This window comes from Halobellus litoreus (assembly GCF_024464595.1).
Classification (GTDB): Archaea; Halobacteriota; Halobacteria; order Halobacteriales; family Haloferacaceae; genus Haloquadratum; species Haloquadratum litoreum.
On record NZ_JANHAW010000002.1, the window covers coordinates 1,291,147 to 1,390,191 of the forward strand.

92 protein-coding genes, 3 tRNA genes, 1 other RNA gene and 2 pseudogenes are annotated in these 99,045 nt (G+C 67.6%); 47 read left to right on the forward strand and 51 right to left on the reverse strand.

From position 1 onward, the window contains the following. Positions 1–294: 294 nt before the first annotated feature. The 6 genes and pseudogenes from NO360_RS19105 to NO360_RS18985 all read left to right on the forward strand — a co-directional run. Positions 295–393: pseudogene (locus NO360_RS19105) on the forward strand (surface glycoprotein); the annotation flags it as partial. Positions 394–807: 414 nt separating this feature from the next. Continuing rightward, on the forward strand, positions 808–3,135 hold the full coding sequence (locus tag NO360_RS13980) for a BGTF surface domain-containing protein (RefSeq protein ID WP_256308411.1): 2,328 nt from the start codon (positions 808–810) through the stop codon (positions 3,133–3,135). Between the two features lie 499 nt (positions 3,136–3,634). Then, a complete protein-coding gene (locus tag NO360_RS13985; RefSeq protein WP_256308412.1) occupies positions 3,635–7,132 on the forward strand; it encodes a BGTF surface domain-containing protein in 3,498 nt (1,165 codons plus the stop codon). 183 nt (positions 7,133–7,315) lie between these two features. Beyond that, a complete protein-coding gene (locus tag NO360_RS13990; protein WP_256308413.1) occupies positions 7,316–7,498 on the forward strand; it encodes an HVO_0416 family zinc finger protein in 183 nt (60 codons plus the stop codon). 74 nt (positions 7,499–7,572) lie between these two features. Further along, positions 7,573–9,429: a UvrD-helicase domain-containing protein gene (locus tag NO360_RS13995; RefSeq protein WP_256308414.1), complete on the forward strand. Its 1,857-nt coding sequence runs from the start codon at positions 7,573–7,575 to the stop codon at positions 9,427–9,429. A gap of 4 nt (positions 9,430–9,433) precedes the next feature. Further along, positions 9,434–10,666: a M24 family metallopeptidase gene (locus NO360_RS18985; protein WP_256308415.1), complete on the forward strand. Its 1,233-nt coding sequence runs from the start codon at positions 9,434–9,436 to the stop codon at positions 10,664–10,666. 142 nt (positions 10,667–10,808) lie between these two features. On the opposite strand, the gene NO360_RS14005 is transcribed toward NO360_RS18985, so the two are convergent. After that, on the reverse strand, positions 10,809–11,054 hold the full coding sequence (locus tag NO360_RS14005; protein ID WP_256308416.1) for a DUF7533 family protein: 246 nt from the start codon (positions 11,052–11,054) through the stop codon (positions 10,809–10,811). 166 nt (positions 11,055–11,220) lie between these two features. After that, positions 11,221–12,054, reverse strand: a complete 834-nt coding sequence (locus NO360_RS14010; RefSeq protein ID WP_256308417.1) for an NAD+ synthase — start codon at positions 12,052–12,054, stop codon at positions 11,221–11,223. A gap of 242 nt (positions 12,055–12,296) precedes the next feature. Between NO360_RS14010 and NO360_RS14015 the strand changes: the two genes are divergently transcribed. The 4 genes from NO360_RS14015 (at position 12,297) to NO360_RS14030 (ending at position 14,785) form a co-directional block, all read left to right on the forward strand. Continuing rightward, positions 12,297–13,226 (forward strand): ketopantoate reductase family protein, encoded by a 930-nt coding sequence (locus NO360_RS14015; protein WP_256308418.1) that lies wholly within the window; start codon positions 12,297–12,299, stop codon positions 13,224–13,226. A gap of 54 nt (positions 13,227–13,280) precedes the next feature. Then, the gene (gene panB, locus NO360_RS14020) at positions 13,281–14,078 is read left to right on the forward strand and encodes a 3-methyl-2-oxobutanoate hydroxymethyltransferase (RefSeq protein ID WP_256308419.1); all 798 of its coding nucleotides are present in this window, start codon (positions 13,281–13,283) and stop codon (positions 14,076–14,078) included. A 106-nt stretch (positions 14,079–14,184) separates the two neighbouring features. After that, positions 14,185–14,255, forward strand: a tRNA-Gly gene (locus NO360_RS14025). Between the two features lie 323 nt (positions 14,256–14,578). Next, complete coding sequence (locus NO360_RS14030) at positions 14,579–14,785, forward strand: DUF8141 family membrane protein (protein WP_256308420.1); 207 nt, start codon at positions 14,579–14,581, stop codon at positions 14,783–14,785. An 18-nt stretch (positions 14,786–14,803) separates the two neighbouring features. Here NO360_RS14030 and NO360_RS14035 read toward each other — a convergent pair whose 3' ends face one another. The 11 genes from NO360_RS14035 to NO360_RS14085 form a co-directional block, all read right to left on the reverse strand. Continuing rightward, positions 14,804–15,181 (reverse strand): Rieske (2Fe-2S) protein, encoded by a 378-nt coding sequence (locus NO360_RS14035; protein ID WP_256308421.1) that lies wholly within the window; start codon positions 15,179–15,181, stop codon positions 14,804–14,806. Next, positions 15,178–16,266: an amidohydrolase family protein gene (locus NO360_RS14040; protein ID WP_256308422.1), complete on the reverse strand. Its 1,089-nt coding sequence runs from the start codon at positions 16,264–16,266 to the stop codon at positions 15,178–15,180. Before NO360_RS14040 ends, NO360_RS14035 begins: the two co-directional genes overlap by 4 nt. 1 nt (position 16,267) lies before the next feature. Then, positions 16,268–17,197, reverse strand: a complete 930-nt coding sequence (locus tag NO360_RS14045) for an MBL fold metallo-hydrolase (RefSeq protein WP_256308423.1) — start codon at positions 17,195–17,197, stop codon at positions 16,268–16,270. A 1-nt stretch (position 17,198) separates the two neighbouring features. After that, entirely contained in the window at positions 17,199–17,954 is a 756-nt protein-coding gene (locus tag NO360_RS14050; protein ID WP_256308424.1) for an ABC transporter ATP-binding protein, read from the reverse strand. Then, the gene (locus NO360_RS14055; RefSeq protein ID WP_256308425.1) at positions 17,951–18,787 is read right to left on the reverse strand and encodes an ABC transporter permease; all 837 of its coding nucleotides are present in this window, start codon (positions 18,785–18,787) and stop codon (positions 17,951–17,953) included. The genes NO360_RS14050 and NO360_RS14055 overlap by 4 nt, the downstream gene beginning before the upstream one ends. Position 18,788: 1 nt before the next feature. Further along, complete coding sequence (locus NO360_RS14060; RefSeq protein ID WP_256308426.1) at positions 18,789–19,889, reverse strand: ABC transporter substrate-binding protein; 1,101 nt, start codon at positions 19,887–19,889, stop codon at positions 18,789–18,791. A gap of 336 nt (positions 19,890–20,225) precedes the next feature. Further along, positions 20,226–21,032 carry an IclR family transcriptional regulator gene (locus NO360_RS14065; protein ID WP_256308427.1) on the reverse strand — a complete coding sequence of 269 codons (807 nt, stop codon included), beginning with the start codon at positions 21,030–21,032 and terminating at the stop codon, positions 20,226–20,228. A gap of 181 nt (positions 21,033–21,213) precedes the next feature. Then, positions 21,214–22,116, reverse strand: a complete 903-nt coding sequence (locus NO360_RS14070) for an acyltransferase (protein ID WP_256308428.1) — start codon at positions 22,114–22,116, stop codon at positions 21,214–21,216. A 124-nt stretch (positions 22,117–22,240) separates the two neighbouring features. Next, a complete protein-coding gene (locus NO360_RS14075; protein ID WP_256308429.1) occupies positions 22,241–25,135 on the reverse strand; it encodes a heavy metal translocating P-type ATPase in 2,895 nt (964 codons plus the stop codon). Between the two features lie 106 nt (positions 25,136–25,241). Beyond that, positions 25,242–25,835: a winged helix-turn-helix transcriptional regulator gene (locus tag NO360_RS14080; RefSeq protein WP_256308430.1), complete on the reverse strand. Its 594-nt coding sequence runs from the start codon at positions 25,833–25,835 to the stop codon at positions 25,242–25,244. Positions 25,836–25,936: 101 nt separating this feature from the next. Next, entirely contained in the window at positions 25,937–26,305 is a 369-nt protein-coding gene (locus NO360_RS14085; protein WP_256308431.1) for an SHOCT domain-containing protein, read from the reverse strand. Between the two features lie 167 nt (positions 26,306–26,472). On the opposite strand from NO360_RS14085, the gene NO360_RS14090 reads away from it, so the two are divergent. Further along, positions 26,473–28,395, forward strand: coding sequence for an SLC13 family permease (locus tag NO360_RS14090; protein WP_256308432.1), 1,923 nt, complete (start codon positions 26,473–26,475; stop codon positions 28,393–28,395). Between the two features lie 86 nt (positions 28,396–28,481). Here NO360_RS14090 and NO360_RS14095 read toward each other — a convergent pair whose 3' ends face one another. The 3 genes from NO360_RS14095 to NO360_RS14105 form a co-directional block, all read right to left on the reverse strand. Continuing rightward, complete coding sequence (locus NO360_RS14095; RefSeq protein WP_256308433.1) at positions 28,482–28,781, reverse strand: DUF6360 family protein; 300 nt, start codon at positions 28,779–28,781, stop codon at positions 28,482–28,484. A gap of 57 nt (positions 28,782–28,838) precedes the next feature. After that, on the reverse strand, positions 28,839–30,587 hold the full coding sequence (locus NO360_RS14100) for a nitrite/sulfite reductase (RefSeq protein ID WP_256308434.1): 1,749 nt from the start codon (positions 30,585–30,587) through the stop codon (positions 28,839–28,841). Positions 30,588–30,655: 68 nt separating this feature from the next. Then, on the reverse strand, positions 30,656–30,988 hold the full coding sequence (locus NO360_RS14105; RefSeq protein ID WP_256308435.1) for a DUF8134 family protein: 333 nt from the start codon (positions 30,986–30,988) through the stop codon (positions 30,656–30,658). A gap of 397 nt (positions 30,989–31,385) precedes the next feature. Between NO360_RS14105 and NO360_RS14110 the strand changes: the two genes are divergently transcribed. Continuing rightward, entirely contained in the window at positions 31,386–31,535 is a 150-nt protein-coding gene (locus tag NO360_RS14110; RefSeq protein WP_256308436.1) for a hypothetical protein, read from the forward strand. Positions 31,536–31,608: 73 nt separating this feature from the next. After that, the gene (locus NO360_RS14115; RefSeq protein WP_256308437.1) at positions 31,609–32,301 is read left to right on the forward strand and encodes a DUF7119 family protein; all 693 of its coding nucleotides are present in this window, start codon (positions 31,609–31,611) and stop codon (positions 32,299–32,301) included. 12 nt (positions 32,302–32,313) lie between these two features. On the opposite strand, the gene NO360_RS14120 is transcribed toward NO360_RS14115, so the two are convergent. Further along, positions 32,314–34,737, reverse strand: coding sequence for a PAS domain-containing sensor histidine kinase (locus NO360_RS14120; protein WP_256308438.1), 2,424 nt, complete (start codon positions 34,735–34,737; stop codon positions 32,314–32,316). A gap of 193 nt (positions 34,738–34,930) precedes the next feature. Here NO360_RS14120 and NO360_RS14125 point away from each other — a divergent pair. After that, positions 34,931–35,004 (forward strand) — tRNA-Lys (locus NO360_RS14125). A 584-nt stretch (positions 35,005–35,588) separates the two neighbouring features. On the opposite strand, the gene NO360_RS14130 is transcribed toward NO360_RS14125, so the two are convergent. Then, entirely contained in the window at positions 35,589–37,019 is a 1,431-nt protein-coding gene (locus tag NO360_RS14130; RefSeq protein ID WP_256308439.1) for an FAD-dependent oxidoreductase, read from the reverse strand. Positions 37,020–37,264: 245 nt separating this feature from the next. On the opposite strand from NO360_RS14130, the gene glpK reads away from it, so the two are divergent. Together glpK and NO360_RS14140 are read left to right on the forward strand one after the other, a co-directional pair. After that, complete coding sequence (gene glpK, locus NO360_RS14135) at positions 37,265–38,800, forward strand: glycerol kinase GlpK (protein ID WP_256308440.1); 1,536 nt, start codon at positions 37,265–37,267, stop codon at positions 38,798–38,800. Between the two features lie 5 nt (positions 38,801–38,805). After that, a complete protein-coding gene (locus NO360_RS14140) occupies positions 38,806–39,594 on the forward strand; it encodes a carbon-nitrogen family hydrolase (RefSeq protein ID WP_256308441.1) in 789 nt (262 codons plus the stop codon). A 284-nt stretch (positions 39,595–39,878) separates the two neighbouring features. Here NO360_RS14140 and NO360_RS14145 read toward each other — a convergent pair whose 3' ends face one another. Together NO360_RS14145 and NO360_RS14150 are read right to left on the reverse strand one after the other, a co-directional pair. Then, the gene (locus tag NO360_RS14145; protein ID WP_256308442.1) at positions 39,879–41,180 is read right to left on the reverse strand and encodes a dihydroorotase; all 1,302 of its coding nucleotides are present in this window, start codon (positions 41,178–41,180) and stop codon (positions 39,879–39,881) included. Positions 41,181–41,235: 55 nt separating this feature from the next. Next, entirely contained in the window at positions 41,236–41,886 is a 651-nt protein-coding gene (locus NO360_RS14150) for a lipoate--protein ligase family protein (protein WP_256308543.1), read from the reverse strand. A gap of 164 nt (positions 41,887–42,050) precedes the next feature. Between NO360_RS14150 and NO360_RS14155 the strand changes: the two genes are divergently transcribed. Both NO360_RS14155 and NO360_RS14160 read left to right on the forward strand, forming a co-directional pair. Beyond that, complete coding sequence (locus NO360_RS14155; RefSeq protein WP_256308443.1) at positions 42,051–43,022, forward strand: DUF8155 domain-containing protein; 972 nt, start codon at positions 42,051–42,053, stop codon at positions 43,020–43,022. Positions 43,023–43,088: 66 nt separating this feature from the next. Beyond that, positions 43,089–43,592 (forward strand): PaaI family thioesterase, encoded by a 504-nt coding sequence (locus NO360_RS14160; protein WP_256308444.1) that lies wholly within the window; start codon positions 43,089–43,091, stop codon positions 43,590–43,592. Positions 43,593–43,616: 24 nt separating this feature from the next. On the opposite strand, the gene NO360_RS14165 is transcribed toward NO360_RS14160, so the two are convergent. Next, the gene (locus NO360_RS14165; protein ID WP_256308445.1) at positions 43,617–44,198 is read right to left on the reverse strand and encodes a cysteine hydrolase family protein; all 582 of its coding nucleotides are present in this window, start codon (positions 44,196–44,198) and stop codon (positions 43,617–43,619) included. A gap of 132 nt (positions 44,199–44,330) precedes the next feature. On the opposite strand from NO360_RS14165, the gene NO360_RS14170 reads away from it, so the two are divergent. Both NO360_RS14170 and NO360_RS14175 read left to right on the forward strand, forming a co-directional pair. Then, entirely contained in the window at positions 44,331–45,782 is a 1,452-nt protein-coding gene (locus NO360_RS14170; RefSeq protein WP_256308446.1) for an Hvo_1808 family surface protein, read from the forward strand. Positions 45,783–45,893: 111 nt separating this feature from the next. Further along, positions 45,894–47,060: a nicotinate phosphoribosyltransferase gene (locus tag NO360_RS14175; RefSeq protein ID WP_256308447.1), complete on the forward strand. Its 1,167-nt coding sequence runs from the start codon at positions 45,894–45,896 to the stop codon at positions 47,058–47,060. A 41-nt stretch (positions 47,061–47,101) separates the two neighbouring features. Here the strand turns inward: NO360_RS14175 and NO360_RS14180 are convergent, their stop codons facing one another. After that, entirely contained in the window at positions 47,102–47,704 is a 603-nt protein-coding gene (locus NO360_RS14180) for a TIGR00296 family protein (protein WP_256308448.1), read from the reverse strand. Between the two features lie 200 nt (positions 47,705–47,904). Between NO360_RS14180 and rnpB the strand changes: the two genes are divergently transcribed. From rnpB to NO360_RS14195, 3 genes are all read left to right on the forward strand, one after another. Then, positions 47,905–48,396: RNase P RNA component (gene rnpB, locus NO360_RS14185), an RNA gene on the forward strand. Positions 48,397–48,490: 94 nt separating this feature from the next. Next, the gene (locus NO360_RS14190; protein WP_256308449.1) at positions 48,491–49,585 is read left to right on the forward strand and encodes a zinc metalloprotease; all 1,095 of its coding nucleotides are present in this window, start codon (positions 48,491–48,493) and stop codon (positions 49,583–49,585) included. Positions 49,586–49,754: 169 nt separating this feature from the next. Further along, a complete protein-coding gene (locus NO360_RS14195) occupies positions 49,755–50,084 on the forward strand; it encodes a WNWW family protein (RefSeq protein ID WP_256308450.1) in 330 nt (109 codons plus the stop codon). A 90-nt stretch (positions 50,085–50,174) separates the two neighbouring features. Here NO360_RS14195 and NO360_RS14200 read toward each other — a convergent pair whose 3' ends face one another. Beyond that, positions 50,175–51,407: an MBL fold metallo-hydrolase gene (locus NO360_RS14200; RefSeq protein WP_256308451.1), complete on the reverse strand. Its 1,233-nt coding sequence runs from the start codon at positions 51,405–51,407 to the stop codon at positions 50,175–50,177. Positions 51,408–51,552: 145 nt separating this feature from the next. On the opposite strand from NO360_RS14200, the gene NO360_RS14205 reads away from it, so the two are divergent. Beyond that, on the forward strand, positions 51,553–52,857 hold the full coding sequence (locus tag NO360_RS14205; RefSeq protein ID WP_256308452.1) for an acetamidase/formamidase family protein: 1,305 nt from the start codon (positions 51,553–51,555) through the stop codon (positions 52,855–52,857). Positions 52,858–52,912: 55 nt separating this feature from the next. Here NO360_RS14205 and NO360_RS14210 read toward each other — a convergent pair whose 3' ends face one another. The 3 genes from NO360_RS14210 to NO360_RS14220 form a co-directional block, all read right to left on the reverse strand. Further along, positions 52,913–53,173, reverse strand: coding sequence for a MoaD/ThiS family protein (locus tag NO360_RS14210; RefSeq protein WP_256308453.1), 261 nt, complete (start codon positions 53,171–53,173; stop codon positions 52,913–52,915). Between the two features lie 110 nt (positions 53,174–53,283). Further along, positions 53,284–53,589 carry a DUF5789 family protein gene (locus NO360_RS14215; RefSeq protein ID WP_256308454.1) on the reverse strand — a complete coding sequence of 102 codons (306 nt, stop codon included), beginning with the start codon at positions 53,587–53,589 and terminating at the stop codon, positions 53,284–53,286. Between the two features lie 91 nt (positions 53,590–53,680). Then, entirely contained in the window at positions 53,681–54,364 is a 684-nt protein-coding gene (locus NO360_RS14220) for a DUF5806 family protein (protein ID WP_305149172.1), read from the reverse strand. Positions 54,365–54,674: 310 nt separating this feature from the next. Between NO360_RS14220 and NO360_RS14225 the strand changes: the two genes are divergently transcribed. From NO360_RS14225 to NO360_RS14235, 3 genes are read left to right on the forward strand one after another with little or no spacing between them, the layout of a single operon-like run. Beyond that, positions 54,675–55,595, forward strand: coding sequence for a winged helix-turn-helix domain-containing protein (locus tag NO360_RS14225; protein ID WP_256308455.1), 921 nt, complete (start codon positions 54,675–54,677; stop codon positions 55,593–55,595). A 46-nt stretch (positions 55,596–55,641) separates the two neighbouring features. Continuing rightward, positions 55,642–56,010 carry a universal stress protein gene (locus NO360_RS14230; protein ID WP_256308456.1) on the forward strand — a complete coding sequence of 123 codons (369 nt, stop codon included), beginning with the start codon at positions 55,642–55,644 and terminating at the stop codon, positions 56,008–56,010. Further along, on the forward strand, positions 56,007–56,561 hold the full coding sequence (locus NO360_RS14235) for a GNAT family N-acetyltransferase (RefSeq protein ID WP_256308457.1): 555 nt from the start codon (positions 56,007–56,009) through the stop codon (positions 56,559–56,561). The genes NO360_RS14230 and NO360_RS14235 overlap by 4 nt, the downstream gene beginning before the upstream one ends. 40 nt (positions 56,562–56,601) lie before the next feature. Here NO360_RS14235 and NO360_RS14240 read toward each other — a convergent pair whose 3' ends face one another. After that, the gene (locus NO360_RS14240; RefSeq protein WP_256308458.1) at positions 56,602–57,060 is read right to left on the reverse strand and encodes a universal stress protein; all 459 of its coding nucleotides are present in this window, start codon (positions 57,058–57,060) and stop codon (positions 56,602–56,604) included. 340 nt (positions 57,061–57,400) lie between these two features. On the opposite strand from NO360_RS14240, the gene NO360_RS14245 reads away from it, so the two are divergent. Then, positions 57,401–58,645: a hypothetical protein gene (locus tag NO360_RS14245; RefSeq protein ID WP_256308459.1), complete on the forward strand. Its 1,245-nt coding sequence runs from the start codon at positions 57,401–57,403 to the stop codon at positions 58,643–58,645. A gap of 35 nt (positions 58,646–58,680) precedes the next feature. On the opposite strand, the gene NO360_RS14250 is transcribed toward NO360_RS14245, so the two are convergent. Continuing rightward, positions 58,681–60,399 carry a hypothetical protein gene (locus NO360_RS14250; protein WP_256308460.1) on the reverse strand — a complete coding sequence of 573 codons (1,719 nt, stop codon included), beginning with the start codon at positions 60,397–60,399 and terminating at the stop codon, positions 58,681–58,683. A 37-nt stretch (positions 60,400–60,436) separates the two neighbouring features. Here NO360_RS14250 and NO360_RS14255 point away from each other — a divergent pair, with 37 nt between their 5' ends. The 3 genes from NO360_RS14255 (at position 60,437) to NO360_RS14265 (ending at position 63,403) form a co-directional block, all read left to right on the forward strand. Next, the gene (locus NO360_RS14255) at positions 60,437–60,634 is read left to right on the forward strand and encodes a hypothetical protein (protein ID WP_256308461.1); all 198 of its coding nucleotides are present in this window, start codon (positions 60,437–60,439) and stop codon (positions 60,632–60,634) included. A gap of 64 nt (positions 60,635–60,698) precedes the next feature. Beyond that, the gene (locus NO360_RS14260; protein ID WP_256308462.1) at positions 60,699–62,540 is read left to right on the forward strand and encodes an ABC transporter substrate-binding protein; all 1,842 of its coding nucleotides are present in this window, start codon (positions 60,699–60,701) and stop codon (positions 62,538–62,540) included. Beyond that, on the forward strand, positions 62,540–63,403 hold the full coding sequence (locus NO360_RS14265; RefSeq protein WP_256308463.1) for a phosphatase PAP2 family protein: 864 nt from the start codon (positions 62,540–62,542) through the stop codon (positions 63,401–63,403). Before NO360_RS14260 ends, NO360_RS14265 begins: the two co-directional genes overlap by 1 nt. Before the next feature lie 237 nt (positions 63,404–63,640). Here the strand turns inward: NO360_RS14265 and NO360_RS14270 are convergent, their stop codons facing one another. Beyond that, positions 63,641–65,641, reverse strand: coding sequence for a DUF7282 domain-containing protein (locus NO360_RS14270; RefSeq protein ID WP_256308464.1), 2,001 nt, complete (start codon positions 65,639–65,641; stop codon positions 63,641–63,643). Positions 65,642–65,929: 288 nt separating this feature from the next. Here NO360_RS14270 and NO360_RS14275 point away from each other — a divergent pair, with 288 nt between their 5' ends. Both NO360_RS14275 and NO360_RS14280 read left to right on the forward strand, forming a co-directional pair. Continuing rightward, a complete protein-coding gene (locus NO360_RS14275) occupies positions 65,930–66,397 on the forward strand; it encodes a universal stress protein (RefSeq protein ID WP_256308465.1) in 468 nt (155 codons plus the stop codon). A 91-nt stretch (positions 66,398–66,488) separates the two neighbouring features. Further along, positions 66,489–67,733: a DHH family phosphoesterase gene (locus NO360_RS14280; RefSeq protein WP_256308466.1), complete on the forward strand. Its 1,245-nt coding sequence runs from the start codon at positions 66,489–66,491 to the stop codon at positions 67,731–67,733. A 127-nt stretch (positions 67,734–67,860) separates the two neighbouring features. Here NO360_RS14280 and NO360_RS14285 read toward each other — a convergent pair whose 3' ends face one another. From NO360_RS14285 to hisS, 6 genes are all read right to left on the reverse strand, one after another. Then, entirely contained in the window at positions 67,861–68,382 is a 522-nt protein-coding gene (locus NO360_RS14285; RefSeq protein ID WP_256308467.1) for a DUF5807 family protein, read from the reverse strand. A gap of 75 nt (positions 68,383–68,457) precedes the next feature. Then, the gene (locus NO360_RS14290) at positions 68,458–68,613 is read right to left on the reverse strand and encodes a DUF7563 family protein (RefSeq protein WP_256308468.1); all 156 of its coding nucleotides are present in this window, start codon (positions 68,611–68,613) and stop codon (positions 68,458–68,460) included. Between the two features lie 89 nt (positions 68,614–68,702). Next, the gene (locus tag NO360_RS14295) at positions 68,703–68,975 is read right to left on the reverse strand and encodes a hypothetical protein (protein ID WP_256308469.1); all 273 of its coding nucleotides are present in this window, start codon (positions 68,973–68,975) and stop codon (positions 68,703–68,705) included. A 52-nt stretch (positions 68,976–69,027) separates the two neighbouring features. After that, the gene (gene truA, locus NO360_RS14300) at positions 69,028–69,894 is read right to left on the reverse strand and encodes a tRNA pseudouridine(38-40) synthase TruA (RefSeq protein ID WP_256308545.1); all 867 of its coding nucleotides are present in this window, start codon (positions 69,892–69,894) and stop codon (positions 69,028–69,030) included. A gap of 52 nt (positions 69,895–69,946) precedes the next feature. Next, the gene (locus NO360_RS14305) at positions 69,947–70,420 is read right to left on the reverse strand and encodes a universal stress protein (RefSeq protein ID WP_256308471.1); all 474 of its coding nucleotides are present in this window, start codon (positions 70,418–70,420) and stop codon (positions 69,947–69,949) included. Between the two features lie 87 nt (positions 70,421–70,507). Then, complete coding sequence (hisS, locus tag NO360_RS14310; RefSeq protein ID WP_256308472.1) at positions 70,508–71,803, reverse strand: histidine--tRNA ligase; 1,296 nt, start codon at positions 71,801–71,803, stop codon at positions 70,508–70,510. Between the two features lie 127 nt (positions 71,804–71,930). On the opposite strand from hisS, the gene NO360_RS14315 reads away from it, so the two are divergent. Further along, entirely contained in the window at positions 71,931–73,043 is a 1,113-nt protein-coding gene (locus NO360_RS14315; RefSeq protein WP_256308473.1) for an NAD(P)-dependent alcohol dehydrogenase, read from the forward strand. A gap of 28 nt (positions 73,044–73,071) precedes the next feature. Here the strand turns inward: NO360_RS14315 and NO360_RS14320 are convergent, their stop codons facing one another. The 5 genes from NO360_RS14320 to NO360_RS14340 all read right to left on the reverse strand — a co-directional run bounded on the left by NO360_RS14320 (position 73,072) and on the right by NO360_RS14340 (position 76,775). Beyond that, positions 73,072–73,953, reverse strand: a complete 882-nt coding sequence (locus tag NO360_RS14320; RefSeq protein WP_256308474.1) for an EamA family transporter — start codon at positions 73,951–73,953, stop codon at positions 73,072–73,074. Positions 73,954–74,089: 136 nt separating this feature from the next. Further along, positions 74,090–74,689, reverse strand: a complete 600-nt coding sequence (locus NO360_RS14325; protein WP_256308475.1) for a DUF7411 family protein — start codon at positions 74,687–74,689, stop codon at positions 74,090–74,092. A 7-nt stretch (positions 74,690–74,696) separates the two neighbouring features. Further along, complete coding sequence (locus NO360_RS14330) at positions 74,697–75,059, reverse strand: DNA-binding protein (protein WP_256308476.1); 363 nt, start codon at positions 75,057–75,059, stop codon at positions 74,697–74,699. Between the two features lie 68 nt (positions 75,060–75,127). Beyond that, positions 75,128–75,583 carry a 30S ribosomal protein S19e gene (locus NO360_RS14335; protein WP_256308477.1) on the reverse strand — a complete coding sequence of 152 codons (456 nt, stop codon included), beginning with the start codon at positions 75,581–75,583 and terminating at the stop codon, positions 75,128–75,130. A gap of 142 nt (positions 75,584–75,725) precedes the next feature. After that, on the reverse strand, positions 75,726–76,775 hold the full coding sequence (locus NO360_RS14340) for a lysylphosphatidylglycerol synthase transmembrane domain-containing protein (RefSeq protein WP_256308478.1): 1,050 nt from the start codon (positions 76,773–76,775) through the stop codon (positions 75,726–75,728). A gap of 148 nt (positions 76,776–76,923) precedes the next feature. Between NO360_RS14340 and thiL the strand changes: the two genes are divergently transcribed. Together thiL and NO360_RS14350 are read left to right on the forward strand one after the other, a co-directional pair. Continuing rightward, positions 76,924–77,793 (forward strand): thiamine-phosphate kinase, encoded by an 870-nt coding sequence (thiL, locus tag NO360_RS14345; RefSeq protein ID WP_256308479.1) that lies wholly within the window; start codon positions 76,924–76,926, stop codon positions 77,791–77,793. A 78-nt stretch (positions 77,794–77,871) separates the two neighbouring features. Then, positions 77,872–78,267 carry a hypothetical protein gene (locus tag NO360_RS14350; RefSeq protein WP_256308480.1) on the forward strand — a complete coding sequence of 132 codons (396 nt, stop codon included), beginning with the start codon at positions 77,872–77,874 and terminating at the stop codon, positions 78,265–78,267. Here the strand turns inward: NO360_RS14350 and NO360_RS14355 are convergent. From NO360_RS14355 to NO360_RS14365, 3 genes are all read right to left on the reverse strand, one after another. After that, positions 78,169–79,308, reverse strand: coding sequence for a site-2 protease family protein (locus tag NO360_RS14355; protein ID WP_256308481.1), 1,140 nt, complete (start codon positions 79,306–79,308; stop codon positions 78,169–78,171). The two genes, NO360_RS14350 and NO360_RS14355, sit on opposite strands and share 99 nt — an antisense overlap. A gap of 199 nt (positions 79,309–79,507) precedes the next feature. Beyond that, positions 79,508–79,777: a DUF7123 family protein gene (locus NO360_RS14360; RefSeq protein ID WP_256308482.1), complete on the reverse strand. Its 270-nt coding sequence runs from the start codon at positions 79,775–79,777 to the stop codon at positions 79,508–79,510. Positions 79,778–80,066: 289 nt separating this feature from the next. Further along, on the reverse strand, positions 80,067–80,879 hold the full coding sequence (locus tag NO360_RS14365; RefSeq protein ID WP_256308483.1) for a molybdopterin synthase: 813 nt from the start codon (positions 80,877–80,879) through the stop codon (positions 80,067–80,069). A gap of 126 nt (positions 80,880–81,005) precedes the next feature. Between NO360_RS14365 and pyrH the strand changes: the two genes are divergently transcribed. The 6 genes from pyrH to NO360_RS14395 all read left to right on the forward strand — a co-directional run bounded on the left by pyrH (position 81,006) and on the right by NO360_RS14395 (position 87,925). Continuing rightward, positions 81,006–81,725 carry a UMP kinase gene (gene pyrH / locus NO360_RS14370; RefSeq protein ID WP_256308484.1) on the forward strand — a complete coding sequence of 240 codons (720 nt, stop codon included), beginning with the start codon at positions 81,006–81,008 and terminating at the stop codon, positions 81,723–81,725. Positions 81,726–81,728: 3 nt separating this feature from the next. Beyond that, positions 81,729–83,426 (forward strand): lysine--tRNA ligase, encoded by a 1,698-nt coding sequence (gene lysS / locus NO360_RS14375; RefSeq protein ID WP_256308486.1) that lies wholly within the window; start codon positions 81,729–81,731, stop codon positions 83,424–83,426. A gap of 149 nt (positions 83,427–83,575) precedes the next feature. Continuing rightward, positions 83,576–83,800, forward strand: a complete 225-nt coding sequence (locus tag NO360_RS14380; protein ID WP_256308487.1) for a hypothetical protein — start codon at positions 83,576–83,578, stop codon at positions 83,798–83,800. Positions 83,801–84,107: 307 nt separating this feature from the next. Further along, entirely contained in the window at positions 84,108–85,922 is a 1,815-nt protein-coding gene (locus NO360_RS14385; protein WP_256308488.1) for a site-2 protease family protein, read from the forward strand. Positions 85,923–85,989: 67 nt separating this feature from the next. Next, on the forward strand, positions 85,990–86,226 hold the full coding sequence (locus NO360_RS14390; protein ID WP_256308489.1) for a hypothetical protein: 237 nt from the start codon (positions 85,990–85,992) through the stop codon (positions 86,224–86,226). 133 nt (positions 86,227–86,359) lie between these two features. After that, positions 86,360–87,925 (forward strand): heme-binding protein, encoded by a 1,566-nt coding sequence (locus NO360_RS14395; RefSeq protein WP_256308490.1) that lies wholly within the window; start codon positions 86,360–86,362, stop codon positions 87,923–87,925. 87 nt (positions 87,926–88,012) lie between these two features. Here NO360_RS14395 and NO360_RS14400 read toward each other — a convergent pair whose 3' ends face one another. The 8 genes from NO360_RS14400 to NO360_RS14435 form a co-directional block, all read right to left on the reverse strand. Then, the gene (locus NO360_RS14400; RefSeq protein ID WP_256308491.1) at positions 88,013–88,507 is read right to left on the reverse strand and encodes an SHOCT domain-containing protein; all 495 of its coding nucleotides are present in this window, start codon (positions 88,505–88,507) and stop codon (positions 88,013–88,015) included. 38 nt (positions 88,508–88,545) lie between these two features. After that, complete coding sequence (locus NO360_RS14405) at positions 88,546–88,737, reverse strand: hypothetical protein (protein WP_256308492.1); 192 nt, start codon at positions 88,735–88,737, stop codon at positions 88,546–88,548. 1 nt (position 88,738) lies between these two features. Continuing rightward, positions 88,739–89,821 carry an aldo/keto reductase gene (locus NO360_RS14410; protein ID WP_256308493.1) on the reverse strand — a complete coding sequence of 361 codons (1,083 nt, stop codon included), beginning with the start codon at positions 89,819–89,821 and terminating at the stop codon, positions 88,739–88,741. A gap of 125 nt (positions 89,822–89,946) precedes the next feature. Next, the gene (locus NO360_RS14415) at positions 89,947–91,338 is read right to left on the reverse strand and encodes an FAD-binding oxidoreductase (RefSeq protein WP_256308494.1); all 1,392 of its coding nucleotides are present in this window, start codon (positions 91,336–91,338) and stop codon (positions 89,947–89,949) included. A 335-nt stretch (positions 91,339–91,673) separates the two neighbouring features. Next, positions 91,674–93,473: an oligoendopeptidase F gene (gene pepF, locus NO360_RS14420; protein WP_256308495.1), complete on the reverse strand. Its 1,800-nt coding sequence runs from the start codon at positions 93,471–93,473 to the stop codon at positions 91,674–91,676. 85 nt (positions 93,474–93,558) lie between these two features. After that, positions 93,559–93,987: a DUF7112 family protein gene (locus NO360_RS14425; RefSeq protein WP_256308496.1), complete on the reverse strand. Its 429-nt coding sequence runs from the start codon at positions 93,985–93,987 to the stop codon at positions 93,559–93,561. A gap of 6 nt (positions 93,988–93,993) precedes the next feature. Then, a complete protein-coding gene (locus tag NO360_RS14430; protein ID WP_256308497.1) occupies positions 93,994–94,425 on the reverse strand; it encodes a 30S ribosomal protein S6e in 432 nt (143 codons plus the stop codon). 120 nt (positions 94,426–94,545) lie between these two features. Further along, positions 94,546–95,649 carry an aminopeptidase gene (locus NO360_RS14435; protein WP_256308498.1) on the reverse strand — a complete coding sequence of 368 codons (1,104 nt, stop codon included), beginning with the start codon at positions 95,647–95,649 and terminating at the stop codon, positions 94,546–94,548. Between the two features lie 60 nt (positions 95,650–95,709). Here NO360_RS14435 and NO360_RS14440 point away from each other — a divergent pair, with 60 nt between their 5' ends. From NO360_RS14440 to NO360_RS14460, 5 genes and pseudogenes are all read left to right on the forward strand, one after another. Next, positions 95,710–96,618 carry an ATP-grasp domain-containing protein gene (locus NO360_RS14440; RefSeq protein ID WP_256308499.1) on the forward strand — a complete coding sequence of 303 codons (909 nt, stop codon included), beginning with the start codon at positions 95,710–95,712 and terminating at the stop codon, positions 96,616–96,618. Positions 96,619–96,697: 79 nt separating this feature from the next. Beyond that, positions 96,698–97,600 carry a phosphogluconate dehydrogenase (NAD(+)-dependent, decarboxylating) gene (gnd, locus tag NO360_RS14445; protein ID WP_256308500.1) on the forward strand — a complete coding sequence of 301 codons (903 nt, stop codon included), beginning with the start codon at positions 96,698–96,700 and terminating at the stop codon, positions 97,598–97,600. A 170-nt stretch (positions 97,601–97,770) separates the two neighbouring features. After that, positions 97,771–98,358 (forward strand): 2Fe-2S iron-sulfur cluster-binding protein, encoded by a 588-nt coding sequence (locus tag NO360_RS14450; protein WP_256308501.1) that lies wholly within the window; start codon positions 97,771–97,773, stop codon positions 98,356–98,358. 71 nt (positions 98,359–98,429) lie between these two features. Next, positions 98,430–98,502, forward strand: a tRNA-Arg gene (locus NO360_RS14455). A 314-nt stretch (positions 98,503–98,816) separates the two neighbouring features. Then, a pseudogene (locus tag NO360_RS14460) lies at positions 98,817–99,045 on the forward strand (CPBP family intramembrane glutamate endopeptidase); the annotation flags it as partial.

Sequence of the window (99,045 nt, forward strand, 5' to 3'; positions counted from 1 at the left end):
GGACGTAGACGCCCGAACGAGCCGTTATTTCGGTCTTAACGCCGCTGTAAGGAGTTTCTACTCGCCCACCGTTCGTCAGACGAAATACGGCTCAAACCCTCGAATACGCCCGTGTGAGTCGTTATCATCGTCATAATAATCCCACAAAACATATATAACGAGGAGCGTTTGATCCGGATGCCCCTACCCAAAGCGACAGCAGGCGAGTATCCACGTCCGGTCGTCCCGATGCGGTGCGATCGACGGGCCGACGCCGGAACGGAGAAAGATGCTGTGGCAATCACGAGATAAAATATGACAGACGAAAACTATACACACAAGGCACGCGCGCTGCTTCTCGCAGCGCTGATGGTCTTCAGCGTCTTCGCTGGGACCGTCGCGTTCGCGGGTACGGCCGCTGCTGATGTCAGTGGCATCTCGGTATCGAATGCCGAAGATGTCCCGGTTCAGCAAGATGAGGTAACGCAAGAAATAGAGCTCGAAGTGACGACTGATGGTACAGATACGATCAGTCTCAGTAGCTCTGACACAACTATTGAAGACCTCGACGTGAGGTCTGCCAATAGCAGTAATGTTTCCATTACTGATATTGGGAGTAGTTCCTTCGACGTAGATGGGAATGGTAATGCGGAAACCCTCTACGTCTCTATCCAGCACGACACGTCAGACGCTTCCCCTACTGAGGATGTAACTGTCACCTTCACGGATAAAAATAGTGATAGTACGCCCGCAACCTTCGATCTCATTGCTGGTGCTGATGCCCAGCTGAGCTCGGGCTCGACGTACTGGCAGGGCCAGGAGGGCGCTGTGTACAACAGCAGTACCACCGTTGACTACAACGACACCGGTAACCCACTGGGCCTCGCCGATATCAATTCGCTCCAGATTCGCGAATACGACACGTCAGGCGACACCCCTGAGATCGGCTCCCTCGAAGACGAATTCGGATTCGACGGAAACTACGCTGATATCAACACTGACGACCTCGACGGCGAATACGTCGTCACTCCGGCCGGGGATAGCTCCGTTGCCCTCGTCCTCGAGGGTGGAGACATCGTCGGTGCGGTCAACGAAGGCAACCTCACCGACTACACGACTGCGTGGGAAGTCACCTCGCAGGATCTGAGCGTCGACTTCGATGAAGATTCCGTCAACAACGGCGCGACCGATAGCGCCAACGAGGTTGACCTCAACACGAACCGTGGAAGCTCCGACGTCGAAGTGAGCGCCGACGGTCTCGAACAGGCTGACCTCCTCAGCATCTTCTCGGCGTCGGCTTTCAACGCACAGCCGCTTCCGAGCTACGACGACGACTCGGAATCCACGATCGTCCTCGACGGCGTCGGTGACGTGACGGAAGACGCCGACTTCGAAGGCATCGACGAGGGCGAGTACGAATTCGAATTCGAGGTCTCGGACACGACCGCCTCGGACTCGGGAACCGTTGAAGTCACTGAGTCGGACGTCGACGCCTCCTTCAGTCAGGGTACTTACTCCCAGGCTGCGGGTGACGTCGTCAACATGACCATCGAACTGGAAGACACCGACAACGCGTGGGTCCAGGTCGGTGACGAAGACTCCGGCTTCGTTGACGTCCTCTACGTTGAGGACGACGACGACGACGACGAGGTCTCCTTCGAGATCAACACCCGTACGCTGGGTACGTCTCTGGGACCGGAAGTCGTCTACAACAGCGAAGACGACATCGTGCAGAGCGAGATGCACGGTGAGATCGGCCCTGACAACGAGCCTAAATACGAGAACGCAGACGGTAACACCCTCTCGGAAGCAGATGGTGACCACGACTTCTCGGGCTATCTCGAAGCTCTCGACCTGATCGACACCGATCAGGATAAGACGAATCAGCTCATCCGTCCGCTCCAGCCGACCACGTACGAAGTCGCAGTGGGCGGCGACAACGTCTTCGTCGTCAACGATGACGACGAATCCGAGCTCAACGACGAGCTCGAACTCGCCACGCTCGACCTGACCGAACCCGGCGTCGACAACGTCCAGACGTGGACCGCCCCGTCTGACAGCGCCGACGCTGACGAGGAGCTTCAGGAAGTCCTCGATATCGTGTCCCAGCAGAGCGACATCGCTGAGGACGACCGCCTCGTCATCCAGGCTGAGGCCAGCGGTATCTACGGTCACATGGTCGCGATCGACGAGGCCGGCTTCGACGCACTCGAAGACGGCTTCGACGCGAACACGCTCTACGAACTCGACAACCGCACTGGTGAAGGTGTCGACCTCACCGTCGAAGCAGACGACTCCACGGGGAACCAGCAGGCTACCTCGCTGAACCTCGAGGACGTCGCCAACCAGGATGTCTTCATCCTCGCCGACAACGACGGTGGCCAGATGTTCATCATCGTCGACACGAGCTCGGACGCTGCCTTCTCCGGTAGCGTCGACACGCCGGCCGAATTCACGGCCGAGCTCACGTACGACACCGACTCGAGCGAACGCTTCGAGTTCGATGGTACTGGTGGTCCCCTCGGTAGCGCGGGCGGCGACAACGTCTACGATGGCGATGCCGCCTTCCCGTACTTCCAGGCAGACAGCGACCAGTCTCAGAGCGCTGAGTTCACGATCGCGGACGGCACCGCATCCTTCGACAACCAGAACGCAGATGAGGTCGTCCAGATCGCCAACACCGGCGAGGCGACCGTCAGCGGTACGACGAACATCGCGCCCGGTTCGGACGCCAGCATCCGCGTCCGCTCCGACAGCGATGTCTCGCCTTCCTTCGTGAAGACGGTCAACACCGAAATCACTGAGGACGGCACGTTCAGCGCGACGTTCGACCTCTCCGAACAGAGCGTCGACGACACCGCCACGGTGTCGCTCCGCGTCGGCGGCAGTGCCTACGGCCAGACTGACGCCGTCATCGTCGAGCAGGTCAGCGACGAGACGGCGACGCCTGAGCCGGACACGGCAACGCCCGAACCGGACACGGCAACGCCCGAACCGGACACGGCAACGCCCGAGCCTGACGACGACACGGCGACGCCCGAGCCGGACACCGACACCCCCACCGAGTCCAACACCGGAACGCCCGGCTTCGGTGTGGTTGTCGCCCTGACCGCGCTCATCGCCGCAGCCCTGCTCGCGGTTCGCCGCGACAACTAAGGCGCTAAACCACCGGATCTAATCCGGCCTTTCGACACTTCCCTTTCTTTCGGACGCTACACCGAATAGCGGTAGCACCGTGCACGCCGTCTGGGCGGAAACAGTCGTGAACGAGTTGCGTCTCCAACGTAACCCGGCGCTAATTCTCGACGTCTATTCATACATTTCTGGAGATCACAGTTGCGGACTCATCACGCACTCGATCGAGGCGACGGGGCCGCGGGGAACTCACGCCAATTCTCGGGACTTGCAGTCAGTTAAGGAACAGTAAACCGGGGGACAGCTTCCGAACGGGGACGAGGACGACCACCGTTCTCGCCTGGTGTCCCACCCCCGAACCACTGCCACCCCCGGAGACACAAGGTATTCGTAAGTATAGGATCAAAATCAGGTAGCCTCCCCCGGACCGATCGCCGTCGACGAGTCGATCCGGGAGGGAACCACCGGTACTGAAGCGGTCCCCGGACAAACACAGCGACCGTTACACCACGACACTACTATGCACGATAGCTCTCCACACAAGACACGAGCCGTATTCCTCGCGGCCCTGATGGTTTTCAGCGTCTTCGCCGGCACCGTCGCGTTCGCGGGATCGACGAGTGCCGCCGCCACGGGCCTGGATATCGGGAGTGGCAGCGGAGCTGACCACACCGTCGATCAGGGCGAGACGCTCGATAGTATCGCCGTCGATGACAGCGACAGCGGCAACTCCACGATGTACGTCTTCATCGACGAGGACGGCGACGGCGAATACGACGATAGCGATCCGAACGCGACCAACACCTCTGCGTACAATGGGGGCGCGTCAGGGATCGGTATCGGATCGCTCGAAACGAGCGGAATCGCACCCGGTACGTACACCGTCTACGCGTACGAGAACGAGTCGCTCAACCCCGGCGACAACACCTTCGACACGAACGTCGCGCTGACGGTCGACGCGGTCCCCGGCGCGGCGAATCTCGACCTCGGGAGCGGTGACGGCAACACGCACACGGTCGCTCCCGGGACGGATCTCCAGAACGTCCAAGTCGACGACGAGACCGACGGCAGTTCCGGGATGTACGTCTTCGTCGACGAGAACGGCAACGGAGACTACGACACCGGCGAGGCGAACGCGACCAATGCGTCCGCCTACAGCGGCAACGACGGCAACATCGATATCGGAACGCTCTCGACGGACGGGCTCGGCGAGGACACGTACACCGTCTACGCCACCGAGAACGAGTCGCTGAACGACGGCGACAGCGGCTTCGAGACCAGTACCCAGTTGACGATCGAGGAACCCTCCGGCGCGGCGAACCTGGATCTCGGGAGCGGTGACGACACCGACCACACTATCGACCGCGGGACGGACCTCGACAACGTCCAGCTCGACGACGCCACCGCCGGTACCTCCACGCTGCACGTCTTCGTCGACGAGAACGGCAACGGCGAGTACGACTCGGGCGAGATAGCTGCGACGAACGAGTCCGCGTACACGGCTAACCAGGACAACGTCGCAATAGGGACGCTCGCGACGGGCAATCTCGGCGTCGACACGTACGACGTCTACGCGGTCGAGGCCGCCTCGCTGAACGACGGTGACAGCACTTTCGACACCAGCGTCGAGTTGACCGTCCAGAGCACCGTTGATCCCAACACCTACGACGAGGAGATCGCGTCCGGTTCGACCTTCTGGGCCGGACAGGACCTCCTCGTCGCCGCCGGAAGCGAGCTGGATCCGAACACGGAGCTGCAACTCCGCAGTTGGGACTCCGGCGACAACCAGGTCGGCGGGCTCGAAGAGGAGTTCTCCCTCGAGGACGGCAGCGCCATCTTCGAGACCGACGGCCTCGAGGGCCAGTACGTGCTCGTGCTGGCGAGCAACAACAACGAGATCGTGCAGTTCGACGGCGCGAACGGCCAGGCGACCGGGACGACCACCGACGCCGAGAACGAGGGCGACGGCGCGGCGTTCGAGATCGCTGAACAGAACCTCGACGTCTCCTTCGACGACGACGAGGTCAGAGAACAGGGCACGACCACCGTCGAGTTCGACTCGAACCGCGGCTCCTACGCGGTCAACGTGAGCGCCGACGGCCTCGACGCCGAAGAAATCGCGACCATCTTCGGCGACGGCGAGGATCAGAACGGCGAACTTGCGATCGAGGCGGTCGACGACGACGAGGACCGTATTATGCTCGCCACACTGAACGACGGCGAGTACGACATCGGCTTCACCGGCATCGACACCGGCGAGTACGACTTCGAGTTCGAGGTGACGGACACGACCGCCTCCGATAGCGCCACCATCGAGGTTACCGAACTCGACGTCGACGGACAGTTCGGCGAGAGCTCCTACACCTACACTGCCGGCGACGTCGCCGAGATGACGGTCGAACTCGAAGACACCGACGACGCGTTCGTCCAGTTCGGCGACGAGGACGCCGGCTTCATCGACGTGCTCTACATCGAGGACGACGACGACGACGACGAGGTGACCTTCCAGGTCAACACCCGCGCGCTCGGCGCGAACGCAGAGTACGACGCGGTCTACCACAGCGAGGACGACATCGTCGAGAGCGAGCTCCACGGCGGCATCTCCACGCCCGACCGGGACCCCGTCTTCGTGGACGAGGACGGCAACGAGATCGCCGCGGGCGGCGCGAGCGACGGGTCCTTCGCGGCGTACCTCGACGAACTGGGGCTGATCAACGCCGACGGCGAGAGCCCCAACGAGCAGCTCGTCCGACCGCTGCAACCCACCCAATACGACATCTCCGTCGGCGGCAACAACAGGTTCGTCGTCAACGACGGCGAGTCCGAGCTCGACGACGAACTCGATCTCACCGTACTGGATCTGGCCGAGCCTAGCCTCGGCGAGGTCGAGACGTTCGCCGCGCGGGCCGACAACGCAGACGAGAACGAGGAACTCGACGAACTTCGGGACATCATCACCGAACGCGAGGATATCGCCCTCGAAGATCGGCTGGTCATCCGCGCGGAGGCCAGCGGGATCTACGGCCACATGGTCCTGATCGAGGAGTCCGAGGAGGGCGGCGGCTTCGACGCGCTTTCGGAGGGCTTCAGCGCGAGCACGCTCGCCACGCTCGACGAGCGCGACGGCGAGGGCGTGAACATCGAGGTCGAAGCCGACGACGCCGTCGCCAACCAGGAGGCCACGTCGCTGAACTTCGGAAGTGACGCGGTCAACGAGCAGGACATCTTCGTGCTCGCCGACAACGCGGAGGGTGAGCTGTACATCGTCGTCGACACGAGTTCGAGCGACGCGTTCACTAACGACGTCGACGAGGAGACCGACTTCACGGCCGAGTTCGAGTACGAGACCGACGAGGACGAACGCTACGAGTTCGAGGACGGGACGGGACCGCTCGGCGGTGCCGGCGGTGACCCGGACGCGGCGGCGTTCCCGTACTTCGGGGAGGGGGACACCCAGTCCGCTGATGCCGGGTTCACGCTCGCCGAGCGCGAGGTCACCTTCGCCAACCAGAACGACGACGGCGTCGTCGAGGTCGCCATCGGCGGCGTCACCGACGCGGGCCAGGGGACCATCTTCGGCGAGACCAACGTCGCGCCCGGGTCGGAGGCGAGCGTCCGAATCCGTTCGGACCGCGACGTGTCGCCGACGTTCGCCGGAACGGCCGACGTAGAGATCAACGAGGACGGGGAGTTCGAGGTGACGTTCGACTTCGACGAGGAGAACCTCGACGACCCCGGAACGGTGTCCCTGCGCGTCGGCGGCAGCACGGTCGGCTCGAACGAGATGGTCGTCGTCGACCAGCTCACGCCGACGCCGACAGAGACGACCACGACGGAGGAACCGACCGAGACGACTACCGAAACTCCGACCGAGACCACGACGACAGAAGCGTCGACGCCGACCACGGAGGTCAGCACACCGATCCCCACGGTGACGACCACGCCCGGGTTCGGCGTCGTGGCCGCGCTGATCGCGCTCGTCGCCGCGGCGCTGCTCGCGGTCCGTCGCGAACGCTGACGGCGAGGCCGCGCCTCCCGGTGGGACCGCCGCGAGGGATAGCGCTCTCACGAAACTCGACCATCCGAGAATCGTTCCGTGGGTAGTGCAAGTCGGAGCAGCCGCCGGATCGACGGATCCCAGCTGCGGAATCGAACGATTCGGCAGTAAGACTAAGTAGTGGTACGGTATACCATAGCGTGTATGGCCTCAGCACCGAGCTCCGACGACGCGCTGTTCGACCAGTTCCTCGACGACCGCGGTCACGACATCGAGACGGTAGACTGGGAGACGTCGTATAACAAGAAGCAGTGTCCGGAGTGTGGTGCACTCCACGACGACACCGCGACCGCCTGCGGGGTCTGCGGCTGGGACCCCCGAACTTGACCGGGGCGAGCGGGTCCTGACTCGGTTCTTTCGAAACACGTCCTTTATCAGGTACAAGCGCGTGGAACTGTCCAATGAGCGACTCGGACGCGGAAGTCACCCGATTGTTCGGTGGCCCCGGGAGCGGGAAGACGACGGCGCTGCTCGATCGGGTCGACGAACTGCTGGAGCGCGAGGACGTCTCGATCCGCGACATCCTCGTCGTCTCCTACACGCGGGCGGCCGCAGCGGAGGTCCGCGAGCGGCTCGCGGAACGACGCGACATCTCGCCGCGCGCCCTGAAGGGCAACGTCGCGACGATGCACGCGAAGGCGTACGAACTGCTGGATCTGTCCCGAAACGACGTCGTCGGCGAGAGCGACAAGAAGGAGTTCTGTGAGGAGTACGGCATCGAGTTCGAAGACGAGTACGGCGGCGCGGGGCGGCGGACCGCGCGCTCGACGACGATCGGGAACAAGATCATCGCGACGAGTCAGTGGCTCCAGCGGACCCGCCGCGACGTCTCCGACTGGTACGACGTGCCCTTCCAGTGGAACGTCGAGGAGGTGCGACTCCCCCCCGAGGTCGACCCGAACGCCCAGGAGGGCAACAAGTACACCCCGACGTGGCCCTCCGACGACGACCGGATCGACGTCCCCGAGGTCATCCGGGCCTGGCGGGCCTACAAGGGCGAACACGGCCTCGTCGGCTTCGCCGATATGCTGGAGCGCGTGAAGGAGCGCTCGCTCGTTCCCCACGTCGACTACCTCGTCATCGACGAGTTCCAGGACATCACGACCCTCCAGTACGACGTCTACCAGGAGTGGAAACCCCACATGGAGCGCGTTCTCATCGCCGGCGACGACGACCAGGTCGTCTACGCGTGGCAGGGCGCCGACCCCAACCTCCTCTTGGACGCCGACCGCGACGAGGACGTCGTCCTCCCGAACTCCTATCGGCTCCCCTCGAACGTGCTCAACGTGGTCAACCAGGAGATCCGCCACATCGACAAGCGCCAGGAGAAGGACCTCCACCCGCGGAAGGAGGGCGGCGTCGTCGAGGGAATCGAGTCGCCGTCGATGCTCGATCTCGCGCGCAACGTCCGTTACACGATCGAGCAGGGCGACGACGACGAGACCGTGATGATCCTGTTCCGCGCGCGGTATCAGCTGTTCCAGTTCATCGACGAGTTCCTGCCGCTCGGGATGCCGTTCTCCGCGCTCACCGACCAGCGGATGTGGACCGATCGGCTGACCCAGTACGTCCGCGCGGTGGAGGCACTCGAAAACGAGGAGCCCGTCGACGGACTCCAGGCGCGGCGGCTCGCGGATATGCTACAGGACTCCGCGTTCGGCGCGAACGACCGCGACGAACTGTTCGACCGCATCGACGAACTGGAGGAGGCGGCGGGCGTCGACGACCTGACCGACCTCAGCGTCGACCCCGACGTGATCTCGGAGTTCGCGCCGTTCGCGCCCGGGACCAAGGACGCGGGCGATATGCTCCGGAAGGTGACGTCGTTCCAGCGGAAGTCCGTCGAGGCGTACTTCTCCGGCGAGTACGCGGGGATGGACCCCAGCCGCGTCCGGATCGGCACGATCCACTCCGCGAAGGGTCGCGAGGCCGACCACGTCTTCGTCGCGACCGACCTGACCGAGAAGGTCGTCGAGCAGATGGCCGCCTCGGTGGAGGACGAGGAGGTCGACGGCGTCGAGGAGTTCACCTCGACGACCGACCCCGTTCCGATTCTCACCGACAACGAGCGCCGGGTGTTCTACGTCGGGATGTCCCGTGCCCGCGAGCGACTCGTCCTCCTCGAGAACCTCGTCAGCGGCGCGCCGACGCTCCCCGTGAGCGTCCTGCTGCACAACGAGATCCGCGACGAGTCGGTCGAGGCGCTCCTGGAGGACGCCCAGGAGGGCGAAGTCCCGGCCCCCGAACCGGACGCCTGAGGGCGTGAGCGACGACCGCGACTCGCCCGAGCGGCCGGCCGGCGAACCGCCCACCGTCCCCGCCGCGATCGATCGACCGATCCGCCAGGACCCGCCCGCGACCGACCGGTCCGTCCTCGACGACGCCATCGCCGAGCGGGACGCGGTCGGCTTCGTCGCCGTCGGGAATCGACACGACGCCGACCTCCGGTTTCTGACGCGCTTCGCGGCCGAAGACAACTACGCGTACGTTCGGACGTCGGAGGAGAGCGTGTTGTGTGCGCCGTCGGGACACGTCGCGCGGGCGACGCGTCAGTTCGACGGCCGCGTCGCGAGCGACCGCCTCGGATCCCATCCCGGCGAGCGCGCCGCCGCTGTCCTCGAGGAAGTCCCTGGAGAGAGTTCAGCGGGTCCACAGACCGTCCTGGTACCGCCGTCGATCCCCCACGACGCCGTGGTCTACCTCGAACGCGCCGGCTACGAGTTGCGGTCGACGACCGCCGTCGCTGACGCGCGGGCGACGAAGACTGATGGAGAAATCGACGCGGTCCGCGCGGTCCAGCGAGCGGCCGGTCGCGCCGTCGACCGGGCCGAGCGCGTGCTCTCGGCAGCCGACCAAGGCGGCGACAGCGAACTCCAGTGGAACGACGCGCCGCTCACGCCCGAACGGCTCCGCCGGATCGCGAACGCCGAACTCGGGTGTCACGGCGTCGACTCGGCGGCGAACACGGCCGTCGTCGCGGGTGCGGCGGGAGACGAAGCCACCGGGGCCGAACCGATCTACACCGACGAGCCGATCCGGATCGACGTCGCGCCGCGGGGACCGCACGGTTACCACGGATTCCGCTCGCGGACGGTCGTCGTCGACAGCGACGGCGGGTGGGACCGCCGCGCCTACGTCGCGGTCGAGGCGGCGCTGGAGGCCGCCCTCGACGAGGTCGAACCCGGTGCCGACGCCGCCGACCTCCGGCGAGAGGCGGACGCGGAACTGGCCGCCTTCGGCTTCGATACGACTGGCGGGCGTGAAGCGGGCGGGAGCGACCCGATCGAACCCGGCCACGGCGTCGGTCTCTCGCGTCGGGAGCGGCCGTTCCTCCGGGCGGGCGAGACGCTGGAAGTCGGAACCGTGCTCGCGGTGGCGCCGGGGCTGACGGATCCCGCGCACGGGTCCGTCCGCGTGGGCGACCTCGTCGTCGTGACCGAGACGGGATACGAGGTCGTGGGCGACGGAAGGCGTTCGTTTACGCCGCGAGGCTGATCGCGAACGGCCGGTCCCCGCCGATCGACGGCCCAAAGAGACCGTTCGCTCGCCCAGCGAAAGAAGTCATCCCAGTCCAGCGAACGCAGTCGGTCACTCGTTCGGGCGGACGCAGTCGGTCACCCGTCCAAGAGGAACCCGTTCACTCCTCGTCGTCCTCGGGCGTCTTCACGACCAGCCCCACGGCGCGCTCGCCGAGTTGCATCGGGATGTCTCCCGGCGTCGTGAGGTAGTGGGGCAGCGCGACCATCCCGACGGCGATGGCGACGGCCCCGCCGCCGATGAGGGCGTCGCCGTCGAGGAGCCGCGTGAGCCCGAAGATCCCTACCGGCGCGGCGAAGATGAGCGTCGCCGCCAGTTGGATCGTTCCGAGGATACCGAGTCGCATCGTGCCGTAGATGGCCGCGTCGGAACAAAAGGGTCGCGGTCGGGCAAGTCGGAACAAAAGGGTCGCGGTCGGGCAAGTCGGAACAAAAGGGTCGCGGTCGGGCAAGGGAGTCGAGAGCGAGCGCCGACGGAGTCGAGGGTGAGCGGCCGACGGAGCCGACGGCTGCCTACCGGTGCAGCGGCTCGGGAGCGGGCGGCATCCGCCGCTTGTGCGCGCTCCGCTCGTAGAGTTCGACGACGCGCTCGACCTGCGACTCGGTGACATCGAGGTGGCGGACGGTCGCGGCCGTCGACAGCGGTCCGTCGACGTGGAGCGCGAGTACGGCGTCGAGGGTGTCGTAGTCGAGCCCCATCTCCTCCTCGTCGGTCTGGCCCGCCCACATCTCCGCGGAGGGCGTCTTCGCGACCAGTCCGTCCGGGACGCCGAGCGAGCTCGCGAGCTGTCGGACCTGCTGTTTGTAGAGGTTGCCGATCGGGTTGCAGTCGACGGCCTGGTCGCCGTACTTCGTGAAGTAGCCCGTCAGCGCCTCAGAGCGGTTGCCCGTCCCGAGGACGACCTTGTTCTCGTGGTTGGCGACGAAGTAATTCAGCACGGCGCGAGTGCGGACGTAGACGTTGCCCGCGGCCGTCCGGTCGTCGGCCGCCTCCGGGAACGTGTCGAAGAACGTCTCGGCGATGGGCTGGATCTCGACGACGTCGTACTCGATTTCGAGTTCCTGAGCGACCCACTCGGCGTCGCTCATATTGTCCTCGGTGTTCACCACGCTCGGCATCACGAGGCCGTGGACGTTTTCGGCGCCGAGGGCCTCGACCGCGAGGTACGCGACTGTCGTGCTGTCGATACCGCCGGAGAGGCCGAGGACCGCGCCCTTCGCTCCCGCCTCGTCGACGACGTCGCGCAGGAACGAGACGAGGTGCTCCCTGGTCGATTCGAGTTCCGCCTCCGAGAGCCGAAGGTCGAGCGGTGCGTCCCCTTCGAGGACCGCCTGGTCCGTAGTCATCAGGTATAGATACCGACTCAGCGCACTAATACTCACCCGTTTCCGCGGATCGGTGGACGAGCGTTCAGTTCTTTCGGTCTCCGGTGGCCCGCGACATCGGCAGCCATCGACGCCGAATCGGAAGATCTCACGCCGAATCGGGACGGTCGACGGTGCAGCGGGCGCGACGAACCGCCCCGGCCGTCCCGACCGTCTCCGACGGCCAACACAACCACTTTCTCCGTCGCCGTCGTGGATTCCGTATGGACATCGTCGTCTTCGGCGCGGGCAGCATCGGGAGCCTCTTCGGCGCGTTGCTCGCGCGGGTACCCGACCACAGCGTGACGCTCGTGGGGCGCGAGCCGCACGTCGCCGCCGTCCGCGACGCGGGGCTCCGCGTCACCGGGGTCGACGAGTTCGTCGTTCGACCGGCGGTGACGACGGACGGCACCGACCTCTCCGCCGATCTCGCGCTCGTGACCGTGAAGGCGTTCGACACCGAAACGGCCGCCGAAGAACTCGCGACGGGCGCGTTCCGGGCGGTCTGTTCGCTTCAGAACGGGATGGGAAACGAGGAGACGCTCGCGCGGCACCTCGAGTGCCCGGTGCTGGCGGGGACCACGAGCTACGGCGCGGTCCGGGAATCGCCCGGAACGGTCGCCTGGAACGGACGCGGCGACGTCGTCGTCGGCCCGTGGGAGCCGACGGACGCAACGGGGGTCGCCGAGGAGGTCGGCGAGGCGTTCGCGGCCGCGGACCTCTCGACGGCGGTGGAGGACGCGGCGGGGATCCGCCGCCGGCTCTGGCGCAAACTCGCGGCGAACGCGGCGATCAATCCGACGACCGCGCTCGCCCGCGTGGAGAACGGCGCGCTCGGTGACCCGCCCGGGTCGGACCTCGTCGAGCCGATCGCTCGCGAGGTGGCCGCGACGGCCCGGGCGAGCGGCGTCGATCTCGACGCGGACGAGACCGCAGCGGCCGTCACCGAGGTCGTCGACGCGACCGCGGCGAACGAGTCGTCGATGTACCGCGACGTGGCGCGCGGGCGACGCACCGAGATCGACGTCATAAACGGATACGTCGTCGAGCAGGCGCGAGAACACGGAATCGACGTCCCGACGAACCGGACGCTCCGGACGCTGATCCGCACCTGGGAGGCGGCGCGGGGGCTCCGCGAGCCGGACCGATCGTAATCCGGACACCACAGACGGGGCCATTGAAGGTCCCGCGTGGCCGAGTGGGAAACGATGACCACCGTTGCGAGCATACAGGAGCAGGAGACGCCGGTGACGATGCTCACGGCGTACGACGCCCCGACGGCCGAGTTGGTCGACGAGGCGGGCATCGACGTCGTGCTCGTCGGCGACAGCATCGGGAACGCCGTCTTCGGCTTCGATTCGACGCTGCCGGTGACGATGGACGATATGATGCGGGCGACGACCTCTGTCGCGAGCGCCGTCGACGACGCGCTCGTCGTCACGGACCTCCCGTTCCTCAGTTACGGCGTCGAGCGGTCGCAGAGCATAGAAAACGCCGGGCGACTGCTGAAAGAGGCCGGCGGACACGCGGTCAAGATCGAATCCGGCCCGCACACGGTCGAGTTGACGGAGGCGATGACCCGCCTCGGCATTCCGGTGATGGCACACGTGGGCCTGACGCCGCAGCACGTCAACAGCGTCGGCGGGTACACGCGACAGGGGACCACGGCGGAACAGGCGGCGACGATGCTCGACGTCGCGAGGGCCCACGAGGACGCCGGCGCGTTCGCGCTGGTGATCGAGCACGTTCCCCGGGAGGTCGGCGCGGCGGCGAGCGAGGAACTCGACATCCCGGTCGTCGGCATCGGCGCGGGCCCGGACACCGACGGCCAGGTGCTCGTCGTCGACGACGCGGTCGGTCTCGCCGAACGAGTCCCGCCGTTCGCGGAAGCGTTCGGAGACGTCCGCGGAGAGATGCGACAGGCCATCGAGCGATACCGCGACGCGGTCGAATCGGGGTCCTTCCCCGCCGACGAACACAGCCACAGCGAAGGGCTCGACCTCTGAGGGCAGCCGAGGTCGGTGATTTCCGCAGCTTGACCGTTCCGATTCATCGTTCCGTCATCCTTAAGTCCGGGCTGTGGCTCTGTTTCGAGTGCAGGACGACATCTGCGCGCCGGTGGTCCAGTGGTAGGACAGTGGCTTCCCAAGCCACTAGCCCGGGTTCAATTCCCGGCCGGCGCATTTCTTCTGCGAACGAAGTGAGCAGAGAAATCGCTACGAAGATTCGGATCAGAGCGTGACGAGCGTTTATATGCGAGCGAGCGGCCAGCACCGCCGTGATATAAGCGGGATCCCGCGTCGGGCCGCGGTTGCTCGACACGCCGGCGCGGGGACGAGCGGTCGCGATCGGAAATCGCGACTCTGTGTGTCGACTGTTAGCAACCACTCGCGTCCGCTCGGAGCTCGGAATATTCCGTGCGCGTCAAAGCCTTCGATCTGACAGACTGGACTATCGAGGGCACAACAGCTTTGTCGCTGACGGGAAAAGCGAGGGCCGACCCCCGATGTTTCCCGGACTCTCCCGCTGGTTCGAGGCGAAGCCCTTCCAACAACAGATCGTCGTCCTCGCCCTGGTTCTGGACCCGATCGGCTTCCTCGGCGGCTACCTGCTCGGTCCGTCGTTCGGCGTCGACCCGCTGATCGGCGGCGTCTACGGCCTCGTCGCGGCCAGCCTCCCGATGTCGCTGTTCGTGATGCGGAGCGCGCAGTGACGACTGAGGCAGACGGGATCAGTCCGCGGACTCGCCGTCCGTGACGTACAGGTTCCCGTCCGCTTCGACGACGTCGAACGTCGGGAGCCGGATCCCCGCGTCGCCGACGTGGACCCCGCTTTCGAGGTCGTACTCCCAGCCGTGCAGCGGGCACGTGACCGACGGTTCGTCGCAGAACCGTTCGACGTCGCGCTCGCCCGGTTCCGTGACGTCCGCCACGAGCCGTCCGTGGACCTTGCCCTCGTCGAGCGACCCGCCGTCGTGGGCACACCGGTTCAGGATCGCGTAGCACTCGCCATCGTGATTGATGACGGCGACCTCGTGCCCGTTTAGCGTTACGACGGCACGTGAGCCGTCGTCGAAGGCGTCGGCGGCAGCGACGCGTACGCGGGTCATATGCCGAACACCTCCTCGGCGTTCGCACCCAGGATCCGACCCTTCTCCGCGTCGGAGAGGAACGACTGGTCGGTGATCCGCGTCGGTCTGTCGAAGTCCCAGTGCGGGTAGTCCGAGGCGTACATCAGGCGACCGGCTCCGCCGATCATATCGATCACCGTCTCCAGGTATCGGGGGTCGACCTCGGTCTCCAGCGGCTGCGTCCCGAAGTAGAAGGACTCCTTGATGTACTCGCTCGGGCGCTGTTCGAGCACCGGCGCCTCGGAGGGACGCTTGAGGTACTCACAGTCCAACCGGCTCATCAGGAGCGAGACGTAGAAGATTCCCGCCTCCAGAAAGACGAAATCCAACTCCGGGAACTTCTCGGGGATCCCCTGGACGAGCACGCTCACCGCCTGCGCGAAGTTGTTCTCGACGAACCCCAGCGTGTGGGTCTCGATGAGCTTCTCGTACCCCTTGGTGTGGTAGTTGTCGATCCCCGCGCCGCTGGTGTGATAACAGACGGTCAGGTCCTTCTCGGCGGCCGCCCGGTAGACCGGTTCGTACTGTCGATTACCGAGCGGCGGCTCCGCCCCGCCGGTGATCATATAGACGCCCGCAATGCCCGCCTCGTCGCCGACGCGGTCGATCAGGTCGACGGCGTCGTCCGGATCGTCGAGGGGAATCGGAATCGCCGTGTAGATCCCCTCGCTGGGGTCGACGACCTGATCGAGCAGGTAGTCGGTCGCGCCGCTCGCGAACGTCGTCATCCGCGTGTCGTCGCCGCCGAGCGCGGGCGCTGCGGCGAGGATGAGATGCGAGAGGACGAGGCACTTGTCGACGCCGAGGTAGTCCATCGCCTCCGGAATCTCTTCGGGGCGCATCTCGCCGGGATACGACGAGTCCATCCCGGCGACGTTGCGATCGAGTCGGCCGCCGACGAAGCGGTCGCCCGTTGACTTCGGGAAGAACGCCCGGCGGGCGAAGTCCTCCCAGCCGCGTTCGAGCCGCGTCTTCCACGGATCCTCGAAGTACTGTACCAGGTCTTCCATCGGTTCCCAGATGTGGACGTCCGTATCGACGACAGTGTGTCCGTCAGTGCTCATATTATTGCTCTCGGGAGGCTCCCACAGGCGGTGATTCCGCGGGGAGCGATTCGCTTTGGTCGTCCGCCGGTACCGCGTTCGTGACGTCGAGTTCGAGTCCGTCGCGGCCGACGACGACCCGTCCGTCAAAGGCGTCTGCGGCCCCCCTCCGGATCGCGTCGGTGTCGCGGTACGGCGGGAAGTGGGTGAGGACGAGAGTCTCGACGCCCGCCGCGGCCGCGATCTCACCGGCCTGTTCGGGCGTGCAGTGCGTCTGTGCCAACTGCTCTGACATCTCGTCGGGGTACGGCGATTGATACCGCTCGTAGACGAACTCCTCGCCGGAGTCGTCGGGCGGGTCGCCGACGGGCGACATATGCGCGTCGTGGACGAGCACGTCGGCGTTCGCGGCGAAGTCGGCGAGGGCGTCGAGCTTTCGAGTGTCGCCCGAGAAGACGAAGCGTTCGCCGTTCGGTCCCTCGAAGCGGTACGCGTAGGTCTCGATCGAGTGTTCGACGGCGAGCGCGTCGATCGTGGTCCCGCTCCGCTCGAACTGCGAGCCGTCTTCGACGGGGATCCACTCGATGTCCTCGATCCCGCTCGCGTCGTAGCCGACCTCCGCACGGTAGGCGAGGTCCTCGTCGTAGACGGTGTAGAGCGCCTCGATCAGGTCGTCGGTGCCGTCGGGGCCGTACACGCGGAGGGACTCCCGACCCGCCGTCCACGAGGAGATGGCGAAGTGCGGGAACGCCGCGTTGTGGTCGACGTGATGGTGCGTGAACAGCAGCTCCGAGATGGATCCCGGATCGATGCCGTTCCGGAGCAGTTCGTAGACGGTTCGCGGACCGCAGTCGACGAGGAACGTCTCGCCGTCGACGCTGACGGTCAGCGCGGTGCCGGCGCGGTCGAGGTTCGGCGCCGGACAGCCCGTTCCGAGGAGTGTCACCTCCATATTAGCTCGTCGCCCCCGCTCGGGTTTCGAGCCGACCCACGAACTCCTCGGCGAGTTCGACGAGTTCGGGATCGTCGATGCTTCGCGGCCGATCGATGTCGATCTTCTCGTGAACGAGTACGTTCGAGGGACGGTGCGACATCACGAGGACGCGGTTCGCGAGGTACGTCGCCTCGATGGCGTCGTGCGTGACGAAGACGATCGTCCGCTTCTGCTCCTTCCAGATGTCGACGAGGTCGCTTCGGAGGTTCCGCGCCGTGATCTCGTCGACGCTGGAGAACGGCTCGTCCATCAGGATCACGTCGGGTTCGACCGCCATCGCGCGGGCGATGGAGACCCGTTGTTGCATTCCGCCCGAGAGCGATCGCGGATACTCGTCGGCGAAGTCGCCGAGACCGACGAGTTCGAGGTACGTCTCGATCCGCTCGTCCCACTCGTCTTTCGGCACGTCTTTGCCGTCCAGTGCGAACTCGATGTTCTCTCTGACCGTCCGCCAATCGAGCAGACGGGGCTCCTGAAAGACGAAACAGACGTCCGTCGGCGACGCCTCCGAGCCGATCGAAACGGAGCCCGAAGAGGGCTCTTCGAGTTGGGCGATGATGTTGAGGAGCGTCGACTTCCCGCAGCCCGACGGGCCGAGGATACAGAGGAAGTCGTTCTCTTCGGTCTCGAAGTCGACGTTGTCGAGCACCCGGAGGTTCGTGCCGTTCATCTGCCGGTAGGCCTTGTCGACGCCGTCGATCTTGATCCGCGTCATGCGGCTCTAGCACCCCCGGAGTGGCCGTCTCCGCGCCAGGCGGTCACGCGCTTTTCGATCCGTTTGATGATGCCGAACTCGATGGCCATCATCACGAACGTGAACTCGAGCGTCCAGGCGAAGACGCCGACGACGGAGTACAGCTGAAACTGTCGGTTGATCATAAACCCGATACCGCTGGTGAGGCCGAGGAGCTCGACGATGACGATGATCTTCCAACTCATCGCGAGCCCGAACCGGGCCGCCGCGAGCAGGTGGGGAAGCAGCGAGGGCAGGACGACGTTGCGGATGAGACTTATGCGGGAGACCTCGAAGGAACGGCCCATCCGGATGAGGTCCTCGTCGATCGATTTGGTGCCCTGCCAGAAGTTGAAGACGATCATCGGCGTCGCCAGGAAAAACACCGAGAAGTACGCCGCGAGATCCGAGAGTCCGAACCAGATGATCGCCACGATGGCGACCGCCAGCCCGGGCACGGAGATGCCGATGAGGATCGGGAGGTCGAAGAGGTACTCCGCGCGGTGATCGCGACCCATCGCGATTCCGAGCGGGATGCTCGTCCCGATTGCCAAGGCGAATCCGACCGCGACGCGGGAGAGCGTATCGAGGAGGTGGGTGAAGAACGCGCCGCTGACGGCGATGGCGACCATCTCGGTGGCGACCGGGACGATGCCCGGAAGCAGGTTCGCCGCGACCGAGCGGGCGACGACTTCCCACGCGATCAGGAATCCCACGATAGAGACGGCGTAGTAGACGTACCGCTGGTACCGGTGAAAGAGCCGTCCGAGCGGCGTCCCCCGACCGAGCACCGAGTCCGCGACTCCGAGCGACACGTCACAGCACCTCGTTGAAGATGTCGTCGGTCGGTTCGGCCTCGATCAGCCCGAGGTCACGGGCCTTCTGGACCATCAGCCGCTCGGACTCCTGGAACGCCTCGATGTCCCACTCGCTGGGGTAGATATCGACGAGCCGTTCCGTCGCGAGGTCGATCTGTTCTTGATTTTCCAGGCCGATAGAGTCGCTGTACTCCTCGACGACGGCGTCGATGTTCTCGTTCAGGTACTGTTGGGTGTCGATGAACGCCTCGGCCAGGCTGACGCCGGCGTCGGGGTTCGCGTCGTACCAGTCTTTCGTCCACGCCAGGTCGACCGTCGTCAGCGGCAGGTCCTCGGCCTCGCGCCACGCCTCCCGCGGCGAGAAGACCGTCTCGAAGTCGTACTGCAGCAGCGCCTTGGTCATCAGCGGTTCGTACGTGAGGATCGCGTCGAGTTCGCCCTTGTCGAGGAGTGACAGCGCCGCAGGCGGGGCTGCCTGCACGAACTCGTACTGGTCGCGGGAGACGCCGTGGGCCTCGTCGAGCATCACGACGAACTTCAACCAGGCGTCGGCCGCCTCGCTGGCGAAACTGATCTGCTTGCCGGCGAGGTCGGCCGGTCCTTCGATGTCGGTGTCGGAGCGCGTCACGATGTACGCGTGATACAGCATATACGGCCCGATGAGCTGCGGATTCTCGCCCTTGGAGTGCATCCGGGTCGCGACGATCGAACCCATATATCCCGTCGGAATGTCCTCGTTGAAGACGAGTTGCTGCTGGACCTTCGGCGGGCTCGCGAAGCCCTCGGCCTGCAGCGTGAACCCGTGGTCCTCGTCGAATCCCTGGTCGGCCATCACCGACGTGAGGATCCCCGTCGTCCCGCCGTTCGTCGCGCCGTGGACGATCGACGTCAGTTCCTCCGAACCGCCCGAGTCGGTCGCCGTGTCTCCGGATCCCCCCGAGTTGTCCGTCCCGCCCGATCCGTCCGTGGAGCCGCCGGAATCGTCCGACCCGCCCGTGCCGCCGGCGCAGCCGGCGAGCCCGGCGAGCCCCGACGTCGCGATGCCCCCGGTCAGTTTCAGCGCCGTCCGCCTGTCGAGTTCCGTGCTATTGCGTGGCATCCTCGAAGTATAGAATACAATGATGTACAATAAAACTATTTATTTACTGATATTCGAGAGCGTAGAACGCATTACTGCGGCGGGTATTGATGTATTACTTTTCTTTAATAATTGAATCCAAATACCGTTATTCGGTGGATATCTCGAGGTGGAGCGGCCGACCCCCTGTGGTAGCACGGCGGACGATATCCGAGAATAATATAATTATTATTATATAATAGTCGATTCAACGAACGGTGATCTGTTCGGACAGGCGGAACAGACGCGGGCGGCAGGGAGACCGAGAGGGCCACGAGCGATACGATCAGCCAGGGAGACGCTTGCGCTCGAACGCCGTCAGTCGTAGGTGAGGTTGACCTCGATCTCGTTCGCCACGCCGAGCAACATCTCGGGGAGTTCCTGTTCCAGATACGACCCCTTGAGCCGGTTCGCCGGCCCGGCGACGGTGAGCGAGCCGATCGGTTCGCCCGTCGGATCCATAATGGGCGCGGCGACGGCGTTGACCCCGCGAACGGACTCCTGGCGGTTGAATGCGACGCCACGTTCGCGGATCGCGTCGATCTCCTCGTACAGCGCGTCCCGGTCGGTGATCGTGTCCGGCGTCTCCGCCGGGAGCCCGCGCCGATCGAGGATGCGTTCGATCGCCGCGTCGTCCATAAACGCGAGGACGGCCTTCCCGGCGGCGAAGGCGTGAAGGTGGGCTCGATACCCGTCTCGGGTGTACGTCTCGACGGTCTCCTTGCCGGCGTTGTGATACAGGAAGATCCCGTAGCCGTTCTCCTCGGCCATAATCCACACCTTCTCGTTGAGTTCGTCGGCGAGGTCGTCCACTTTCGGCTTCGCGATCCGGTAGAGTCGGTGTTCGTTCTGGGCGTGAACACCGTAATCCAGGAACAGGAGCCCGACCCGATAGCCGTCGTCGCCCTCGGCGACGTAGCCCGCCTCCGACAGCGTCGAGAGGTGTCGGTGCACGGTGCTCTTCGAGTAGCCGAGGCGGTCGGCGATCGCCGTCAGGGTCGCCGGTCCGTCCTCCTTGAGGCTCCGGAGTATCCTGATCGAGCGCTGCGTGGCCTCGACGCCCCTCGGCCCGTCGTCGCTCGGCCCGTCGTCGCCCGGTCCCCTCGTCCGATCTCCGGAATCCATCTTCCGTAACGATAGATGTGGAAGTACAAAAGTTCCGCCCTCGCGAACAGGCCGGCCGAGGCGTCCGTACCGACATCGACAGCGGAATCGGAGACGGTCGGATTCGCCCCCGGAGACGGGAAGACCGGACTCAACAAGGCCGGGCGCGACAATGCAAACGGGCAGCGGCCGGCGGGTCCGATCACTCAGCCGGCGGGGAGCGGTCCCGCTGGAACTCGTCGAAGGCGTCGAGGTCGTCGGGGAGGTCGTAATCGATCCGCCGCTCGGACTGGCGGTGTTCGAGTCGGTCCTCGAGGGGGTCGGCGACGGACTCCCACCCGGGCTTGACTTTCAGGCTCTTGGCGGGGATCCCCGCCGCGATGTGGTGGTCGGGAACGTCGCCCTGGACGACTGATCGAGCGCCGACGACGGCGTTCTCGCCGATCCGACAGCCGGCGCGGACCATCGCGTCGTAGGTCACGCGGGCGTCGTCGCCGACGATCGTGTGGTAGTTCTCGACGGCGGTCTGGTCGACGACGTCGTGGTCGTGGCTGTAGAGGTGGACGTTGTCGGAGATCGACGCGCGGTCGCCGATCGTGAGTTTCCCGCGGTCGTCGAGGTGGACGTCGTCGTGAATCACGACGTTGTCACCGACGGAGATGTTGTGCCCGTAGGTGAACGTAATCCCCTTGAAGAATCGGCAGTCGTCGCCGCACTCCGCGAAGAGGTGGTTCGCGAGCATCCCCCGGAACCGGAGCGCGAACGCGACGTTGTCGGCCATCGGCGTCGCGTCGAACTGCCGCCAGAGCCACTGGAGGTACTTCGATTCGGGGAACCGCTCCTCGTCCTTCTCGGCGTAGTACTCCGACTCCAGCGTCGCGTTACAGGGATCGTAGCCCTGCAGCCGAACGCGTGCGGCGGGCGAGACGTCCTCGCCGGCCTGCCAGCGGTCGTACGCCTCGCGGTCCCCGTGGAGGTCGGCGAGCGTCTCCGTGACGACGCGACAGGTGTCCTCCGAGGAGGAGAGCCGCTCGTCTACCTCGTCGATGAAGGCCTGGACGTTCGCTTCCGCCTCCGCAGGGAGGGAGACGTTGACTTTTGTCATCAAAGACCGGTTCGGACGCCGCTGTCAAATCCGTTCGGTTATGCGAAGGTTTCGACAGACCGCCTCGAAGTCGCCGGGTCGGGAGCGCGCCACAGGCCAGTGACGCGTCGCCGATCGGACCGGTTCAGCGTCCGCCGCGGAGAAAGCCCAGAATCCGGTAGTCGTGGTCCGGGGTGTACCGTCGGAACAGCAGGCTGTTCGTCAGCACCGACACCGACGACAGCGCCATCGCGCCCGCCGCGAGGATCGGCTGGAGCAGACCGAGCGACGCCAGCGGGATCATCGCGGTGTTGTAGCCGAGCGCCCAGAAGAGGTTCTGCTTGATCTTCGCGAGCGTCCCGTCCGAGACGCGGATCGCCTTCACCACGTCGGTGGGATCGTCGCGCATCAGCGTCACGTCGGCGGCCTCGATGGCGACGTCGGTGCCGGAACCGAGGGCCGTGCCGACGAACGCCGCCGCCAGCGCCGGGGCGTCGTTGACGCCGTCGCCGACCATCATCGCCTTGCTGCCGTCTTCCTGGATCGCTTCGACCGCGTCGGCCTTGCCGTCCGGCAGGACCTCAGCGCGGACGTTGTCGGGGTCGATGCCGACCTGTTCGGCGACCGCGCGGGCGGTTCGCTCGTTGTCGCCGGTGATCATCCGGACGTCGATGCCGCGCTCGCGGAGCGCGCTGACCGCCGCCGCGGAGGTTTCCTTGATCGTGTCGGCGTCGGCGACGACGCCGATCACCTCGCCGGCGGCGGACGTCTCGTCGGTCCCATCGCCTGCCCCGCCGGTCGCGTCGCTCGCCTCGGTCTCCGAACCGCCGGGGATCCGGCCGACGAGCATCGCGGTCTTCCCCTCCTCCTCCAACCGGTGCATCGTCTCCTCGGCTGGCGCGGGGTCGATGCCGGCGTCTTCGAGCAGCCGACGGTTGCCGACGAGGACCGTGTCGCCGCCGACGGTCGCGCGGACGCCGTGACCGGGAACGTTCTCGAAGTCCATAGCGTCGGGAACGTCGATGCCGCGCGCCGCCGCGCCGTCGACGACGGCCCGGGCGAGCGGGTGTTCGCTGTTCTGCTCGACCGCGGCCGCGAGTCGCAGGACGGTCGTCTCGGCGTCCGCTTCGACATCCGCGTCGGCAGACGCGTCTTCGCCGTCGTCGTCGGTTTCGCCGTCGTCGACTTCCCGGAGCGCGCCGCCGTCTGGCGCGGGGTCGGGCGTGTCGCCGTCCGCGGAGGGATCCAGCGCCCCGCCGTCCGTCGCCGGTCCGAGCGCGACGACGTCCGTCAGCGACATCTCGCCCTCGGTCAGCGTGCCGGTCTTGTCGAAGACGACCGTGTCGACGTCGCGGACGCGTTCGAGGATGTCGCCGCCCTTGAACAGCACGCCGTTCTGCGCGCCGATCGAGGTCCCGACCATCGTCGCCGCGGGGGTCGCCAGCCCGAGCGCGCACGGGCAGGCGATCAGGACGGCGGAGGCGAACACGAGCACGGCGAACTCCAGCGTCGAGACGGCCCCGCCGGCCGCCGCGGGGCCGCCGACCACGACGCCCCACAGCGGCAGGGCCTCGACGAAGCCGGCGAGCTGAGCCGGGAACAGGGACCAGACCGTCGCCCAGACGAGGGCGTTGACGATCACCGCGGGGACGAAGTACGCCGAGATCCGGTCGGCGACGTTCTGGATCTCGGGCTGGCGGGACTGCGCCTCCTTGACCGTCTGGACGATCTGCTGGATCGCGGTGTCGGCGCCGACCTTCGTCGCCTCGACGATCAGCACGCCGTTCTGGTTCACCGTCGAGCCGACGACCTCGTCGCCCGCCTCCTTCGAGACGGGGACGGACTCGCCGGTCACCATCGACTCGTCGACCGCCGACTCGCCGTCGACGACGACGCCGTCGGTGGGGATCTTCTCGCCGGGGCGGACCTTCATCCGGTCGCCCACCTCGACCTCCTCCAGCGGGACCTCCCGCTCCTCGACGTCGTCGACGGCTTCGCCAGACTCCGTCTGGCGGGCTGCCGAGCTTTGCTCGGCAACTTCGCCGTCTGCGTGCGGCGTCTCCGACGCCGCTCTGTCGACGAGCGTGGCCGTGTCGGCCTCCATCTCCAGGAGCGAGCGAAGTGCCTCGGAGGCCTGCCCCTTCGAGCGCGCCTCGAGGTAGTTACCGAGCGTGATGAACACCAGGATCAGCGCGGCGGTGTCGAAGTACAGCCCCGCGTTCGGCAGGACGCCCAGGAGCGCGACCACCGAGTAGCCGTACGCCGTGGTGGACCCGAGCGCGATCAGCACGTCCATATTCGCCGTCCGGTTCCGGACGATCGCCGTGTAGCTGTTCTCGTAGAACTCCCGGCCGAGGACGACCTGCACCGGCGTCGCGAGCGCGAACGCGACCCACCCGAACGGGACGCCGGTCCCGGGGATCGTCTCCGGGACCGTCTCGGGCGCGAACAGGTGCAGCGCGAGCATCGCCAGAAGCGGCGTCGAGAGCGCCGCGCCGAACAGCGTCAGCCGCTTCTGGCGCTGGATTTCGGCTTTTCGGGCCGCATCGCGGGCGTCCTCTCGCCCGCCGCCCGATACGGACGCGTCGCGCTCGCCGTCGCCCGCGTCGCCGTCGTCCGTCTCGCGGACCGGCGTGTAGCCCGCCGACTCGACCGCGTCGTACAGCGCCTCGATCGAGACCTCGCCGGGGACGTACTCGACCTGCGCCTCGTCGGTTGCGAAGTTCACGTCCGCGCGGATCACGCCCGGATTCGACTCCAGCGACTCCCGGTTCGCCTCCGCGCAGTTCGCGCAGGACATATCGGTGATCGCTATCGAGACCGTCTCCGAGACGGGGTCGTAGCCGGACGCCTCGATGGCGTCGTAAATCTCCGACAGCGACGTCCGGTCGGGATCGTAGGTCACGCTGGCTTCGTCGGTCGCGAAGTTGACCGACGCCGATTCGACCCCCGCGAGGGATTCGACCGTGTCCTGTACCGTCCCCGAGCAGTTGGCACAGGACATCCCCCTGACGTCGAGGTGGATAGTTCGCGTACTCATAGGTGAATACTAGTACGGGTCCCTCTCTTACCTCGGTTGTCCCTTTCGAATCCGTATTCTATTGGACATCGGACCTTCGAATCGAAAGTCGTAGCGGCGCGTCGACTTAGGTCGCCTCGGCCTCGAACTGCTCGTAGCGCTCGCGGAACGTGGCGAGACAGGACGGACAACAGAAGTGGTACCGCTCCCCGCCGATGCGCTCGCTGCGCCCCTCGCTGGTGACGGTGTTGCCGCACTCCGCGCACGACAGCGCGAACTCCGCGCCGCCGACCGCCGGCGACCACTCGACGTCGCCGACGACGGTCACGTCGTAGTCGTCGACCCGGGAGAAGTCGACCAGGCGGCCGAGTTGCTCGCGGACGGCGTCGGCGCGGACCCGCGCGTGGAACACGACGTCCCCCTCGGCGGTGACGAAGACGTGCTCGACGGGATCGGCGGCGACGACGTCGTCTCGGATCTCGTCGACGGCGTCGGCGGGCAGTTCGAGCGTCACGAGCACGGGGACGCCCGCCCGGAGCTGTGAGCGGTCGATGTCGACCGTGAACCGTCGGATGACGCCGGACTCCTGCAGGCGGTCGATCCGATCGGAGACCGCCGGCGGCGAGAGGTCGACGATCTCGGCGATGTCGCTGTAGGATCGTCGGCCGTTCTCGACCAGGAGTTCGAGGATCCGAACGTCGGTCTCGTCGAGGGTGGACATAGGAGTACTTGCTGCTCGAACGAGAAGTAAGTTGGCTCCGTCGCTTTCGTTTCGAAGGGTTCGGAACCCGTGAGCCGAATATTACGAAGTCCGGAGCGGCGTCACTCTTCGAGCCGCTCGCGTCGCCGCTCGTACTCCTCCTCGGAGAGGTCTCCTCGCGCGTAGGCGCTGCGAACCTCCTCGATCGCGGGGTCGCGCCCCTCCCCGTCGCTCGCGGCCCGGTACAACAGATAGCCGCCGCCGACGAGGGCGGCCACGAAGAGCAGTCGCCACAGCGCGGCCAGGAACCACCAACCGGTTCCCGCGCCGCCGCCCGCGCCCATCCGGCCGTCGTGCATCGGCCCCCACATCCCGCCGGTCGCACCACCCATCATTCCGCCCGCCCCGAACAGGAGCGGACCGGCGAACAGGAGCACGCCGAGGACGACGAGGCCGCCGACGAGCCAGCGCGTGGTGTCGGTATCAGTCATCGCGATCACCGTTCGAACGTACGACGTCCGTCCTTACCACGATTGCCACTTCGAACGCGGCGTCGACGGGGGGACGGGAGTTCGATTTCGAAAGTATTCGCCGAGCAGATTTCGGAATCGCCGCCCCGCGAAACGTATATCCCCACGCCGGGAGACATCGAAAGAGTATGCCGCTCGTCGAGGTCCCCGGCGTGGCCGTCGTCTTCGCGCTGGTCGGCCTCGCGCTGATCGCCTTCGTCACGGAGGTCGTCCCGAACGACGTCACCGCGATCGCGATCATCGCCGCGCTCGTCGTCCTGGAGCCGTGGACCGGCGTCGGTCCCCGGGCCGCCATCTCCGGGTTCGCCAACCCCGCGACGGTCACGATCATCGCGATGTATATGCTGAGCGCCGGAATCCAGGAGACGGGGATCATCAGACGGCTCGGCGTGTTGCTCGCAGATTTCACCGGCGGGGACGAGTTCCGCGCGCTGGTTGCGACGGTCGGAACGACCGGGCCGATCGCGGGCGTGATCAACAACACGCCGGTCGTCGCGATCTTCATCCCGATGATCACGGATCTGGCCGAGCGAACGAACACCAGTCCCTCGAAACTCCTGCTACCGCTCTCCTACGCCGCGATTCTCGGCGGGACGCTCACGCTCATCGGCACCGCGACGAACATCCTCGCCAGCGACTTCGCCCGCCTGCTCATCGACGGCCGCGACGGGATCGGGATGTTCGAGTTCACCGGTCTCGGGGTCGTGCTGCTCCTCGTCGGGAGCGCGTACCTCCTGACGGTCGGTCGGTGGCTGATTCCGGCGCGGATCCCCGTCGACGCGGACCGGGTCTCGGAGTTCGACCTCTCGGACCACCTCGCGTTCGTCCGCGTCCGGTCGGAGTCACCCGCGGTGGGCGCGCCGCTCGACGCCTTCGACGCCGAACACGAGGACATCCGGATCCTCCAGTTGCGACGCGAGGGGGAGGCGCTCGCCGGCCCGCACGCGGACGTCCCGATCGAATCGGGCGACGTGCTCGTCGTCCACGGCTCGCTGCAGGCCGTCAACCGGTTCCGCGAGGACGCCGCCGTGAGCCACTTGGTCCGCGAGCCGGTCACCGCCGACACCTTCGAGACCGCGGCGACCGAGGGCAGGCTGGCACGAGCGCTCGTCCCGGAGCGCTCCAGCTACGTTGGCGAGACCGTCGCCGAGACCGGGATGGACGAGTACCACCGCACGACCGTCCTTGCGATCCGGCGGGGGAGCGACCTGATCCGCACGGACCTCCGCGAGCGAACGCTCCAGCCCGGCGACCTGCTTCTCGTCCGGACGACGCCGGCGTCGGCGCGCTACTTCCGCGACAGCGGCGAACTCATCATCGCCGACGAACGCGCGTTGAAGGACCGGGACGCCGAGGACGCGTCGGCGGCGACCGCGGGCGTTCGGACCGCCGCGGGCGACGGGACGGCGACCCGCGAACCCGACGCGGCCGACGACGCCGAGACGGGGCTGCCGCCGGTCTCGCCGAAGACGCCGCTGGCGGTCGGGATCCTGCTCGCCGTCGTCGCCGTCGCGGCGCTGGACCTGCTCCCCATCGTGATCGCCGCGCTCGGCGGCGTCGTTGCGATGGTCGTCACCGGCTGTCTCACCACCGCCGACGCCTACGACGCCGTCTCCTGGAACGTCGTCTTCCTGCTCGCCGGCGTCATCCCGCTCGGCCTCGCGCTGAACGCGACCGGCGGGGCGGCGCTCCTGGCGGACCTGCTGGTCGCCCTCGGCGGAGTCCTCCCGCTCGTCGCGGTCCTGTTCGTCCTCTACGTCGCCGTCGGGGCGCTCGCGAGCGTCATCACGCCGGTCGCGACGATCGTCCTCGCGATCCCCGTCGCCGTCGACGGGGCCGCCCGCCTCGGCGCGAACGAATTCGCGTTCCTCCTGGCGGCGATGTTCGCCTCCGCGACGTCGTTCGCGACGCCGGTCGGCTACCAGACGAACCTGATGGTGTACGGCCCGGGCGGCTACGAGTTCGCCGACTTCCTCCGCGTCGGCGGGCCGCTGCAGTTGCTTCTGGCCGTCGTCGCGACCGTCGGGATCACCGCGATCTGGGGACTCTGAGCCGAGAGCCGGTGCTCGGCCGAAGCCGCAGTCGGTGGTTGGCCGATGCCAGAAACCGATGCGCCGGCCGCGGTCCGGAACTCTGCTTACTCGGCGTCCTCGCCGTCCGCCTCGGCCGCCTCGACCTTGGCGGCGTGGGAGTTCAGCGCGTCCGCGACGGTCCGGGCCTCCGCGGCCGAGAGCGTCACCTCGTCGGCGTGGGCGGGCACCGACTCCAGTCCGCTGTTATCGAGTTCGAGCTGAAGTTTCACGTGGTCGGGGTTCTCGCGGGGCGATGTGACGTTCAGGACGGCGACCGCCTCGTCCTGGAAGTCGTGGCCGCGGGCGGCGGCGTCGACGAGGTCGAGCGTCGTGTAGGCGTTGACCTTGAGCAGTCGGTTGGGCATACGTGAGATCAGGAGAGCGAGCGGGAAGTCTGTACCGCCGGGAGAGCGCAGCGGCGCTCAGTCGTCGGCCGGGGCCGGCGGCTGCGCGTCCATCGAGTCGTTCTCGGCGTAGGGGTACCACGTCATCTTCGTGTTGTGCATCATCGGATCCTCGTAGCTCGTCTCCTCGGGCTCGACGAAGGCGTCGAGTTCCTCGTCGTCGTGGCGGTCGACGAACGCGCGGAAGGACTCGCCCGCCTCGCGCTCTGCGGCGAAGCTCTCGATGAGGTTCGCGATCGCGCCCGGCACCTCGTCGACAGGGACGCGCTGGGTCACCCAGCGGGCGAACTGCGGCTCCTCGCCGAGGCCGCCGCCGAGGCCGACGTCGAGCGCCTCGACCGCCTCGCCGTCCTTGCGGGTCTTCATCCCGCGGAGGCTCACGTCGGCGATCTGCGGCTGCGCGCACGACGCGGTACAGCCGGAGAGGTGGATGTGGAACTCCTCGACGTCCTCGGGGAGGTCGACGTGCTCCTTCAGCCAGCGCGCGAAGCGCACTTGTCGATTTTTGGTCTCGACGATCGAGAGCGAACAGAACTCGGTGCCGGTACACGCGATCGATCCGCGCATAAACGGCGAGGGGTCCGGCGAGTAGTGTTCGAGTAAGTCCTCCGCGAGGAAGTCGTCGAGTTCCGAGTCGGGCACGTCGGTGACGATGACGTTCTGCCGCTGGGAGAGCCGGACCTCGCCGGAGCCGTACTCCTCGGCGAGGTCGGCGAGTTCGAGAACGTCCTCGGCGCCCATCCGACCGACGAGGACGTTCAGCCCGACGAAGTTGTTTCCGTCCTTCTGTTCGTGGACGCCGACGAGGTCGTTGCGCTCGCCCTCGCCGGTGTTGTAGGTGTACTCCTCGCGGACGTCGCGGCCGGCGGTGCGGAGCTCGAAGTCGACGTACTCCGCCTGGAGCGTCTCGCGGACCTCCTCGGCCCCCCACTCGTCGACGAGGAACTTGATCCGGGCGTTGTAACGGTCCTCGCGGTCACCGTTGTCGCGGAAGAGCGCCGAGAGGCCGCCGGCGACGTCCGAGACGCGCTCGGGGGAAACCCACACGTCGATGTCGCGGGCGAAGCGCGGTTCGTTGCGGGCGAGGCCGCCGCCGACGCGGACGTTGAAGCCGACGACGTCTTCCCCGTCGATTTCCTTGTACGCCGGTTCGAAGGCGAGGTCGTTGATGTCGCCCTGGCCGGAGCCGTCCGCCGACCCCGTGACGGAGACCTTCCACTTCCGCGGGAGGTTCGAGTGGTCCTCGTCGCCCTTGAACGTCTCGTTGAGGTCGCGGATGACCGGCCAGGCGTCTATGACTTCCTGTCCGTCCTTGCCGGCGACGGGATTGCCGACGATGTTCCGCCAAGAGTCGCCACACGCCTGCTGGGTCGACAGCCCGTTGGATTCGAGTTTCTCGAAGACCGCCGGGACGTCCGAGAGTTCGATCCAGTGTAGCTGGATCGCCTGCCGGGTGGTGTAGTCGGCGTAGGCGTCGCCGAAGATCGGGTTCGTGCCCGGGCCGCGCGCATACTCGTCGGCGATCTCGCCGACGACGCGCAGTTGCCCCGGTTCGAGTACGCCGTTCGGCGTCCCGATCCGCATCATGAAGTAGCCCTCCTGGCCGTTCCGCTGGTGGTACAGCCCCCACCACTTGAAGCGCTCGAACCACGCGTCCCGCTCGTCGTCGGGGATGGTCTCGTACCCCTCCTCGGCGAACCTGAAGAGGTGCTCGCGTATCTCGTTCCCGTAGACCTCCGACTTCCAGTTCTCGACGTCCGATGGCATCGTTACCGGACACAATACCCCCACCTTCAAAGGGGAACGCGTGCCGTCAACCCTTCCCGCTGCTCCCGTTAATCAGAATTTGTTGCCGCTTCTTTGTCGTCGGTCACGCGGAGGACCCCCTCGCGGTCGAGATCGGCGAACTCGCCGTCGACGAGCCGGCCCACGGGGATCCACCCGGTGGTCGATTTCGTCCCGCAGACGATGCACTGCCCGTAGACGCGCACCTGCACGGTCCGCCCGTCGACGCCCGTCTCCAGGAAGTTCTCGACGACCATATCCGCGAGGTCGCACTCGCAGAACCCCGGGGCGTCGAGCCGCCAGAGTTCGCTCACGCTCACCCGCCGCGTGTCGTCGACAGAGAGCCATGCACCGTCGTCGAGGATCCGAAGTCGGGTCGTCATACCGAGTGATACGCGCTCGACGACCCCGTCTCTGACGGCGGTCACAAACGGCGACGCTGTCCACGACGGAGCGTCCCGCTTCGATCTCGACGCCGTCTGTCGATCGTCCCCCGCGATGGCCGTCATAGAAGCCGGAACTGACTTCCGCTATCCGGGAGTAGTGGTTCGATTTACTCCGGAAGGCGCCCTTATGCGGGGAGCCGCCATAGGGGAGTTCGATGACCGATTCCGTTCGGACGTGCGACCTCGCTTCGATCACCGACGGGGAAGACGAGCGGCGGCAACACGCCTCTGCCGACGTCGCCCCGGAACTGTACGATGCCCCGAGAGGCGGAACGAATCGCAGGACAGCATCGCAACGAACGTCGACAGTAGACGAGGGGCCCACGGAGCAGCGATGACGCTGACGATGGACCCCGACACCGACGAGGAGGAGGCGGCGGCCGACGAACCCGACGCCGAAGAGTACGGGCATCTCGACGACCTCGCCGACGGTGCCGGGTGCACGGAGATCTGGGAGCACCTCTCAGACAGCCGCGAGGAGTGACCCGGACGGCGTCCGCGCTCCGCGCGCGACGGGGTGAGGCTTTTACTCGCAGCCGCGTTACGTGGAGTCGAAGATGACCGACGACGACGGCCGACCGAGACGACTCCCTGCAGACCGCGAAGAACCGGTCGGCGAGCCCGTCGTCCGCGCCGATCCCGCCGTCACCGGCGAGCGGGCCAAGGAGGCCGTCGGGTTCGACCCCGACGACCCCGAGAGCGTCGCCGAGGCCGCCGAGACGGTCCGCGCGTTCTCCGAGAACACGGTCGGCGCAGCCGACAACGTGTACATGCTCCGGGGCGCGGCCGCCTGCGCGGCGCTCGTCAGGGGCGTCGGCTCCTACAAGGAAGCGGTCGAACGCGCCGGCGGCGACGTCTCCGTCTCGTTCGTTCGCAAGTGGGCCCGCGTCCACGACCTCCCGCAGGCGATCCGCCGGCACGTCGCCCGCGGCGACATCGCGCCGACGGCCGCGAAGCACATCGCTCGCGTCTCCGGCGTCGACCGCTTCGACCTCGCGTGGGCGGTCGTCGACGCCGACCTCACGGTTCGGCAGGTGCGACGGATCGCGAGCGAGGTCGACGGCGACACGAGCGCCGCCGCGGCCCTCAGAGCGCGCGGGATCGAACTGGGGCGGATCGAACTGTCGCTCCCCCTCGACGTCTACCGGGAACTCCGGCGACGCGCGTCCATCGAGAACCGGGACCCCGGCGAGCTTGTCGCGGAGGCACTCGATTCGTACTTCGCCGAAGAGTCCGTTACGCCCGAGTGAACCGCCTCGGGGTCAAGCCCCGAGGCGCTCGCCCTGCTCATCTGCAGACTCGTCCGCGGCCGGGAGATACAACACGACGACCGCGCCGCCCGTGCCGTCGGCGGCGGCGGACGCCGCTGTCTCGGAATCGGCGTCCGCCGCCTCGGAGACAGATGCGCTCCCGCCGCCCGGCTTTTCGGCGTCGGTGCCGGCCACCGCCTCACCGCCGGTCGTAGCGGGGCGCAAGTCGGGGTCCGCGGTCCGGTGGTCGGACGACCCGAACCGCAACGATCCCCCGGAGCGGCGTGCGACGTGGTTGACGAACTGGAGACCGAGTCCGGAGCCGTGGAACAGCGGCGTGATGTCGGTCTCGCTCCGGGCGGCCTTCCGTTCCATTTCGGGGATGCCGGGGCCGTCGTCGGCGACGGCGACGGCGACGGTGCCGTCCGCGCGCGTGACCCGCACCGAGACGGCGGGGTCGTCGCCGGTGTGGACGACGGCGTTGCGGAGGAGTTCGGTGAGCGCCTTGCGGACCTCCGGAATCGCTCGGACGTCGAACGACTCCGGACAGTCGACGACGATGGACGCCTCGGGGTGCGACTCGCGGAGTTCGGCGGCGACGTCTTCGAGGAGTTCCCGGATGTCGATCCGACGGGGGGGCGAGTCGTCGGTGAGCAGTTCGACGATTCGCCGCTCTTTGTCCGCGAGTTCGACCAGGTCGTCGCCGGTCTCGATGATCTGCTGCACCGATGACTTCGCGTCGCCGGTCGTCCGGTTTTCGAGCAGCTCCGCGTGCCCGAGGATCAGGTTCATCTTGTTGTAGAGGTTGTGCCGCAGGATCCGATCGAGGACGCGGAGTTGGTGTTCGCGCTCGGATTGCTCCGTGATATCACGGCAGATGGCGACCGACCCGTCGACCGCACCCTCCTCGTCGTAGTGGGGATAGCGCGTCGTCGCGAACGAACGCTCGCCCTTCGTGGGGAACGTGGGGGTGACCTCGTAGGAGATCGAACGCTCCAGTTCGAGCACGCGGTCTTTGTGCTCCCGGATCGTCCGCGCGGCGGGTTCGTCCATGAACGCGAACTCGTCGTCGCCGATCAGTTCTGACCGTGATAGGCCGGCGTACTCGGCGACGGCGTCGTTGACGACCTCGAAGGAGCCGTCGCGGTTCTGGAGCATAATCGGGTCGTCGAGGCGGTTGACCATCTCTCTGAACGTTTCGAGTCGTTCGCGCGCGTGGACTCGGTCGGTGATGTCCGTCTGGATCGCGACGAACCCCTGAATCGCTCCGTCGTCGGTCGTGATCGGGGCGATCGTTTCGGAGGCGTGGTAGTGCTCGCCGGACTTCCGCCGATTGACGATCGGCTCGGACCACACCTCCCCGTCGAGGACGGTGCTCCAGAGGTTCCTGTAGTACTCTTGATCCATCTGCCCGGACTTCAGGATCGACGGATCCCGACCGACCGCTTCCTCGGCCTCGTAGCCGGTGACGGCCTCGAAGGCCGGGTTGACGTACTCGATGGTGCCGTTCCGCTGGGTGATGAAGATCGCGTGGCCGGCGGCCTCGACGGCCTGTTTGAACTGCCGGATGTCGTCCTCCCGGCGTTTCTCTGCTGTGACGTCCTGGAACGAGCCGCGAACGCCGACGATCGACTCGTCTTCGACGATCGGGACCCCCTTCGAACGGACCCAGCGAACGTCGCCGTCGGCCCGGTACAGTCGGTACGTCGAGTCGAACGGGTCGCCTCCCAGCGCGGCCTCGACGTCCGCGCGAACCGACTCTCTGTCGTCGGGGTGGTAGAACTCGATCGCGTTGTCGACCGTCGGTTCGAAGGCCTCCGAGACGCCGTGGAGTCGGCGGGTCTCGGCGGTCCAGGTGAGGGCTTCTCCGTCGGCGTCGAGCTCCCAGCCGCCGACGTCGGCGAGCGACGACATTTGGACGAGAAGGTCGCGTTCGGCCGCGTGGGCCCGGAGCTCTCGTTCTTGCGCACGGCGTCCGACGGCTCCCTCGATGGCGTCGACGAGCAGCGCGTAGTCCCCCGTGTCGATCGACTGCGGGACGTACCGGACCGCTTCGGCGTCTGCGGACCGCCGCGCCAGCTCGGCGGTCGGCGTCGACGGGTAGAGCACCAACGGGACCGTCAGATCGCTCGGTTCCCCCGACGGGAGGACGCGCGAACCCGACCCGCTTTCCGCGTCGGCCGCCGGTTCGGGTCCCGAGTCGAAGACGGGCGATCCCGCGGGCCTGGCGAGAGCCCGCAACGCTTCCGGCGGGGGAAACTGGCGGGCGACGACGCAGTCGACCGGCCCGCGGTCGATCGCGTGGGCGTATTCGTCAGCGGTCGTCGAGAGAACGGTCATCGTCGTGGACGCGTCGGCGACGGCCGACCGGACCGCGGACGCGAGCGCGTCGTCGTCGAGAACGACGACAGCGGGGGATCCCGAGCGGTCACTCATAACGCGGAGCGAACCTGTCGCTGGCACCCTCGCCAGTAGAATCGACGCCGTTTTTCTGTAGAGTCTCCAGCACGCAGTTAGCCGTCCGGTCACGGTCACGGAGGATATATCTTTTTTTACGTCGCTGTCACGACGCTGTCGTCGAACACCGAGAGTAAACGCTTATCACGGCCGGCCAGTTACCCCTCGGTGTGGGCCGGTAGCTCAGTTCGGCAGAGCGTCTGGCTTTTAACCAGACGGTCGGGGGTTCAAGTCCCTCCCGGCCCGTCCTTCTCGTCTCCGAGCGACAGCGAGGAGCGATAGACGACCTGGAGGGGCTTGAACCCTGCAAGTCGCAGCGCGCGAACGGAGTGAGCGCGACCGTCTTGCTTCGGTTCAAGTCCCTCCCGGCCCGTGAGCCGTCTCTGAACGAAGTGAAGAGCGGCGGTAGTACACGGGAGACTTGAACCAGGGAGCGACGCGAGTGGAACGAGCAGAGCGACTGTGGTTCAACGTCCCTCCCGGCCCGTGAGCCGTCTCTGAACGAAGTGAAGAGCGGTACATACGCGCAGGAGTTGGACGGGCTTCGTCGCGTCGTCTTGGTGCGAGCTGGTTCCTGCAAGCCCCCGGTCGCTCGACTCGGGCCGCTCGCTGTGGTCCTCGTCGCTCACGCCGTTCGCTCCTGCGGTCCTTGCGTCGCGGTCCGTCGCCGAGCGACCGGCCCCTTGCGACCCGCCCGACGACACCGCTACGCCACGTCCTCCCCAGCCGACTCCTCGCTCGCGTCGCTCGCTCGTCGCCCCTCGCGTGCGTGTGCCGCGCGACAGAGCGCGCGGCAGCACGCACCGGTGGTTTTCCTCTCGGATCGTCGACTACGGCAACGAGCCGTTCAGCACCTTCGCGGCGACGAGGACGGGGTCCCAGACGGGGCTGAACGGCGGCGCGTAGCCGAGGTCCTGGCGTTCGAGTTCCGCGACTGTCAGCTCGCCGCCGAGCGCCGTCGCGAGCGTGTCGATCCGGATCGCCGCGCGGTCGGTGCCGACGACGCTCCCGCCGAGGAGCCGGCCGGTGTCGCGGTCGGCGGTGAGCGTGACCGTCGTCTCGGCCGCGCCGGGGTAGTAGCCCGACCGCGATCCGGCCGTGATCGTCTCGGAGACGGGGTCGAAGCCGGCCCCGCGGGCGCGGGCGTGGTCCAGGATCCCCGTCCGGCCGCACTCGAGGTCGAACGCCTTCACCATCGCCGTGCCCGCGACGGACCCGACCGGCGTGGGGTCGCCGCCGACCGTCGCGCCGATGGCCCGGCCGGCGCGGTTCGCGGGGAGGCCGAGCGGGTCCCATACCGCCTCGTCGGTAACCATATGGGGCATCTCCGCGACGTCGCCCGCGGCGTAGACGTCGTCGACGGTGGTTCGGCCGTAGGCGTCGGCGGCGACGGCCCCCGACGCGCCGAGTTCGACCGGCGTGTCGTCGAGGAGTTCCGTGTTCGGCCGGATGCCGATCCCGACGAGCGCGGCGTCGACCGCGAGTTCGGCACCGCTCTCGCAGACGAGGCCGTCGACGTGTCCCGCCTCGCCGTCGAGTCGGACGACCTCCTCGTCGAAGTGCAGCGTCACGCCCGCCTCGCGGAGGTGTTCCGTGACCGCGTCGCCGACGGCGTCGCCGAACGCCGGGACCGGGCGGTCGGGCCGCTGGAACAGGTGGACGTCGAGGTCCCACGCGTCGAACGCCTCGGCCATCTCGACGCCGACGTAGCCCGCGCCGACGACCGCGACGGTCTCCGGCGGGGCGAGCGCGCCGTAGCGTTCGACCTCGGACTCGTCCAGCGCGTCGCCCCCGCCGAGGGCCGCGACTTCGAATTCGTCCGGGTCGGTCAGGTACGCCCGGATCGCCGCGGCGTGATCGAGGCCGTGGAGGGTGAAGACGCCGTCGAGCGTCGCCCCCTCGATCGGATCCGAGACGGCGCGGGCGCCGGTCGCGACGAGGAGGTCGCCGTAGGGCTGTTCGAACGTCGTCCCGCCGCCCTCGACGGTGACCGTCGCCGCGTCGGTGTCGACGGCGACGACCTCGTGGCCGCGCCGGAGGTCGATACCGCGCTCTTCGGCGGCCGCGGGCGACAGCGAGAGGAGGTCTTCGAGGCGGTCGACCTCGCCTTTCACGAAGTACGGCGTGCCGCAGTGTGCGTAGGAGACCCAGGAACCTTTCTCGAACACGATGACGTCGCGGTCGGGGTCGGTGCGTCGACACTTGCTCGCCGCGGAGAGTCCGGCGGCGTCACCGCCGACGACCACGAAGGGATCGGACATACGCCTACGTGCACCCGCCGGGGGTAGATACTTTTCGCCGGACAGCGTGGGCAACGCACGAGCGACGTCGCGCGGGCGGCGTCGGGTCGACAACGCCGGGTTTTAGCACCTCCCGCCTCCGACGTGCACCGACAACCCGCATCTCGGAGCGTTCGGGTCCGGCGTCGGTCCGACGAACGCGGACGGCTCCGTCCCGGCGGCCGAACAGCCAGCAGAACACGAGCGACACGACAGCAACCACGAGTATGAAAGAACGCACGTACGTCGGCGCGATCGATCAGGGAACGACCGGAACGCGGTTCATCGTCTTCGATCACGGCGGGCAGCCGGTCGCGAACGCCTACGAAACGCACGAACAGATCTACCCCGAACCGGGCTGGGTGGAACACGACCCCGAAGAGATCTGGGAGAACACCACCGTCACGATTCGGCGCGCGCTCGACGACGCCGGCATCGACGCCTCGCAGTTGGCGGCGATCGGCATCACCAACCAACGCGAGACGACCGTCGTCTGGGACCGCGAGTCGGGGACGCCGGTGTACAATGCCATCGTGTGGCAGGATCGGCGGACGACGGAACGAGTCGAAGCGCTCGAACGGGAAGGCAAGGACGCGTGGATCCGCGAGACGACCGGGCTCGAACCCGACGCGTACTTTTCGGCGACGAAAGCCGAGTGGCTCCTCGACAACGCCGACCCGATCAAACTCCAGCGGATGCGCCCCGAGGACGTCCGCGACCGCGCAGAGGCCGGCGAACTCTGCTTCGGCACGATCGACTCCTGGCTGATCTACAAACTGACCGGCGCGCACGTCACCGACGTCACGAACGCCTCGCGGACGATGCTGTTCGACATCCACGACCTGTCGTGGGACGACGAACTGCTCGACGAGTTCCGCGTTCCCGCGGCGATGCTGCCGGAGGTGCGTCCCTCCGCCGACGACGACCACTACGGAACGACCGACCCCGACGGGTTCCTCGGAGCGTCCGTCCCCGTCGCGGGCGCGCTCGGCGACCAGCAGTCGGCGCTGTTCGGCCAGACGTGCTTCGACGCCGGCGATGCGAAGAACACCTACGGAACGGGGTCGTTTATGCTGATGAACACGGGAAGCGAGGCCGTCGCCTCCGAGAACGGCCTGCTCACGACGGTCGGGTTCCAGCGCTCCGGCGAACCGGCTCAGTACGCCCTCGAGGGATCGATATTCATCACCGGCGCGGCAATCGAGTGGCTGGAGGACCTGACGCTCATCGACGACCCCGCCGAGAGCGAGGCGCTCGCCCGGTCGGTCGACTCGACCGACGGCGTCTACGTCGTCCCCGCGTTCACCGGCCTCGGCGCGCCGCACTGGGACCAGCGCGCCCGCGGCACCATCGTCGGGATGACGCGCGGGACGCGGCGCGAACACATCGTCCGCGCGACGCTCGAATCGATCGCCTACCAGACGCGCGACGTCGCCGAGGCGATGACCGAGGACAGCGGGATCGAACTCACGGACCTGCGGGTCGACGGCGGCGCGGTGAAGAACAACTTCCTCTGCCAGTTGCAGGCGGACGTCGTCGGCGCGGACATCGTCCGGCCGGAGGTCGACGAGACGACCGCGCTCGGCGCGGCCTACGCCGCCGGGCTCGCGGTCGACTACTGGGCCTCGCTGGACGAACTCCGCGAGAACTGGCGGGTCGACCGCGAGTTCGAGCCGGACCGCGCGGACGACGTCGAAGAACGCTACGGGCGCTGGCAGGAGGCCGTCGAGCGCTCGCTCGATTGGGCCAGCGACGAGGAGTGAGAGGAATGAACGTCGCTGTCGTCCAGCTACCGGCACGAAACGAGCCGGACGCGAATCTGGAGCAGGCGGTGTCGGAGGTCCGCGCGGCCGCGGCCGACGGCGCGGATCTGGTCGTCCTCCCGGAGATGTGGCCGGTCGGCTACTTCGCGTTCGACGCCTACCGCGACGCCGCGGAACCGGTCCCGGGGCCGACGACCGACCGTCTCGCCGCGCTCGCCGACGACCTCTCGATTCACCTCCACGGCGGGAGTCTCGTCGAGCGCGACGGCGACGCCGACGGGGGCGACTCGGACCTCTACAACACCTCCGTGCTGTTCGGTCCCGACGGGACGCTCCTCGACACCTACCGGAAGATCCACCTGTTCGGTTACGAATCGAAGGAATCCGAGCTACTCACATCCGGAGCGGAACCCTGCGCAGTCGAAACCGACCTCGGAACGGTCGGACTGACGACCTGCTACGACCTCCGGTTCCCGGAACTCTACCGCTCGCTCGTCGATCGCGGCGTCGAGATCTTGCTCGTCGCCTCCGCGTGGCCTCGCGAGCGGATCGATCACTGGCACCTGTTCGCCCGAACGCGGGCCGTCGAGAACCAGACGTTCCTAGTCGCCGCCAACCTCGTCGGATCGATCGACGGCGTCGATCTCGGCGGCGAGAGCGTCGTCGTCGATCCCTGGGGCGTCGAACGAGCGAACGCCGGAACCGCAGCGGGGACGGCGCACGCGACCGTCGATCTCGACGAGGTTCGGGAGACGCGCGCGTCGTTTCCGGCGCTCGCGGACCGGAAGCTCTGATCGGCTCCACGCTCGCGGACCGGTTCGACGGCACTGTTCGGACCGACGGCTCTGATCGGTTCGACGCTCACTGACCGCCGTCGAGAGTCGCGATCGGGACGAGCGTTTATACCCGATGACGGGACCATCGCCGCCGTGACGTGAGTTCCACCCCGCGTCGGGAAGCGGTTGTCCGGCACGTCGGCGCGGGGGACGCGAGGACGGCTGGGACATCAGCCCGTATTCGCAGCGAGTGCCGGCTGTTCGCAACTGCCAGCGACTGAGAGGCGTCGCTGCCGACCTCCCTACCGGCGGACGTTCTCGCCACTCGGTTCGCCCAGGACCGCCTCGCCGTCGTAGACGATTTCGCCACGGGAAAGCGTCAGCGACGGGAAAACGCCGATCATTCCCTCGAACGGCGTCCACCCGCACTTCGAGTGGAGATCGTCGCCGCGGATCTCCCGCTCGTCCTCGGGGTCGACGAGCACCAGGTCTGCGTCGTAGCCCTCGGCGACGCGGCCCTTGGCGGGGAGATCGAAGATTTCGGCCGGATTCGTCGCCGTGAGGTCGCGGACGCGTTCGTAGGTGATCGCTCCCCGTCGCGCTCGCTCCAAGAGCAGCGGCAGCATCGTCTCGACGCCGGGGACGCCGCTCGGCGCATCCCACAGACTCGTCTCCTTCTCCTCGACGGTGTGCGGGGCGTGATCGGTCGCGACGATGTCGACATCGCCGTCGACGAGCCGCTGCCACAGCGCTTCGCGACGCTCCTCGCTCCGAAGCGGGGGGTTCATTCGCCCGTACGTGCCGAGTTCGGTCGCGTTCTCACGGGAGAGAAACAGGTGATGCGGCGTCACCTCGCAGGTCGCACCGCCCGCGACGGCGGCGTCGACGCCCTCGGGCGTGCTCGTGTGCGCGATGTGGATCGCGGCGTCGGTCTCGGCGCCGACCTCGACGGCGCGTTCGACCGCCGCTGCCTCGGCCTCGGCGCGGCGGTACTGGCTCCAGACGTCGGCGTCGGCGTCGCGACCGACGCCGCCGGCATCGCGCTCGCGCGCCGTCTCGTCGAACAGGTCGGCGTCTTCGGCGTGGACAGTGACGACGACGTCCGCCTCGGCCGCCCGCTCGACGGCCTCGGCGAACAGGTCGGCGTCGATGCCCATATCGCCCGTCGAGTCGGCGAGGAACACCTCACCGAGGGCGAACAGCGGCCGGTCGAACAGCGAGTCGGGGTCCCAGTCGGGCGTCACGCCGCCGTTGATACCGTAGTCGACGTGCGAGTCGGCAGCGAGCGACGACTTTTCGTCGAACGCGTCGCCGGTGACCGTCGGCGGCGACGTGTTCGGCTGGTCGACGACGGTCGTCACGCCGCCGGCCGCGGCGCTCGACGAGCCCGTGCGCCAGGTTTCTTTCTGGGAGTGACCCGGTTCCCGGAAGTGAACGTGGGCGTCGATCGCACCGGGAAGCAACAGCCGTTCGTCGGCGTCGACGACGCGGTCGGCCGGCCCGTCGTCGGTCACGTCCCCGACGTCGGTGATACTGCCGGACTCGGTCCGGACGTCGCAGATTCGACCGTCGGCGAGTCTCGCGTCGCGGAAGAGCGTCGACATACGCAGCCGTCTCGCGCGGTCGACCTAAGCGCGACGGTTCAGCGCGGTCCCGAAGCTACCGGTGTCCGTCGCCGTACTCCGCGAGCAACGCGGAGACCGAAACCGTCCGTCGCCCGAGATCGCCGCAGAGGGAGTCACGGAGCGACTCCGCGACGGCGTCGGGGTCCGCCGGACCACCGCTTCGGGCGACGCTTCCCACCGAATCGGGATCGAACGGCACGTCGAGCGCCTCGTAGACGGGAGCGAGTACGGACGCGAGTTCCTCGTGGGCGTCGACCACGACGACGCCGGCGACGAGCGCCGTCTCGCGTCGGATCCGCTGGGCGATGCCCGAGATCTTCCCGCGGGCCTGCACGGAGTGGTCGCCCGGACAGAACGACGCCTCGGGCTCGCCGCGCCGGGCGGGGACGCCGAGCGACCGCAACGCCCGGACGACGGCCGTCGTCGCGGCGTCGTACCGCGCTTCGAGCCCGCGCCGGCTGTCTTCCGTCGGGACCGCGACGGCGAACGCGAGCGTCGTCCCCGAGTACGCGACTGCACGGCCGCCGACGCTCCGCTCGACGGCCGGATAGCCGTGGGACTCGGCCGCGGTTATCGCTCGCTCGTACCCCTCAGCGCGCGCGTCGCGGCGGCCGAACGCCACGTGGCGGTGCGGCGCCCACACGCGGACCGTGGGAACGCCGGTCTCGGCTGTCGAAACGAGCATCGCGTCGGTGCCGGTCCGGTCGGCGTCGAGCTGCGACGCCCGCCCGCGAACGACTCGGACGTCGGCCGCGTCGGGTGCGATCTCTTCGAGCACTGAGTGAGAGGATGGAGCCGACGAACCTAAGCGCTCTCGGTCCTCCGGGAGCGTATGATCGGTGGTCGCGAGTGAGGGCCGACGCCGCCGTCCGCGTCCCGGCGTCGACGCTCCGCGGGTACGGGCGCTTCTCGCTGTACAATTCCCCGTATCCCGCACACGATTCCGGGTGTGCGGTCGACCTCTACCCCGAGGACAACGTGGGACGCTCGCCGGTCGCGGGCGTCGTTCGGGAGACCCGGACCGTGCGGGCGCCGGGGAAACCGTACGCGGCCGACGAGGAGTACCTCCTCCTCATCGACGTCGACCGCGAGCGGAGCGGGATCAGGGTCGATCGAAAGGGCGGAGCGAACCTAGTGGCTCGGATCCTTCACGTCCGGCCGCGGGTCGAACCGGGCGAGGAGGTCGCCGTCGGCGACCCGCTCGGCCCGATGATTCGTTCCGGATTCTTCGCGCCCTGGGTCGCGAACCACGTCCACCTGGGGTTCCGCGAGGCGGGACAGAATCTCCACCGCGCGGGTGGCTCGCTTCGAGTCGTCGCCGATGTCGACGTCGAGCCGCTGGCCTGGGACGGAACCGGGAGCGTGATCGACGTCGGAGACACGTACGCGCTCCTCGACAGCCCCACGCACCCGGCTCCGGGCGAGCGCTTCGCCGGCATCGGCGGGACCGTCGCCGGGGCGGCAGAGACGGAGCCGAGGGAGCCGATGCGGGGAGACCGCGTCGCCGAACGGCAGGTCGCCCTCGACGGCGGACTGACCCACTACGCGGGCGGAGGCACACTAGACGGCGATCGCGTCGCCTCCGAACAGGGTGCCGTGTCGTTTCTCGGCCGTCACGTCGGCGACGCCGACGGACGCGACGTCGCCTGGCGCGACGTCGACGTCGTCGCGAACGGCGATCGGATCACCGGGCTCTCGCTCTTCGCCGGTCTCGGCCCGGCCGTCGGCGTGAAGCTCGTCTGCCCCGAGCGGGAGTTCGAGATCGGCGATCGCGTCGAGGTATCCGTCCGGGAGAGCGACGACCCGATCCGCCTCGGATAGCTGTCGCGAGGCGGACGGGGACGATCGAACCGCTGGCTACATACCCGCTCCGCGTGCGATTCTGGTATGGCCGACGAGGATCCGGACCGGTCGGCGCTTCCGGAGGACGCCGCCGCGTTCGTCCAGGAGTACATCGAACAGGAGCACGGCTACCTGTCGTGGCTCGGAACGCGCGTCGACGCGCTCGAACCCGGGCGCGTCGTGATGACGATACCGTACGACGAGAAACTCACCAACACCACGGACCCGCCGACGGTCCACGGCGGCATCGCGGCGACGCTCATCGACACCGCGGGCGGGATCGCTCAGCGGACGCTGCTCGAAGACCCCGTCGGGGGCGGCATCGCGACCGTCAACCTCAACGTCAACTACCTGCGCCGCGCGTCGGGTGACCTGACCGCGACGGCGGAGGTCGTCCGCTCCGGCGGGACGATCGGGGTGAGCACGGTCACGGTCGTCAGCCGGATCCCCGAGGACGTCGACGACGAGGCGTCACGACGCTGGGAGGGGACCGAATCGGGCGAAGCCGTCGCGACCGGACAGGCCTCTTATCGGCTGTTTCGGGAGTGAACGGGAGCACGGGTCCCCGGACGGCTACTCGAAAGCGACCGCGTCGCGGGTCGCGACCTCGCCGAAGAGCCAGTCGGCGTGTTCTAGGGCGTACTCCTTGTGCTCCGCCTCGATGGCGCCGATAGCGTCCTCGACGAGCACCGGCCGGTAATCCCGAAGCCCGGCGCTCCCGGCGGTGTGGAGGACGCAGACGTTCGCGAGCGTCCCGCAGAAGAGGAGGTCGTCGACCCTGTGGGCCGTGAGCCAGCCGTCGAGTTCGGTCTCGTAAAAGGCGTCGTAGGTGTGTTTCTCGACCACGTGGTCGGCGTCGCGCACGTCGAGGTCGTCGACGATCTCCGCCTCCCAGTCCCCCTCGACGACGTGTTCGCCCCAGCGGTCGAACTCGTCGTAGTAGTGCGCGTCCGCGAACTGCTCGGGCGGGTGCACGTCGCGGGTGTAGACGATCCGTGCGCCGGCGTCGCGGGCGGCGTCGACCAGATCGCCCACGTCGTCGACCACGGCCTCGCTCGCGGGCGCGTGGAGGGTCCCGTCGGGGTGACAGAACCCGTTCTGCATATCGACGACGACGACGGCCGTGCGCTCGGGATCGAACGAATCGATCGACATACTCGAACGTAGTGCTGCGGGCGACAAATGCGTTCGCCCGGTGTGTACAGAAGTCGTCGGGATGGAGGACAGTAGGAGAGAGCGAGGTGCGACGCGGAAAGGTACTTCCGCACGTGGGCCTTCCCCTCGACAATGACGCGGAAACGCGGCCTCGCCGCCGCGGCGGTCGCGCTGGTGATCGTCCTGGCGGGATGTGGCGCCCCGGTGTTAGACTCCGGTTCGTCGGTCCCGCCCGCGGGCGGAAGCGACGCCGCCGCGACGCCGAACGCCGACTTCGACGACCCCGAGCGCGACGTCCTCGGGTGGGAGGACGGGTACTGGTACAACGAGTCGGTCGACGTCGACCAGTCCGACGGCCTCTCCGACGAGGAACTGGACGCCTACGTCGGGCGGGCGATGGCCAGGGTCGAGTACGTCCGCGGCGAGGAGTTCGACTCGCGCGTCCCGGTCAACGTGATTTCGCGCGAGGAGTACCGGAACCGGTCGTCCGGCGGGTCGGGTAGTGGGGAAATCAGCGACTACGAACGCTGGAACGACCAGGTGTGGGAGGCGCTGTTCGTCACCGGCGAGAGCGAGAGCAGCGGCGAGGCGATCGGTGAGACCCGAAGCTCCGCCGTCGCGGGCTTTTACTCCCCGTCGGACGACGAGATCAAGATCATCACCGACTCGCCCGAGTCGCCGACGATCAACAACGCGACGCTCGTCCACGAACTCGTCCACGCCCTCCAGGACCAGCGGTACGATCTGACGGACGCGAAGTACGGCGGCGACACCCAGGACGAACAGCTCGCCGTCGACGGCCTCGTCGAGGGCGACGCGAAGTACGTCGAACAGCGGTACGCCGACCGCTGCGGCGAGTCGTGGGAGTGCGTCGCCACGCCGTCGAGCGGTGGTGGCGGCGGCGGGGGCGGCTCGCCGAACCTGGGGATCTTCCTGACGATCTTCCAGCCGTACTCCGACGGTCCGGTCTACGTCCACGACCTCGTGGACCGCGAGGGCTGGAACGCGATCGACGAGCGGTTCGAGAACCCGCCGGCCTCCTCCGAGCAGATCATCCACCGGACCGACGAGGAACCCGTTCCCATCGACTACCGCGACAGAGCGCGTAACGGCTGGGAGACGTTCCCCGAGCAGGGCGAGGACGGCTCCGACACCGTCGGCGAGGCGTCGATGTACGTGATGTTCTGGTACCAGGCGCGGAACGCCGGGGCCGACACGATCGATCCGCGGAGCATCGGGAACGTCGAGAACCGATACGACACGTACAACTACGACGCCGAGCCCTCGGCGGGATGGGGTAACGACCGGCTCTACCCCTACCAGAAGGGGACCGACGCCGAGGCCGAGTACGGCTACGTCTGGGCGACCGAGTGGGACACCGAAGCCGACGCCAGAGAGTTCCAGCGGGCCTACCGAGCGATCCTCGACGCTCACGACGCGGAACAGCGCGCTGAAAACACCTACGTCGTTCCCGACGGCCAGTTCGCGGACGCGTTCCGCGTCACGCGCTCGGGGACACGGGTGACGATCGTGAACGGACCGACCGTCGCCGACCTCGACGACATCCGACCGCGGCAGTCCTGAGCCGGGAGAACCGCTCGGACTCGACGGACAGGCCCGGCTTTGAAGAGGAATCCCCTTCGGAGATCGGAGCCGAACGAGTGAGTTTTTCAGCGCGCGCCGCGAACGCCGCGTATGGAGTTCGACATCGTCGGTCCCGACGCCATCGCCGAGGGGTCGGCGACCGACGCGTACTTCGATCGGACGGAGACGACGCTCCGCCACGCGGGCCGGAATCCTCGCGTCGTCGCCGAGGTGACCGCCGACCAGTTTCCCGACGGCGACTTCGAACTGCTGGCGGGCGTGAAAGACGCCGCGGCGCTGCTTGAGGGTCGCGACGTCGACGTCGACGCCATCCCGCCGGGACGGCTGTTCGACGGCGGTCCCGTGATGCGGGTCGAGGGCGACTACCTCGAGTTCGCCCGGCTGGAAACGTCGCTTTTGGGCTTTCTCTCGCACGCCTCGGGCGTCGCGACCGCCGCCCTCGACGTGCGGCGAGCGGCCCCCGAGTCGACGGTGCTCTCCTTCGGCGCGCGGCACGTCCACCCGTCCGTCGCCGCGATGATCGAACGCGGCGCGCTCGTCGCCGGTCTCGACGGGTTCTCGCACGTCGCCGCCGGCGAGGTCCTCGGCCGGGAAGCGGGCGGGACGATGCCGCACGCGCTGCTCATCTGCTTCGGCCGCGGCAACCAGGAACAGGCGTGGCGGGCGTTCGACGAGGCGGTCGACGAGGACGTGCCCCGCGTGGCGCTGTGTGACACCTACTCCGACGAGGCCGACGAGGCGCTCCGCGCCGCCGAGGCACTCGGCGACCGACTCGACAGCGTCAGACTCGACACGACCGGATCGCGCCGGGGCGATTTCCGACACATACTCAGAGAGGTACGCTGGACGCTGGACGCGCACGGACACGAGGACGTCGACATCTTCGCCTCCGGGGGCCTCGGACCCGCAGAACTGCGCGAACTCCGCGACGTCGCCGACGGGTTCGGCGTCGGCGGCTACGTCTCGAACGCCGACCCCGTCGACTTCGCGCTCGACATCGTCGAGGTCGACGGCGAACCGGCGGCCAAGCGCGGCAAGCTCACCGGCGCGAAGTCCGTCTACCGGACGCCCGACGGCGGCCACCACGTCGGGCTGCGGGACCGTGCGGGTCCCGAGAACGGCGAGGCGCTGCTGGAACCGCTGGTCCGCGGCGGGGAGATCGTCGACGACGTCGATCTCGGGATCGACGCGGCCGCCGAGCGGGCCGCTCGGGACGCAGAGCTGTGTGAGTACGGCGTCGGCGAAACCAGCGAGTAACGAGTCGGTGCGAACGCGGATCGGATCGATCGGGTCGGTGACTACAGTTCTTCGACGCTGCCGCCGTCGGCGCGCTCGCGGAACACCTGTCCGTCGAACAGCGTGACGGTCGTATCGTCGTCCTGCCACGCGAGCGGGGAGATTCCCGCTTTCCGGCAGGCGTGCGTGAGAAATTGTTGTTCGTTCCAGCCGTTCTCGACGGGGATCGTCGGGTAGAGCCAGCCGTGGTCGTTGCCGTTGTCCACCACGACGCCGTGTGTCCCCAGTTCCACGTCGTCGAGCGGGTTGTCGGTCTGGACGTAGTCGCAGACGACGCAGACCGAGATGGTGAGATTCGAGAGTTCGGGCTGTTCGATCTCCGAACCACAGGAGTTCTCCGAGGCCGCCTGAATCGCGGCGTCGACGATCGCGTGTCCGAGTTGGTCGCTGCCGCGGTAGGCGCCCGCACAGCCTCGGAGACGGCCGCGTCCGCGAGTCGATCGTATTCTGACGAACGCGCCGGTTCGCGCGTAGAACGCGTCGCGCATACTGCCCGGCTGTTCGCGTTGACCGTGTAAAACGTACGATTCGACCGACTCACGCGCTAATTCGACCGCCCTCGCCCCATCGTCGTAGGAGAGACGAACGGTCTGCGCCTCGGACATATCTCCGTACAAGCGCTCGCCTGACTTGAACGCTTCCCTTCTTTCCGCGCGGTATACGGCCGCAGCGGTGCGTTCGGACGGTCCAGTACGGTCGATGATGATACTGTCTCGGTGGATCCGTCGTCCACTGCGTTCTCGACGAGTCGACCTCGAACCGAACGACCGAACGGCTTATTGGACTCAGCCGCCTCGGATCGAACGGCAGAGAGAGCTCGGCTCCCGTCGGTCCGATTCGGACTGACGAGGAAAGTCCCCCCACCGTCCGGACGGGTGACCGGGCGCAAGCCCGGAGTCGGAGACGGCTGGCTCTGGAACAGAGACGAGACCCCTCGACCCGACCGATGAGACGCGAGCGGCGGTCTCCGCCGCCGGCGCACGCGGGGCGACCCGCGAGCGCGCGAACCGACCCGTAAGGGAAGGGAGTTGACCCGTCGAGGGCAGCGCAGTCGCGCTACGACTGCGAAACGTGAGCGGCGTCAGCCGCGAACGGCGCGGTCGTAGCGCGATCGCCCGAGATGGCGGCAGCCATCTCGTCGCGTACGAGCGCAGTGCGCCCGTGCGCCGACGGTCGAGAACGGATGGAACGGCGAATCCTCACCGGTGCAAGTCCGCGCCGCCAAGGTAGTCCGGACAGGGCGCGGCCGCTCAGCCGAATGCCGAGACGAACAGAAGGGGGCTTACTCCTCTCAGCCGCTTTCGACGCCCGAGTGCCGACTGCGGTCTGTGACCGCGCGGAAGCGGGTCACCGTGCAAACATTCTTGAGCGTCTCAGTCGTCCACGCACCTGTGTCGACTCGGTCGTCTCGGCTCGTCGTGATCGCACTCGCGCTTCTCCTGGCGCTGTCGGGTTGCGTCGGCCCCGTCGTCGAGACCCCGTCGAGCGACGCAGCCGAAAGCGACCCCCGATCGACGACCCCGGGTGATTCGGACGTCCGGACGACGGGGACCCCGTCCGCCACGACGGCTTCGACGGCGACGGCCACGGCGGCCCCCGAAACGGCGAACCCCTGGGGAGCCGATCCGATCGTCGTCGGCGTCCGCGACGCCGCGGCCACGGGGAGGGAGTGGACGCCGCTCGTGCGCGAAGCCACCGACTACTGGGAGTCCAACGCGGAGCGCTTCGCGGGCTATGCGGTCGATTACGAGGTCCGCCCCGACGCCTCGGATCCAGATCTGATCGTCGAATTCGTCGACGAGGTCCCCGAGTGCGACGGAGCGGCGGACGCGGCGGGCTGTGCGCCGCTGATCGACGACCGCCGGCAGATCGATCGCCCGGAGACCGTGTTCGTCCAGACAGGTTTCGCCGACGACTCGACCGTGCTGGTGACCGAACACGAACTCGGGCACACGCTCGGGCTCACCCACGAGGACGCTCCCGAGGGAGTGATGGCCAGTCGGTCGGTGCTCTACACCGAACCGCGGCCGAACGCGACCGAGCGCGCGTTCCCCTGGGACGACGCCGAATTCACGGTTTACGTCGACGCCGCGAACGCGACCGATCCCGCGGGCGCGCGGCGGCAGGTCGACCACGCGCTGGCGTACTACGAGGACGGCGTCGAGGGGATGCCGACGAACCTCTCGTTCACGACGGTCGACGACCCGGAAGCGGCCGACGTCGTCGTTCGCTCGGTCGAAACCTCGCCGTGCGGCGAGGGCGCCGCCTCCTGCGGTGCGACCACGGGCCCGGATCCGGACGGCGACGGTGCGATCGAGACCTACTCGCGGCTGCGGATCTCGCTCGTCGATCTCGACACCGACGCGGTCGCCTGGCACGTCGGCTACTGGCTGGCCTACGGCTTCGGGGCCGAGGACGACGCCGAGAAGCCGCCGCCGTTCCGCGACGCCTCCTACGAGGACCGACGCAGCGAGTGGTGGGAGTGAGTCGCGTGAGGGAGTGAATCGAGTGAGGGAGTGAATCGAGTGAGGTAGCGAGTGAGTCGCGTGAGGGAGTGAGAACGAGTCGCGCGGTGGAGTGAGCGCGGCGTCGGGTCGGGCGAGACGCGCGGGCATCACCGGCGGATTCTTTTCGCTCGGGAACGAAGCGTCGGGTATGACGGGGAACAGCAACGCCGGCGACGTCCCGCTGGAGACGGCGGGCTTCACCGCCGAGGAACTGGTCGAAGCGCTCGAAGCGGCGTTCGAGGACGAGTCCGCGGAGAACCGTGTCGTCGCCCGACAGGCGCGTGATCTCGCCGACGCCGGAATCGTCGCCGACGACCGGGGCGCGCCGCTCACGGTCGAGGAGATCGTGCGGAACCTGAAGGACGCCCCCGACGAGTCGAGCGTCGCGGACCGCTGGAACTGGTGGCTCGGCGCGCTGGAGACGGCCTACGGCGGCTACCGCGAGTTCGAGGTCCGAGCGATTCCGTCCGAGGAGTGACGCGCCCGCGGCGGCGACCGCGCCGCGTCGTACCGCCGGGTCCGCGCCGGCAGCGACCCCGGCGCGGTACGCCGCGATCCCAGCGCTTTCTCACACGACGACCGTCTCACCGATCTCGGGAGCGGTCGCCGCGAACCCGTCGGCGACGAGTTCGTCGGCGAACGCCGCACAGCGGTCGCCGTGATCGACGAGGATCGTCGCGTCCCCGTAGTCGTTCAGGAACCGACGGAGGCCCGCTCGATCGGCGTGCGCCGAGAAGTCGTACTGTTCGACCCGCGCGGCCACGGGCAGTATGCGACCGTCGATCTCGGCGCTGCCCGTCTCCACGAGGTCGCGGCCGGGGGTCCCGTCCACCTGATAGCCGGTCATCGTCACCTTGTTCGTCGGGTTCGATCGGATCTCGGGGACGTAGGTCATCGCGGGACCGCCGGAGAGCATCCCGCTCGTGGTGACGATCGCCGCGTTCTGCTCGGCGATTCGCTTCCGTTGCCCGTCGCGACCGGTGACGAACCGAGCGTGCGACTTCGCCCGCCGAAGCGCGTCGGCGTCGCGGACGAACTCGGGGTGTTCGAGCAGCATCCGCGTCACGTCTTTCCCCATCCCGTCGACGTAACAGGGGATGTCGTGGGCCTCGCAGACGAGCAGCATCTCCTGGGTGCGCCCGATGGCGAAGGCGGGGACGACGACGGTCCCGCCCTCCCAGAGCGTCGTCTCGACGCTCTGGGCGAACTGTTCCTCGACGTTGGCTCGGTCCTCGTGTTCGACATCGGCGTACGTACTCTCGCAGATGACGACGTCCGCGTCAGGTCGCGCAGTCGTTCCCGAGACGAGGCGTTGGTCGTCAGTGTGGAAATCGCCCGTGTAGAGGAGCAGGGTCTCGCCATCGTCGACGAGAACGTGCGCGCTGCCGGGTATGTGGCCAGCGTTGTGAAACGTCACCTCGTGCCCGGCGGCCTCGAACGTCTCCCCGTAGCCGTGCGTCTCCGAGATCTGCGTGACGCGTCGGACGTCGGTCTCGGTGAACGGGCACTGCAGCGTGCCGCCGTGTAACTTCAGCGTGTCGCGGGCGAGCGTCAGGGCGAGTTCGCGCGTCGGCGGCGTCCAGTGGATCGGCGGCCGTTCGGAACCGGAGAGCAGCGCCGGAACCGCCCCGGCGTGATCGAGGTGACCGTGGCTCACCACGACCGCGTCCGGGTCCGGCGTGTCGACGGGGAACCGCGGCGGCGTTCCCGCGAGCATCCCGAAATCGAGGAGCAGCGAGTCGTTGACGAGGATCGCGCTGCGTCCGACCTCGCGAGCGCCGCCCAGAAACCGGATGTCCATCGGTGGGGAGTAGCGGAGCCGACCGTTTGACGCCGTCGATCGGGGCGCTCTTTCCGACAGCGACGTACGCGCGGCGCGGCCCACTCCCACGGCGACGCGGTTCCACGCGAACGCTTAACCAATTTCAAACGAAAGATGATTTACGATGTCTCAGCAAGTCGTTTCCGAACTCCACGTCGACGAGTACACGCTCGGGCTGGTCGGCCCGGACCAGGAGTGGGCCGGCACCGTCGCCGACGGCGGCACCGTCCGCACGCACACCCCGCCCGCGTGCTGGGGGCCGATGATCACGCCGAAGTTCCGCGGCGGCCACGAGGTCACCAAACCCATCGCCGTCGAGGGCGCGGAAGTCGGCGACGCCGTCGCGATCAAGATCCGTGACGTCGAGGTGACGAGCGTCGCGACGAGCACCGGGTCGATGGACGAACGAGAGGGAGCCTTCGGCGACGACCCCTTCGTCGATCACAAGTGTCCCGAGTGCGGCGCGGCGTGGCCCGAGAGCGTCGTCGAGGGGACGGGCGAGGAGTCGATCCGGTGTGCCGAATGCGGCGCGAACGCCTCGTCGTTCGCCTTCGAGTACGGCATCACGACCGTTTTCGACGACGACTACGAGGTCGGGATCACGGTCGACGAGGACGCAGCCCACGGCCTCGCAGAGCGCGCGGAGGAGGCGAGCGCGCTCCCCGAGAACTCGCGGCAGCACCCGATTCTCCTGTACGAACCCTCGGAGATGCCCGGCACGCTCGGCCACCTGCGGCCGTTCGTCGGGAACATCGGGACGACGCCGCCGATCGAACTCCCGGACTCGCACAACGCCGGCGACTTCGGACAGTTCCTCATCGGGGCCGAGCACGACTGGGGGCTCGACAGCGAAGACGAACTCGACGCCCGCACCGACGGCCACATGGACATCAACGCGGTTCGGGAGGGTGCGATCCTGATCTGTCCGGTGAAAGTCGACGGCGGCGGCATCTACGTCGGCGATATGCACGCCAACCAGGGCGACGGCGAACTCGCCTTACACACCACGGACGTCAGCGGACACACCGAGTTCGAGGTCGAACTCATCAAAGACCTCGACATCGGGGGCCCGCTCCTCCTTCCCAACGAGGACGACCTCTCGCACATCAGCAAACCGTACACGGACGAGGACAAAGCGCGCGGCCGTGAGCTCGGCGCAGAGTACGGCGTCGACGTCGAGACCGATATGGGGCCAATCCAGGTGATCGGGTCGGGCGCGACCGTCAACGACGCTACCGACAACGCCTTCGACCGCGCCGGCGACCTCCTCGGGATGAGCGAGGGCGAGGTCCGCACCCGCTGTACGTTCACCGGCGGCGTCGAGATCGGCCGACTCCCGGGCGTCGTGCAACTCACGATGCTCGCGCCGATGGACGTCCTCGACGACCGCGGAGTGGCGCACCTCGTGCGCGAACAGTACGGACTCTGAGAAGACAGGAGGGTCTGAGAAGGCAGCGCGGCCGAGGTCCTGTCGCGACGGCGGATCAGCCGCCGCGCATCGCGGGGTGGATCCGAAGCGACGCGTCGGCCGGGCACGGATCGTCGGGATCGGCGGCGGTCCCGTCGACCGCGAGGCGGACGCTGGCTGCGAGCCGCCCGTCGGCGCCGAACAGGTGCCCCTCGGCGCGCGGGTACGCGGCGACGACCGCGTCGACGGCGTCGCGAACGGTGCCTCCCTCGAAGTCGACGCTGACGCGTTTGCCGCCGGTCGCGCTCCGGAGCGGTCCGTACACGGTGACGTCCATAGCTAGTCTCTCACGTTCGAGACAGTTGGATGCTTCCACGTCGCCACCGCTGGAATGCTATGTCGAAGCCGATCAATCGAGAAGCGCGGTTCGGCGGCGAGCCGGAGGCATCAAAAAGAGACGTTGGCGTCGTCCGTGGGGCCCGACTCGCCCTCGGCGGGGTTGCTTCCCCTGTCGTCGTAGAACTTGCGACCGATGTACTCGTCGCTCACGTTACCGATGATCGTTTTGTACAACTCGTCGGCCGAGCCGTACGTCTCCTGACCGACGGCGTTAACGATCGTCGAAACAGTGTTGCTCTTTTGATCAGCGGGCGTCCCGACTTCGACGTCTCCGATTCGTTCGACCATCTCGTCGTGGTCGATCGGATACTCGAGTTCGTCGTCGAGAAAGTCGGACAGCTCGTTAATTTTCATAATTAATCGTTTATCTATGCGGGAATAACCCTTGTGGTGTCGAGACCCGACCGGACCTCAGAAGAGAGAGCCGACAGTACGACAGTTCTTCTCAATCGTCGTCGGGATCCGCGTCTGAGCCGATCCCCTCCTCGTCGGCCAGTTCCTCCGCGCGGAGATCCGCGCTCGCCTCTCTGACCTCCCGCATCACGCTGGAGATCCGCTCTTCGGTCTCCATCTCCTCCTCGACGGAGAGGTCGACGCCCTCGACTTCGAGGAGGAACTTCGCGATCTCCGTCACCTCGTACATCAGTTCGTCGAGTTCCTCGGCGGTGAAGAACCCCGACATCGCCCCGTAGAGGAACGTCGCTCCCGACTTCCGGATCTTGTCCTCGAACGAGGACCGCGCCTGATTGACGGCCTGCGGCGTGTACGTATCGGTCATAAACGGCACGAGTTCCGGGAGGTTCTCGCCGATCTTGGTCATCTCGACGCCGGTCTCCGTCCGGAAGTCCGCACACAGTCGGGCGATGGCCCACTCCCGCGCGGTGATGTACGTTCGGTCGCGCAGGAAGTCGTTGACGCGGTCGTACTGCGCGCCGTCGACCTTCTTGAACCGGGCGTACTTCCGAACGTCGGCCGGGGTTTCGGAACCGTCGGCGGCGGGTTCGGACTCGGGGTCGGCGGCGGCGGTCGTCTCCGCGGGGTCGTCGCTCGCGGGGCCGGCGTCCCCGAACCCGTCGTCGCCGTCCTCGCCCGGGTCGTCGTCGCTGCCCTCAACCGAGTCGTCGTCCATACTGGCGCGTGTCGCGCCGACGTCAAAAAGCGTTCTGTCGACAGATTTGTCGTCGATCCGGGCGGGTGACGGGCCCTGTTCCGCGGCGCTGGTGAAAGAAATTTCACCGCGTTTATTTCCGTCGGGAGGTGGTTGATTCCGATGCCGGGGTGTCAACTCGGCGAATCGCCACCCGGTGTTGGTGCCTCTGCACCGGGTGGCAGACGCGTCTGTTACCGGGCCCGATCGCCGAGCAGTTGCGGTCACAGTCCGGGGCGTCTACGGTGCCGATGCCAGTACGGTTTTCATTCTCGATGAAATATTCGACTGTGTGACAGAAGAGCCGACCGCTCACGTCGAACTCGACGACGAAGCGCTGAAGGCGGTTGCCAACGAGACGCGGCTTCGAATCGTCGTCGACCTCGGAGCGACCGTTCGAGACGGCGCGTACGGCACGCGCCGGTTCTCCGAGCTACTGGACGCGGTCGGCGTGACCGACAGCGGACAGTTGACCTACCACCTCGATAAGCTCCGCGAGCAGGAGTACGTCGAGCGGACCGACGAGGGGTATCGCTTGACGCTCCGCGGGCTGCGAGTCTACCAGTTCGTCCGCTCCGGTGTCCTGAGTCGAGCGCCGGACATCGGGCCCCTGACGATCGACCTCACGCACGACGACTGCGGCGAGCCGCTGTCGGTCCGCTACGAGGACCAGCGGATGTACGGCGAGTGCGAGGCGTGCGACGAGATCATCGGCGTCAACCCGGTCCAACCGAGTGCGTTCGATCCGGGGGACCGGGAGTCGATGTCGGACGCGTACCGACAGCGGTTCTGGATGGACAACTTCGCGATGACGCAGGGGTTCTGTCCGTACTGCGGCGGCGACGTGACGACGCGGATCGATTACCGCCACACGGAGGCGGTCCCCACCGAGTCGCAGGGCGAGGACCCCGCGATCACGTTCACCTGCGAGGTCTGTCGATGGTTTATCAACACGACGATCGAATTCCCGGGCTACCTGCACCCGGCGGTCGTCGCCTTCTGTCACGAGCGCGGCCTGGACATTCGCGAACACAACCCGGTGAATCTGCCGCTGGAGTTTCCCGAGTACGTCGTCCACTCCGAGGATCCCTGGCGCGTCGCCGTCACCTACGCCTACGACGACGACGAGATCACGCTCACGTTCGACGACGACCTGACGGTCCACGACGTCACGGTCGGAGCGGACGAATCCGGACGACCGGAGTCGGAGTAGTACCACACCCGACGATTTTTCTACTCCGGCGGTGACATCCGGGCATATGAGAATCCTCTTGGGTGTCGGCGGCTCGGACGACTCCCTCCGGGCGCTGGAACGGACGATCAAGCGGGCGCGCGAGGCGGGCGACGAACTCACGGTGGCCATCCTCGACGAGGGCGGGACGGACCGGTCCGTCGACGACGTCGAAGCTGACGTCAGGGACGCACTCGACGCCGGCGGCGTCGACGCCGAGATCCGTTCCGTCGAGGGCGATCCCGGCAGCGAACTCGTCGACATCGCCGAATCGGAGGGCTTCGATCGGATCGCGCTCAGCGGCGGGACGACGAGCCCGATGGGGAAGATCCAGCTCGGCAGCACCGCGGAGTTCGTTCTGTTGAACTCTCACGTCAGCGTCTCACTCATCCGATGAGCCGAGATCGACGGTTCCCCGACCAGGTCGCCGGACCGTTCGACGGCCCCCCGCGGCGGTTCGAGGACCGAGAGGGTCGCGAGATCGAGATCCGTGCACACGACGGGGGCGACGCGGAGTACGAGGCGCTCGCGTCGATGTACGACGAGTTCGATCCGGCCGACCGCGCCCAGGGGATTCCGCCGAGCGACGAGCGACGCATCCGCGAGTGGCTCGACAACATCTTCTGTGAGACGTGTCTGAACGTCATCGCGTGGGACGGCGAGACGGCCGCCGGACACGCGACGCTCGTCCCCGACGGCGACGCCTACGAGCTCGCGATTTTCGTGTTGCAGGCGTACCAGGAGGCCGGGATCGGAACGCATCTGTTGGAGGTGCTGCTCGGCTACGGCGTAGAGTCGGGCGTCGAGAAGGTGTGGCTCACGGTCGAACGGTGGAACCAGCCCGCCGTGGGACTCTACAAGAAGATCGGCTTCGAGGTCAGCGACTCGGAGAGCTTCGAGATGGAGATGGCGATCCGGCTGACGGACGGCAGCGACGAGGGCGGCTAGGCGGACGGAGCCGTCGGAGCGCCCCTCGCGGAGCCCGAAATCAGACCGACAGCACCGGCTGGCTCGCGTACAGGAGCACGTATTCTGCGGCCTTCGCGAGCACTTCGCCCGGATCGCCCGAAACCGGCTCGCGGGGAACGACGAGGAAGTCGGCGTCGAGTTCCTCGGCGGTGTCGAGGACGACGCTCCCGGGGTGTCTGAGCTTCATCTTCGTCGAGAAGCCGTACGCGACGGAGGTCGACAGCGGGACGTCGTGTTCGGCGGCGATCCGCTCGGCCGCCTCCATAATCGCCTCGCCGTCGGCGGCGACCTGCGCGTCGTCGACGACGCCGTTCTCGATCTCTCGAACGACTTCCTCGCCCAGCACGTGAACGACGTGGACCGTCGCGTCGTACTTTGAAGCGATCGCAGCGGCGTACGCTACCGCGTCGGCCGACTCGTCGCTCGCGTCCACCGGGGCGAGCACGAGGTCGACGGACAGCGGTCGGCGTTCGGTCATACCCGCACCTGCAACGCCCGACGGCAAAAATCCTCACTTCGACGACGGCCGGGTCGAACCGGCCGCATCGGGCGGCCGTGGCACCCTCGGGAGTCGCGGCCGGCGAGGGTTTATCACCGATCGGGAGGCCAGCCCCGCCGTGACGTGAGACGCGCCCCGCGTCGAAACGCGGTCGTTCGGCACGGCGACGGGGGATCACGGCCGTCAGCGGGACGACGAGGCTGATCGGCCGGCCGGCGGTGTGCCGACTGCTCGCCAATTCCGCATTCGGTCCGGGGCGGGACCGTCGCCCAGTCGGGCGGAGCGACACGCTAATTATTCTCACGGGTGATGGATAGCCGTGCGGTATCGCTGGCCACTCGCGTTCGTCCTCCTCGTCGTCGCCGGTGCGCTGGGGAGCGCGTTCGTCGGCCCCGGGGGAGTCGCGAACGGCGAAGATCCGGCGCCGGAACGGCTGCTCCAGCCGAGCGAGAGAGAGGGCTACGTCTGGCCGTACACGAGCCGAAGCCGCTCGGTCGAGGGGCGGACGCTCGCGCTGAACGTCGTTGTCGTCGGGACGCCGGAGGCGGTCCGAACCGTGCTCACTGACCGGTCCGAACTGGAATGGACCCCCGCAGAGAACGATCAGAGGCTCGACGAGTCGGTGTCACAGCTCGACGAATCGATCTCACAGTTCGACGACTCGGGGTCGATCTCACCCTGGCGGTCCGCGCGCGGGGCCGCACGCTACACCTACGTGGCCGACAGCCGCGGCGCCGGCGAGTGGGTCGAGCCCGACTACCAACTCGCGACCGGAACGTATCTCGGCAGCCGGACGCACATTCGCGCGTATCCCGGTCCGTCCAGCGACTGGACAGCGCTGCAGGCGCACGCCGAGTACTGGGACTGGTTCCGGTTGCGCCACACGGTCACCGGCGTCGCGGAGGGGAGCCGAACCGTCGAGCGCGACCTCCGCGACGAACCGTTCGTCGACGACGTCAGCCGAGCCTACCACGGCTACGAGGGCGGCGGTAGCGACGGCTGGATCTCGGTGATCAGGCTCTCGTCCGCGACGGAGTCGGCCGCGATGTCCGCCGTCGGTGCCGCTGACGCGGCGAAGCTGACGCTGCTCGGCGTCGTCCCCGCAGCGGCCGTTCTGGCCGCCGCGGTGCCACCGGTTCGACGACGGGACCTCAGAGACACCGCGCTCCCGCTGGCACTCGTCGCGATCGTTCTCGGCGTTCGGTCGGTCGGGATCGCCGCGGAGGGGCTGTCGCCGGCGACGAATCCGAAAGTGTTCGCGGGAATTCTCTATCCGCTGTTGGCGATCGGACCGCTCGTCGTCACCGCACTCCTGGCTCGAAACCGGCCATCGATGCGGATCTCCCTCCTCGCCGCCGCCGGGTTGGGAGCCGCGTTCGTCCTCGATTTCGGCGCGATCGGCGTGCGAGTGGTCCCGGTTCGGCTCGTCCTCCATCGGACGGCGCTGATCGGGGTTCTCGGCCTGTTCGCGTTCGGCGTCGCCGACGCGAATCGTCGGATCGCCGGGGGCGGTGCGATCCTGTGGCTTGCGATGCTCGTCGGGACGCTCCTCGGAATGGTGTGATCGCGCGCGGCCTCGGCCACCGTACGCAGGCCGACTCAGGTCGTCCCGCCCTCGGCTGCGCGGTAGATCACGACGCCGTCGTTCTCGTAGACGCGTCTCCAGCCGTCGGCCCGCTCGAACGACCGTTCGAGCCGGCCGGACTGCGCGGCGTGCTCCCCGCGGATCGTGTACTGCCCCTTCGGCACGTAGACGTGCGTCGGTCGCTCGGTCTCGACCCGGGCCGCAGTGCGCTCGACGCAGTCGGCGCTCTGACACCTCGAAAGCGACTCGTACGCCGCGGCCTGCCGCGCGAAGGTCTCCGCGTCCACCCACTCGACGCCCCAGTGGCCGACGAGCAGCGTTCGGTCGGTCAGCGCGGGGAGCCACTCGGCGGCGTCGCCGATCACGACGAACCGCGCGTCGGGATCGGTTTCCGTCGCAATCCACTCCATCGCCTCGGCCGACTCGGCGTCCAGGAACTCCGGCGTGGAGGGATCGGTCACGAGCGTCGCTTCGTAGGCGAAATACCCGCCGCCGACGAGCGTTCCCAGGAGGATCACGGCCGCGGCCGCCGCCGCGCGGCGATCCATACCGACGCCGGTCGCGTCGTCGCCGTCGTGGTTCACCTCGTTGCCGTCGTCGTCCACGCCGGGAGAGACCAAGTTTCGGCGACGAACCCAGTCGGGCTCGGCGTCCCGAGCGCGCAGGAGCGTCACGACGACCGTGGGGACGAGCACTGCGACCACCGTGTAGGCGAACCGGGGCTGTTCGAACAGCAGTTCGACGAGGACCAGCCAGACGGGGAGGAGGTACTCGCGACGAATTACCAGATAGACCGCGGGCACGAGCGCGAGGACGATTCCCGGCGAGACCGACCCCGCGAGCGCGTTGGCGCCGCCGCCGACGCCGCCGTGGGTTCCCGACGCCGCGGTGAAGACGCCGACCCCGTGGGTCGTGAGCGCCCACGCTAACCACGGCGACGCGAGCAGCGCACCGCCGAGACCGACAGCCAGTCCCGACAGGAATCCCGACGCCGACCGGTCAGAGAGGAGCCAGAAGAGGAGATGGCTCGCGACGACGAAAAGCGAGTACACCGGGTGCGTGAGCACCGTCAGGCCGAACGCGACCCCACCGAGGCCGATCGCACCGCGCCGCGATGTCGGCGATGAGGCACGAACCGCTCCGTCCCGCGCGAACAGCTGGTATCCGGCGTAGATCGCGACCATCGCGTAGCAGAACCCGAACGCGCGGACGACGCCACCGGCCGAGAGGTGCCACTCCAGGAGCTGCGGGTTCAGCGCCACCAGCCCGACCGCCGCCGTCCCCGCCGGCCGCGAGTCAGCGACGTCGCGACCGAGCAGATAGACCGGGAGCAGCGCGGCCACGAACCCGACGCTGGGAAGGAACCTGGAGACCGCGACCGGATCGAAGCCGAGGTCGAGGAGCGCGGCGTACAGGTAGAACTGCAGCGGCGGGTAGGCGAACGGGATCCCGTCGGCGGTGTACCCTGGGATTCGCACTGGGAGCGCGTACCCGTTGACGACGATCTCGGCCGATATCTTCGCGTACAGCCCCGCGCCGTACGCGGGGTAGGGATTCGTCGCCAGGTAGACCGCGACGGCGACGACACCGGGGAGGAGGGCGAGTACGCACCAGGGTCGATCGCGGGCGTCGAACGGGACGGCCCTTCGCACGTCGTCGGCGACGGCCCGAGCGCGGGCGGACAGCGAGCGGGCCCGACGATCGGACGCCGGATCAGGTGGCTTCGAGTTCATAGCTGTTCGAATCGAACTGGTGCTCCGAGTTCGGCCTGTGCGCGAGGATCCACGATCGGTGATCGATCACCGCTCGGAAGCGCCTGTCGACGCCCGGGTCGCCGGTCACCTGGTCGTTCGTCCGTTCGATCCGGACGTCTTCCCGAGCGAGCGCGGCCACCGAGAGGACGGCGAGTGGGCGCAGCGTCCGCGGCTGGTTCGACGTGAGGGGACCATACCACTACCGGTCACCTAGTGTGATAGACGCTGTGGGCGCGGCGACCCAAGCGCTATTACCGTCGTGCGGCTATCAAAAAGATATGGCGGAGTCGTCGAAGGGGTGCGGGGTTCGACGCCGGGAGATGCTCGGAGCGCTCGGAGCGGGAGCGGCAGCGAGCGTCGGCGGCTGTCTCCGTCGCGCCCGTTCGATCGCGGGGTGGGAGTCGATGGAGCGCGTCTCACTCCGGATCAAGACCCTCCCCGCCGACGCGGACCCGTACGCCCTCCACACGGCGCGGGCACTCACGTCGTGGTACCAGGCGGCCGGCATCGACGCGCAGGTGGTTCCGGTGTCGGAGGAAGAACTCCTCCGCCAGGTGCTCTTGAGCAAGGACTTCGACATCTTTCTGATCCGGACGGCGACGATCCAGCGGGATCCAGATATCTTCTATCCACTGTTGCACTCGCGGTTCGCCGACGCTCGTGGGAGGCAAAACCCCTTCGGATACACAGATCTCGACGTCGACGAGTGGCTGGAGCGACAGCGACGCGCGACCGGCGAGCGGAGGCGAGAAATCGTCGCCGAGTTACAGCGATCGATCGCTCGGTCACAGCCGTTCACCGTTATCGGGTTCCCCGACGAGATCCGGGCCGCACGGCGGGCGAACTACACGAACTGGCGGAGCGCGAACCTCAGAGCACCGCAGGGCTATCTGACGCTTAAACGGGGTGGCGAAGGCCCGTCTGAGACGAACGAGGCGAACGCGGGCGACGAAGAGGCGGTCCTCAGGGTGGTCGGGACCGATCGTCGTGCGACGGAGAACCTGAATCCGCTCTCCGTGGAGTATCGACGGTCCGGCGTGCTGACTGGCCTGTTGTACGACTCCCTCGGGCGGGTCACCTCCGAAGGGACGACACCGTGGCTCGCAGCGTCCTGGGCGTTCTCCGAGACCGGCGACGACCCCCGAGCAGCGGTGCGGTTGCGTTCGGGACAGACGTGGCACGACGGAGAACCGCTGACGGCCGAGGACATCGCCTTCACCTACGCGCTGCTGGCGGACACGTCGCTCGGTTCCTCGGAAGGACAGGACGGTGAGACGGCGGCGGAGACGCGGGTGCCCGCCCCCCGGTTTCAGGGTCGAAGCGGACTCGTCGAGGACGTCCAGGCCGCGGAGTCGGACGTCGCAGTCTTCCGGTTCCGCGACTGTTCTCCCCGAGTGGCGACGCGTGCGTTCACCGTGCCGATCCTGCCGAAGCACGTCTGGCAGGCGCGGACGGGTCCGGCCTCGATCAGCGGGATCGAAGTCGGGAGTGCGACGGAGGCGCTCGTGACGAACAACATCCCACCCGTCGGAAGCGGACCGCTCCGGTTCGTACAGAACACGCCTCGGGAATCGCTAGTCCTCGAGACCACGGGGAACCACTTCCTCTTCGACGAAAGGGATGCGGGCGAGCGGGAGGTGGTCGGTCCGCCAGAATTCGATCGCTTGGAGATACAGGTGGTCGGGTCCGACGACGCCGCCGTCGGCGTCGTCGCCGAGGGCGATGCCGACGTGACCGGCACGCCCGTCGGCGCGGACACGGTGCCCCGTATCGGTCGCACGGGCGGGCTCGAACTCCTCGTAAACCGGTCGGCGGCACCGTACATCGTCGGCTACAACACGCAGATTCCACCGCTCACGAACCCGCGGTTCAGGCACACTCTCGCGCGTCTGGTGGACCGCTCACACATCGCCGCCGACGTGTTCAACGGCTACGCGCGTCCCGCAGTGAGCCTTCTCGAAGGGACCGAGTGGGTGCCGGACGATCTCCGGTGGGACGGGACCGATCCGGTGACGCCGTTCCTCGGGACGGAGGGCGAACTGAACATCCCGCAGGTCAGATCGGAGTTTCGAAACGCCGGATTCCAGTACGAAGCGGAGAAACTCGTGAGGATGACATAATGGCACTCGCCGACGTGGTGTTCCAGCTCGGTCTCGTGGTGGTTGCCGGTCATCTACTCGCGATGCTGTTCGTGGTCGAGCGGAGCGGTCGACGGCGGAGTCGCGGACTCGTCTCGCTGGTCGATCGGATCCGATCGAATCTGACCGCGGTCGCGCCCACCCTCGGCGCCCTCGCCGCCGTCCTCGCCGTCAACAAGGTCGTCCGCGACGTCGGGGTCGAGCTGTCGTGGCTCATCGGGATCAACCTGACCGGGAACATCTACCTGCTCGAATCGCAGTTCGTCGCGACGATCCAGCGCTTCGCACACCCGGCGCTGACGGCGTACTTCGGGTTCGTGTACGTGTTCGGCTACACGTTCCTCCTGACGTTCCCCGTGCTCGCGTACGCGATCTGCGAACGGGCTCGACCGCTGCGAGTGCTGTTTCGCGCGTACATCCTCAACTACGGGATCGGCCTCCTCTGCTACGTCCTGTTCGTCGCGTACGGCCCGCGGAACTTTATGCCGGAACTGGTCGAACCGCTGCTGTACGCGAGTTGGCCGCAGTCGCAGTTGCTCGTTCAACAGGTCAACGTGAACACGAACGTGTTCCCGTCGCTGCACGCCTCGCTGTCTGCGACGGTCGCGCTCCTCGCGTACCGGTTCCGCGCGGTGTATGCCCGCTGGCTTCCGGTCGCGACGGCGCTTGCGGTCTCGATCACCGTCTCGACGATGTATCTCGGCATCCATTGGGCGACCGACGTCGTCGCCGGAATCGTCGTCGCGTGGGTGAGCGTCGAGCTCGCCGAGCGGACCGAGGAGGGGACGATCCGCGAACCGCTACGCCGACTGCAGGGGCGCGAAAGTGAGGCGGTTCGGCGGTGAAGGGGTCGTCGCAACTCGCGCGCGAGGACGGGATGCCTCGCGAACAGGTGGCAAAGGGAGATGGAGATTGCGCGTGGCGAAGTCGGAGCACGCGACAAACTCGGAAGTGGGGTTTCACGACGAACGCCGTCGTCCGATCCGACTGCCACCCAGTTCGGTCATCGACTCCGTAGAAGGCCGTCTACAGCAGTTCTTCGACCTCGCGTCAGGAATCCGACTGGGTCCGTTACCGGAGAGTCACGTGAGCCAATCGCGTATCTTGGACACCGCCTTCCAGACGAGCCATATGACTCCACCGACGGCCATCATTCCCGCTGCCGGCAGAGTCACGCCAACGAGGGCGAGCGGATCGATCGACGGTTCGACGAAGCCGTTCCCCGTCGAGACGGCCCACGTCGCTGAAAACGAGAGAAGGAACGCGGTGATGAAAGACCAAGACCAGAGGAATTCACCGGGTCCTCGAAGTAGAAAGGCCCCAACCAAGAAGGCGACGAGGCCGTTCGCCCACGATCGGAGAAGTCCCTCGTCCACGCTGACGTCCACCGGGGGAGCATCGTCTCGCGCACTGAGAACGACAGTTGGGAACCAGTCCTCGAAGACCTCCATATCGAGGTCTTCGAGTTCGTACGAGCCGTCTTCGGTTCGCTCATACCGTGTCGCCAGAACCGGATTCTCCCGGTCGTCAGCGACGACGATGACGTCCGCGTCGTTGTTCCAAACGGCTCGGGACTTCCCCCAGAAGAGGTGTCTTTCCGTTTCCGAATCTTCGAACTGCTCTCCTTCGCCCGGTTCAGGTCCGGTGTGAACCGTGACCGTGGTGCCGGGTTCGAGATGGAAGCCCGGATCGAAGGTAAAGGCGTGTTCACCCGCTCGCACGCGACCCGCTTCCTCCGCAGCGTCAGAGATCGTCCAGCCCTCGAGATCGAGGGGTTCGTCACCCGCGTTCTCGAATGACAGATACTCCTGTTCGGGGTTCGTGTGGTCGTCGCCCGGCGAATCGGGGTTGATCCGACCGAGCACGAGTTCGCCCTTGTGGGATTCGACCGTGACCGTCTCGGTTTTGGTGTCGGTAGTTTGCTGACGATCCGTGACCGTCAGCGTGACGTCGTACTCGTCGGCTTTGGCGAACGAGTGGACGAACCGCGGCGTGACCTCGTCGTCGCCGTCGATCGACCAGTGATAATTGGTGATCAGATCACCCGGATCGGGGTCGGAGGATCGCCGTCCATCGAAGACGATCGGCCTTCCCGGCTCCGGTTCCGACGGGGAATACCAGATCTTGGCGTCCGGCGGGTGATTATCGTTATTGTTATCATTCCATCGTTTCCGAACTTCCCGGAGAAACACCGTCCCGAGGACCCCACCGGCCCCTCCCACAACGATGTCCATCGGGGGCTCCGCACCGTCTCTTTCCGGCGTGTCGGGTAGTGTCGGCGGCGCTGTCGTCCGCGTCGGTCCCTCACTCGTCTGCGTCGGCTCGACCGCTTCTGTCGTCGTGGACGGTGATGTGGCGTCCCGAACGATCGCCTCGTCGATAACTCGCTCACCGTCGGCAGTGTAGGGTTGATCCCGAGACGGGTCGAAGGTCCGGTCGCGGTCGGTGTCGAGGTGTGGCGTCGCCACCAGCGTCGTTCGGCCGCTGATTCCTCGGTCGAGTGAGACTTCGAGTTGCGAGTAGGTTTGATCCGGCTCCAGGAACCGACTCACGCCGATGATCGGTCCCTCGGCGGTTCCCTCGTGGACCGAGACGAACCCGCCGACTTCCAGCGAGACGGCTTCGAGAGAGACGATCGTCCCAGACGCCTGCGCAATCTGATCGTCGAACTCGAGCGACGCCGTCACCGTTCGAACGACGCCCGGTGCCCTGGCAAGCGGTTCGTTCTGGTAGCTCACCACTATCACGAATTCGAGCCCCTCATCGAATCCAGAGAGGTCGAAGCTCGCCGACCAGATTCCAGCGTCGGTTACCGCCGTTTCGCTCGTCAAGAGGAGGGGAGTGGCTCCAGTGGACTCGATCCTCACGGTAAACTCCGCTCCCGGATTGAACGTCGACGTTCCAGTGACGGTGGCATCCGGTATGGGAGGAAGGAACACCTCGTCACCGAGCGTACGGTCGATCGTGACGGCGTCAGCGGACTGGGCTCCAGTCTCGGTTGAATACTGGGTGGCCGCGATGACGCCGCCGCTCACGGCCCCCGCGGTCACGAGCAGGTCGCGGCGGGTTACCCTGAACGGCATCCATTTGATAGTACATTATTGTACATTATAAAATATGGTAAATGTATGACTGCCGTCCGTTCAACCGCTCGGATTTCGAGGATTTCCGATCGATACCCGCTCGGATAGCCAGACGCAGCGCTTCACAGTGGTCGAATCGACGACTGGTTCGGGGATCCCGGTAACAGCGTCGACGGGCGTTCGTTCGACGAACGGACTCATATTCGCCAGCAGCGTAACTGCGCCGCGGAGTGAGCGAAGCGAACGAACCCGACGGGATTTATCCCGGACCGAAGCGAACGAACGGCTATGTTCGAGACGATCGTCATCGCGACGGACGGCTCCGAGAGCGTCAGGCGAGCCGTCGACGTGGCGCTCGATCTCGCGGACCGCTTCGACGCCGAAGTGCACTGCCTGTACGTGGTCGACGAGGGCGACGTGGCGTCCTCGCCGGAACGCCTCCGCGACGAGATGGAAGACGCGCTGGTCGAACGGGGCGAAGAGGCGATCGACGAGGTCCGTGGATCGACCGATCGGGACGTCGTCGCCGCGGTCGAGGAGGGGCGACCGGAGTCGGAGATCGACGAGTACGCCCGCGGCGTCGACGCCGACGTCGTCGTGATGGGCACCCGCGGACGGCACGGAGAGAACCGGTTCCTCCTCGGATCGGTGGCCGAGCGCGTTGTCAGGACGTGTCCGATCCCGGTGTTGACCGTCCGCCAGCTCGCCGAGGACGAGGGTGAAGCGGAGCTGACTGGGACGCCGGAGACGGCCTGAGCCGTCCCGACCGCCGATCGGATCCGACCGCGGAGGCTCCAGCGAGTACGGAACCACGGCGGTTTTCACGCGGGCCCCCGTCGGTCCGGCTATGGAAGACGAACTCATCGACAGCGCGAGCCTCTCGCTTTCCCGGAAGTCGCAACTCCCCGGGACGGGCTTCTTCTACCCCGACTCGCTCGACGAGGATCGAACCGAGGAACGCGTCGCGGAAGCCGTCGACGGCGCGGAGGCGGTCGTCGTCGCCGACACCGACGCCGACGGCCTCGGATGCGTCGCGCTGATCCGCGAACTGTACGATGCGACCCTCGAGTGGGCGACCTTCGAAGACGACATCTCCGAGCGCGTCGAGCGGTGGGGGAGCGACGGGGCGACCGAAGAGTCCGATTCCGAGAATGCGGACGACGACGACGAAGACGACGAGCGCGCCACGTCGACCGTCGCCCTCGTCGGCGCCGGCCCCTACTCGCTGGACGAGGCGCTCGAAAACGTCGCCGAGCACGCTCCGGAAGGGGTCGACCTCTACGTCTGCGACCTCTGTCCCGACGAGTACGCGTGGATCGCCGAGGAACTCGCGGCCGCCGTCGAGATCGCGTCGTCGGTGGCGTGGTACGATCACCACCAGTGGAGCGACGAGACCGCGGCGGCGGTTCGCGAGGCGGGCGTCGACCTCGTCGTCGGCGAGTCCGACGAGGAGTGTACCGTCGACGTGACGCTGCGGTCCCTCGATTACGACTTCGACGAGCGGTGGGCCGAACTCGCGGCGGTCACGCGGGATCACGACCTCTGGCTGAAGGAGGATCCCCGGAGCGACGACCTCGCGGACTACGCCTACTGGACGGACCCCGAGGAGTACGTCACGGTCGTCGGCCGGTTCGGCGTCGACCTCCCCGCAGTCGTCGAGGAGTACATCGAACTCCGCCGCGTCGAGAAGGAGGAACTGATCGAGGCGGCCGTCTCCCGCGCCGAGACGAAGCAGGTCGGCCCCTGGACGGTCGGCGTCACCTACGGCCGCTGTTCGCAGAACGAGGTCGCCGAAGCGTTGCGACAGGACGGAGCAGACGCCGCGGTCGTCGTCAAACCCGCCGGCAGCGCGAGCATCCGCGGGTCCGAGGGGTTCGAACGCGCCCACGAGGTCGCCGGCCACGTCAACGGCGGCGGCCACCCGAAAGCCGCGGGCTGCAAGCCGGACATCTACGACGATATGCTGGATTACGCCCACCACTGGACGACGCAGGGCGCGACGGCGAAACGGGTCATCCTCCGAGCGTTCGAACGGGTCGCCGCGGAGGTCGAAGCCGAGGGGGACGGAGACGAGTCCGACGAAAGCGAGTGAGGCGTTCTTCGGGCTGACGTTTATATACGATCGCGGGCCCAGAGCCCGCGTGACGTAGCACCCGGCCCGCGCCGGTCAGCGGTTGCCCGACACGCCGTCGCGGGATCGTCCCTGTCGGCTGTTCGCCCTATTCGGTCCCTTCGATCGGCTCCGAGCCGCCGGGCTGGACGCCGGTCTCGGTCTCCTCGCCGACGACCCACTTGTCGGAGTAACTCGCGCCGCAGGCGCAATGGGCGTACGCGTGGATCACCGCGCCGCGAGCGTAGAGTCCGCCGACTTCCTCGTTCTGCGCCTCCGAGAACGCGAAGATGAACTCGACGTCGTGTGCCCCGGAGATTTCGCCGTCGGCGGCGTCCGTCTCCGCGGGGCCGTCGGCAGCGCCGGCCTCGGGACACTCGCCGCCGTCGAGATCGCGGGAGATGTGACCCCGCGAGTCCATCGCCCCGCGGGCGAACTCCATCGCGTCCATTCCGGTCCCGGCGGCGAACGCCCGCCGGCCGTCGTCGCCGGGAACGACGAGCACGTAGCCCGAGTCGACCGTCTCGCCGAGCTTCGGGAGTTTCCCCTGGCTGTCGAGGTACTCGTCGGTCAGAAACAGCGCGACGTCGTCGTGACGCTCGCCCGCGAGAAACGCGTCGAGTTGGCTCATAGCGTCGAGACGACGCCAAGAGGTAAAAGCCGCGTGAAATCCGCCCTCACTCTCGATCCCACCGCGGTAGGAGTCTCAGTGTCTCGTCGCGCGCGCTTCGCGGACGTCGGCACCGTCGCGAACCTTGTCCTCGCAGTTCGGACAGACCCGCGGATGGTCCATCCCGTTCGGTGCGAACACCCGGACGTACTCCGCAGTAACGAACGATCCGCAGTTCTCGCATGTCGGCATCAGTCAGATATTTGTATTGAATCAAAATAATATTTCGGGGGAAATATCGCGACTGATTCCATCCGCGTCGGCGACTCTCGACGCCCGAATCAGGAATCGCTCGCGGCCCCCGGTCGCCGTTCGCCCGTCTCGCTGAGCGCGTGGCGGACGAGGAGGTCGATCCCGCGAGCGACTTCGATCCCGCCGTAGTAGACGCCGACCAGCGAGACGAGAACGCTCACGACGACGCCGTATGGACCGAAGAGCAGCGCGACGAGCGAGCCGAGGCCCGAGACGACGGCGAAGTAGAACGCGCCGACGGCGAAGCGGTAGGCCGCGTCGCGGTGCGCCTGTGCAGTCGACGGGAGGGTCGCGGACGACATACCTCCGAGGTCGGTCACGGCCCGCATAAGTGTTCAGTCGTCGCGTCCGTCGTCACTGTCGTCGGGGTCGGCCGTCGCTCTCGTCGCGTCGACCGGTCCCATCGTCGACGACGCCGCCGACGGCGTCGACGATTCGGCCGGTCACGCGAGAACGGACGAGCGCGTCGCGCCGCCGGGCGTCGAACACCTCGACCGCGCTCTCGACGCCCCGGGGGTCGCGCTCGAAGTCGAGCCCCGGGTAGTCGACGTCCGCGAGCAGGAGCGGTCCGGGCGGGGCGGCGGGGACGCCGTCGGGGCCGTCGAGCGGTTCCGGCCCGAGGAGCCGGCGGACGTTCTCGACGGTCCGATCGCCGCCGGCGACGCCCCGGATCACCGACACGAGTCGACGGACGAGCGACCGCGGGAAGCCGCCGGCGGCGACGCGCAGCGACAGGAAGTCGCCGTCGCGGTCGATCGAGATCGACACGTCGCGAACCGTGCCCCGGTCGTCGGGCGTGAGGTTGTGGAAGTCGTGTTCCCCGCCGAGCGTCGCGGCGGCCTCGGCGGCGCGCTCGTCGTCGAGCGCCGGCCCGTAGAGGTCGTAGACGTACTCGCGGCGAACCGCGTCGTGCGTGGCGTGGAAGTCGCCGGGTGCGTCCGCGGCGGCCCAGGCGCGGACGTGCCCCGGCAGTTCGCCGTTCAGCGCTCGCGGCGAGCACCACTCGGGACATTCGAACGCGACCGTCTGCGCGAGCGCGGAGACGCCCGCGTCCGTTCGACCGGCGGCGGCGTACCCCCGCGGTCGGTCTCGCGCTCCTCGGTCGAACACGTCGAGGGCGTCGAGCGCGTCGAAGACGGCGTCCTCGACGGTCGGAACGGACGGCTGTCGCTGGAACCCGTGGAACGGCCGACCGTCGTAGGCGACGCGAAAGGCGCGCACTCGTCCGGGACGGTCGGGATCCCGGCTCACACCGCCTCCGTCGCCGTCGCCGCTACCCATCGGTCGAGTCGGCTCGTTCGTCCGCCTCGGGGGGTCGGTAGTCCCGGTCCTCGCCGCGGAGGACGAGCACGGGGGCCGGCGAGAGCCTGAGGACGCGCGCTGTCGTGCTGCCGAGGAGGTAGCGTTCGAGGCCACGGCGACCGTGACTGCCCATCACGACGAGGTCGGCGTCGGCGGCCCGGTCGACGATGGCCCGGTACGGCGTGCCGCGGACGACGGCGGTTTCGACGTCGACGCCGGACTCGCGGGCGCGCTCGGCGACGGCCGCAACGTGGCGTTCGGCCTCGGCCTCGTAGCCGTCGAGCAGCGCCTCCGTATCGAGTTTGGCCGCCGAAAGCGTCTGGACGTCGACGACGGAGACGACAGACAGCGTCGCGTCGGCGTCCCGGGCCAGTTGGATCGCGTGGTCAGCGGCCGCCTCGCTCGGCGCGCTCCCGTCGACGGGCGTGAGGATCGTGTCGTACATACGTGTAGATTCGCGAGCAGTCGTAAAACATCACCGCGCGTTCGCGGCGCGAGTCGCGGCCGGCGCGGTCCGCCGGAGCCGTCGCGTTCAGACCAGGTCCTCGAACGTGGGCGACGCGCGGTCGCCGGGGAACTCCTCGACGGGAGCGGTCGTCTGGTCGCCCGAGTCCATGTCCTTCACCGTCACCTCGCCGTTCGCCAGGTCCTGCTCGCCGACGATCACGACCGTCTCGGCGTTGACGCTGTCGGCGTAGCCCATCTGCGCGCCGAAACTGCGGTCCGAGACGTCGACCTCGACGACGTTCCCGGCGGCGCGGAGGTCGCGGGCGATCCGGGCGGCGACGTCGCGAGTGTCGCCGACGGTCAGGACGTAGTAGTCCGTCGAGAGCGCCTCTTCGGGCCACACGCCGGCGCGCTGACAGAGCAGCGAGAGCGGCGCGAGGCCGGGGGCGACGCCGACGGCGGGGGTCGGCTGTCCCCCGAAGCTCTCGATGAGGTCGTCGTAGCGGCCGCCGCCGAACACGGCGCGGGAGATTTCGCCGGTCGAGTCGAAGCACTCGAAGACGACGCCCGTGTAGTAATCCAGTCCGCGCGCGGTCGTCAGCGACACCTCGCAGTACTCGCGCGCCCCGAAGTCCTCGGCGGCCGCGAGCACCTCGCGGAGGTTCTCGACGGCGCTCGCGACGTCGTCCCCGCCGAAGTCGGCGATCTCTTCGAGGTCGCCCGTCGCCACGAGGTCGTCGAACGACTCGGCCTGCTCGTAAGAGAGGCCGGCGTCGGAGAGAAGCCCCAGGTACTCCGTCTCCTCGACCTTCGCGCGCTTGTCGACCGCGCGGATCGCCGCGCGGGTGTCGACGTCGGCGTCGAACGCGCGGAGCAGGCCGCCGAGAATGTCGCGGTGAGAGACGCGGAACTCGAAGTCCTCGCCCGTGAGTCCCAGATCGGTGAGCGAATCGGCCGCGTAGGCGAGGATCTCCGCGTCGGCCTCCGGTTCCGCGGAGCCGAAGATGTCGACGTTCGTCTGGTAGAACTCCCTGAACCGCCCCTGCTGGACCTGCTCGAAGCGCCAGAACGGCCGCGTCGAGTACCACTTGATCGGCTTCGACAGTTCCTGCTGCTTCGCGACGACCATCCGCGCGACCGTCGGCGTCAGTTCCGGCGTCAGCGACACCTCGCGGCCGCCCTTGTCCTCGAAGGCGTACAGTTCCTCGACGATCTCCTCGCCGCTCTTGTCGACGTACATCTCCGTCCGTTCGAGCGCGGGCGTGGATATCTCGCGGAACCCGTAGCGCGCGGCGGCGTCTTCCAGCGCGTCGATGACCTGCCGCCTGGGGGTCATCTCCTCGGGGTAGAAGTCCCGAAAGCCCTTGAGTCGGTCGTACATACCGACGGATTCGGCGGTGCCGCGCTTGAAACTGTTGAAGCCGCGGCGCGCGCGATCGCCCGGTCGTGAAAGCCCGCGACTCACCCGGAAGGAACGCTTATGCGTTTCGCCTCGTTGATACGTATCGATGGAGATCGAAGCCGCCGTCATCGATGAGGAGGGAGGACCGTTCACGATCGAGCGCGTCGAGTTGAGCGAGCCACAGGCCAACGAGGTACTCGTTCGGATCGTCGGTGCCGGCGTGTGCCACACGGATATGATCGTCCGAGACCAGCTGTATCCGACGCCGCTGCCGGCAGTGCTCGGCCACGAGGGGTCGGGCGTCGTGGAGGCGGTCGGCGAGGGAGTCACCGAGGTCGAACCGGGCGACCGCGTGGTGCTGAGCTTCGACTACGACGACGAGTGCCAGAGCTGCCACGCCGGTCATCCCGCCTACTGCGAGGACTTCTTCGCGCACAACTTCGGCGGGAGGCGGCCGGAGGACGGGACCTCGCCGCTTTCCCGCGGTGACGAAGCGCTCAGCGGCCGCTTCTTCGGACAGTCGTCGTTCGCGACGCACGCGATCGCCACCGAACGCAACGTCGTCGTCGTCGAGGACGACGTTCCGCTCGAACTCCTCGGCCCGCTGGGATGCGGGGTCCAGACCGGGGCCGGTGCGGTGATCAACACGCTGGACCCGCAGGCGGGATCGTCGATCGCCGTGTTCGGCGCTGGATCGGTCGGTCTCTCGGCGGTGATGGCGGCCAATCTCGTCGGCTGCACCGAGATCGTCTCGATCGACATCAAGGGGAACCGTCTGGAGAAGGCCGCAGAGTTAGGTGCGACGGCGACCGTCAATCCGCAGTCCGTCGACGACGCCGTCGAGGCGGTCCGAGAGGTCACCGACGGCGGCCCCGACTACGCCGTGGAGACGACCGGCGTCGCCGACGTCGCCGAGCAGGCCGTCGACACGCTCACGCAGCGCGGCACGCTCGCCGTCGTCGGGGCCCCCGCGCTGGGGACGCGCGCGAGCTACGACGTCAACGACCTCATTCTGAACGGTCGGTCGATCACGGGCGTCGTCGAGGGCGACAGCAACCCGAAGGAGTTCATTCCGGACCTGATCGAACTGTACCGACAGGGGAAGTTCCCCTTCGACGAACTCGTCACGTACTACGACTTCGAGGAGATCCAACAGGCCGTCGAGGACTCCGAGGAGGGCAGCAGTATCAAGCCGGTGCTCCGCGTGAGCGAGCCCTGAGCGGGGCGGTCGGGGTCGACCCGATCCCTCACGCCGCGATCAGCCCCACGCCGACGACGGCGAGTCCGGCGGCAGCGAGACGAATCCGGAACGAGTCCTCGCGGAGCAAGACCCCGCCGAGGAGGACCGCGACGACGGCCTGGGTGTTGATGATCGGCGACGCGATCGACGCCGGGACGGTCGAGAAGGCCAGCGACGTGACGTGCTCGCCGAGCGCGACGCCGCCGCCCGCGAGGGCGAACTTCGGCAGCGCGTCGCGGATCGGGACCCACTCGCGGAGCGCGAGCGGCAGCACGACGACGAGCACGCCACCGAGCACCGTCGGGACCCACAGTTCGAGCGGGAGCGCCAGTTCCTGCAGCGCGACGCGCTTTCCCACGTCGCTGACGGCGAAGAACGCCGCGCTCAACAGTCCGAACTGCGCCGCCCGCGACGACGCCGCCTTCCGGATCGGATCCAAGAGCGACCCGGTCCGGTAGTTCGCGACGTAGACGGCGAGCGTCGCGACGACGACGCCGGTGACCTGGATCGGGGTGAGTCGTTCCTGCAGGAAGAGCACCTCGATCGGGAGGACGAAGACGGGGACCACCTTGCTGATCGGCGCGACGTACGAGACGTCGCCGCGGCCGAGCGCCCAGAGGAACACGAGAAACGCCGCCGCGGTCGCGACGATCGTCCCGACGACGAGCACGCCTTCGGCGACGCTGAACCCCGAGAGCGAGGGAACGTCGGCGGGGGCCGTGCGCTGTATCGTGAGCGGCAGGTACCACAGCACGGCGGCGGCGTTGACGCCGACGGTCACGACCGTGCTCGGATACTCCTCGAAGTACTGCTTGAGGACGAAGATGTACGTCCCCCAGACGACCGCCGCCGCGAGGGAGTAGCCGATGCCGGGAGGGAGGGAGAACACGTGCGGAGGTCGCCGTCACCGAGAGAAATGTGTTCGGATTCCGATCGGGGCGGGCAGAGTCGGGTCCAGGCGTGATCAGAGCGGCGAGAGCACGGTGCGCCTCAATCGGATCCGACCGGCGCAGCCGCCTCCCGTGTCAGTCCTCGGTTCGCAGGCCGCGCACGTACGACTGTTCGTGGGCGGGGAACACCGATTCGACCGCGTCCGCGCCGCCGCGGTCGGCGATCAGCGCCCGGAGTTCCGCCTCGTAGTCGCCCTTCGGGATCGTCTCGGAGGGGCCGGTCTCGACGGTCAGCGTCTCCTCGACCAGCCGGTCGACCGCGTTCCGTCCCAGTCCCGCGAGCGGCGAGAGGTAGTCCACGCCGTGTCTGTCTTCGAGGCTCTGCGCCTGCGCCCGCGAAATCGTCGGGACTCTGTCGTCGCGGCGACTCCCGTCGGCGACGGCGTCGACGTCGAGTCCCGCCACCGATTCGAGCGCGTGCTCGTGGACCCGCTGGATGCCGTGTCGGGGGTAGCCGTCCTCGATCATCTCGTCGACGGCCGCCTCGGCGACGGATCGGTCCAGATCGACGGCCTCGAAGGGATAGCCCAGGCGATCGGCCGCGGCCTCGGCGTGCTCCCAGTCGTCGGTGACGCCGAACCGGCCGGTCACGAGCGTCACGTCGTAGAAGGAGTCGAGAAACAGCGCCGCGAGCGTCGAGTCTTTGCCGCCGCTGTAGAGAAGCGCGAGGTCCACGAGTCCGCTATCGCCGACGGATGTCGAAGCTCTTCGATTCCGGCTGCAGCTCGCGGAGCAGGTCCTTCATCTGGTCCTCGTCGATGCGGTCCTGGATCCGGCCGCTCTGGGCGAGCGCGACGATCTGTTTCTTCACCGACTCCGCGAAGTCGGGTTTCGACATCTCGACGGCGTTGAGTCGCTGGCGCGCGCCGTCGGTCAGGTACTGCTTCAGCATCGCCTCCTGCTTGGCCTCCGCCTGCTCGCGGGCGGCCTCCTGGGCGGCCTCGGGGTTCTGCCCGCCCTGCTGCCCCTCGGCCTGGTCGCGGAGCTCCTGCATCTTCTGTTCGCGCAGTTCCTCCAGTCGGTCGTCGTCGGGGGTTCCACTCATCGTCGTAGGATTCTGTCGCGGCGCTAAAAACGGTTACGTCGTTCGACCTCGACGCTCGAATCCGCGTCTTACGCGTAGCGTTCGAGTTCCGGCCGGTCGAGCTCCGCGAGAACGTCGTCCGCGGCGTTGTCGAGGAAGCTCTGTCCCTCGCTGGTGATGCGGCGGCCCTGGCCCTTCGCCGTCTCGACGAGGCCTTCCTCCTCGAGCTGCTGGAGCGCCGTTCGAATGATCTTCTTGCTGCCGGGGGCGGAGCTGTTCCCGGAGACCCGGTATCGGGTGGTGCCGCGCTTGCGGCCGCCGTACTCCGTCGAGAGACGGTCGACGCCGATGGGGCCTTCCTTCGCGACCTTGCGGAGCAGCGACGCCGCGCGGACGTACCAGAAGTCGTCCTGTTCGGGCGGGAGTTCTCGGGTCTGTCCCGTCTTGGCGAACTCGATCCACTCGGGCTCCTCGATTCGATCCGCAAGGCGGTCGGCGACGTCCTCGATGAGGGCGTCGGCCGGAACGTCGTAGACGCTTACCATACCCACCGATTCCCGTTCGCGTCGTTTAAAGCCATCGTATCGGGCTTACGGCGCGTGAGACGGTCCCTCAGTCGTTCCGAGAACGGCGTCGGTCTCGGCGGCGAGCGCGTGGTCGTCGACCCGCGGGGGGTCGAACGCGGACTCACCCGTCGCCCGCGCCGATGCCGAGGCCGCTCCCGAGCCAACCCACGACGATGCCGCCGAGGACCGTCGGGATCCAGTAGACCGCCCCGCGGAAGATGACCACGGCCGCGACCGCGATCGGCTCCGTCACCTGCGAGAGCGGGGCGGCGAGGAGCAACAGCACCAGTACCGTCTCGATGCCGCCGGCACCGCCCGGCAGGGGCGTCACGCCGGCGATGGCGGCGATGGGGACGACGATCAGCGCGATCGAGAGTCGCACGTCGACGCCGATAGCCGCGAACGAGAGCCAGAGCGCGATCATCTGGCAGAGCCACCCGAGGCTCGACGCGCCGAGCGCGAGCGCGAGTCCCCGCGGGTTCGAGGCGACGCGCTCGATCGCCCGGAAGAAGCCGTTGATGCGCTCTTCGATCCCCTCGGGCGTCGGCACGGGGATCCGGGGAAGCCAGTCGGCGACGGATCTGATGAGCGGCGTCAGCGAGTCGATGACGCGGGCTTCGAGCCGGTAGCGGCGCGTCCAGCCGATATAGACGAGCGTCGGGACGAGCACCGCGAGCGCGACGACCGCGCCGATCGCCGCGAGGAGGTTCTCGTTCGTTCCCAGGGCGACCTCCGAGGCGAAGTAGCCCGCGCCGGCGAGCGCGAGCGTAATCGACGGGACGAAGTTCAGCGTGTCGACGCTGGCGATGGCCGCGAGGCTCCGCTCGTACTCGGCGTCGGCCGCCCGGGAGATGAGATACGCCGTCACCGGCTCGCCGCCGGCCTGGCCGAACGGCGTGATGTTGTTCGAGAAGGTCGCGCCCGCGAAGACGAAAAACGACGTTGCGTAGGAAAGGTCGACGCCGAGAACGTCGAGAACGGTGTTCAGAGAGACGCTCCAGGCGGCGAGCCACGCCAGCGTCGCGAGGACGACGAGGGCGACGTACCGGAGTTCGGCGCTGCCGAGCGTCGCGAGGAGTTCGTCGACGCCCGCGAAGTAGAACAGGAGCGCGAAGACGCCGAGGGCCGCGAGAAACCCGAGTACGGTGGCGCGGAGGTTCTCGCGGGCCATACAGCGGGGTGGATTCCTCCGGCCATCAAGCCATCGAAACCGACCGAAAGCGGCGGCCGCCGTCGTCACCCGCGCCCGTCGCGAGCGGTCCGAGCGACCGCGCCGGGCGTGACGCCGACTTTTTGCCCGCCCGGGGCGCACGGTGGCTATGGACGAACGCTCGGCGCTCCGACGGCTGGCGGCCGCCCTCCCGGCGGCGGGCGACGACGCGGCCCTCGTCGACGGCCTCGTCGTGACGACGGATATGCTCCACGAGTCGACGGACTTCCCGGCGGGGACGACCCGCTACACGGCCGGCTGGCGCTCCGTCGGCGCGTCGCTCTCGGACGTCGCCGCGATGGGCGCGAAGGCGACGGCTGCGGTCGCCGCCTACGCCGCGCCGACGCTCGACGAGGACGAGCTCGACGCCTTTCTCGACGGCGCGGTCGACGTCTGCGAGGCGGTCGACGCCGAGTACGTCGGCGGCGACCTCGACACCACGGGCGAGTTCACGGTCGCGACGACCGCGCTGGGGGAGACGGACGCGCCGGTGCGCCGCGCCGGCGCGAACGCCGGCGACGTCGTCTGCGTGACCGGCGCGCTCGGCCGAACCGCCGCGGGACTCCGCGCGTTCGACGCCGGCGAGACGGAGCGGGGGAACGAGCTGTTCCGATTCACGCCCCGGGTCGCCGCCGGCGTCGCACTCGCCCCGCACGCGACCGCGATGATGGACTCCTCGGACGGCCTCGCGCGGTCGCTCCACCAGCTCGCGGAGGCCTCGGACGTCGGCTTCGACGTCTCCTGGGACGCGGTGCCGGTCCACGACGCCGTCGACGAGTACGCCGAAGACGACGCCGACCGTCGGGAGATGGCGACCACCGTGGGCGAGGACTTCGAGCTCGTGTGTACGGTGCCGGCGGCCGCCGTCGACGACGCTCGGGCGGCGTCGCCCGTCCCGCTCGCGGTCGTCGGCGACGTCGTCGACGAGGGCGTCCGTCTCGACGGCGAATCGCTCGCGGACGAGGGGTACACCCACTGATAGCGGCGTTTTCCGGGCGCGAGTGACGGGAGTCGAACGATCGGGAGACATTACTGGGAGGAGCCGGAGATCCGAGGTATGCCCTCCAGACGCCCGTTCATCGACGTCGAGACCGGAACGCTCGACAGGACGCAGATTCTCGCAGAGGCCGTCCCGCTCGCCCGACTCGTGCTGTACGTCGGCCTGGCCGCGCTCGTCCCCTTCGCGCTCGCGTTCTTCTTCGGCGGATCGGTCGTCGGGATGCTCCTGACCGCCGTCGGCCAGTTCGTGCTCGCGGTCGGTGCGGGGATCGTTCTCATCTACGTCGTCGTCCGCGGCATCGACATCGCCGGAGTCCCGCGACGCGACGACGCGGGCGAGCGGCCCGACGGACCCTCAGATCGACATCACTTCGACGGGGACGAGGAGGAAACAGAGCGCGCCGAGCGCGAAGGTGGCGAGACCGACGGCGATCCGGACGGTCCCGAGCGGTGAGTCGTCGACGGGGTTCGCCGGTCCCTTGAACGCGACCACCGCGGAGAGCAGCCCCCAGAACCCCCACAGGCCGACCGACTCGTTCAGCCCGTAGCCGAGGCCGTAGTGGAGGTACGCGGCGAGTCCGAACAGCACGGCGGGGACGACCGCCGCGATGCGTTCCTGCGATTCACCGACCATCGCCCGGAGGATGTGTCCGCCGTCGAGTTGGCCGACCGGGAGCAGGTTCAGCACGGTGAAGAACATCCCGACCCAGCCGCCGATGACCACGGGGTTGACGGCCACCGTGGGGTCCGAATACTCGGTCGGTCGGCCGAGGACCCCCGCGATGAGGTCGAGCAGCGGCGGGTTGTTGAAGACGATGACCTGCCCCGTACCCCGGATCGCCCACTCCGGGACCGCAATCGGCGGGAGCGAGACGCCGATCGCGGTGACGACGACCGTCGCCCCCAGTCCCGCGAGCGGTCCCGCGACGCCGATGTCGAAGAGCGCTTTTCGGTCGGGCATCTGCCCGCGCATCCGGATGACCGCGCCGAGGGTCCCGAACGGGAAAATGAAGGGAATCACGTACGGCAGCGACACGTCGACGCCGTGGTACCGGCCCATCGCGTAGTGGCCGAGTTCGTGCGTCGCGAGCACACCGAGGATGGCCGCGGTGAAGGGCCACGCCTGGAGCACGAGCAGCGGATCGGCGAGCAGTTCCGAGAGCGGTGTATAGTACCAAGTCAGCGACCCGACGAGGAGCGTCGAGACGATCGTGGCGACGAACAGGCCGAGGTTCTTCCAGGGGACTCCGTCGATCCCCTGACTGACGGGGCGGGCGATCACGACGTCCTCGGTTCCGTTCCGTGTGGTTGCGACCTGGATCTCGTACCCCGCTTCGCGGAACGCCGCCCACACCTCCCGCACCAGCATCCGCTCGGGCACCAGCGACTCGCCGTAAAACAGCAACCGGTCGTCGTCGCGTCTGGTCTCGTGGAGGTGAAAGACCGACTGCAGCGCCTCGATCGGCGGTTCGGCCGCCGAGTCCGGGGAATCCATCGGGCCACCGTACGGGACGTGATCGGATAAACGCCACGACGGGGGCGAATCGCAGGGCGTGCGATGCTGGAAAAGGGTGGCGTTGGGGAAGGGGAACGATCGGCGGCTATTGGATCTGTCTCCGGCAGAACGGGAGTTTCAGGGCGATGCGGAGACGGCACACCGCGTCAAGTCGTTCGGGCGGCGATGCGGGACGGCCTCAGGCCGTGTCCTGTGCGGGTTCGATTCGCCAGGTGGTCGCGCTCGTGTACGACCACTTCTCGACGGTCAGTTCCGAGGCGGAATCGCTGAGTTTCACCATCAGCGCGCCGATCTCTTTCGGGGAGAGCCCGACCTCGTCGGCGATGAACTTCGATTTGAAGTACATCTCGCCGTCCTGCGCCTTCGTGAGCAGGTACGACTTCAGGCGCTCCTCTTTGGACAGGTCGTCGCTGGCGGATTCAGTGGAGGGTGTCGCGGTTGCGCTCATCTGTGTCACCTCGCTCTCGCCTTGTCGTCGGGGGAGTATATAAACGGAGGAACGTTAGGAGGAATTCGACTCTATTCACTCGACATCGACGATTTAAACGATGCTTCAGCGACACTCGAAAATCTTTTAGAAGTTTTATTGCTATTTCTAACTGTTTATTTCGTCTGTAAATATCTGAATTCAGCTTCGCAAAACGGGCGGCTAATCGGGTCGATTTGCACGTGATATGCAGCAACACTCGCCGAGAAACCGGCGGCGCGCGGGTCGTTCGCCCCTCCGGAAACGGCGACTACTGCCTGTCGTGAACCCAGAAGTCCTCTTCGACCGTCGTCTCGTGTTTGAAGATCGGCACTTCGTCCTTCAGGCGATTGATGCCGTCGGAGACGGTCTCGAAGGCCTCCCCGCGGTGCCCGGCGAGGACGACCACGAAGACGATGTCCTCGCCCGCTTCGAGCGTGCCGGTTCGGTGAAAGAGCGCGACCTCCTCGACGCCGTCTCGTTCCATCAGTTCCGACTCGATGGTCCGCAACCGGTCGTCGGCGACGCCCTCGTACTTCTCGAAGGTGAGTTCGAGCGTTCGCGAGTCGTCCGGGTCGTCCCGTGCCCGCACTCGCCCGGTGAACGTCGCGATCGCGCCCGCTCGGTCGGCCCGCGGGGACTCCTTGACGCGCTCGACGAGCGTTTCGAGCGTCACGTGCGGGTCGGCGTCGGCGAGCGCATCGAGCGCGTCGCCGGTGTCGACGTCTGCGGCGGCGTCAGCGGCGACGACGGCGTTCTCCGCCTCGGTATCTCCCAGCGCGATCGTCGGGACGTCGGCGTCGGGGAATCCGACGAGCAGCGCGTGGTCGAACGTCGCCGCCAGGTCGTCGAGGACGTCGTCGAGGTCCCGGCCCTCGCCGGTAGCGGCCCAGGTCCCGTCGTCGCCGAGTTCGTACGCGGCGTCGACGCCCTCGCTCCGATCCGGGCCGTCCGGCGCGGGACCATCCCCCGAGCGCGCTCCCGCGGCGGACCGCTCGACGACCGCGACCCGTCCGTCCAGGTGCGGGCTCATTCGCTCACAGAGCGTCCGTGCCTCCGGACCGACGACTCCGAGTAGTTGCATACCCCGAAATCGGGGCGGCGATCGGCTTGAGACTTACTGTCGACCGTCCGTCCGTGACGAGGGCCGCCGCTCGGGGCCGTACTCGGTTGACAACCCTTAAGCCCGGTTCGCGGCAACGACGGAGCAATGAGAGTCGTCGTTTCTATCGGCGGGAGCGTGCTCGCTCCCGACCTCGACGCCGGGCGCGTCGAGGGCCACGCAGCGGTCGTCGAGACGCTCGCCGACGAGGGATGCGAGATCGGGGCCGTCGTCGGCGGCGGGGGCGTCGCCCGCGACTACATCGAGACCGCCCGCGACCTGGGCGCGAACGAGGTCCAACTGGACCAGATCGGGATCGACGTGACCCGGATCAACGCCCGATTGCTCATCGCCGCGCTCGGCCCGCGGGTCGACCCCAAAGTGGCCCACGACTACGAGGACGCCGGCGACGCGATCCGCCGCGGCGACGTCTCGGTGATGGGCGGCGTGATGCCCGGACAGACGACCGACGCGGTGGCGGCGGCGCTCGCGGAGTACGTCGGTGCCGACCTGCTCGTGTACGCGACGAGCGTCGACGGCGTCTACAGCGCCGACCCGAGCACCGACGCCAACGCCGAGAAGTACGACCGTCTGACCGGCAGCGAACTCGTCGACGTGATCGCGCCGATGAGTCGTGACGCGGGCGCGTCCGCGCCGGTCGACCTCCTCGCGGCGAAACTGATCGAGCGCGCGGGGATGCGCACGATCGTCCTCGACGGGACCGACCCCGAGCGGATCGAGGACGCCGTCCTCCGGGGCGAGCACGACGGAACCGACGTCGTCCCCACCGCCGCCGAAGGCGAACCGACCTACTGGGCGCAGCGATAAGCTATGAGCGAGGGATCCGACTCTGAGCGCGACGCGGACGCCGACGTACCGGCCGACGAACGCGGCGGGGAGGTCATAGCGCAGGACGCGGAGCGCGACGAACCGCGCCGGGCGTTCTGGGCCGACGAGGTCGCGGACGAGATCGAGGCGCGCGACCCCGAGGACCCGATCGTGATCAAGGGGGGCGTCTCGCCCTCCGGCGTCGCGCACCTCGGCAACTTCAACGAGATTATGCGCGGGTACTTCGTCGCCGCAGTCCTTCGCGAGCGCGGCCACGAGGTCCGGCAGGTTTTCACGAGCGACGACCGCGACCCGCTCCGGAAGCTCCCCCGAAAGCTCGCCGACGTCGACGGCGACATCGTCGGGCTGGGCGACGTCGACGCCGGCGCGCTCGGCCGAAACCTGGGCAAGCCCTACACCGACATCCCGGATCCTTTCGGCGAATCGGAGTCCTACGCGGCGCATTTCGCCGCGCTCCTGAAAGCCGACGCCGACCGCCTCGGAATCGAGGTCGAGATGCTCTCGAACACCGAGATGTACGAGGACGGCGACTTCGACGCGGTCGTCGCACACGTCCTCGAAAACGTCGACGACGCCCGCGAAGTGCTCTCGAAATACCAATCGAAGGTCGACGACGACTACGTCCCGTTCAACCCGGTCTGTGCGGAGTGCGGGAAGATCACCGAGACGGTCACGTCGGTCGACGTCGACGCGGGCACCGTCGAGTACGTCTGCACCGATATGACCGTCGGCGACGAGACCATCGAGGGCTGCGGCCACGAGGGGACGGCGACGTTCCGCGAGGGGAAACTCCCGTGGCGCTTCGAGTGGCCCGCGCAGTGGCAGATCCTCGGCGTCGACTTCGAGCCGTTCGGGAAGGACCACGCCGAGGGGTCGTGGCCCTCCGGCGAGGACATCGCCCGCAACGTCCTCGGGATCGAGCCCCCGGTGCCGATGGTGTACGAGTGGTTCACGCTCAACGGCGAGGCGCTCTCCTCGTCGGCGGGCAACATCGTCACCGTCGCGGAGATGCTGGAACTGCTGGAACCGGAGGTCCTCCGGTACTTCTTCGCGCTGAATCCTCGGAAGGCGCGGGACTTCGACGTCTCTCGGCTGGACCAGTTCGTCGACGACTTCGACCGCTTCGAGCGGGCGTACTTCGGCGACGTCGACGACGAGTCGCTCTCGGCGTTCGCCGAGCGGGCGTACCCGTTCGTCGTCGACGACGTGCGCGAGGAGCGCGTCCGCCTGCCGTACACGTTCGCGGCCGTTCTCGGGATGACCGACGACCGCGACCTCCGGATCGAGATGGCGCGAAACGAGGGCTACTTCGACGACGACACCCCCGAGTGGGCCATCGAGGAGGCGCTCGAACGGGTCGACCGGGCGCGCGCCTGGGCCGAGCGCGAGGACAACGAGTACAACTACCGCATCCAGGAGACCCTTCCGGACGTCGACGTTTCGTCCCCGGTCGCGGCCGCGCTCGACGAACTCGCGGACTTCGTCGACGCGGGTCACGACGGCGAGGCGATCCAGGGCGAGATGTACGAGACGGCGCGCCGTCACGACATCGAAGTCGGCGACTTCTTCGAGGCGGGCTATCTGCTCTTCTTCGACCAGCCGCAGGGGCCCAGACTCGGCGAGTTCCTCGGCGAACTCGACACGGCGTTCGTGGTCGCCAGGCTTCGGCGCGAGTCGTAGCGTCGCGGGGGCGGCGGGCGCTGTGGTCACGGTTCAGCGGTCGCCGGCGGGCAAACCGCGAGCGCAACGAAACTCGCGGAGTAAGAAACCGGTGATCGATCCTCTCGTCAAGGTTTCTAAGTGCCTCCAGACGAGAGATGGTCGGCACGATGGACGAAGTACTCGAAGTAGTCGACGTCGTCGCCGACTCGGGATTGGAAGGCGTCGTCACCTGGCTACTGCGCCTGCTCGGGCTCGTCGCCCTGATCGCGGGCCTCGGACTCTGGCTCCTCACCGAGGCAGGGCTGCTCTGGCTCCCGGCAATCCTGATCCTCGTCGGACTCGTCCTGCTCGCCGCGCCCAGCGTGCTCTTGGTGCTGGCGGAGTTCGCCTGAACGCACCTTCGGACGCTCGATCGCTGGTAACACAGAGGCGGAAGCTGTCGGTCTATCGTAGCGGTCGCAAGCCTCACTCACGCGACGGAACGAGTGCGGCCGGACGAGCGATCGTTGCAAGCGGGACGAGTAGTCAGTTGCAAAGGCCACGATATCTTCTCCCGTGTTTCACCGCGAGCGAGGCCGGAGGCCGAGCGAGCGGCTCTTTTTCGTCCAGCTTTTTGCGAGGAGGGTTCGCTTCGCGCACCCGACGAAGTAAAAGGTGGATGAGGAACACCTTTTGGCGCTCGTCCCTTCTCGTCCGACGATGAACACGCTTCTGTGGGTGCTCGTCGGCCTCGCCGCGTACTCGGCGGCCGCGCTGTTCCTCTCCCAGCGCGGGCTGTTGCCCTCCTCGGTTCGCATCCAAGGACCGTTCACGACTGTGCACACGAAACGAGGGCGTGACTTCATCGACTGGATCGCGACGCCGAAGCGCTTCTGGCGCGCGTGGACCAACCTCGGCGTCGGCGCGACGCTCGTGATTATGGCGGGGATGTTCTTCTTCCTGCTGGTGCAGGGGATCGCCATCGCCCGGAACCCGCCCGCGCCCTCCTCGGTGAATCAGCCGCAGAACTTCCTCGTCATTCCCGGCGTCAACGACTTCCTGCCGCTGTCGGTGGCCCCGGAGATCATCTTCGGACTGCTCGTCGGCCTCGTCGTCCACGAGGGGGGCCACGGGATCCTCTGCCGCGTCGAGGGGATCGACATCGACTCGATGGGCGTCTTTCTCTTCACGATCATCCCGCTCGGCGCGTTCGTCCAACCCGACGAGGAGAGCCAGCGGGAGGCGAGTCGCGGCGGCCGAACCAGGATGTTCGCGGCCGGCGTGACGAACAACTTCTTCGTGACCTTCCTCGCGTTCGCCCTCCTCTTTGGTCCGGTGATCGCGAGCATCGGCGTCGCTCCGGGAATGGCCGTCCAGGGGGCGTACGACGGGTCCCCCGCGGACGCCGCGGAGATCAGACAGGGCGATCGGATCACCGCCGTCGGCGGCGTTCCGGTCGGCAACGAGAGTTCCCTCGATGCGGCGCTGCTCGGCACGAACGAACGGACCGTCGCGGTCGAACTCGACGGGGGTGACAGCGCCGCCGGCCGGGAGTCGCGGACGGTCGACGTCGAACGTTCGCTGGTCGTCGCCGGCTCCGTCGCGGGCAACCCCGCGAACATCAGCGTCGACGACGAACCGATCGCGGTGACGGCCGTGAACGGGTCGCCGGTGTACACGCGGGCCGGGTTCGCCGAGGTCGTCGGCGAGGACCGCTACGCCGAACTCGAAACCGACCGCGGGACGGTCACGGTCCCCGTCGGTGCGTACCTCACGCGGGTCGCCGAAGACGGGCCACTCGCCCAGTCCGGCGCGCCGACGGAACCGGGCGTGATCGTCACCGCGATCGACGGACAGCGGATCGTCTCCTCCACCGAACTCACTCGCGTCCTCGACGGGACCGAGCCCGGCGAGACGGTGACGGTCGAACTCTACCACGGCGGGGAGATCGGAACACGGAACGTGACGCTCGGCGAGAACCCGCAGGACGGTAGCGGGTTCCTCGGCGTCAACATCTTCCCGGGAACGAGCGGGCTGCTCCTGACCGACTTCGGCGCGCAGTCGTACCCCGCCGGGACGTACCTCGAACTGCTCGGCGGCGACGGCGGCCCCGACGCGGTCGGACTCACCGGAGCCGTCGCCGACTCGCCGCTGGCGACCGTCTACGTCGCACTGGTGCTCCCGCTCGCCTCGCTGGTGCTCGGGATCCCCAACTTCCCCGGGTTCACGGCGAACGTGTTCAACTTCTACACCGTCGGCGGACCGCTCGGCTTCCTCGGAACGGGCGTGTTCCTCCTCGCGAACGTCTCCTTCTGGATGGCGTGGATCAACCTCCAGTTGGGTCTGTTCAACTGTATTCCCGGCTACCCGCTGGACGGCGGCCGGATCCTCCGGACGAGCGTGGAGGCGGTCGTCTCGCGGCTCCCGATCGACGACCGCAACCGGGTCGTCAGCACCATCACGACCGGCGTCGGCGTGACGATGCTGCTGTCGCTCCTGCTTCTCATCTTCGGCCCGACGCTGCTCGGCGGATGAGGAGACGACCGCGATCCCGGACCACCTCCCACAGATACTTGCCGTCGCGGCCACGATTTCGGCGGCGATGACCGATCCCGAACTGCAGCGTTCCGTCCGTCGGAGCGCCGCCGTCCTGCTGGTCCCGCTCTCCCTCCTGCTCGTCCAGGTCGAGGTCGTCACGAGCCACCTCCCCGGCGTCGTCGAGTCCCCGTTGCCCGGGCTCTCCCGGGGCGTCGGCGTCGTGCTACTGCTGGTGTCTCTGCTGTACCTGGTCGTGAGCGGCGCGAGACAGCTCTACGGGGCGGCCGACACTCCATTCTGACTCGGTCGATCGTCGCCCGGCGGCGTCGGGAGATTCCGTCAGTGTCGGGGCGCGCCGCCGAGCGGACGAGGACGCTCCCGGAATCTGAGAACGACTCGCAACGTCCATACGGGTGGCGTCCCAACCCCGGAGTATGCCAGAGGCCCCACCAACTGACGAGGGCTGGTTCGTGCTGCACGACTTCCGCACCGTCGACTGGGACGCGTGGCGGGACGCGCCCGACCGCGAACGCGAGCGCGCGATCGCGGAGGGGACCGAGTACCTCCGACGCCACGAGGAGATCACAGACGCCGACGAGGGCGACTCGGCGGTCTTCTCGGTCCTCGGTCACAAGGCCGACCTGCTCGTCGTCCACTTCCGGCCGACGCTCGACGACCTCTCGCGCGCCGAGCGCCGCTTCGAGCAGACCGCGCTCGCGGGCTTCACCGACCAGCCGACCTCGTACGTCTCCGTCACTGAAATTTCGGGCTACACCAGTCCCGATTACTTCGAGGATCCCGAATCGGCCGACGAGGGCCTGCGACGCTACATGGAGGGCAAGAAGAAACCAGAGATCCCCGACGACGAGTACGTCTCCTTCTACCCGATGTCGAAGCGCCGCGGGGAGGAGCACAACTGGTACGACCTCCCCTTCGACGAGCGCGCCGAGATGATGGCGACGCACGCCGAGACGGGCAAGGAGTACGCGGGGAAGATCAAGCAGGTCATCGCCTCCTCGGTCGGCTTCGACGACTACGAGTGGGGCGTGACGCTGTTCTCCGAGGACCCGGCCCACATCAAGGACATCGTCTACGATATGCGCTTCGACGAGGTGTCCTCGAAGTACGGCGAGTTCGGGCAGTTCTACGTCGGTCGTCGCTTCCCGCCGAACGACCTCGGCGCGTACCTCGAAGGCGCGGCGGTGCCGACGAGCGAGCACGCCGGCGGAGAGGAGATCACCCGACGCCTGCACGGCGACGCCGACGCCCACGGCGAGGCGCACGGCCACGCGCACGGTGACGCCGCCCACGGTGGAGCGGGCGGTCACGGGGGCGCCCACGGCGGCGGGAGCGCCCACGGGGACTCACCGCACGGAGAAGAGGCGGCCGAAGGGTCCGAGGCCGCCGACGGCGACGACGACAGCATCCGCGAGGAACTCGCGGACCTGAACATCTACGCCGGCAAACCCCACGGCGAGGACGTCTACGCGACGGTGCTCTACTCGGAGGCCGACACCGACGAGCTGTTCGACGAAGTCGAGGGGCTCCGAGGGAACTTCGATCACTACGACACGCACGTGAAGACCGCGGTCTACGAGGCCAGCGGGCGCGAGCGCAGCGCCGTCGTGAGCATCTGGGACACCCAGTCGGCGGCGGAGACGGCCGCCGGCTTCCTCTCGGAACTGCCCGGCATCGTCTCGCGGGCCGGCGAGGAGTCGGGCTTCGGGACGATGGGGATGTTCTACACGGTCAAACCCGAACACCACGGAGACTTCGTCGAGACCTTCGGCACCGTCGGCGAACTCCTCGATGAGATGGAGGGCCACCAGGAGACGGACCTGATGATGAACGTCGAGGACGAGAACGATATGTTCATCTCCAGCCAGTGGGACGCACGCGAGGACGCGATGGAGTTCTTCCGCTCCGATGAGTTCAGCGAGACGGTCCAGTGGGGCCGCGACGTGCTCGCCGACCGACCGCGACACGTCTTCCTGGCGTAGGGCCCCGTTTAAATTGTCTGACGCGTTTGCGACTGCAGCGTCAGACGCCGCCGGGTGCGTCGGTTTCGAAGCGAAACGAAGGGGTCGCTACCGCTCGCGTTCGATCGATCGGGTGCCGGCGTCGCCGGACTCCGCGGGGCCGGGTCCCTGCCCGGAGAGACCCTCGGTTTCGACGAGGGCCTCCAGGCGACGCTCGAACTCCGCGTGGTCGATTTCCCCTTCGGCGTACCGCGTCCGGAGCCGCTGAATCGGGCGTTCGTCGGCGGCGTCGTCGGATCCGCCACCGCCGAAGAGTCCGATCGAACCGGATTCGGTCGTCCCCGTCGCGTCGACGGCGTCGGTCGTGCCGAGGCCGTTCGATTCCGTCGTGCCGCGGAGGCGTCCGGCGGCGTACAGCACGCCGTACCAGAGGAGCATCGTCGCCGGCGCGACGACCAGAAACGCCGTGACCGGGTTGGCGTAGGTGAAAAGCGACATCACGGCGATCCACGCGCCGACGACGAGACCGATCAGGGGAGGGCTCCGCGCGACGGCGGAAACGTACTCGGAGAGTCGCGTCCCGAGCCGATGGAGGACCGTCATACGCGAGAATCTGTCGGCCGGTAGAAAAATCGTTTCGGTCAGTCCGATCGACGGCGACGGTACGCGACGACCCCGACGACGCCGGTCAGGAGCGTCAGCGCGTCCCACGGCGAGGGGTCGACGTCGCGGGCGCGAGCGTCGCGGCGGACCCACGCGGTCAGCGCCACGTGGGCGACGGCCGTCAGCGCGAGGAACGCCGTCGAGCGCGAGACCGGTGCGTCCGCGGCCACGTCAGTCCGAGGACGCGGAGTTCCGCGGCCCCGCCGTCGCCCGCTTGTCGATTCCCGCCGCGCGGATGTCCTCGCCGCCGACGGAGGAGCGGAGTTCGTCCATCCCGTCGTCGCGGTCGATGCCGAAGTTGTCGGCGTACAGCTCCGCGACGCGCGCCAGTTCCTCCTCGGACAGTTTCGGGACCTCCGAGGCCGCGGCCCACTCGGTGATGTCTTCCTTCGTGTGGAACGTCGGCGTCACGGTCGCGACCGCGTCGTGGCTGAGGAGGTACGCGATGGCGGCCTGCCCCATCGTGCGCTCGCCCTCTCGCTCCAGGAAGCGGAGCGTGTCGAGCTTCTCCCAGCCCGTCTCGTACCACGCGTCGGGACGGAACCCGCGGTGGTCGTCGAGGTCGTGGCCCGTCTCGGGCGTCACCTGCTCGTTCAGCAGTCCCGAGGAGTGGGGGACGCGGGGGATCAGACTGGTCGAAGAGCCCGTCCGCTCGATGGTGTCGAGGAAGTGGTTGCCGACCTCCTGCTCGAAGAGGTTCCAGACGAGTTGCAGCGAGTCGAACTCCTCTTCGATGGCCATATCGCCCTCCGCAAGCCAACCGATCGAGGGGCCGAGCGCCCAACCGATCGAGCGAACGAGCCCCTCCTCTTTCAGTTCGTCGAGCGCCTCCAGCACGTCCGCGTCGACCTCGTCGACGTTCGCGTTGTGTAGCTGGAGGACGTCGACGTACTCCATCCCGAGTCGGTCGAGGCTCTTCTCGGTCGCCGAGCGGACCCACTCGCCGGTGATCTCCTTGGGGAGTTCGCCGTGGCCCGCCTGGGGGTTGTTGTAGAAGTCGTAGCCGATCTTCGTGGCGACGGTGGCCTCGTCTCGGTACGCAGCGAGCGCCTCGCCGAGCAGTTCCTCGCTGTCGCCGTGACCGTACACGTCGCCGGTGTCGAAGTAGGTGATTCCCTCGTCGATCGCGTGGTGGATGAGGTCGATCGAGTCCTCGCGCGTCCGATCGCCCCACCAGTCGGTGCCGACGACCCACGCGCCGAACCCGACCTCGCTCACTTCGACGTCGGAGTCGCCCAGCGTCTGGAAGTTCATACCCGAACGTTGGGCGGCGATTTATTTAGAGTGTCGGCTGCTCCCGGAAATCGAGAACGCAACTGGCGAACGGCAGCCGTTTGCTCGACTATCTGTGTCACTCGTCCGTCAGCGTCACTCGTACATCAGCGTCGCTCGTACGCGAACAGTCCGTCGGGGTCGTGCGTCTCGCGAACCCGCCGCAGTCGCTCGGCGTTCGCGGCGTACACGTCGTCGGCGTCGGACGCCCGCCCGCCGGCGAAGTTCGGGAGCGTGCCCGGAAGCGACGCCCCGTCGCGGAACCGGTCGCAGGTCTCGCGCACCCACGCGACGTTTTCGGTCGTCGCCGTCGGATCGTCCCACGCGGCCTCGACGTTCACGACGACGTCGGCGTCGCGGCCGACGAGCGGGGTCGCCGACTCGGACACCCGCCCGACCGCGCCGTGCATCGGCCAGACGACGATCGTCGACAGGTCCGAGGGGGCGGCGTCTGCGGCCCGCCGCAGTTCGGCGATCGCGTCGTCGTCGAGCCGTGCGAGCGGCACGGACTTCCAGTAGTACCGACGGCCGGCCGGGAAGTCCCCGTCCATCATCGACTGGAGTTCCGTGTAGGGCATCGCCTCGAACGACTCGGCGAACGCGTCGGGGTGGTCGCGGAACGGCTCGAACTCCCGCCGACCGGCCTCGGGGTCGCCGGCGTAGACCCCGGCAACGCAGAGCGCGAGGTCGCTATGGCGATCGGCGGGGAACTCGGCGGTCGTCGGAACGCGCGCGAGGTACGGAAACACGCAGGACTCCGCCGGAGCGGTCCGCTGATACTCGCGGTACGCGCCGAGCGCGTCGCCGGCGGCCGCGGCGGGCAGCCACGACTCGAAGTACCCGACGTCGTGGTCGAGCGGATGGAGGTCGAACTCGAAGGCCGTGACGACGCCGGGCGTGCCGCCGCCCCGGGCCGCCCAGAAGACGTCGGTGTCGCGGTCGGCGTTCGCCGCCACGCGCTCGCCGCGGCCGGTGACGACCTCGATTTCGCGGAGGTTGTCGGCGGTGAACCCGTGCTTCGGCGAGAGGTAGCCCGTTCCGCCGCCGAGCGTGAGACCCGCGACGCCGGTGTCGGCGTACACGCCGCCGGGCGTCGCAAGCCCGAACGACTGCGCGGCGCGGTCGAGCGTCCCCCAGGTCGTCCCGGGCCCGACGCGCGCGATCCGTTCCTCGGGATCGATCCGCACCCACTCCATCCGCGAGCAGTCGACGACGAGGCCGCCGGAGACGACCGAGGAACCGGAGACGCTGTGCCCGCCGCTCCGGACCGCGGTTTCGAGGTCGCGCTCGCGGGCGAAGTCGACCGCGACTCGCACGTCGTCGACGGATTCGCAGTACGCGACTACTGCCGGATACTCGTTTACCAGTCCGTTCCAGACCCGCCGCGCCTCGGCGTAGCCGTCGTCGAACGGCGTCACGACGCCGCCGTCGAGCCGTTTCGAGAGGCTCCCGGTCGGGAGTGCCGCCGCAGCTTCCCGGGCGTCCCGGTTCGCGTCCATACGGACACGTGTCGGCGACGTGGCTTACCGATTGGGGCCCGTCCGCACGGAGGTTTATATTCGATCGCGTGGCCAGACGGGCCGTGACGTAGGAGTCGTCCCGCGCCGGGCAGCGGGTGTTCGGCACGTCGGCGCGGGAGGCGGCGACAGCGACGCGGTCGTCGCCGTAGGAGTCGACCGCGATGTCGGCGGCGGCGGGCTCAACCGTGACATCGCCGTCGTCGTGGAGGTCGATCGCGACGTCGCCGGTGTCCTGAGAGTCGACCGCGCCGTCGTCGCGAGCGGGTGCCGACTGTTCGCCATTCCGTCGGACGGGCGCACGCGGAGAATCGCGCCTACGCCGCCGAGAGCAACGCCGCCATCCGGTCGAGGTACTCGTCGTAGACCGAGATGGCGGACTCGATCGGCTCCGAAGTCGTCATATCGACGCCGGCGGCGTCGAGGACGTCGATCGGATACTCCGACCCGCCGAGCGCCAGCGCCTCCCGGTACGCCGACGCGACGTCCTCGCCCTCCTCTAAGATCCGCTCGACGATCGCGACGGCGGCGGAGATGCCCGTCGCGTACTGGTAGACGTAGTAGTTGTAGTAGAAGTGGGGGATCCGCATCCACTCGCGGTCGATGCGGTCGTCAAGTTCGGCCGGGGCGTAGAACTCCGACTTCAGGTCGCGGTACTCCTCGTCGAACCGATCGGGCGTGAGCGCGCCGTCGGCCTCGGCGATCTCGTGGATTCGGAGCTCGAAGTCCGCGAACATCGTCTGCCGGAACAGCGTCTGTCGGAAGCGTTCGAGGTACTCGTCGAGCACGTGCATCCGGAGTGCGTCGTCCTCGACGGTCTCGAGGAGGTGATGCGTGAGGAGCGTCTCGTTGACCGTCGAGGCCACCTCCGCGACGAAGATCGTGTAGTCTGCGTACTGCCAGGGCTGTTCGTCCTTCGCCAGTTCGGAGTGCAGCGAGTGCCCGAGTTCGTGCGCCAGCGTGAACATCGAGGTGATGTCGTCCTGGTAGTTCATCAGGATGAACGGCTGGGTGTCGTAGGTTCCCGCGGAGAACGCCCCGGAGCGCTTGCCGCGGTTCTCGTAGACGTCGACCCAGCGCGATTCCAGCCCCTCAGCGACGCGCTCTTGGTACGCCTCGCCGAGCGGTGCGACCGAGTCGACGATGTACTCGGTCGCCTGTTCGTAGGAGATGTCGGGCCCTTCGTCGCCCGTCATCGACATATACAGGTCCCACATCTCGAGGTCGTCGACGCCGAGTGCCTCCCGCTTCAACTCGGCGTGTCGGTGGAGGCTCTCGAGGTTGTCGTGGACCGTCTCGATGAGCGTGTCGTACACCTCGACCGGGACGTTCGGACCGTCGAGCGCCGCCTCTCGCGCGGTCTCGTAGTGTCTTGCGCGCGCGTACTTCACATCCTTCCTGATGCTGTTCTTCAACGAGGTGCCGACCGTGTTGCGGACGTCGCCCCACTCGTCGTAGAACCCCTCGTAGACCTCCCGTCGGAACGCGCGGTCGGGGTGTTTCTGGAGTTTCGTGAAGTTGCCCTGCGTGATCTCCACCGACTCGCCGTCGGGACGTTCGACCGTCGGGAACGCCATATCGGCGTTCGAGAGCATCCCGAAGATCTCCGAGGAGGCACCGGCGACTTCCCCCAGTTCCGCGAGCAACTCCTCGATCTCCGCCGAGCGGGTGTGGGGTTTCGTCCGCAGGACGTCGTCGAAGTAGTGCTCGTAGGCCGCGAGTTCGGGTTCGCGCTCGACGAACGACGCGACGTCCGACTCGTCGAGTCGCTGGAGTTCGGGTTCGAGGAAGCTCACCGCCGACTGCGTCGCCGAGGAGAGCGACTCGGCTTTCGCGCTCATCGCCTGGTACTCCTGGTTCCGAGTGTCTTCGGCGCTCCGCAGGTTGGCGTAACTGACCACCTGCGAGACTTCGCGGAGCAGTTCTTCGCGAAGTTCGAGCAGTTCCAGAAGCGTCTCCGGGCTCTCGGTGGCCCGTCCCTCGTACGCCCGCAGGTCGTCGACGCGGTCGGTGACCGATTCGTACGCCGCCTCCCAGGCGTCGTCGTTCGCGTAGATACTCGTGAGGTCCCACTTGTCCTCGGTATCGATCTCGCCCCGTTCGGGAACCTGACTCATACCGGGAAGAGCGGTGGCGTGGTGGTAAGACTTACTCACCCGGCCGAATCCGCGGAGGACGTCCGGTAGCCGAAAGTATGAACGCCTACTCCCGAAGCGAGGAAGCGATGTCGCGGAGCGACTGGTCCGGACGCGCCGGGACGTCGTAGACGACGCGCTCGCCGGGGTCGCGGAGTCCGTAACAGAACCCCGGATCGAGCTCGTCGAGTTCGACTGCGTCCTCCGGTTCGCGGTCGTGCTCCGCACACCACTCGACGAGCCGGTTTTCTCCCTCTCCCGGCTCGCGCGTCAGCCGTTCGTTGTCGTAGGCCCCGCGAACGAGCAGCCCCGTGGAATCGGAAACGACGCGCGCGTGGGTCGTCGCGCCGTCGAGTAGTAGTCTGACGACGTCGCCCGCGTCGACGGCGGCGTCGTCGGGGAGACGGAGACAGGGTCGCCTGGTGCCGCCGCTGCGGGCGATGGTGGCCCGCAGACTCGTTACCGAGGCGTGGTCGCTCGGGATCCGTTCGGACACGAGCGGTTACTCGTCCGCGTCCGCGTCGTCTGCTTCGTCGGCGTCTGCGTCGTCGGCGGCTTCCTCGGCCGCTGCTTCCTCGTCGTCGCCGAGCGTGCCGTCGACGACCGCGGCGTTGATCTGTGCGGTCTCGTCGGAGACCTGTCGGCCGCGAACAGTGATGCGCTTGCGCTCGCCGTCGCGGGACGGGTTGTAGCCCACGCCGCCCTCCAGGAGGAGTTCTTTCAGACTCGATCCGGCGACGTCGGCCCGCATCGGTCGGCCCGCTTCGTCGGAGCCTCCGGTGAGTTCCAGCGCGTGACCGTCGAGACCGACGGCACCGCCGTCGACCTCGTCGCCGATCTCGCGGCCGAGGAACCGGTTCGCGTCCTGTCCGTCGACCTCGAACTGCTCTGTGTGTCCGGTCTCGTCGGAGACGACGACCTTGAATTCAGCCATAAACGGGAGGAGACGGCCGCCGATAAAAAGTACGTCGAAAGCGACTCCCGGCCGAACGCCGCCGCAGGCGGACGAGGAGTCCGGTTCGAGGCGGGACGAACCGACCGACTAACGAGGCGATCAGCCGTCGGTGTCGAATCCCGCTTCCCAGCGGAACCGGCCGTTTCGCTGGACGACCTCGCCGTCGACTTCGAGCCGCGAGTCCTCGCTGACGTCGGTGATGAGGTCGACGTGGACGGCCGAGTCGTTGCCCGACTCGCCGTCGGGGAGGCAGGCGTCGTAGGCCCGTCCGAACGCGAGGTGGACGGTGTCGCCCATCTTCTCGTCGAAGAGGATGTTGTCCGTGATCCGGTCGATCCCGCGGTTCATTCCGATGCCGAGTTCGCCGAGCCGACGCGCCCCCTCGTCGGTATCGAGCAGGTCACCGAGAGTCTCTTCGCCGGCCTCGGCGCTGAAATCGACGATGCGACCGTCTTCGAATCTGAACCAGACGTCGCGAACGCGCGTGCCCGAGATGGTCATCGGAACGTCGAAGACGACCTCCCCCTCGGTGTCGTAGGGCGCGGTGAACACCTCGCCCGACGGGAGGTTGTGCGAGTCGTAGGCGACGGAGGCGGCGGAGTTGACCGCGGTCCGCCCCTCGATCGACATCCGGAGGTCCGTGTCGCCGGTCACCAGCCGCACCTCGCTCCCCGCGTCAAGGACCGACTTCAACTCCGCCATCTCCTCGGCGAGAGACTCCCAGTCGCGGAGGATCGCCCCGTAGACGAACTCCTGGTACGACTCGTAGGACATCCCGGCCTGCTGGGCCAGCGACCGCGTCGGGTGGACGGTCGACACCCAGTCGGTCTCCATTCGCGCCTCCTTGATCGGCTGGCGCGCTCGCGCCGCGGCCTGCCGCGTCGCGCCGTCGACGTCCGCGGTCGCGAACGTGTTGCGGCCGCCGCCGAGGAAGAGGACGGAATCGGCGTTCTCGTACAGCGCGAGTTCGTGCGCCGGTGCCTCGTCGAAGTCCCCCGAGTGCGCGCGGAGGTACGCACGAGAGACCTCGTCGGAGGCGTAGGTCGTCACGACGTTGGCCTCGCGCTCGCCGAGCGCCTCCGCGACGGCGACAGCGAGGTCGTGTGCGCCCTCCGCGACGCTGACGACGACGTCGTCGCCCGGTTCGATGCGTGCACTCCAGTCGACCAGCGTCTCGGCGTGCTCGCGGATGCGTTGATCCATACAGCATCTGCGTGGGCGCGGTCAAAAACGCTTATCGCCCGACGCGGCCGAGCGCCGGGTGTGACAGCCATCGCACTGGCGACCGCCGCCGACCTGCCCGCACTCGTCGACGACGACAGTTCGTTTCTGGCCGCGCTGCGGGACCGAGGAGTCACCGCGACGCCGGTCGTCTGGTCCGACGAGTCGGTTGCCTGGGACGACTTCGACGCCGTCGTCATCAGATCGACCTGGGACTACTACCGCCGTCCGGACGAATTCGCGGCGTGGATCGATCGCGTCGACGCGGCGTCGCCGACCGTGTTGAATCCGCCCGAGACGCTGCGGTGGAACCGCCACAAGTTCTATCTGCGCGATCTGGCGGCCCGCGGCGTCGACACGTTTCCGACGGAGTACGTCCAGCGAGGAGCGGACGCGTCCCTCGCCGCCGTCTTCGAGCGACGCGACTGGGACGAAGCCGTCGTCAAGCCCGCCGTGAGCGCGGGCGCGTTCGAGACGAAACGCATCGCTCGTGGGGAGGCGGCGACCGAACAGCCGTGGTTCGACGACCTGCTCGCCGATCGCGACGTCCTCGTCCAAGAGTTCGCCGACGGGATCACGGCGGGCGAGTGGTCGCTGGTGTTCTTCGACGGCGACTACAGTCACGCGGTCCTCAAGCGACCGGAAGCCGGCGACTTCCGCGTTCAGGAGGACCACGGCGGCAGCGTCGCCGCCGAGACGCCGAGTGAGTCGCTACGGGAGCGAGCCAGCGAAGTCGTCGACGCCGTGCGTGCCGAACGCGGCGGTACGGTGCCGCTGTACGCTCGCGTCGACGGGATCGGACGGGCCGAGCCGGAACGGTTCGAGAACACAGCCCGAAGCGGCCCGGCGTTCCGACTGCTCGAAGTCGAACTCATCGAACCGGAGCTGTTCTTCCGGGTCGACGCCGACGCCGGCGAACGGTTGGCCGAGGCCCTCCTCGACCGTCTCTGAGGCTCGTATCCGGCGATCGCGGTCGCCTGGCTCCCGCGAAACCGCAACCACTACGACCTCCGGCCGAGCAGCCTCCGGTATGCAACTGGGCGTCATCGGCCTCGGCCGGATGGGACAGATCGTCGTCGACCGCGTGCTCGACGCCGGACACGACGTCGTAGCGTTCGACCTCGACGCGGCGGCGGTCGCGACTGCCGCCGACGCGGGCGCGAGGCCGGCAGAGGACCTCAACGACCTCACCGACCGTCTCGGCGAGGGGAAACGGATCTGGCTGATGGTCCCCGCCGGCGAGGCCGTCGACGCGACGCTCTCGGAACTCGAACCGCACCTCGACGCGGAGGACGTCGTCGTCGACGGCGGCAACTCCCACTTCGAGTCGTCGGTCCGCCGAGCGGAGTCGACGGACGCGGCGTACCTCGACTGCGGGACCTCCGGCGGCCCGGCCGGGGCCGAACTGGGCTTCTCGCTGATGATCGGCGGCCCCGAGTGGGCCTACGAGGCGATGACGCCCGTCTTCGACGCCATCGCCACCGGGCCGGCCGGCCACGACCGGATGGGCCCGAGCGGGTCGGGCCACTACGTGAAGATGGTCCACAACGGCGTCGAATACGCCCTGATGCAGACCTACGGCGAGGGGTTCGAGTTGCTCGCGAACGGCCGCTACGATCTCGATCTCGAATCGGTCGCCCGCACGTGGAACAACGGCGCGGTCATCCGGTCGTGGCTGCTCGAACTCTGCGAGGAGGCGTTCCGCGAGGAGGGGAACGACCTCGGCGACGTCGCCGACCACGTCGCGGGCGGGTCGACCGGCACCTGGACCGTCCAGGAGGCGCTCGAACAGGAGATTCCGGTGCCACTCATCTACCAGGCCCTCGCAGAGCGCTTCGGCAGCCGCGCCGACGACGGCCGCTTTGCTCGCCGACTGGCGAACCGCCTGCGCTACGGGTTCGGTCGGCACGAGGTCCAGCGGCGCGGGGAGTAAACAGACCACATCGGCGGCGGTTACTGAACAACTGCCACGGGCGGGATTGGAAGGGGCCGCGGGGGCTTCCGAGCGCTTCTTGGCAGTTCTTCTCGTGTTCGCGGTATTCACGAAACCGTATCGCCGCGGCAATCACAATTTCCTTAACCCCCGACTCCGTAGCCGCCGATATGGTCGAAATCAACCTCGTGGGGCTGGGTCTCGGGGTAACCCTGACGCTCCTCGCGGTGTCGCTGCACTACGCCCGTGGCACCGGGTGGTCCCCCACCGGAGACATCTCCCAGGAGGTGCTCGAACAGCGGGCGAGCGCCGTGCCGGAGACGGACTTCCCCGAACCGATGAACCGCTCCATCGGCGGCGGTGCCGCCCCCGCAGGGGCAGTCGCCGGCGGCGAGGAAGGCGCCGAACTCGAAGAGGGCGGCGAGGCCGAGGAGTCGAGTCCGGCCGACATCCCCGAAGACGAGATCGAGTACTTCGAGGTCGAGTTCGCGAAGCAGGGCGAGACGATCGAACTCGCGAACAACGAGACAGTCCTCGAACAGGGCGAAGAGCACGGCTGGGACCTCCCCTACGCCTGCCGACAGGGACAGTGCGTCTCCTGTGCCGGTCAGATCACGTCCGGTGGGAACTCCGAGGACTACGTCGTCCACGACAACCAGCAGATGCTCGACGACGCCGAACTCGACGAGGGCTACACGCTCACCTGCGTCGCCTACCCCCGAGCGGACTTCACGATCGAGACGGGCGAAGCGCCCTGAGACGGCCGGTTCGTTCGACTTTTGAGCGCGTTCACAACCGTTAAACCACCAGCAGGTCTACCCGTTTTCGAGGGCCCGTAGCTCAGTGGACAGAGTCCCTGGTTCCGGACCAGGATGTCGCGGGTTCAAATCCCGTCGGGTCCGTCAGATTTTCTGACGGGGCGAATTCAACAGACTGCGGCCGGGTGTATATAAGCTAATCCCCTTATGACGATTTTGAGTTCGTTACTTAGCGTGACGGGGGTCGTCGCCTTCGTGCGGTTCGTGAAATACACAAGATGGAGTTGTACTAAGTCCTTTGGGTGATCGGGGCGCTGTTCTAGGTTGTTGCAATGGGTTGTGATGGGATTATTCGCATACTTGCGGCCACGACAGACTAAATTGGTCAGTATAGATCAAATTGTTCACACTAATTAAGATGTAGAAAATATTTAAATAAGTCTTCAGAATCCCAAACGATGGCTCGTCCTGAGATAGCCCCTCCTGCGTTTAAGCGAGGGTTATTGGTCCTCGTCACAGCATATTTTGTTATAATCGCTCTTCTGTCTGGACTGGCACTTATCTCTGGCAGAGGGTCTCCCCCACCACTTCTGGGGATGGCTTGGGGCATCTTGCTTGTTGGAATCGGGGTTGGAGCGTATAGACTTGAAGGAGTGTCCCCACGTTCGATTCTGTCGTTTTCCCAAT

Excerpts from the sequence above, each read along its gene's own strand:
- NO360_RS14280 (WP_256308466.1), top strand. The coding sequence starts at position 66,489 with ATGGAAGACGAACTCATCGACAGCGCGAGCCTCTCGCTTTCCCGGAAG.
- NO360_RS14075 (WP_256308429.1), bottom strand. The coding sequence starts at position 25,135 with ATGAGTACGCGAACTATCCACCTCGACGTCAGGGGGATGTCCTGTGCC.
- NO360_RS14410 (WP_256308493.1), bottom strand. The coding sequence starts at position 89,821 with ATGAACTTCCAGACGCTGGGCGACTCCGACGTCGAAGTGAGCGAGGTC.
- NO360_RS14065 (WP_256308427.1), bottom strand. The coding sequence starts at position 21,032 with ATGGATTCCGGAGATCGGACGAGGGGACCGGGCGACGACGGGCCGAGC.
- NO360_RS14335 (WP_256308477.1), bottom strand. The coding sequence starts at position 75,583 with ATGGTAAGCGTCTACGACGTTCCGGCCGACGCCCTCATCGAGGACGTC.
- NO360_RS14360 (WP_256308482.1), bottom strand. The coding sequence starts at position 79,777 with ATGAGCGCAACCGCGACACCCTCCACTGAATCCGCCAGCGACGACCTG.
- NO360_RS14060 (WP_256308426.1), bottom strand. The coding sequence starts at position 19,889 with ATGCCACGCAATAGCACGGAACTCGACAGGCGGACGGCGCTGAAACTG.
- pepF (WP_256308495.1), bottom strand. The coding sequence starts at position 93,473 with ATGAGTCAGGTTCCCGAACGGGGCGAGATCGATACCGAGGACAAGTGG.
- NO360_RS14050 (WP_256308424.1), bottom strand. The coding sequence starts at position 17,954 with ATGACGCGGATCAAGATCGACGGCGTCGACAAGGCCTACCGGCAGATG.
- NO360_RS14205 (WP_256308452.1), top strand. The coding sequence starts at position 51,553 with ATGTCTCAGCAAGTCGTTTCCGAACTCCACGTCGACGAGTACACGCTC.
- NO360_RS14005 (WP_256308416.1), bottom strand. The coding sequence starts at position 11,054 with ATGCGACTCGGTATCCTCGGAACGATCCAACTGGCGGCGACGCTCATC.
- NO360_RS14350 (WP_256308480.1), top strand. The coding sequence starts at position 77,872 with ATGCCCTCCAGACGCCCGTTCATCGACGTCGAGACCGGAACGCTCGAC.
- NO360_RS14430 (WP_256308497.1), bottom strand. The coding sequence starts at position 94,425 with ATGGCTGAATTCAAGGTCGTCGTCTCCGACGAGACCGGACACACAGAG.
- NO360_RS14160 (WP_256308444.1), top strand. The coding sequence starts at position 43,089 with ATGGCCGACGAGGATCCGGACCGGTCGGCGCTTCCGGAGGACGCCGCC.
- NO360_RS13985 (WP_256308412.1), top strand. The coding sequence starts at position 3,635 with ATGCACGATAGCTCTCCACACAAGACACGAGCCGTATTCCTCGCGGCC.
- NO360_RS14120 (WP_256308438.1), bottom strand. The coding sequence starts at position 34,737 with ATGAGTGACCGCTCGGGATCCCCCGCTGTCGTCGTTCTCGACGACGAC.
- NO360_RS14200 (WP_256308451.1), bottom strand. The coding sequence starts at position 51,407 with ATGGACATCCGGTTTCTGGGCGGCGCTCGCGAGGTCGGACGCAGCGCG.
- NO360_RS14105 (WP_256308435.1), bottom strand. The coding sequence starts at position 30,988 with ATGACGACCCGACTTCGGATCCTCGACGACGGTGCATGGCTCTCTGTC.
- NO360_RS14145 (WP_256308442.1), bottom strand. The coding sequence starts at position 41,180 with ATGTCGACGCTCTTCCGCGACGCGAGACTCGCCGACGGTCGAATCTGC.
- NO360_RS14270 (WP_256308464.1), bottom strand. The coding sequence starts at position 65,641 with ATGCCGTTCAGGGTAACCCGCCGCGACCTGCTCGTGACCGCGGGGGCC.
- NO360_RS14275 (WP_256308465.1), top strand. The coding sequence starts at position 65,930 with ATGTTCGAGACGATCGTCATCGCGACGGACGGCTCCGAGAGCGTCAGG.
- NO360_RS14045 (WP_256308423.1), bottom strand. The coding sequence starts at position 17,197 with ATGGAGGTGACACTCCTCGGAACGGGCTGTCCGGCGCCGAACCTCGAC.
- NO360_RS14355 (WP_256308481.1), bottom strand. The coding sequence starts at position 79,308 with ATGGATTCCCCGGACTCGGCGGCCGAACCGCCGATCGAGGCGCTGCAG.
- NO360_RS14380 (WP_256308487.1), top strand. The coding sequence starts at position 83,576 with ATGGACGAAGTACTCGAAGTAGTCGACGTCGTCGCCGACTCGGGATTG.
- NO360_RS14305 (WP_256308471.1), bottom strand. The coding sequence starts at position 70,420 with ATGTACGACACGATCCTCACGCCCGTCGACGGGAGCGCGCCGAGCGAG.
- NO360_RS14030 (WP_256308420.1), top strand. The coding sequence starts at position 14,579 with ATGTTTCCCGGACTCTCCCGCTGGTTCGAGGCGAAGCCCTTCCAACAA.
- NO360_RS14130 (WP_256308439.1), bottom strand. The coding sequence starts at position 37,019 with ATGTCCGATCCCTTCGTGGTCGTCGGCGGTGACGCCGCCGGACTCTCC.
- NO360_RS14085 (WP_256308431.1), bottom strand. The coding sequence starts at position 26,305 with ATGACTGATACCGACACCACGCGCTGGCTCGTCGGCGGCCTCGTCGTC.
- NO360_RS14390 (WP_256308489.1), top strand. The coding sequence starts at position 85,990 with ATGACCGATCCCGAACTGCAGCGTTCCGTCCGTCGGAGCGCCGCCGTC.
- NO360_RS14095 (WP_256308433.1), bottom strand. The coding sequence starts at position 28,781 with ATGCCCAACCGACTGCTCAAGGTCAACGCCTACACGACGCTCGACCTC.
- NO360_RS14330 (WP_256308476.1), bottom strand. The coding sequence starts at position 75,059 with ATGAGTGGAACCCCCGACGACGACCGACTGGAGGAACTGCGCGAACAG.
- NO360_RS14240 (WP_256308458.1), bottom strand. The coding sequence starts at position 57,060 with ATGACCGAACGCCGACCGCTGTCCGTCGACCTCGTGCTCGCCCCGGTG.
- NO360_RS14140 (WP_256308441.1), top strand. The coding sequence starts at position 38,806 with ATGAACGTCGCTGTCGTCCAGCTACCGGCACGAAACGAGCCGGACGCG.
- NO360_RS14435 (WP_256308498.1), bottom strand. The coding sequence starts at position 95,649 with ATGGATCAACGCATCCGCGAGCACGCCGAGACGCTGGTCGACTGGAGT.
- NO360_RS13990 (WP_256308413.1), top strand. The coding sequence starts at position 7,316 with ATGGCCTCAGCACCGAGCTCCGACGACGCGCTGTTCGACCAGTTCCTC.
- NO360_RS14265 (WP_256308463.1), top strand. The coding sequence starts at position 62,540 with ATGGCACTCGCCGACGTGGTGTTCCAGCTCGGTCTCGTGGTGGTTGCC.
- NO360_RS14090 (WP_256308432.1), top strand. The coding sequence starts at position 26,473 with ATGCCGCTCGTCGAGGTCCCCGGCGTGGCCGTCGTCTTCGCGCTGGTC.
- NO360_RS14115 (WP_256308437.1), top strand. The coding sequence starts at position 31,609 with ATGACCGACGACGACGGCCGACCGAGACGACTCCCTGCAGACCGCGAA.
- NO360_RS14235 (WP_256308457.1), top strand. The coding sequence starts at position 56,007 with ATGAGCCGAGATCGACGGTTCCCCGACCAGGTCGCCGGACCGTTCGAC.
- NO360_RS14395 (WP_256308490.1), top strand. The coding sequence starts at position 86,360 with ATGCCAGAGGCCCCACCAACTGACGAGGGCTGGTTCGTGCTGCACGAC.
- NO360_RS14290 (WP_256308468.1), bottom strand. The coding sequence starts at position 68,613 with ATGCCGACATGCGAGAACTGCGGATCGTTCGTTACTGCGGAGTACGTC.
- NO360_RS14295 (WP_256308469.1), bottom strand. The coding sequence starts at position 68,975 with ATGTCGTCCGCGACCCTCCCGTCGACTGCACAGGCGCACCGCGACGCG.
- NO360_RS14010 (WP_256308417.1), bottom strand. The coding sequence starts at position 12,054 with ATGACTACGGACCAGGCGGTCCTCGAAGGGGACGCACCGCTCGACCTT.
- NO360_RS14315 (WP_256308473.1), top strand. The coding sequence starts at position 71,931 with ATGGAGATCGAAGCCGCCGTCATCGATGAGGAGGGAGGACCGTTCACG.
- NO360_RS14015 (WP_256308418.1), top strand. The coding sequence starts at position 12,297 with ATGGACATCGTCGTCTTCGGCGCGGGCAGCATCGGGAGCCTCTTCGGC.
- panB (WP_256308419.1), top strand. The coding sequence starts at position 13,281 with ATGACCACCGTTGCGAGCATACAGGAGCAGGAGACGCCGGTGACGATG.
- NO360_RS14365 (WP_256308483.1), bottom strand. The coding sequence starts at position 80,879 with ATGCAACTACTCGGAGTCGTCGGTCCGGAGGCACGGACGCTCTGTGAG.
- NO360_RS14385 (WP_256308488.1), top strand. The coding sequence starts at position 84,108 with ATGAACACGCTTCTGTGGGTGCTCGTCGGCCTCGCCGCGTACTCGGCG.
- NO360_RS14110 (WP_256308436.1), top strand. The coding sequence starts at position 31,386 with ATGACGCTGACGATGGACCCCGACACCGACGAGGAGGAGGCGGCGGCC.
- NO360_RS14165 (WP_256308445.1), bottom strand. The coding sequence starts at position 44,198 with ATGTCGATCGATTCGTTCGATCCCGAGCGCACGGCCGTCGTCGTCGTC.
- NO360_RS14180 (WP_256308448.1), bottom strand. The coding sequence starts at position 47,704 with ATGTCCGAGGCGCAGACCGTTCGTCTCTCCTACGACGATGGGGCGAGG.
- NO360_RS14260 (WP_256308462.1), top strand. The coding sequence starts at position 60,699 with ATGGCGGAGTCGTCGAAGGGGTGCGGGGTTCGACGCCGGGAGATGCTC.
- pyrH (WP_256308484.1), top strand. The coding sequence starts at position 81,006 with ATGAGAGTCGTCGTTTCTATCGGCGGGAGCGTGCTCGCTCCCGACCTC.
- NO360_RS14150 (WP_256308543.1), bottom strand. The coding sequence starts at position 41,886 with ATGCTCGTTTCGACAGCCGAGACCGGCGTTCCCACGGTCCGCGTGTGG.
- NO360_RS14175 (WP_256308447.1), top strand. The coding sequence starts at position 45,894 with ATGGAGTTCGACATCGTCGGTCCCGACGCCATCGCCGAGGGGTCGGCG.
- NO360_RS14250 (WP_256308460.1), bottom strand. The coding sequence starts at position 60,399 with ATGAACTCGAAGCCACCTGATCCGGCGTCCGATCGTCGGGCCCGCTCG.
- hisS (WP_256308472.1), bottom strand. The coding sequence starts at position 71,803 with ATGTACGACCGACTCAAGGGCTTTCGGGACTTCTACCCCGAGGAGATG.
- NO360_RS14285 (WP_256308467.1), bottom strand. The coding sequence starts at position 68,382 with ATGAGCCAACTCGACGCGTTTCTCGCGGGCGAGCGTCACGACGACGTC.
- NO360_RS14080 (WP_256308430.1), bottom strand. The coding sequence starts at position 25,835 with ATGTCCACCCTCGACGAGACCGACGTTCGGATCCTCGAACTCCTGGTC.
- NO360_RS14035 (WP_256308421.1), bottom strand. The coding sequence starts at position 15,181 with ATGACCCGCGTACGCGTCGCTGCCGCCGACGCCTTCGACGACGGCTCA.
- NO360_RS14170 (WP_256308446.1), top strand. The coding sequence starts at position 44,331 with ATGACGCGGAAACGCGGCCTCGCCGCCGCGGCGGTCGCGCTGGTGATC.
- NO360_RS14195 (WP_256308450.1), top strand. The coding sequence starts at position 49,755 with ATGACGGGGAACAGCAACGCCGGCGACGTCCCGCTGGAGACGGCGGGC.
- lysS (WP_256308486.1), top strand. The coding sequence starts at position 81,729 with ATGAGCGAGGGATCCGACTCTGAGCGCGACGCGGACGCCGACGTACCG.
- NO360_RS13995 (WP_256308414.1), top strand. The coding sequence starts at position 7,573 with ATGAGCGACTCGGACGCGGAAGTCACCCGATTGTTCGGTGGCCCCGGG.
- NO360_RS14340 (WP_256308478.1), bottom strand. The coding sequence starts at position 76,775 with ATGGCCCGCGAGAACCTCCGCGCCACCGTACTCGGGTTTCTCGCGGCC.
- NO360_RS14210 (WP_256308453.1), bottom strand. The coding sequence starts at position 53,173 with ATGGACGTCACCGTGTACGGACCGCTCCGGAGCGCGACCGGCGGCAAA.
- gnd (WP_256308500.1), top strand. The coding sequence starts at position 96,698 with ATGCAACTGGGCGTCATCGGCCTCGGCCGGATGGGACAGATCGTCGTC.
- NO360_RS14450 (WP_256308501.1), top strand. The coding sequence starts at position 97,771 with ATGGTCGAAATCAACCTCGTGGGGCTGGGTCTCGGGGTAACCCTGACG.
- NO360_RS14230 (WP_256308456.1), top strand. The coding sequence starts at position 55,642 with ATGAGAATCCTCTTGGGTGTCGGCGGCTCGGACGACTCCCTCCGGGCG.
- NO360_RS14040 (WP_256308422.1), bottom strand. The coding sequence starts at position 16,266 with ATGAGCACTGACGGACACACTGTCGTCGATACGGACGTCCACATCTGG.
- glpK (WP_256308440.1), top strand. The coding sequence starts at position 37,265 with ATGAAAGAACGCACGTACGTCGGCGCGATCGATCAGGGAACGACCGGA.
- NO360_RS14400 (WP_256308491.1), bottom strand. The coding sequence starts at position 88,507 with ATGACGGTCCTCCATCGGCTCGGGACGCGACTCTCCGAGTACGTTTCC.
- thiL (WP_256308479.1), top strand. The coding sequence starts at position 76,924 with ATGGACGAACGCTCGGCGCTCCGACGGCTGGCGGCCGCCCTCCCGGCG.
- NO360_RS14415 (WP_256308494.1), bottom strand. The coding sequence starts at position 91,338 with ATGGACGCGAACCGGGACGCCCGGGAAGCTGCGGCGGCACTCCCGACC.
- NO360_RS14100 (WP_256308434.1), bottom strand. The coding sequence starts at position 30,587 with ATGCCATCGGACGTCGAGAACTGGAAGTCGGAGGTCTACGGGAACGAG.
- NO360_RS14220 (WP_305149172.1), bottom strand. The coding sequence starts at position 54,364 with ATGGACGACGACTCGGTTGAGGGCAGCGACGACGACCCGGGCGAGGAC.
- NO360_RS14070 (WP_256308428.1), bottom strand. The coding sequence starts at position 22,116 with ATGACAAAAGTCAACGTCTCCCTCCCTGCGGAGGCGGAAGCGAACGTC.
- NO360_RS14215 (WP_256308454.1), bottom strand. The coding sequence starts at position 53,589 with ATGAAAATTAACGAGCTGTCCGACTTTCTCGACGACGAACTCGAGTAT.